The sequence below is a fragment of the Candidatus Poriferisodalis sp. genome (genome assembly GCF_965208555.1).
GTDB lineage: Bacteria > Actinomycetota > Acidimicrobiia > Acidimicrobiales > Poriferisodalaceae > Poriferisodalis.
The window spans coordinates 3259677-3375019 of record NZ_OZ242342.1 but is presented as its reverse complement, the minus strand read 5'-3'; the positions used below and the strand labels follow the sequence as shown (position 1 = coordinate 3375019).

Genomic DNA, 115343 nt, shown 5'->3' with positions numbered 1-115343 from the left:
CTGCAGGCCCTGGCCCGCCCACAGCAGCGCAGGACCGGATGCATAGAGCTCGGCCGCTTGCCGGATCTGTTCAGCCGGGACACCGGTCTGCGCCTCGCCCCAACTCGGCGAGCACGCCTCGATGGTCGGCAGCACATCGGGGGCGCCGTGCACATGTGCCGCAATGAACTCGTCGTCGAACGCCCCCAGGGCCCTGAGCTCGTGCACGATGGAGAACGCCAGCGCTGCGTCGGTACCCGGAAACGGTTGGAGGTGCAGATCGGCACGCACGGCCGTGTCGGTGCGGATCGGGTCGACGACCACCACCGCCCCGTCGAACTCGCCGAGCCAGTGCTGGTCCATGTGGGGGCCGCTGTGAGAGGGATTCGCACCCCACACGAGAATGCACGACGAGTCAGCAGCGGTCCGGGGGTCGAAGCCGGCAACCGAGATGCCGAACATCGCCGACCAAGCGATGTGCCCTGCCAGATTGCAGATCGAGTCCGGCTCGACCTCGGTGGCGCCCAGCCGGTTGAAGAACCGCATCGGGAACATGAACGCCAGCATCGACAGCGTCCCCGAGTAATGGGTGTGAACCACGGCCTGCGGCCCGCGTTTGTCGATGACCTGCTGGGTGCGTTCCGCGACCTCGCTCAGCGCTGCGTCCCAGCTGATGGCCTCGAACGCTCCCTCACCCTTCGGCCCGACGCGACGGAGCGGTATGGACAGGCGCTCGCTGGGGTCCTGCCACACACCGTTGTAGGCCGTCGCACACTTGGTGCACAGCGTGCCCCGGTTGATCGGGTGCTCCGGGTCGCCGCGCACGATGACCCGGCCGTTCTTGCCCGGACGCACGACGATCCCGCAATTGTCGTAGCAGTCACGGGGGCAATTCGTTCGCAGCTCGGTCATGCCGCACCCCGCCGCTCATTAGACCACAGCCGTTGGCGAGCGGAATCCGGAACTAGTTTCCGCGTCACCATGACGCTGCTGTCGCCGTACCGGGTGCTCGATCTGACCGACGACCGGGGGCACATGGCCGGGTTCATCCTGGCGCGGCTCGGCGCCGAGGTGATCGCTATCGAGCCGCCGGGAGGCTCCCCCGTTCGGCGGCTCGCACCGTTCGATGCGAGCGGTGCCTCGCTCACCCACGCCTCCTACGCACGCGGCAAGAGGTCGGTCGAGCTCGACATCGCCGCTGAGGACGGCGCCGATGCGCTGCGGCAGCTCGCGGCTGGCGCTGACGTGCTCATCGAGTCAGCCCCGCCGGGCCATATGGCATCGCTGGGCCTCGGGCCCGACGCCCTTGCCGAGATCAATCCTGCGCTCGTCGTCGCCTCGATCTCGCCGTTCGGCCAGACAGGCCCCAAGGCGCACTGGGCGGCAACCGACCTCACCGTGTGGGCGTCGGGCGGGCCGATGCACATGTGCGGCGACGAGGACCGAGCTCCGCTGGGTGTCGGCGTGCCGCAGGCGTTCCTGCATGCAGCAGGCCAGGCTGCGGCGGCAGTGGCACTGGCGCTGGTCGAGCGCAACCAGTCCGGGCTCGGCCAGCACATCGATGTGTCGGCGCAGGCCGTGGCGATGAACTCGACGATGTCGTCGGTGCTGTGCTCGCTGGTCAACGCCCCGCTGACGCTGCGGGGAGGCGGCGGCATCCGCAGCGGGCCCATCCGCCTGCGAGTCGTGTACCCGGCCAAGGACGGGTACGTCTCGTTCACGCACGTCTTCGGGGCGGCCATCGGGCCGGCGACGGGCCGGATGATGGCGCTGGTGCACGAGGCCGGCTTCTGCGACGAGGCCACGGCCGGCAAGGACTGGGTGCAGTACGGCATGGCGCTCGGCGACGGCAGCGAAACACTGGAGGACTTCGAGCGGATCAAGGACTGCGTGGCGAACTTCACCGCTTCACGGACCAAGGACGAGCTCTTCGCCCTCGCTCTCGAACGCCGCTTGCTGCTTGCCCCGGTAGCCACGACGGCTGACCTCACGGCATCCGAACAGCTCGCTTCCCGCGACTACTGGGACATCGTCGACGGCGAGCGCTACCCGGGCCACTGGATGAAGCCGGAACCTGGCAACGGCTCGCTCGACCGGGTGCCAGCCGTCGGCGAGCACAGCGCCGAGATGCTGACCGGCGAACGGTCGCCCGCCGTCTTCGCCCCGGCGACCCCTGTGGCCCTCGAACGCCCGCTCGAGGGACTCAAGGTGCTCGATTTCATGTGGGCGGTTGCCGGGCCGACCGTGTCCCGCCTGCTGGCCGATGCAGGCGCCACGGTGATCCGGGTGGAGTCGTCGGTCAAGCTTGACGCCGTCCGCACGTTCCTGCCGTTCATCGACAACGACCCCGGGCCCGAGAACGGCGCCACGTTCAACAACATGAACGCCGGCAAGCTCGGCATCACGCTGAATCCCGCCACCGACGCAGGCCGTGAGGTTGCCTACGACCTGGTGCGCTGGGCCGATGTGGTGTGCGAGTCGTACACGCCGCGCATCATGCGCTCGTGGGGGCTCGACTACGACAGCGTGCGCGACATCAACCCTTCGGTAGTGATGCTGTCGAGTTGTCTCTGCGGCCAAACCGGCCCGTTGGCCAATTTCGGCGGCTACGGCAACCTGTCGGGCGCCATGGTCGGCTTCTACAACATCACCGGCTGGCCGGACCGTGCCCCGGTAGGCCCCTATGGCGCCATCACCGACTACACGTCGCCCCATCCGGCGACGGCCAGCCTGCTCGCGGCCATCGACCACCGGAGGCGCACCGGCGAGGGCCGCTACCTCGACTTCTCCCAAGCAGAGGCCTCGGTCCATTTCATCGCGCCGGCCGTGCTGGAGTTCCTGCGCAATGGCAACGTCGTGGGCGGACGAGGCAACCAGAGCGAGCACCACTGCCCCCATGGGGTCTTCCCGGCCGCCGGCGACGACCGCTGGGTTGCCGTAGCGGCCCAAGACGACGATGCGTGGCGTGCGCTCGCCGGGCTCATCGGGTGCACCGACATTGCTTCCCTGCCGCTCGCCGACCGGCTGGCACGCCGCGAAGAAATCGAAGCCGAGGTCTCAGCGTGGACAGCCGCACTGGACGAAGCCGACGTCGAGGCGCAGTGCCAAGCCGCAGGCATCGCGGCCCACCGGGTGCAGAACAGCCCCGAACTGACGGTCGATCCCCAGCTCGCGCACCGTGGCCATTGGGTGGAGGTCCCCCACTCAACCCATGGCACGACGATCATCGAGGCACCCCGTTTCACGATGTCGCGCAGCCGTGTGTGGCCCGAGCGGGCCGCTCCGGCACTCGGTGAACACCTCTACGACGTGCTCACCTCCCATCTCGGCTACGACGCCGACAAGGTCGCCGAACTCGCCGCAGCAGAGGCCTTCGACTAGCAAACCAGGCGATGAGCGGAACGCACGGCGGGGCTAACGTGCGCGCATGGCAGCAATCGATCACATCGTCGTCGCAGCACCCGATCTAGCGGCCGGCACAGCCGCCGTCGCAGAGCTTGTCGGAATGCAGCCCGCGCCCGGCGGGCCTCATCCTGGCGTCGGCACCCGCAACACGCTCCTGTCGCTCGGCGACGAGGTGTATCTCGAGATCATCGCCCCCGATCCGGAGCAGCCCGAGCCGGCGAACCCGCGTCCGTTCGGCATCGACGCCCTCGGCGGGCCGAAGCTGGTGACATTCGCTATTCATGCCTCCGCGGGCGAGACCATCGAAGACGTCGTGGCTGCGATGCGCGGCTGCGGCGAAGACCCGGGCGAGATCATCTCGATGAGCCGGGTCAAGCCCGACGGCGAGGAGATCCACTGGTCGCTCACACTGTCCCCTGCCGGCCTTGCCGATGGTGCCGGCCTCGCTCCATTCGTCATCGAGTGGGGCGACACCACCCACCCCGCCGAGGTGACGCCGACCGGCTGCACGCTCGTGTCGATGTCGGGCACCCACCCCGATCCTGACCACATCCGGACGCTCTACAGCGCCATCGGCATCAATGTGTCGGTCGAAGCCGGCGACACGGTCAGCGTCGAAGCTGTGCTCGACACCCCCAACGGGCAAGTCACCCTGCGCTGAAGCGCCCCGCCGGGTCCCGGTCAGCAGTCAGTCGTCGAGGCTCCAGTCGATCGGCTGGCGGCCGGCGGCAGCCAGGGCCGCGTTGGCGCGGCTGAACGGCTTGCTGCCGAAGAAACCGTTGTGGGCGCTGAGCGGCGAGGGGTGGGCCGACTCGATGACGACGTGCCGGGTGGTGTCCACCAGCGACTTCTTGCGACGGGCGAACCCGCCCCACAAGATGAACACCACCCGATCGGGCTTGGCGCTGACCGCCCGGATCACCTCATCGGTGAAGGTCTCCCAGCCGGCCGAGCGATGTGACGCTGCCTGGCGGGCACGAACCGTCAAGAACGCGTTGAGCAGCAGCACCCCCTGACTCGCCCATCCTTCGAGGTTGCCGTGGGACGGTGGTTCGATACCGAGGTCGTCGCGCAACTCGGCGAAGATGTTCTGCAGCGACGGCGGCTGCGGGATGCCGTGAGGCACCGAGAAGCAGAGCCCGTGCGCCTGGCGCGGGCCGTGATAGGGATCCTGGCCCAAAATCAGCACCTTCACATCGGCATAGGGCGTCAGGTGCAGGGCCGCGAACACCTGGTCATGCGGCGGGTACACGGTGCCCTGCGCTCGCTCGTCGGCCACGAACTGCTGCAGGATCGGCCAGTAGGGCTTGTCGAATTCGCCTCGCAGGATCGGGTTCCAGTCGGTGCGCGGCACGCCCGCGTCAGCCCCGTCCCCCGAGCACAGCAGGAGGCGCCAGCACTAGGCGATCGCCTCGGCGGCTGCCGCCGACAACTCAATGCCACGCCCGATGCGTGCCCGGTAGAGGTCGAGGTCGACGTCGTCGGCGGGCTTCTGGCCGCGCATGTAGCGGGCATACACGCCATGGATGATGCACGCCGACTTCCAGTGGTTGAAGCTGACGTAGTACGCCAGGTCCGACAGGTCGGCACCGGTCTGCTGCTCGTAGCGCTCGATGAGATCGGCACGCCCGACGAAGCCGTCCACCAGCGTGGGCGGGTCGGATCCTTCCAGGAGCTCGTCGGCGGGCTCGGTCCAGCTGTTGAGCGCATAGGCGAAGTCGGCCAGCGGGTCGCCCAGGGTGGAGATCTCCCAGTCCAGCACCGCCTGCAGCTCACCGGCGGGATTGAACAGGCAGTTGTGCAGCCCGTAGTCGCCGTGCACCACCCGGGCCGGGCCCTGAGTGGGCTTGCGTTCCTGCAAGAGATCGTGCAGCTCGTGCACTACGGGGGTGTCGTAGTTCGCCGATTCCGCCGAGGCCGTCCACGACCGGTACCACGTGCGGATCTGGCGACCGACGTAGTCGTCCTTGCGGCCGAGCTCGCCCAGGCCGACATCGTCGGGGTCCACCGAGTGCAGCGCCGCCAGCACGTCCATGAACGACATGCCCACGTGCGCCCGGCCCTCGGCGGTCAGGTGGTCGCGGGCATCGGCCGACTCGAATAGGGGCTTGCCCTCCACGTAGCTCATCACGTAGAAGTGCGCCCCGGTCACGTCGGGGCTCTCGCAGTAGCCGTAGGCCTTCGCGACCGGCACGTCGGTGGACCCAAGACCGCTGATGATCGTGAACTCGCGCCCCATGTCGTGGGCCTTGGGCAGCAGCTCCCCCATCGGAGGGCGGCGCACCACGGCAGTGGTGCCGTCGGCAGCGGTGAGCTTGTAGGTGAGGTTGCTGTGCCCGCCCTCGAGCTGGCTCCATTGGAACGGCGGCTCAAGGCCGTCGACGTTCGCGTCGATCCACGCCTCCACCGCGGGGACGTCATAACCGAGAATGCCCGAAGCCACAGCACCGTTCGTCATCTCGCCTCCCGTTCTCGCTCAGCGGGCACACACTACGGCAACCACCGGCGGCGGCTCGGAGATGGGCCGCAAGTAGCGTCGGCGCCATGGATGAGATCGATCCAGACATCACCTCACCGCCTGCACACATGACGCCGGAGGAGTTCCGGCGCCACGGCCGGGAGATCATCGACTGGATCGCCGACTACTGGGAGCGCATCGAGTCGCTGCCGGTGGCATCGACGGTGCAGCCGGGCGATATCCGGGCGATGCTGCCCGACAACGCCCCCGAGCAGCCCGAGGCGTTCGAAGATCTGCTCGCCGATCTGGACCGGGTGGTCCTGCCGGGAGTCACGCACTGGCAGCACCCGGGCTGGTTCGCCTATTTCCCCGCGAACAACTCGCCGCCGTCGGTGCTGGCAGACACTGTGTCATCTGGGCTCGGTTTGATCGGACTGCTGTGGTCGGCGTCGCCGGCCATGACCGAGATCGAGAGCCACATGCTGGACTGGCTTGTGGATCTGACCGGCCTGCCGAGCCACTGGAAGACGACAGCCAGCGGCGGCGGCGTGCTGCAGGGCAGCGCGTCGGATGCAACGCACGTAGCTCTGGTGGCAGCTCGGCACCGTGCCGCCAAGCGCAGCGGGCAGCCGGCGACGCAGATGGTCGCCTACACCTCTGCTCAAGCGCACAGCTCGGTGGAGAAGGGCGCCAACGTCGCTGGGTTCGGTCATGTCCGGCTCATTGAGGTCGACGAACACCAGGCGATGCGGCCCGACGCGCTGGCCGCAGCGATTGACGCCGATGCGGCCGCCGGCCTAGTGCCGACGTTCGTCGGCTCGACGGTCGGCACCACCGGCACCACTGCGGTCGACCCCGTGCGGGCCATCGCTCACATCGCCGTCGAGCACAGCCTGTGGCACCACGTCGACGCTGCCTACGCGGGCACCGCAATGATCTGTCCCGAGTTCCGTCACCACAACGACGGCGTCGATCTCGTCGACAGCTACGTCTTCAACCCGCACAAGTGGATGATGGTGAACTTCGACTGTTCAGCGTTCTACGTCTCCGAAAAGGCCGCTCTCACTGACGCCCTGTCGATCGACCCGCCGTACCTGCGCAACGCCCAGAGCGATGCGGGCAATGTGATCGACTATCGCAACTGGCAGGTGCCGCTGGGCCGGCGCTTCCGGGCGCTGAAGCTGTGGTGGGTGCTGCGCAGCTACGGCGCGTCGGGCATCCGCCAGATGGTGCGCCATCACGTGGCCATGGCCCAGGAGTTCGCGCAGCGCATCGGCGAAGACTCAAGGTTCGAGATCGTGGCCCCGCACCCGTTCTCGCTGGTGTGCTTCCGCTGCCAAGCGGCGGACGACTCACCGGGGGCACAAGACGCCGCTGATCGCGCCACCGATGCGGTCGCGGCTGCGGTGAACGACAGCGGTGAGGCCTACTTGACTCCTTCGAAGCTGGACGGGCGCAGCATCATCCGCGTCGCCGTGGGCCAGTCGCGAACCGATCGCACCCAGATGGACATGCTCTGGAAACTGATCAGCGAAGCTGCAGTCTGACTGCGGTCAGCGCCGTCAGCCGGCCCGACTCAGCCCGGCCAGATCGGCGGGCGCAACTCAACCGGTGGGGTCGATGTCGCCGAGCGCAGTCAGCAGCCGGTCGTTCTGTGCGGGAGTGCCCAAGCTGATCCGTACGCCCTCGCCCTCGAACGGGCGGGTCACCAGGCCCTGCTTCTCCAAGCGGACGAAGAGCTCCATCGCTCTGTCCTCAACTGGCAGGTACAAGAAGTTGGCCTGCGACGGCACCACCGGCCAGCCCCTCGATACCAGGGCGGCGCTCAGGCGTTCGCGCTCGGCCAGGATGCCGGCGACCCGCTCGTCCAGCTCGGCGCTGGCCTGGGGTTCCAGCGAGGCGAGCGCCGCAGTCTGTGCGAGCCCGCTGACGATGAACGGGAGCGCCACCTTGTCGAGCGCCCCGATGACGTCGGGGTGCCCGACGCCGTAGCCGACGCGCAGGTTGGCCAAGCCGTACGCCTTGGAGAAGGTTCGCAGCACCAAGGCGTTCGGGTGGGACGGCAGGATTGCCTCGATCGGATCGGCGACCTCGGTGTCGGTGACGAACTCTCTGTATGCCTCGTCGATCACCACGATCACATCACTGGGCACTGCGCCCAGCAAGCGCTGCAGCTCAGCGGTGGTGCAAACCGTGCCGGTGGGGTTGTTGGGCGTGGACAGCACAACGAGCTTGGTGCGATCGGTCACGGCGGCAGCCACGGCGTCGAGGTCGAACGCATGGTCGACCAGCGGCACCGTGACGGCCTGCGCGGCCGACACCGCGCAGAACACCGGATGTACCTCGAACGAGCGCCACGGGTACACCACCTCGTCGCCCGGGTCGACGTAGGCGGCGAACAGCTGCTGCAGCACGCCCACCGAGCCTGAGCCGACTGTGACATGGTCGAGCCCGACGCTGTGCCGATCGGCCAACGCCTCCCGGACGCCCATGCAGCGATGATCCGGGTAGCGGTTCATGCCCAACGCCGCCTCGGACACCGCCTTCGCCACCGAAGGCAGCGGGTCGTTGGCGTTCTCGTTGGATGCCAGCTTGATTGCCTCGGCCAGGTTGTGTTCGGCCTCGGCCTGCGCCGCCGAGCGGCCCGGCTTGTACTGCGGCAGGCCTTCCACGGCCGCCCTGGGTCGTCCGATCATGCGCTCGACCTCCTCCGGAGACGAGGACCGCCGATGCCTCTCGGCGGTACCCGGCGGCAAGCTAGCGGGCCCACCCTCTCAAGGCTGCGGCTGGCTCGACTGCTTGCAAGGGAGGAGATGAGTCCGGCCGTTCGCTAAAGCCGGCGATTCGCGCCGTCCCCGGGCGAGGCAACTGTGCGGAAATCGTCCGCGACTTGCTCCATGGTGGCGAAGGTCACACCCGGTCGGGATGCCATGTGATCGATCAGGCGCTCGAGCATCAGCATGCGGCTGCCGCGCCCGATGCACTGCGGATGCATGGTGAGCACGAACACGCCGCTGCCGACCCGCTCGTAGAGGTAGTCGAACTCGGCCGACCACACGTCATAGACGTGATCGGGCGTGCGCAGCCCCTGCACGGTCGGCCCGTCGTAGCTGAAGTACGGCCAGTCGTCCAAGATGTACTCGAAGGGCAGCTGCACCAGGTCCACCTCGTCGCCGAAACGGTGCGGCCCGTCGGTGGTGGGCACGTCGCCGAGCCGGCACCACGTAGGGGCGTAGTCGTTGCGCGCCATGGAGGAGTCATAGGAGAAGCCGTGCTCGATGAGCAGGCTGATCCAGCGGTCGCCGCAATTGCCGCCGGGTACCCGGTGCCCGACCGGAGCGCTGCCCGACAGCCGCTCCAGACAGTCGATGGAGCGAGTCAGGATGGCCCGCTCGTCGGCCTCGTCCCGCTTCGAGGACGGAGCCTCGTGGCAGTAGCCGTGGTAGCCCACCTCGTGCCCGTCGGCCGCCACCCGGGCACACACCTCGCCGAAGGTGTCGATGGTGTGGCCGGGGATGAACCAAGTGGACGGGATGCTGCGCTCCTCGAGCAGATCGAGCAGCCGGTGCGCCCCGATCGACGCGAACTCGCCCCGCGCAGTCAGGTTGGGCGAACGCGAACCGCGGGGGCCGGTCCAGATCGAGATGGCATCGAAGTCGAAGCTCAGGCAGACCGCGACCGGGCCGTGTTCGCCGTTGGTCGCCCCGCTCGATGCGGCAGTGCCGTTGGACAAGCTCATCTGTGGACCCTAGCGAAACTGCATTCGGGGAAGCCACGGCTGGAGCATCGCGATGAGCCCCGCGACCCATGGCGTCACTGGCCTCGGGTACTACCGTGATCCGATGCCGGAATCGCCCGATGCGACCGCCGCTGAGGAGCCGCCGCTGGCCGGGATGCGAGTGCTGGAGGTGGCCACCGGCATCGCCGGTCCATTTGCCGGACGGCTGCTGGCCGGCGCCGGTGCGACCGTCGTCAAGGTCGAGCCGCCGGGCGGCGACCCCGCACGGCATCAGCCGGTCGACGATGACCCGCTGGGACACGACGAACTGAGCCCGCTCTTCGTTCATCTGAACGCGGGGAAGCTGAACTGCGCGGCCAGCGACGTCGATCCGTCCTGGCCCGAGATCGTGATCGCAAGCGACACGGTTGCGGGGCTTGCCGGAGGGCCATGGGACCCGCAGCAGTTGGCTGAGCGCAGCGCTGCGGGCGAACGAGTTCCGAAGCTCGTCACGGTGACCGCTTGGGGGGCGGACGCCGACGATCCGGGCGTGATCGCCGATGAGCTGCTGGTGCAGACCGCCACGGGTTTTCTGGGCTTCAACGGCGACGAGGGCGCCGAGCCGCTGCGGCTGCCCGGTTGGCAGGCCCAGTACACGGCGGGCGGGCTCGCCGCGTGGGCAGCACATCTGATACTGCGACGGCCGGAGACTCACATGGACGTCTCGTGGCTGGGTGCACTGCTCACCGCCGTCGAGCTGTGCTACTGCGACGCTCTGCACTGCGAGCGGCCACGGCCGCTCGTGGGGCCGCACCCGCCCACGGCGTACCCCTCTGGTGCCATCCGCTGCGCCGACGGCTACGTGTGCCCCGGATCCCTTCGCCGGGACGACTGGGAGATGCAGTGCCTGCACATCGGCGTGCCCGAGTGGATCGACGATCCGGAGCTGAGCCACCGCCACCGCCGGGCCCGGCACATCGACAAGATCCGCGAGGTCATCGAGCCGTGGTATGCAGCACGAACCAAGCGCGAGCTGTTCCAGTTCGCGCTCGAGACGCCATGGGCAGTCGGCATGGTGATGACCCCGCTCGACGTCCTGGCCGACGAGCACCTTGCTGCGAGAGGCTTCCTGGGCGAGGTCGCCACCCCTGCCGGCACCGCTGCGTCACCCATCCGGCCGTTCAACGCACCTGGCCTGCCGGTGCCCGACCAGCGGGTCAGCGACCCAGGTGCCGACCCCTTCCCGACCGTTGCAGATGCCGGCCGCAGCGTCGGCGCCGCCCCCGGCACGCCGGAACCAGCGCTGCGCCAGGCGCGCCGCCTGCGTGTGATCGAGATGACCATCGCCTGGGCCGGGCCCTACATCGGCAACCTGCTGACACCACTGGGCATCGATGTGATCAAGATCGAAGCGCAGAATCCCTTCGATGGCTTCCGTACGCAGCGTCCCTACGACCATGGCATGGCCCCCGGCCTCGCGCATCTGATCAACGACAACCGCTTCTACGAAGCTGGCGGCCACTTCAACGCCGTCAACAAGGGCAAGCGCGACTGCGTGGTCACGCTTGCGACACCCGAGGGCAAAGCCGCCTTCATGGAGCTGGTGCGCAACTGCGATGGGATCGTCGCCAACTTCTCGGCCCATGTGCTGCCGCAGTTGGGGCTCGACTTCGCCGCGCTGGCCCAGGTGAACCCCCGGATCGTGCTGGTGCGCATGCCGGCGTTCGGCGTGGACGGCCCGTACGCCGACGCGGTGGGCTACGGCTCGATCATCGAGGCGATGGGCGGGTTGGGCCACCGCCAGGGCTACGAGCACGAGGGCGCCCGCATCTCCAACATCTACTTCCCTGACCCGATCGCGGGAATCACCGCCGGCTTCGCCTTGCTGAGCGGCCTGCACCATGCCGAGCGCACCGGGCAGGGCATCGAGATGGACGTCTCGCAGCAGGAAGGCACCTGGCAGTTCAGCGGCGAGGCCATCGTGCTGGCTTCGATGGCTGGCCGCGACATCGGCCGCATGGGCAACCGCGAGCCGGGAGCGGCCTGGAGCGGCTTCATACCGGGAACCGACGGCTGGCTGGCAGTCATCGCCGAAGCGCAGGCGACGAGCGCCATCAATGAGCTGCTCAGCGAGCTCAGCCACAACGACAGCCAGCCCACCCGCACCCGGGCCGAGCTGCAGGCGACTCTGCATCGGGCGGGCGCCCGCACCGAACTCTGCTGGGACCCGTGGACGGCCCCGGCGCACGAGCCGCTGGCCAGTCACATCGAGGTGGTCGAGCACCCGGTCACCGGCGCGAGGCGGCACATAGCCAGCCCCTTCACACTCGACGGCGCCCGCCCGTCCCAAGCGGGGCCCTCCCCCCTCTTCGACCAGCACACCGACGATGTCTTCGCCGAAGTAGCCGGCCTCACGCCAGGCCAGATTGCCGACCTGCGAGCCAGCGGCCACATCGGCGGCGAGCTCCCCCCACCGGCAGAACTCGGCTTCGTCTACGACTGACCAACGCCCCTGCCCTCGCACACCCCGGAGTCGAATGCACACCGCGGACTACCGTGCTCGGATGCAGATCGAACCATTCCAGATCGACGTCTCGGACGAACAGCTTGCCGACCTGAGGGACCGCCTGGCCAGAACACGCTGGCCGGACGAAGAACCGGTCGACGACTGGTCCCAGGGCATCCCCCTGTCCTATGTCCAAGAAGTGTGCGACTACTGGGCCAACACCTACGACTGGCGGGCCCGCGAATCCGCCCTGAACCGGTTCGACCAGTACATGGCCGATGTCAACGGCATGGACGTTCACTTCATCCACGTGCGCTCTCCCGAGCCCGATGCGATTCCGATCGTCGTCACGCACGGCTGGCCCGGGTCGGTGGTGGAGTTCCACAAGGTCATTGAGCCCTTGGCCGATCCGACCGCACACGGCGGTAATGCATCCGACGCGTTCCATGTGATCTGCCCGTCGCTGCCCGGGTACGGCTTCAGCGCCAAGCCGACCGAACCCGGCTGGGGAATCGAGAGGATTGCCGACTGCTGGGCCGAGATGATGACCGGACTGGGCTACGACCGCTTCGGCGCGCAGGGCGGCGACTGGGGATCAGCGGTCACCAGTGCGCTCGGCAGCCGTCATCCCGGCCGCTGCATCGGCATTCACCTGAACATGGTGATGCGAGGCAGCCGCCCCAAGGATCGCGAGCCCAACGACGAGGAGATCGCAGCACTCACCAAAGCCAAGCACTACAACGACTGGGATTCCGGCTACTCGAAGCAGCAGTCCACCCGCCCCCAGACCCTCGGCTACGGCCTGACCGATTCGCCAGCCGGCCAGGCGGCGTGGATCCTGGAGAAGTTCTGGGCGTGGACCGACTGCGACGGGCACCCGGAGAACACGCTCGGCCGCGACGAGATGCTCGACAACGTGATGCTGTATTGGCTGAACGCCAACGCGGCGTCGTCTGGCCGCCTGTACTGGGAGAGCTTCCGGCAGCTCCCGCGCATGACGGTGGACGTCCCCACCGGCGTTGCCAAGTTCCCCGCCGAGATCATCCCGCCGGTGCGCGCATGGTCCGAGCCGATCTACTCCGACATCCGCCACTGGACCGAGATGCCCGCCGGCGGCCACTTCGCGGCCTTCGAGCAGCCCGAGCTGTTCGTCGACGACGTGCGCGCCTTCTTCCGCCTGCTGCGATGACCCGCTGTGCGATGGCCCAGGGCTCACCGGGGCCGCCCGCAAGATCGCTCGCCGCGACTGCCGACCCGCATGCCGCCTGACGTCGGGCCGATGCTGGCCGGCAACACCATGGACCGGCCGCTGCTGGTCTCCACCCTGCTGTCGTATGCAGCCCGCAGTCATGCCGCCACCGAGGTTGTGGCCGTCGACTCAGCAGGCGTCACCACCCGCAGCACGTGGCGGGACGTAGGCGAACGGGCCCGTCTCGTGTCAGCAGCGCTGATCTCCGACCGCATCGAGCCCGGTGACCGCGTCGCCACCATCGCGTGGAACGATCACCGCCACCTGGAGGCCTACTACGGCATCACCGGCATCGGCGCCGTGCTGCACACCGTCAATCCGCGGCTCCACGACGATCAGCTGACATTCATCCTCAACGACGCCGCCGACAGCGTGGTGCTGGTGGACGCTTCGTTCGTCGACATCGCCGCCCGCCTGGCCCAGCGCACGCCCGCGATCCGCCGCTGGGTCGTGCTCGGCCGCCTCGATGCGCCTGCCGGCTTGCCCGGCGAGATCGCCTATGAGGACTGGATCGCCGGTACGCCAGGCCCCGCACCATGGCCCGAGTTCAGCGAGCGCTGCGCCGCCACGCTCTGCTACACGTCGGGCACCACCGGCAATCCCAAGGGCGTCTTGCAGAGCCACCGGTCGATCGTGCTGCAGACGTGGGCCTGCTGCACCGGCGACGGCCACGACATCCACTCAGGTCAGGCCGTGCTGGGGGCGGTGCCGATGTTCCACGTGAACGGCTGGGCGCTGCCGTTCGCCACCGCCATGAGCGGCGCCAAGCTCGTGCTGCCGGGCCCCGACCTGAGCCCGGAGGCGCTGGTGAATCTCATCGAGGCCGAGGACATCACGTTCTCGGCGGGAGTCCCCACGATCTGGCTGGGTGTCGTCAGCTACCTGCAGTCCAGCGGCCGCACCGTGCCGTCGCTCCAAAAGGTGGCGGTCGGCGGCTCGGCCGCGCCCCGGGTGCTCATCGACACGCTCGAGGACGACTACGGCGTCACGGTCAGCCATGTGTGGGGCATGACCGAGATGACCCAGGGCACGTCGGGACGCTTCACGCATCGGGTCGAGCGCACCAGCCGCGATGCCCAGCGGGCTCGCCAGGCAAAGGCGGGCCGCGAGCTGTACGGCATCGAGTTGCGTGTCGTCGACGACGCGGGCGCTGAGCTTCCCCGCGACGGCCGCAGTGTCGGCGAGATCCAGGCACGGGGCCCCTGGATGTGCGGCGCGTACTACAGCGGCGCGCTGGCGGACGCCGACGCGTTTGCGGACTCGCATGTGGGCGAAGCCGGCGGCGGCTGGCTGCGCACGGGCGACGTGGGCGCACTGGACGCCGAGGGCTACCTGACCCTCACCGATCGCTCCAAGGACGTCATCAAGAGCGGCGGCGAGTGGATCAGCTCGATCGAGCTGGAGAACGCCGCCCTGGAGGCTCCCGACGTTGCGGCTGCGGCGGTCATCGGCCTGCCGCACGAACGCTGGGGCGAGCGGCCGCTGCTCATCATCGAGCTTGCCGCCGGCGCGGCGCTCGACGCGCAAGCCGTGCGGGATGCGATCAGCCCGAGGGTGGCATCGTGGTGGCTGCCCGACGACATCGTCGTCGCAGACGCGATCCCCCTGACCGGAACCGGCAAGATCGACAAGAAGCTGCTTCGCGCACGCTTCGCCGATCATGCCTGGTCGTCGACCTGAACTGCCTCGATTTGCACCGCTGATCTGCACCCGGAATCAGACAGGCCCCCAGTAGCATGGTCTCTCGGATAGGTGCGAGGTGTGAGTCATGGCTGCCGGTCGAACGACGTTCGAAAAACTGCAGAGAGACCGGGCCAAGAAGGCGAAGGCCGAGGCCAAACGAGCCAAGCGCATGGGCAAGGTTCCCCAGAGCGGCCCGCTCGTCGCCGAAACGGATGAGCCAGAAGGCACCGGTGCCGTGCTCGACGGGAACCTCGACGAGGAACTGTCGGCGGCGGATCTGATCCGCCTCGTCGAAGAGGTGCAGACCCAGTTCGACAACGACGAGATCAGCTTCGACGAGTACGAAGAGCGCAAGATCGAGCTGCTCGCCCGCCTGCCCACCGACTGAGGCAGTCCCGGCTGATCCAGTCTCAGCCGGTTCGGCGGTGAACTGAGACTGCGTAGTCGCCGCCCTCGAACGGCGCTCCCTCCCATGTCGAATAGCGGCACTCGAGTTCGAGCCCGTTGCGCTCGGCGAGCGCGTCGTAGACATGCAACTGCATGTAGCCGTCGCTGAGCTGGAAACCCGCCACGAGCACGCCGCCCGGACCCAGGTGCGCCGCGATGTTGGCCACGACGTCCGCTTCGCTGCCACGCTCGAGGAAGATCATCACGTTGCCGGCAGCGACCGCCGCATCGAACTGACGCCGGTCGCCTGCAGCGTCGGTCACCGTCGTGCTGGCCAGATCGCCCTGGATCCACGGCAACTCGGGCGCCTTCTCCCGCGCCAGATCGAGCATCGCGGGATCGAGGTCAACACCCACGACGTCATGCCCGCGGCGCGCCAGCTCGATCGCTACCCGGCCCGTCCCGCAACCCGCGTCGAGCACGCTCCCGATCGATTCGAGCAGCGAGTCGACAAGGTCGGCCTCGCCGTGAATGGACTCGCCGCGCGCAGCCTTCTGGGCCCAGCGATCGTCGTACTCGGCGCCGCGGGGTATGTCGCCTCGTTCCGCCCAGCGGCTCAGCGGTCCTCCCAGTTGGGATCGCGCCGCTCGGCAAACGCGGTCGCGCCTTCGATGGCATCGGCCGACGCGAAGACATCCTCGAGCGCCGGCTGCTGGAACGCCCAGAAATCGTCCTCGGACACGCCCAAAACGTTGCGGATCAGCGCCTTGGAGGCACGCACGCCCTTGGGCGCATTGCGGGCGATGCGCTCGCCCAGCTCGACGGCCACGTTGACCGCCTCGCCCTTCGGGCAGACCCGGTTCACCATGCCGTGCTGGTGGGCGACCTCGGCGGTGATCGGCTCGGCGGTCAATGCCATCTCCATGGCCAGGCTGTAGGGAAGCTGGCGCGGCAAGCGCAGCAGCGCGCCAGCGCCGGCGAACAGGCCGACACCGACCTCGGGAATGCCGAGCATGGTGCCTTCGGACGCCACGATGAGGTCACACGACAGCGCCACCTCCAAGCCGCCGGCCAGCGCGAAGCGCTCCACTGCCGCGATCAGCGGCTTGGCTGCGCTGCGTTCGGCGATGCCCCCGAAGCCGCGCCCGGCAGGGTTCGGCATCGCATCGATTCCGCCGCCCTCCACGAACGCTTTGAGGTCCATACCTGCGCTGAACCCCCGCCCTGCGCCGGTGATCACGCCGACGCGGACATCGGGGTTCGCGTCGAGCGCATCGAGCGCATCGCCGAGCGCCTCCGACAGCGCCATGTTGAATGCGTTCATGGCATCTGGCCGGTTCAGTGTCAGAATCTGCACGTAGCCGCGCTGCTCAACCAGGACCAGGGGTTCTTCGCTCACCGAGACTCCTCCATCTCTCTGCAGGCGCCGACAGTAGCCTCGCAGCGCGACCGGGAGCCATACGGTCCGTGGACGCTTGGGCTCGGGCGGAGGGTGGCATGCACAGCGACAGCCCTGAGGGCAGCGGCACAGGCAGCGGCAGTGCAGGGAACGACGACGTCGGTGATCTGCTGGCCCGCATCGAGATGGCTGAACCCGCCGAGGTGCCCATGCTCGTCCAGCTGCTCGCCCGCACGCCGGAGCTGCAGCAGGCCCAAGGAGCGACGGCTCTGCGAGCCGCTCGGGCATTGAGCGTCCACGGCGGCCCGCAGACGTTCTCGATCGCCGGTGAGCTGGCTGCGCGCGCCCACCGGGACGGCGTGCCGGGCGCCGGCGCCGTCTTCGCCGAGTGCGCCGACAAGATAAGCCTGCTCAGCGGCAGGCCGCAGCAATTCGGGACGGTGGTCACGACGCACCTGGGCGACTTGGTACTGGCGCCCGTGGACGGCTCGGTCGACGACGAGTCCCGCAACCGCATCGGCCTGCCGACCCTGGAGCAGCGGCGTGCAGAGATCGATCGGCGCAACCGCGAACTCAGCCGGGAACGAGCCGACACGCCCGGCCTGCCGCCGGGCCAGCGCATGTGCCGCGTGTGGCGCGACCCGTCTCGCGAGTTCCTGACGGCACAGCTCGCCGCCCACCCAGAAGGCTGCTGGGCCGATGGAGACGAGCTGACCTTCGCATGCCACAGTGACGCTGCAGGCGTGCTGCCGGGGCCGGTCATCGAACTGCCCATGTGGCGAGTCGGAGCCGGACATGATGATGGCCGCAACAGCGACGCCGACGCCGTCACCGGCGATCTGTGGGCGCTCAGCGTGCGCATCGAACGGCTGCCAGAAGCCGTCATCGGCTACGGATTCTGGCCGCTCGACGACGGCGGCGGCCTGCTGGGCGGCCAGCGCGGCCCGGTCCCGCACCGATTCCGGGGCCCGGAAGCCCCCGCAGAGCTCCCATCCCACCCCGACGACGAGCTGCGCGGCGAAACCCAGACGCACACGCTCGACAGCACCTCGCTGCGCACCAGGCGCACCGTCACCGTGTACTTGCCGCCCCAGCACTCCCCCACGGAGCAGTTGCCGGTGCTGTACGCCACCGACGGCGGCATGATCGGCCCCTACCTCCGGCGGCTCGATGCCGGCATCACCAAGGAGACAGTTCCCCGCTTCGTGTTGGTCGCAGCGCACTCCGCGCCGATGGGCGGTTATGGCAACGAACGAGCCATGGAGTATCTGCCCGGTTTCGACAACGACCGCTTCGACCGTCACCAGCGCTTCTTCGTGGAGGAGCTGTCTGCGTGGGCCGAGCAGTCATTCGGCGTCTCCGACGACCGCAGCCAGCGCGGCGTGTTCGGCGCCTCGGACGGCGGCGGTCACGCCTTGGCGGTCGGACACATGCACCGCGACAAGTACGGCCACGCCATGGCGTATTCGACGGGCATGCCGCCGAACGAGCAGATGAACTGGAATGCAGCCGAGGCGCCGTTCGTGCACCTATGCGCCGGCACGCTCGAAGGCGGCTTCCACCAGGCGACCGAGGCATGGGCGGCATGGCTGCACTTCGCCAAGTCGCCCCACGACTGGACCGAGCGCGTCTGCGGCCACGACCTGATCCAGTGGATAGAAGAACTCCCCCGCGCAATCGCACGCGCGTGGGGCTGACCAGATGACCTAGCTGCGGAGGCGCACCTGCCTAGTCGCGCAGCAGGTACCGCTTGACCTTGCCGGTAGCGGTGAGCGGCAGTTCGTCCACCACATCCACCCAGCGGGGGTACTTGTACGCCGCGAGCCGCTCGCGCACGTGGGCCTGCACCCGCTCGGTCAGCGTGTCACGCTGCGCGCCCGCGGTCGGAACCACGAACGCGTGCGGTTTGGTCAGCCCTTCGGCATCCACGCCGCCGACCACAGCCGCCAGCACCACATCGTCCATTTCGAGAATGCAGCCCTCGACCTCGATCGGCGACACCCAGATGCCTCCCACCTTCAGCATGTCGTCAGAGCGCCCCTGGTACGTGTAGGTGCCGTCGGGGTTGCGCACATAGGTGTCGCCGGTGGCGAGAAAGCGTCCCTGGAGTGCCGCGCGGGTTCGCTCCGTGCGGTTCCAGTAACCGGTCATCACCGAGCCGCCCGCGACATGCAGCGCACCCGGCTCGCCGTCGGCCACCTCATTGCCGTGCTCATCGCGCAGCGACACCTCGTAGCCGTCGAGCGGCGTTCCGGTGGTGCCGGGCACCGAGGCGTCCCGCCGGTTGGAGATGGCGATGTGGGCCAGCTCGGTGGTGCCGATGCCGTCGAGAATCTCCACGCCGAAACGCTCGGCGAAGCGCCGGTGAATCTCCGGAGGCAGCGGCTCGCCGCCAGAGATGCCTTGCCGCACCGACGAGAACGTGTCCTCCGGCAGATCTGCGGCCAGCAGCTGCGCGTAGTTCGTGGGCACGCTGAAGAACAGCGTGGGCCGGTGGACGCGGACGTGGTCGGCGACGGCCGCGGGCTCGGGCCGGTCGGGGTTCAGCACTGCTGTCGCGCCCGTGCCGGAAGCGAAATAGCCGGAATTGCCCAGCCCGTAGGCGAAGAACAGCTTGGGCACCGAGTAGATGACATCGTCGGGCCCCATGTCCAAGACGCCACGGGCGTAGCTGTCGGTGCAGACCGACATGTCGATGTGGCGGTGCATGGCGCCCTTGGGCTGCCCGGTCGTGCCCGAGGTGTAGAGCCAAAACGCAACATCGTCGTCGGTTGCCGGGAAGGGCTCAGGGGCCAGGCTGGGATCGCCCAGCGCGCCCGTGTCGGCGTCGTCGAGCGTCCAGCGCAGGAACGGCTGACCGTCGGCTGCGGGCACCACTTCGGGAGCGAACGGCGGCGAATACACCAGCCCGACAGCACGGCTGTCCCGCAGCAGGAAGTCGTAGTCGTGCTGGCGGACCATGGTGGAGACCGGCACCGGCACAGCGCCGATCCACATGGCACCCCAGAACCACCACAAGAACGCAGGCGTGTCGGCCGCGCACATCATCACCCGCTGCTCAGGCTGCACGCCGCGCTCCGCCAGCGCTGCCGCCGCTGCCCGGGCGCCCGCGACCATCTCGGCTCTGCTGGTGTGCCGCCCGCTTGCAGCGTCGATGATTGCCGTGGCGGAAGGCGCGGCCTCCGCGGGTTCGATGACAAATCGATGCACGGCGTTCGCACTCACGCTGCCCTCCCCGTCCGGTCGGCACCTGTTGGGACACGCGGGTGTCGAAGCGAACACTAACGATGCACACTCATCGTGTGAACACCGCAGAGACCCGGCCGGCAGGCGCCGGGGTGTATCTCGACTTCTTCGGCGACCTTCGGCCGTGGCGGCACTGGGCGCTGCACGTTGACGGCGCCGTCGCCACGCTGTCGATGCAGGTGCAGCCGGACGGCGGCATCTTCGACGGTGCCGAGCTGAAGCTCAACAGCTACGACATGGGTGTCGAGCTGGAGTTTGCCGACGCCGTCCGCCGCATCCGCTTCGAGCATCCTGGGGTGGGCTGCGTGGTGATCAGCAGCGGCTATGAGAACGTGTTCTGCGCGGGAGCCAATATCCGGGCGCTGGCCGCGGCGACTCACGCCCACAAGGTGAACCTGTGCAAGTTCACCAACGAGACCCGGCTGGAGCTCGAAGAGGCCTCCGCCCACAGCGGCATCCGATTTCTCGCCGCCGTGGGCGGCGCGTGCTCGGGAGGCGGGTACGAGCTGGCCCTCGCGACCGACCACATCCTGCTGGTGGATGACCGGAACACGGCAGTGTCTCTGCCCGAGGTGCCCTTGCTGGGCGTCCTGCCGGGAACCGGTGGGCTGACCAGGCTGACCGACAAGCGCCACGTCCGCCGCGACCGCGCAGACGTCTTCGCCACCCGCGCCGAGGGGCTGCGAGGCGAGGTGGCGCTGGAATGGGGCCTGGTGGACGAGTTGGCACCGCGCACGTCTTTTGCCGACGCGGTCGGCACTCGGGCGGTTGCATTGGCCGAGCACAGTCGAGCCGCGGGGCGCTTCGCCGGCGACGAGGCGGTCGTGCTGGAGCCGCTGGGACTCGCCCCCACTCCTGACGGCAGCGTCGTCGGCGAATTCGTTGCCATGGCGCCGGATCGCGACCGGGCTTGCGCCGAGGTGCTGATCAGCGCCAGCACCGATCCCCGCTGGCCGCTGCGAGCGGCGCGAGAACTCGATGCACTGCTGTGCCACCTGCGCTTCAACGAGCCCGAGCTGGGCACGATCGTGCTGCTGGCAGAGGGCAGCCACGCAGATGTCACCGTCCACGACCGGGCGCTGTGCGAGCCCGCCAGCCATGCCGAGCAGGAAACAGCGCTGCTGTGGCGCCGCACCCTGTCCCGGCTTGACCTCACGGCACGCACGCTCATCGCGGCCGTCGAGCCCGGCTCATGCTTCGCCGGCGTGCTCGCCGAGGTGGCGCTGGCCGCCGACCGCACCTACCTCCTCGACGGCGAGTTCGTGGACGACCGTCCCGACGACGCTGTGGGCATGGCCGTGCGAGCCCTGCGGGGACCCCAGGCGGCAGAGGCGGGCCCGCCGGTGCTGGCGATGACCCAGGTCAGCCTGGGCTCGATGCCCATGGCGAACGGCCTCACCCGGTTGCAGTCTCGTCTCTGGGGAGACGACAAAGCCATCGCCGCAGCCAGCGGCACGGTCGGCTCTGCCCTTGACGCTCAAGCTGCGACCGAGGCGGGGCTGGTGACCGCAGCCCCGGATGATCTCGACTGGGACGACGATCTGCGCCTCGCAGTCGAGGAACGTGCCGCCTTCTCGCCCGATGCGCTCACCGCCATGGAAGCCAACCATCGCTTCTGCGGCCCCGAGACGATGGCGACGAAGATCTTCGGCCGGTTGTCGGCCTGGCAGAACTGGATCTTCATCCGGCCGAATGCGACAGGCCCTGACGGCGCGCTGACCCGTTACGGCACGGGAACTCGCCCGAGCTACGCCACAGGCCGTGTGTAAGGTCAATCCCCGCGGTGACGAGGGGCAACGCCCGTGAGCAAGATCGACTACAGCGAGCGCATCCCCAACAACGTCGGGCTCTCCGAGGACCGCCGGCTGCAGCGGGCGCTGGAAGGCTGGCAGCCCAAGTTCGCTCGCTGGTGGGATGAGCTGGGCCCCGCCGGCTTCTCGGGAAACGACGTCTATCTGCGCACCGCCACCGACACCAGCGCCGAGGGCTGGGCTCACTTCGACTACGTCAAGATGCCCGACTACCGCTGGGGCATCTTCCTGTCGGCTCCCAAGCCCGACCGTCGCATCGGATTCGGCGAGTCAGCGGGCGAACCCGTGTGGCAGGAAGTGCCCGGTGAGTTCCGCAGCGACCTGCGCCGGCTGATCGTGGTCCAAGGCGACACCGAGCCGGCGTCGGTGGAACAGCAACGCCACCTCGGCCACACAGCGCCGTCGCTGTACGACCTGCGCAACCTCTTCCAGATCAACGTCGAGGAGGGCCGCCACCTGTGGGCCATGGTGTACCTGCTCCACGCGCATTTCGGCCGCGACGGCCGGGAGGAGGCCGAGGCACTGCTCCAGCGGCACTCGGGCGATCCCGACAATCCGCGCATCCTGAATGCCTTCAATGAGAAGACCTCCGACTGGCTCTCGTTCCTCGCCTTCACCTACTTCACCGACCGTGACGGCAAGTACCAGCTCGGGGCGCTGGCCGAGTCGGCGTTCGATCCGCTCAGCCGCACCTGCGAGTTCATGCTGCGCGAGGAGGCGCACCACATGTTCGTGGGCGCCACCGGCATGGGGCGCGTTGCCCAGCGCACCTGCGAGGTGATGGTGGAGCACGACACCGACGATGTCCGCCCCTTCGGCGTCGTCGACTTGCCAACGCTGCAGAAGTACATCAACTTCCACTACGCAGTCTCGCTCGACCTGTTCGGCGCCGAGGCTTCGACCAACGGAGCGAACTTCTACACCGCCGGCCTCAAGGGCCGTTTTGATGAGTCGGCTTACGACGACGATCATGTGCTCACCTCCACGACGTTCGCCTGCACCGAAGTTGTCGACGGCGTCCTGGCAACCGTGGAGCGGCCCTCGCTGCAGGTGGTGAACCTGCAGCTGCGCGACTCGTACTCCGACGACTGCGCGAAGGGGCTGCGGCGCTGGAACCGACTGATCGCCGAGGCCGGTGTCGATTTCGAGCTGACGCTGCCGCATCCGGGCTTCAACCGCGCCGTGGGCGTGTTCGCCCCGCACGACATCACGCCCGACGGCAGGGTCGTCAGCAGGGCCGAATGGGAGGCGTCGTCCGGCGACTGGCTGCCCACCGACGACGATCGCGACTACGTCAACTCGCTCATGTCGCCGGTGTACGAGCCAGGATGCGTGGCCGGCTGGATCGCTCCCCCGGCCCGCGGCATCAACACCAGGCCGGTCGAATACGACTACGTGCGCCTGTAGTCGCCATGGGCGCTGCATCCGGCGACATCGACCCAGGCGCCATCCTCCCGGGCGCAATGGACTCCGCCGAGACAGTCACGCTGGGCGGCCGCCTGCAGGTCGACACGGTCGGCATCGCCTACCGCCGCTTCTCTCCCCGAAACGCCAGCGGCGCCAACCTTCCCGTGATCGTGATGCTGCACGAGGGTCTCGGCAGCATCACCCAGTGGCGAGACCTGCCTGATGTGCTAGCGCGCCGTTGCCGGCTCGAGGTCATCGCCTACGACCGCGGCGGCTACGGCCGCTCCGACCCTGAGCCCGAGGTTTACGGCGACGGGTTCATGGAACGCGAGGCCACCGAGGTGCTGCCTGCGGTGCTCGACCAACTCGGCATCCGCCGCCCCATCCTCATCGGACACAGCGACGGGGCATCCATCTCCCTGATCGCAGCAGGACTTGGGTCAGTGATGCCGCTCGGCGTGGCCGTGATTGCGCCGCACTCCTTCATCGAAGACATCTGCATCGACGGCATACGCGGCATCGACGGCCAGCGCGAGCAGGTGATCTCGGGACTGGCCCGCCACCACGACCATCCGCGTCTCGCCTTCGAACGCTGGCGAGATGTCTGGCTGACCCCGCGATTTCGCCACTGGGACATACGACCGCTGCTCGAACGCATCGCCTGCCCGGTCCTGGTGCTGCAGGGTGAGGGCGACCAGTACGGCACCGAAGCGCAGGTGTCAACGATCGTCCAGTCGGCCCCTGACGCGGTCGGCCACCTGCTTGCCGACTGCGGCCATGTCGCTCACCGCGACCAGCCCGAGCGCATCGCCGACTATCTGGCCGACTTCGTCTCGGAATGTGCGACCGCCGGATCCTGACCGAGCACTGTCGCCAGTGCGTCTGACGCGATCACGTCGGGTGCCTCGAACGGTCCGAAGTGCCCCAGGCCGTGGTAGGCGATGAGTCGCGAGTTGCCCAATGCCTCATGCGCGGGCACACCGATGTCCTCAAAGGTCATCTCGAGCCCCTTGCCGATGACCACCGGCGTCTGACTGCCCTCGAGACGAGCCGTCGTGGAGACCCACTCGCCGTCATAGGTTGCTGCCTCGTCCGCGGCGCGGCAGCGCAGCCGCACAGAGCCGTCGGGCAGATCCTCGAACCCGTGGGCGACGTAGCTCGCCAGCGCATCGGCGCGCACACCGCTGAACGGCGGCCGCGACGCGAAGCGCTCGAAAGCCTCGCCACGCGAGACGAACTCCTCCCGGCGCTTCGTCGTGAGAGCGATCAGCGGGTTCTCGCCCGGACCGAATTGATCTTCGATGCGCCACACGACCGGCTCGTAGCCGTACATGCGCCGGATGGTGCCGGGCCGCTGCGCATCGGCCAGCAGCAGCGTCGCCGCGCCGATGGAATGCCCGACGCAGTCCAGCTCGCCGTGGGCGATGCCCAGATGGTCGACGATGCCCAGCAGATCATTGGCCAGCGTCGTCCAGAGGAAGTCCCGATCAGCGGGCGGCGGGCTCCAGCCGTGCGCACGGAGGTCAGGCGCCCAGACGGTGAAGTGCTCCGTCAGGCGATCTGTGAATGGTCCATAAGCACGGCCGTTGAAGCCGGTGGCATGCACGAAGAGCAGCGGCGGCCCGTCGCCGCCCAGTCGATGCAGCGCAAGCTCCACGCCCTCGGCCACTTCGACCATCTCCGGCGCCGGCGCGTCGGTGTCGGGACCACTCATGTCAGCTGGGTCCGTGTGCTAGCCATGCGCGCATGAGTACTACAGACCACGTGGCAGGTGCTGAAACAGACGCCGACCGCCCGCATGATCTTGAGTTCTTCTGGGATCCGGTGTGCCCATTCGCCTGGATCACGTCGCGCTGGGTCGAAAAGGTGGTTGCGCAGACCGGTTACTCGGTCGACTGGCGCTTCATCTCGCTGCGCATCCTGAACAAGCACCGCGACTACGACACTGAGTTTCCCGTCGGGTACGAGCAAGGCCATACCGCGGGGCTGCGGATGCTGCGCGTCGCTGCGAAGGTCCGAGCCGAGCTGGGCCGCGACGTCATGGGCCCGCTGTACGACGCCATGGGCCAGCACTACTGGGAGATGCCCAAGGGCTCGGGTCTGCGGGACCGCATCGGCACCGCAGAGCACACCGCCGAAGCGTTGGCCACTGCAGGCTTGCCCACGGAGTACGCGCTGGCAGTCGACGACGAGACGTGGGATGCCGAGATCTCCGACGAGACCGAGCTGGCCCTGAGCCGCACCGGGCGTGACGTCGGCACGCCGATCATCACCGTAGAGCCACCTGATGGCCTGTCGTTCTTCGGCCCCGTCATCTCGCGAGTCCCCACGGACGAACAGGCCGTGCCGCTGTGGAACGCGGTCATCGAGCTGGCGCGCTTTCCTGGATTCGCAGAGCTGAAGCGCTCGATGCGCGAGGCACCGCAGCTGAGTGTGCTTGGCACGATCACCGACAACCCAGAGATGGAAGATTGGGAAGCAGGCTCCCGCAAAGCCCACAAGCCCAGCTGAATCCCCGACGGTTCAGCTATCGAATTCAGGAATCGAAACGGTAGGCCTCGGCATGAGGCTTCAGCGGGCGCGCCAGCCACGTTGGCCGACGCAGCCCCCCAGGACCGGGAGCCGGTCGCGTCATCGCCAGCCACTCTTCGTAGGCCTCACGGGCCAGCGCAGTGTCGACCACGACGTCGCCGTAGCGGTCGCCGGGTTCGGCCGGCCCCACACGCACCCGCTGGTGCCAGCACTGCATGCCGGAGATCGGGTCAGGCTGCACCGAGAACGTGAGATTCTGGTGGACGCCGGTGTCGTTCCACCACACCCGGTCAGAATCGGGATCATCAGAGGCGAACGGTGCCATCGTTCCCGTGCGCCGAAGCCGCCATGTGGTGCCCTCCCGATCGATCTCTGCCGGTCCGCCGGCCCACGACTTCGGCGCGCCGCCGTCAGCGCGGCCAGCCGATCCGCCGGAATTCGCTCCGGGATCCAGCCGCCAGCGGCCCATGTGGTGCGACGCAGCCACCACGCCTGGCCGGATGCCTTCGGTGCGCCAGGCCGAGATGACGAAATGGCCGATGCGGGTGCTGATCCGCACGAGGCCGCCCATCTCGATGCCGAGCGCGTCGGCATCGGACGGGTGGATCCACAGCGGATGACGGTGGCTGATCTCCGCCAGCCACTTGGCGTTGGCCGACCTGGTGTGGATGAGCGTCGGGATGCGGAATGTCGGCACCAGGATCCGCTCGTTGCCGGCCAGGTCGAGCTGCTGCCAGTGAACGTGGCTGGGAATCCAACCCGGCGTCGCATGCTCGGGCCAGCCCCATTCGGCCAGCGTCGTGGAATACAGCTCCAGCTTGCGCGAGGGCGTCGGGAATCCCTGACGAGCCGCCCCGGCGACCTGCACCGCCACTGAGCCGTCGCCGAGCGGCGGCAGCGCCGCGGCGGCGCCGCGGATGGTGTCGCGCGACGGCCGGTAGACGGCATCGTCGCCGAGGACGGTGCCAGCCAGCTGCTCCGGTTGAACGACCCGCTCATGGTGGCCGTAGGGATCGCCGCGCACGGCGTAGGCGCCCCGGTCGCGCATGAACTCGAGCGGCGTCTGCCCCGCCGCAGCGGCGTCGTCGGCCAGGCCCGGCACTTCGCCGGCGAAGATCGCCTCGTAGTACTCGTCGATGCTGATGGGCTCGCCCGGGCGCGCCGGGCTCTCGAACCACTGGCGGATGCCGAGCGAGCCATCGGGATCGATCCGCCATGACAGGTCGATCCAGAACTCGTTCTCCTCCCAGACCTCGCCTGGGTTGAATTCGTGAGTCCGGCTCTCGGGGCCGAGCTCGGCTCCCCGCAGTTCGGCATAGCGGCGCATCACCGGCTGGCGGAAGCCCAGCCATTGGCCTGCATGCGTCTCGAACGACGCCAGGTCATGGCGTTCCGAGCCGACGCCCATCGGCAGCACGTAGTCGGCGAACCAAGCGGTCTCCGACCACGTCGGCGTCAGCGCCACATGGCAGCCCACTCGCTCGGGGTCGCTCAGCGTCTCCAGCCAGCTGAACCCGTCGGGATTCGTCCACACCGGGTTGTAGACGCGGGTGAAGTACGTGTCGAGCTTGCCCCTGCCCTCGCGCAGGAAGTGCGGCAGCAGAATCGACATCTCGTGGTGGCAGAGCGGGTACTCACGCGGCCACGACAGCTCGTTCCAATGCTCCACCGGCGGCGGTCGCAGCGGCGGTGCCGGCTTCATCTTGTGCCAGCCGGCCCCCGTGGTGCCCCCCACCGTGCCGACCGACCCGGTGAGCACGTTGAGCAGGAACAGGCACCGTGCGGTCTGCCAGCCGCCGAGGTTGCCCGCGCCGGCCGCACGCCAGTTGTGGGATGCGAATCGGCCCAACGCCCCGCCGATGGCGTGTGCGATCTCGCGCAGATCGCCGGCATCTACTCCGCACAGTTCTGCGGCCCGCTCAGGGGTGTAGTCCGCATAGGCGTCGCGCAGCGCCACCTCGACCGACTCGAACGTCGGCGGAAGATCGGGCCGGGTCTCGGCCAGGTAGGTCTGCCAGTTCGTCCAGCGGTGCATGAAGGCGCGATCCCATGTGCCGGCTTCAAGCAACAGGTGGGCCAGGCTCAGCAGCAAGACCGGTTCGGTGCCGGGCCATGCCGGCAGCCAGTGATCGGCCTTGGCGCCCGTATTCGAGAGCCTCGGGTCGACACAGATCACCGTCGCCCCCCGCTGCTGGGCCTCGATGATGCGCTGGGCGTGCGGATTGAAGTAGTGCCCAGCCTCGAGGTGACTCGAGATCAGGAAGATCACCTCGGCATTGGCGAAGTCCGACGAGGGCCGATCGTGGCCCATCCAGGTCGCGTACCCGACGCGCGCGCTGGACGAGCAGACGTTGGTGTGGCTGTTGTGCCCGTCGACGCCCCAGGCGGTGAGCACACGCTCGGTGTAGCCGTCTTCGCCAGGTCGGCCGACGTGGTACATGACCTCGTCGCGGCGGCCTTCGACGATGGCGGTCCGGATGCGTGCAGCGATCTCGGTCAGCGCTTCGTCCCAGCTGACGCGTTGCCATCCGCCCCCGCCGCGCTCGCCCGTGCGTCGCAGCGGGTACAGGATGCGCTCTGTGTCGTGAACCTGGTTGATCGTGGCGGGGCCCTTGGCGCAGTTCCGACCCCGCGAGGCGGGGTGCTCGGGATTGCCTTCGAAGCGAACGACCTCGTCGGTGTCGCGGTCGATGTACGCGACCAGGCCGCACGCCGCCTCGCAGTTGAAGCACGTGGTGGGCACCAGCGTGTAACGGCGCTGGGTGCGCTCGGGCCACGAGGCCGCGTCGAGCTCGGTCCAGTCATGCCACGCCTCGTGCGGCGGCGTCGCCGACAGACCGGCCGCGCCGGCCCGGTCAGATGTCTGCTCCGGGGCAGTCATGACAGGGGCATCGCCTGGGCAGCACGCAGGTACGCGCGGTCGTGCCGGTAGAGCCACACCAGGACACCCGCAGCGATGACCGGAGTCCAGGCAAACACCGCAGCGTCTGCCCGCAGGGCCACGAAGGCTCCCCACACCGCGCCGCCTCCCAGCGCGGCCTCACCGGCCAGACGGCCGATGAGCGCGAGCGCCGGCCGGTCAGCCCACATCACGCGGCCTCGGCACTGGCGCAGCAGCAACGCTGTGTACACCGCAGTCAGCAACGAGAACACCGCTGTGGGACCGATGAGCACCACGAACCAAGTTGAGCCTCCCCACAGGCCCGCTATGCCCCAGAGCATCACCAAGGCCGCGTCGATCATGATCACCCAGGCACCGGCGGTGATCCAGCTGCGAAGCCGTCCTTTGGCGAACAGGTACCAGAAGCGCTCGGGCCGTTTCAGATCGGCGATCAGCAGAATGCCCGTCACCGCCAGCGCCACCAGGGCGATCAGGGCCGGACCGGTGGCGACGGCGGCACGATCTTGCCAGCCCAGCAACGCAGCGGCGGCCGCCCACAGCATCACGCCGGCCGCCACGCCCTTGGTGACCATGTAACCGGCCACCTTGGCACCCCATGGCTCGTCATGGGGCACCGTGTAGGCCGTGCGTGCCGCCGGTTCGGCCTGAGAGACGTTCTGCGCTGCCTGGGAGGCAGGAGGCCAGACGGCACTGCCAGTCCAGTCCGCCCAGATCAGGCCGTCATCGGCGACCGGTCGAGTGAGCGGGTCGAGCGCTTCGGGAACGGTGCCGGCGTAGTGAACCTTCGGCAGGGTGCGTCGCTCGGGCGCACGTACGGGGAGCTGCTCGGCCTGGATGCGTTCGGCGACCGCGTCATCGGGGTCGTCATGGTCGACCACCGTGATCGCGCGAGTCGGGCAGACAGCGACGCACGAGGGTTCCAGCCCGACCTCGAGCCGGTGCTGGCAGAAGTTGCATTTGTGCGCTGTTCCGGTGGCCGGCGAAATGTAGAGCGCGTCGTAGGGGCACGCGTTCATGCAGCCCTTGCAGCCGATGCAGCGGGAATCGTCGAAATCCACCACGCCGTTCGACGCCCGGAAGAGCGCGCCGGTCGGGCAGATCGAGATGCAGGGCGCGTCGTCGCAGTGGTTGCAGCGCATCACCGTGAAGTGCCGTTGCGTCTGCGGGAACTCCCCGGTCTCCACGTAGTTGACCCACGTGCGGTTGACGCCCAGCGGCACGTCGTGCTCGCTCTTGCAGGCCACCGTGCACGCATGGCAGCCGATGCACGCGCCGCTGTCCAGCAGGAACCCAAGGCGCGTCACGGCCAACAGATTGGCACACGCTCACCCGACGCCCGTTCTTTCGCGACAGCACTCGGAACTCGAATCGGCTCTGCCCGCCAGTTCATTCTCACAGCCCATCGCCGCAGCGGGTCACCCACGCTCACGGATTACCGGTTGGGTCCCGCAGCGCGCCTAACGTGGCACGGGACACAACAGGGGGACTTATGAGCGACGACGCCAACAACCCGGGCAATGGCGCTGCTGAGGGCGACGAGATCATCCGCCTCAGCGATGTGTACAAGATCTTCGGGCCGCAGCCCAGGGGCCGCGCGTTCGAGCTCGCCCGTTCCGGCATGCCCAAGAACGACGTGCAACGGCTCTCGGGTCATGTCGTCGGACTCACCGATGTGAACTTCTCGGTCAACCGCGGCGAGATCTTCGTCGTGATGGGCCTCTCCGGCTCGGGCAAGTCGACGGCGATCCGGATGGTCAACAAGCTGCACGACGTCACTCACGGTGAGGTGCTCGTGGATGGCGTCGACGTGCAGAAGCTCGACGGCACCGACCTGCAGGAGTTCCGCCGGGAGAAGATGGGCATGGTCTTCCAGCATTTCGCGCTCTTCCCGCATCGCAGCGTCATCGACAACGTCGGTTACGGGCTCAAGGTGCAAAAGGTCGACAAGTCCGCACGCGACGAAGCCTCGATGAGCGCACTGGAACTCGTCGGCTTGGCCGCATTCGCAGAACACCGGCCGTCGCAGCTCTCAGGCGGCATGCAGCAGCGGGTGGGACTCGCTCGGGCCCTCGCGTCGGATCCCGACATCCTGCTCATGGACGAGGCCTTCAGCGCTTTGGACCCGCTGATCCGCCGCCAGATGCAGGACGAGATGATGGAGATTCAAGCCGAGGTTCACAAGACGATCCTGTTCATCACCCACGACCTCAACGAGGCGCTGCGCATCGGCGACCGGGTCTGCATCATGAAGGACGGTGCGGTGGTGCAGATCGGCACGCCCGAGGAAATTCTCACCGAGCCGGCCACCGGATACGTGGCCGAGTTCGTCCAGGACGTGGACCAGGGGCGGGTCATTCAGGCGCATGAGGTGATGACCGAGCCGCGTCCGATCCCCGCCGATATGTCGCTGAGCGACGCCCTCACGCTCTGCGGCGACATTGCGGGACGCTTCTGCTGCGATGCGTCAGGACGGCCCACTTCGCTGCTGACGGCGGCCGACGGCCTGCGCGCTCGCAGCATGGGCAGCAACGACTTGAAGAAGGCGCTGAGATCCGACTTCGAGAAGTGCGGTCCCGACGCCACGCTCAACGAGCTCTACGCGTTCGCCGGTCGCGGCCTGTCGATTGCGGTGGTCGACGACGACGGCAGGCTGATCGGCAACCTCGACCCCCGCCTCATCATGGAGGAGATGGGCAGGGTCGAACAGCTCATAGACGGCTTCGAGCGGGAGGTGTTCATGTGAGCGCCGCCGCACTGCTCGCGCAGGCCGAGGGCGCGCCCTCGCAGCCTGGGATCACTGACAACACGGTTCTCGACCAGTTCGAGATCCCGTTCGGCTCGTGGATGGATCAAGCCGTCGACTGGATCACCGTCAACCTCAAGTGGCTGCTGACGATCATCGAATGGCCGTTCCAGACGCTCATCGGTTTCCTGGTCGAGGACATCCTCGAGCCGATCTCCTGGGTGTGGGTGGTCATTGCCTTCTTTGTCATCGGCAGCTTGGTGCGCAATGTCAAGATCGGCGCGTTCGCGGCCTTCGGCTTGGGCATCTGCGGGATTCTCGGCAATGCGTACTGGCTCGAGACCGCACGCACCATCGGCTTCGTCGGCGTCGCCGTGCTGTTGTGCGTCATCGTCGGCATCCCGCTGGGCATCGTGTGCGGGCGTGTCGACGCCATCTGGCAGGTGGTGCGGCCGGTGCTCGACGCGATGCAGGTGGTGCATTCGTTCGTCTACATGCTGCCGTTCATCTATTTCTTCGGCATCGGCGAAGTGTCAGCGACGATGGTGACCATGGTGTTCGCGCTGCCGCCGCTGGTGCGACTCACAAATCTCGGCATCCGGCAGGTGCCCGAAGATGTCGTGGAAGCCAGCCGGGCCTACGGCGCTCCCGAATGGCGCGTCCTCACCGATGTCCAGATCCCGCTTGCGCGGCCCGCCATCATGACCGGCATCAACCAAACCCTGCTGCTCGCCATCTCGATGCTGGGCATCGCAGCGATTATGGGTGCCGGGGGACTCGGGCGCCTGCTCTTCGGTGCTCTCTCGCGCCAGAGCGTCGCTGAAGGCGCTGCGAGCGGTTTGGCATTCTTCCTGGTGGCCGTGGTGCTCGATCGCATCTCGCAGCGCGAGACCGATACCGAGACAAGCCTGCTCCGCCGCATACGGCGGGCCTGGGCTCACCGGCGCGACCCGGAGCTGCTGCTGGAGGAAGAGGAATCCGCTGACAAGCAAGCCGCCACGCCAGAGGACGACACCGAGGGCAGCTTTGCCCCGGCGGGCTCGACGGAGCGTCGAGGCACGCTGCTGGCCGGCTTGGGCGGACTCGTTGCCGCTGTGTCGGTGTTCCTGACGTGGCACAGCGATGCCGGCTTCCTGACGGCGTACGGCCGGCGTGCCGACGAAGACCTCGCCGGCATGGACTTGAACGGTCTGTCCGTCTCAGGCGGCTCATGGTTCGGCTACGCCGCACTCGCATTGGGCATCTTCATCATCGCTGCATCGCTCAACACGTTGTTCGCCCCAGGGCGATTTGCTCGCTGGTGGTCGCCCGATGGCGCGCTCATCTGCTCGCTGGCGCTCTTGGTGATGTCCGTCGCCTACATCGCAGCCGAGCCGTCGGAACTCGCTGCGGCGTCCGCAACAGGGGCCGGCATCTACGTCATGCTCGTGGGGGCAATCATCGCCGTCGCCGGGTCATGGTGGTGGATCAGCAACGCTCCGCATTCGCCCACGCACCCGCTGAGTGCTCGCATCGGCTGGGGACGTGTCATCGCCGCAGGGGTTGCGGTGATCATCATCCTCGCCGGCGCATTCTCCGGATGGAGCTTCGACCGGCGGGCCGACGTGATCATCACCCCTGATGTTCAAGCACAGATCGACGAACTCAGAGCGAAAGCCGAGGCGGATCCGTCGCAGTCCGGCGTCGTGGCGGCGCAGATCTCCACCTTGACATCGGAGCTCTCAGCGGAGAAGGAGATCGTCATCGACGGCATGAGCGGCGACGGCACCCGCCTCGGCCTCTGGACGTTGTTGATAGCCATCATCGGTCTGGCCGCATGCCTTCCCGCAGCGGGCGTCTTCGGCGCACGAGAACATCGTCAATGGGTGTGGAGTTCTGCCGTGGCCGGGATCGGCACTGGGATTGTCGTCGTCGCCCTGGCCTGGGTGGTGACGTTGACCCGATCTGCCGACGACAACTACCTGAGCGGCATCGGGGCATTCCTGGCGATGAGCGGCGGCAGCGTGCTCGCCGCATCTGCTGCGAGCGTGTTGCGCGAGTTCCGCCGCACGAAGGTGTACAGCGACACGACCACGGAAGCATCCGAGTCCAGCGACGCTTAAGCCGAACAGCATGCTGCATGTGTCGTTCCGAACATGCGTGCGCGGTCTAGGATTCGGAGCGCGTTGGCAGTGCGACTACGCTGCCATCCAGGGAGCCCTCGTCGAGCCGGGCGAACGGCACCGCTCTTGCGTGGACGCGACGCAACGCGCCGCGTGATGCAATCCAACGCAGATCAGGGAGGATCTCCGTAATGCAAACAAAACGATTGACCAAGCTGCTGCTCTTGCTAGCGGCCTTCGCGCTCTTCGCCGCCGCATGCGGCGGTGACGACGGTGACGACGAAGCCGTCGAAACCGAGGAGACGGCAGCGCCGGCCGCCACCACCGAAGCGATGGTCGAAGAAGAGCCGATGGAAGAAGAGATGTCGATGACACCCGGCGAGGGTGTCTCGGTCACGATGGCACGCGCCGACTGGTCGACCGGCTACTTCCAGGCCCAGGTGTACAAGCAGATGCTCGAAGAACTCGGCTACGAGGTCAGCGAGCCATCCGAGGCGGAACTCGGACCGTCCTTGGCGTATCTGGCGATGGCCGAGGGCGACGTGGACTTCTGGGCCAATAGCTGGTACCCCGGTCACAACTCGTGGTGGGAGCCGGAGCTGCCCGACGGATCGACGGTCGGCGACCATCTGGAGAAGGTCGGCGCAGTCTTCCAGGGCGGCGGACTCCAAGGATTCCTCGTGACCAAGTCGGTCGCCGACGAGCACGGCATCACCCACATCGACCAGATCAACGACGATCCCGATATCCGGGCATTGTTCGACTCTGACGGTGACGGAATCGCCGAGATCTACGGCTGCCAGGAGAGCTGGACCTGCGACAACATCATCACCGCGCAGATCGCGTTCTCTGGCTGGGACAACATCACCCAGACCATCGCTGGTTACGACGCCATGTTCGCTGAGGCCGAGGCCAAGATGAACGCTGGCGAGCCGGCGGTGATCTACACGTGGACGCCCAGCGCCTACATCACGCAGATCCGCCCGGGCGGCAACGCCTACTGGATCGCTATGGAGAACGTGCTGGATGACTCCAATCCGACCGGGTTCGACGGCGGTGAAGAATTCGACCAGCGCTTCTACGCAACCGGCGAAGAGGTGCGACTCGACATTCCGGCCGATCAGTGCCCGGCTGCAGACGTCGACGGCTTCTGCCGCCTCGGCTGGGTGCCGGCAGACATCCAGGTGACGGCCAACAAGGAATGGCTTGCGGCCAATCCGGCGGCCGCGGCGCTGTTGCGTGAGGCAAAGCTCTCCGTCATCGACGTGTCGCTTGCCAACGTCGAGCAAGCCGGCGGCAAGGACACCGAGGCCGAGATCGCGCAGCTGGCAGCCGACTGGATTGCGGCCAACAGGGGCACGGTTGACGCCTGGCTTGAGACCGCGAGGGCGGCCGCCTAACGGCAAACCCTGTCGCTGCCCAACTCTGCAGCGACACCAAGAGACAGAGTCAGAAGGGGTGTCGGGCTTCGGCCCGGCACCCCTTTCGCGTCTCTCGGCGCTCCGAAGCACGCTGGCGTGTGATAGTGCGGATTAGTCCAGATTGGAGCTTTGTATAGATATATCAGTGATGTCGTATGACGACATCACTGCTGGTCAGTGCTCTAGAGTGCCACCTCGTGTGTATCTGAGCGAGGGAGACAGCATTCATGAGTGGTCGTTCATGGAACTGGCGAGAGCACCTGCTCGGAGCGGCATTGGCCGCCGCTGTGCTGGCAGGCGTGCTGGTGCCAGTGGTGCTGAGCACAGCCGACGCCGGCGCCCACCCACAGCGCGTGCGGCGCTGCTCGTTCGACCCGATCGCGGGTCAGCAGTGCTGGTGGGAGAACGTGCCGCACACTCACGCGCCACCGACCACAGCGGCTCCCACGACGCAACCGCCGCCATGCCAGCCATGGCCCAACTGCGGCCAGAACCCGCCACCGCCACCACCCCCTCCACCGCCGCCACCTCCACCACCCCCTCCCCCATGCCAGCCATGGCCCAACTGCGGCCAGAATCCCCCACCTCCTCCCCCACCCACCACGACGACCCAGCCACCCGGTAGCGGCCACCCCGGCGGCACCGACAACGAACAACCACCACCCACCACAACCACCACCCCACCCGGCAGCGGCCACCCCGGCGGCACCGACAACGAACAACCACCACCCACCACAACCACCACCCCACCCGGCAGCGGCCACCCCGGCGGCACCGACAACGAACAACCACCACCCACCACTGCGCCCCCGACTACTGCGCCTTCTACGACCCAGCCGCCGTCATGCCCTGCTGGCCAGGTCCCCAATCCCAACGGCAACGGCGGCTGCGTCGCCGACGACGAAGAGGAAGAACAGCAGCAAGAGGAGGAGGAGGAAGAAGAAGAAGAAGAAGAAGAAGAAGAAGAGCGCGACGAGGATCCTGAAGAAGGCGAAGAGCCAGCGGCCGAAGAGGAATGCGACCCGGGCGAAGTCCCGAACCCCAACGAAAACGGCAGCTGCATCTCGGATAACGAAGAGGATGACGAAGCCAAGAGCACGGTTTCGGAGGTGAGTCTCACGAATCCGGTGCCGATTGTGCTCACCAGCGAAGGCACGCAGGATGTGGGTGACTGCACTTTCGGCGCCGCGATTGCCGACACGCTTCATGACAGCGAGACAAACGTCGTGACCGGCAGCATCACCTACAAGGCCACGTGCCCCAACGTTCGCGCGGCGACACACCGCGGCTCTTCGATGTGCCTGCACGACGTCAGATTCGCTTCAGAGACTTCAGGCCGTGAGTCTTCGAGCGACCCCGAGCGTTTCCCGTCGCGGCACTGTCGCCGTTTCTTTGACGACCTGTGCTACGACGCCGATGATCCCTCCCAGCAGTACTTCCGTCCCAAAGACCCAGACGTCACAGAAGAGATGGAGATCTACGAATCCGACTTCCGCTGCGGCACTGCTGACGAAGTCTCAAACATCAAGACGCAGTCCGCCGTTCAACCGTCGACAGCGACCGTGACAGTGAGCTTCACCGTGCCCTTCGCGATCGATCTCGACGATGAATCGGTGCTCCGCCGTGACTTGTGGATCCGCGCCTACGACGCAGACTCGCCGACGCACTTCTATGGAGACCCGAGCCAGTACCCGGAAGTCTGCATCAAGATCTCCGTCGCCGGTACCGGTCATCCGCAAGACACCAGCGATCCCTGCCGGGACACATCGACATCTACAGCGACCCAGGAGCCACCCGGCACATCAAGCACTGGCTCATCGACATCGGCGCCAGCCAAGGTGACCGGCCTCGGCGCGGGAGCCAGCGGAGGTGCGATGTGGCTCGGGTGGCGTGATCTGTCAGGCAGCACTCCCACGATCAGCTATCGGGTACTTCGGACCGGACCAGATGGAGTCGAACAGCTCATCGCCACCGTGAGCGGAAACGCCTATGTTGACCGCAGCGGTGTGTCGGGCACGCAATACACCTACCGCGTGCAGGCGGTCACTGGCACAACAGCAGGTCCGGCATCAGAACCGACAAGCGCACGCTTTCCCTAGATGCAAGTGCGCGTAGCGCCAGCAGGAATCCGACGTAAGCATCGACCTGTTGGCCAGGTGCGAGGAATGGAGCAGTCATGAGCAACTACTCACTGAATTGGTGGTCGATGTTGTCGCGGTTTGTGCTGGCTGCGAGCGTGCTGGTCGGAGCGTGGTGGCTCGTAGAGGGAGTTCTGAGCGGCTCAGCAGCACACGCGCACAATTGTGTGGAGCGTTACGGCCCGGATGCGTACAGCTACGGGGAGGCGCCCGGCGCGAACAATGGACACGGACATTTCTGTGGCATACGCCAATCGCCCACGACCTCACCACCGACTACCGCGGCCCCGACAACGGCAGCTCCAACCACGGCGCCGCCGATCGACCGCACGGGTCAGCACTCGAGTCCGCACAGCTACTGGCACGGCGACCATTCTGATCGCAGCCACTGCGCTGACGGCAACCACTACTACCACGACCAGTACACCGAGGCCCAAGCCTGTGGAACGGCACCGCCCGCAGGCCAGCATCGAAGCCCGCACAGCTATGTCCACGACGATCATCCTGATCGCAGCCACTGCCCTGACGGCAACCACTACTACCACGACCAGTACACCGAGGCCCAAGCCTGTGGAACGGCACCGCCCGCAGGCCAGCATCGAAGCCCGCACAGCTATGTCCACGACGATCATCCTGATCGCAGCCACTGCCCTGACGGCAACCACTACTACCACGACCGGTACACCTACGCTCAGAGTTGTGGCCTCGACGAATGCGGCCCGGGAGAGGTTCGGAGTCCCATCGGGAACGGCAGCTGTATACCGTCGAATCCGTGCCCAGAGGGTCAAACCGGGCACTACCACCCGGCTGAGGGTGCAGACAGCAGGTATTGCCACGCGCACCCTCCACCAAGTGAGTGCGGGGAGTCATTCAGGAAGCACTCGTCCACAGGTTCCAACGACCACGTTTCGGCAAGCACGCCGCCGTGTGAGAGCGATTCAGATCAGGTCGACATTGGCGAGGTCGATACATCGACCGGCTTGCCGACAGCCAGCTACCCAGATAACGCTTATAAAACCGGCGCTTGTGTCTTTGATTCTGAGTATTCCAATGCTACGCGGGATTCAAGCGACAGGAACCGACTGGTCGGCGACGTGACGTACACCTTCCGCTGTACGTATCTTGAGCTGCCTGACACATTCCGCGGTGTCGGCATCTGTCTTGAGGATTACACCCTGAACGACAAGAAGTGTCACCGTTACTTCGATGCGAGCTGCTACTCATCCAGTGATTCGAGCCAAGCGTATATGCGCGACTTCTATCAAGACTGGGAAGCGCAGGTCGAGAATCTCGCGGAGGCCGGCAATATCTACGGCGACGATCACACATGCGGCTCCTCCGGAGGAGTGACGTTTGGTTCGGATGGCACGTCTTTCACGCTAGAAGTGGAGGTTGATACTTTCTATATCACCGACACTGATTCCCCCAACACTGTGGAACGGATTGTCTCGGGCTGGAGTGTTGAGGCTGAAGCTAATAAGCCCAAGATCAAGAGACTGCCAGTGCCAGGTGACATCACTCATTGGCATGGTTCATGGTCTGGGAACTGGCGAGGGGCCGTCACGCTGACCGACACCTTGACCTTTAGCGAGGTTGAAGGTGGCGACTTGCCGACGTTACCTGGGCTGCGCACGACACCTTCTGCCCCTACCGCGCCTACTACTACCACCACTGCTCCGGCTGCTGTGGGGTCCGTGACCGGGCTTGGTGGATCGGCAGTGGGCAATTCGGTTTGGCTCGGGTGGCGCGTGCCCACTACCGGCCCTGCACCCACCGCCTATCGCGTCCTGCGGGCCGCATCCGGCGGCACCGAGCAGGAAGTGGCCCGAGTCGGCGGCAACGCCTATGTCGACCGCAATGTGCAGTCCGGCGTGACGTACACCTATCGAGTACAAGCGATCAGCGGGACTCTCTCGGGTCCGATATCAGCAGCGGCCAACGTCACAGTTCCTTGACGGGGTTGAGAATGCCGCTGGCCAAAGGCGCCTGGCGTCGATTCGGGCGGAGGCAGGCGCCAATTGCTGAGGGTGGCCGTGGAGTCACCGCAGTCTTGGCGATCTGCGTCGCGCTTGCTGCGGCATGCGCGAGCACCGATGCAGCGGCTCCGGAACCGAGGCCGGTCGCCACGGTGGCTCCGGTCGAGGACGACGCGCTCGGTGCTTCGCCCGCTGATCGCGCCGGAGAGGTACATGTCCATGAGGATGGCTTCGTGCACACGCACGGGGCCGGTGCTCCGGAGGAGTGGATCGTCACCTACACCGCTGAGGGACTCTTCGTTCCCGAGCGGCTTGACATTCTGGCCGGTGACACCGTCACATTCGTGAACGAGTCCGACTGGGGGGTCTGGCCTGCGTCCAACATCCATCCGACGCACGAGATCTATCCCGAGTTCGATCCGCTGCGGGAGATACCGCCTGGCGAGTCTTGGTCATTCAGGTTCGACAAGAACGGATATTGGCGGTACCACAATCACAGCTACGCGAGCGAGACCGGATTGATTGTCGTCAGCGGCGCTCCTGACGAAGACTTGCTGCCGCTCGACATGAAGGTCGAGATAGTCCAGTTTCCAGCGCCGCCCGCTGATTCGGGTGGCGAGCGGATCATGACCGACGCGAACGCCCTCTATGACTATGTCGTCCAGTTCGGTCCAGCAGCCGCAGTTGCGGACTTGAAGACCACCGAGCTTCGTACAGGTCTCAACTGTCACAACGCCGCCCACGACGTCGGGCGGATCGCATACGAAGAGTTCGGCCCGGCGGCGTTTGTCATTGCCGGGCATGACTGTCAGGCAGGCGCTCTCCATGGGGCGATCGAGGCGCTGTTCGCAGAACGCGGCACGTCACGTCTCGCGGAGGACGTCGCGGCGGTCTGCTCCGCATCGGAGGACTCGTTCGTCATGCATCAGTGCCTGCACGGCGTCGGCCACGGGATCATGGCTTGGACGACCTACGAACTGCACGAGGCCCTGGCGATCTGCGATGTCCTCTCCGGCCAGCAGCACCGCGCGTCCTGTCACTCAGGTGTGTTCATGGAGAATGTCGTCGGCGGGTTGAGCGGTCTAATGGGTCACGAGACCTCGTACCTGCGGTTCGATGATCCCCACTTCCCATGCGACGTGGTGGAGTCCCGTTATGTGCCGGGCTGCTACTTCTACCAAACGTCGCACATGGTGAACGTGTACGCCGGCGACATGGCGTCGGTCGCCAAGGCTTGCTCCGAGGCACCTGAGCATGCCCAAAGTCACTGCTTCGCGTCGTACGGACGCGACGTGGGCGCAGTGACCCGCGGAGATCCCGAGGGCGCAGTCGCAATGTGCCGCCATGCCCCGGGCCCGTTCCGCTCGGCCTGCATCAACGGTGCCGTGCAAGATCGGTTCTGGGAGCCAGCGGGCGCCAATGAGGCGATTCGGCTGTGCTCGTTGGTGGACTCGAGCGAAGCGGCTGGATGCTGGGACACCATCATCGAACGCGCCAAGTTCATGCCGTACGACTCCGCGGCCCGTGCCGAGTTCTGCAACCAAGTCACAGACGAGGCGGCCCACATCCGATGCCAGCGAACGCTGGCGTCCTCTGATGGCTCGTAACTCGTTGAGGTGAGCGGCCGGCACTGGCTGCCTCGGAGGAATCAGATGAGTGAACAGAAGGTGTCCCGGCGTGCCGCTGTCTTCCTTGCGATTGCCAGCCTCGTCGGGCTGTCGGGGTTGATCTTGGCGGCGGTACTGCTCAATCGGGATTCGCAGGAAGCCGAACCGGTCGAATTGACATTCCAATCGGACGATGAACACGGCGCAGACAATGAATACAGCGCAGACGATGAACAACGCACTGACAGCGAGCGCAGCAACTCAAACCACAGTCACGGCGCGACCAGAGAGGCTGTGGGCAATCCGTCGATTGTGCTCAAGGTGCTGGAGGACCCGGCAAGCGGCTGGAACGTGTACGTGGAGGTGGACGACTTCCGGCTGGCGCCAGAGCGGGCATCCACCGAGCACATCGACGGCGAGGGGCACATGCACCTGTACGTCGACGGCGAGAAGGTCGCCCGTCTCTATGGGCAATGGCATCATCTCGACCATCTCGACCCGGGTGATCACGAGGTGCGGGTCGAGCTCTCAGCGAACGACCACGTGACGCTTACCCGCGACGGGAAGCCGATCTCCGCAGCTGTGGAGGTGTCGGTCACGTCGGCCGCTGGACCCTCGCCGCCCCCTACTCCCCCAGCGGCCGGCCTGCGGCAGGGCGAGATTCATATTCACGAGGACGGTTTCTCCCACACCCACGGGGCTGGGGCGCCAGAGGAGTGGGTCGTCACCTACACATCTGGGGGCATCTTCGTTCCGGAACGCCTGGAGATCGTGACCGGCGACACGGTCACGTTTGTGAACGAGTCCGAATGGGGCGTCTGGCCGGCTTCCAACATCCATCCGACGCACGAGATCTATCCCGAGTTCGATCCATTGCGCGAGATACCGCCAGGGGAGTCCTGGTCATTCAAGTTCACCCGACGCGGCACATGGCGCTATCACAATCACAGCCTCGCTTCCGAGACGGGGGTCATCATCTCCTCCGGCGGTCCCGAGGAGGCGCTGGCTCCCTTGGATCTCGACGTCGATATCCCGAAGTTCGCCGACCCGCCCGCAGACATCGACCCCGTGGCACTCCTTGAGAATCTTGACCTGTTGGAGTTGTACGTTTCGATGTACGGGCCTGACGCCGCCGTGCATGCGCTGCGCGAAGCGACCGAATCGACTGGCGTCAGATGCCATGACATGGCACACCAAGCAGGCAGGGTGAGCTACCAGCTCTTCGGAGTGGCGGCGTTCACGATCACGCCGCACGAATGCGACTCGGGAGCGATCCACGGTGTTCTCGAGGCATTGTTCGCCGAGCGTGGCACCGCCCATCTTGAGGCAGACATGCGAGCCGTTTGCAGCGGCATGAACCGGTACCGGGCCGACGACTGCTACCACGGTGTCGGCCACGGGATCATGGCTTGGACTGGCTATGAGCTGCACGAGTCGCTGGGGATCTGCGACACGCTCGACGAGCCGGATAGGAACCCCTGCTACTCGGGGGTGTTCATGGAGAACGGCGTCGCCGGCACCTCTGGTCTGTCTGACCACTCGTCGGAGTACATCAGCTTGGTGGATCCTCACTATCCGTGCAACGAGGTCGCGCAGCGGTACGTGCGGGCGTGCTACGACTGGCAGCCTTCGAATCTGCTGCTGCACATGAAGCTCACCGCCGACGAGCTCATCGAGTTCTGCACCGGTGACCTGATGGGCGAGGTGCGGGGCCTGTGCGTGCGTTCCTGGAGTTCATTTCATGCGAACTCCAACTCACTGTGGTCCGACGCAAACGGACTAGCGGCGCTGTGCGACAGCGATCGCTTGACCGATGGCGATCGCCACGACTGCGTCGACGGCGTGTACATGTCTCGATTCTCCGAATCAGCCTCAGCTGCGGTGATGACCGGATTCTGCTCAGCTCTGGACCGTCGCCCCCCACAGCAGCGTGAGTTGGCAGATAGGTGCTGGGCCGGACTGCTGCGACTCGCACCGCTAGTGCTCGATGAGCCCGAGACCATCGACACGTTCTGCGGATCGATTCCTGACGCCACGCGCCGCAAGGAATGCGAAGCCGCCTTGGGCTGAACGCATCGCCGGAGCAGACAGGCTCGGACTAGTCCTGGAGCTCGGGCAGCGCCGGCGGGGCGGCTGACGCCGTGACGCGAGCCAGGCCACCGTCGACCACGAGCGTCTCGCCGGTCACGTAGCGGGATGCGTCGGACGCGAAGAACAGCACCACGTCGGCGATGTCATCGCCGAATCCCCAACGCTTGAGCGCAATCTGGCCAGCCAGGTCTTCGATCAAGCCCGGCACGTTGTTGCGGGCGTCTTCCCAGATTGCCGTGGCGATGAGGCCAGGCGCGATGGAGTTCACCCGGATGCCGTCGGGGCCCCAGTCCGCTGCGAGCGCTCGAGTCATGGCGTCAACGGCACCCTTGGTGCCCGCGTAGGCGACACGGCCAAGCGGACCGTGCACCCCGGCGACGGAACTGATGTTGATGATCGAACCGCCCCCACGGCTGATCATCGACGGCGCCAAGCCGACGCTGAGCATCACCAGCGATCGCACGTTGATCGAGAAGACCAAGTCGAAGTCAGCTTCGGTGAGCTGCTCCGGCGTGCGGCGCATGGGTATGCCGGCGTTGTTGACCAACACATCCACCCCGTCGACTTCGCTGAGGATGCGCCGTGCCAAGTCGGTGCCGGCACCGGCTGGGGCCAGGTCGGCGGTGAGCACCACAGGATCGTGCTGCAACTCAGCAGCGACGTGTTCGAGGTCTGAGGTGGTGCGCCCGGTCAGCACCACCCGAGCGCCTGCGGCGTCCAGCGCCCGCGCACTGGCCTCGCCGATGCCCCGGCTGGCCCCGGTGACCACCGCCACCTTGCCGTCCAGCCAATGTTCGGCACCCTGGGGACTGTGTGTGCTGCCTGCGGAAGTCATGCGCGCAAGCTAACGCGCCACGCCTGCCGTGGAACGGGCAGGGCTTTGCGTTCAGGGGGTGTGTGCGGCCAGGAAGGCGGCGAACTGTTCCATCGCGGCTGTTCTGCCGCTGCCGTCCATCCAGTCCTCGATCATCGTGGAGTTGGGTGCGGCCTCGTGAACAATCCGAGACGACGACTCGGGGTGGTACAGGTCGTTGCCGAGCAGCACCAAGAGCGGCGTCTGGACGGTCGCAACGAAGTCCCGGTCCACGTTGAACAGGAGATTGTCGCCGTCGTACATGTTGGAGCGGAACCGATTCCAAGCTGCATCGTCCGCCTCGGGATGGTCGTCGCGGATCGCTTGCGCCCAGTCGTCGAACATGTCGTAGAAGGCGTGACGGTTCTCGTCGAGCCCGATGGTCTGGAACAGCGTGGCGCTGGCGACCCTCTCGGGCGCTGCCTGGATCAACCCCATGATGTACGGGCCGCCGATGCACATGCCCGCCAGATGGAACTGCTCGCAGCCGAGATGGTCCATGAGCGCCAGCTGATCGGCCGTGTAGGTGGCCCAGCCGTCGTCAGCCGAGACCGGGGCGGTCGAACGGCCGGCATTGCGCTGGTCCATCGCGATCACCCGGTAGCGGTCCGACAGCTGGGTGACGGGGTTCCACAGTGTGTGCTCCCAGAAGGACGCCGCCGAGCGCATCCCTCCCGGAGCGATCAGCAACAGGGGGAAGCCCGAGCCGTAGTCGTCGTAGTGGATGTCCACGGAGCCACGTGTGAAGTTCGCCATGGCGCCAGTCTGCCGCAACGATGCTCCCGCGGCCGAGGCGACCCGCGAGTGCGGCGCAGCGCTGCACTATCGTGCGGCGGCGATGATGCGCCTGACCACCTCTGACGGCGAGCACGCCGTGCTCCACAATCTCGGCGGCCACGGAACGCCGCTGCTCATGACGCATGGCAACGGCCTCAACGCCGGCATGTGGGCCACCGTGGTGCCGCACCTGCAGGACACGTTCCGGTGCTGGGGGCTGGACTTTCGCGGCCACGGGGCTTCGCGGCCACAGCATGACGGCATGTCCGTGGAGCGGTCGCACTTCGTCGAAGAAGTGCAGAGCGCCGTGAACGCCCTCGGCGGCGAGCCGATGCTGGCTGTCGGTCATTCGCTGGGCGCCGCCAGCTTGCTGCTGGCCGAGCTGAATCACCCGGGCACCTACCGGGGCCTGTACCTCTACGAGCCCGTGCTGGTCCCCGACGGTTTCCCCATGCCCGATTCCGATCACGAGCTGGTGGTGGCATCGAGACGGAGGCGCATCCGGTTCGCAACGGTCGACGAGGCCTACGAGCGGTTCGTTTCCAAGCCGCCCTTCTCGCACTGCGAGCCCGCCGCAGTCAGGGCCTATGTCGAGATCGGCACCTATCCCTCGGGCGATGACGCAGTGCGGCTGTCATGCTCGGGTGACACCGAGGCCCGCATCTACGAGTCAGGCGAGCCTGTGGACTACAGCACCTTCGGTGCCGTGACCTGCCCGACGGTCGTCGCACGCGGCGACTCCCCCGCTATGTGGAACACGATCCCACCGCAGGTCGCGCAGCCCATTGCCGAAGCCCTCGGCAACGGTCGCCTGGAGGCGTTCGCTGAGCTGAGCCACTTTGGCCCGATGGAGAACGGCGAACGAGTCGCCAAGGCCATCCGCGCTCACCTGGAGCCCCTCGTCGCCGCGTAGGCGGCGAGCAGCAAGCACAGCGGCGCAGCTGCGAGCAGCAGGCACCGCGCTGCAGAGATCTAGGCGGCTGCGGGAAGCGAGTCCGGGTCGAGGTCGTAGAGCTCGAGCACGTTGCTCCAGACCATCTGTTCCTTCTCGTCGTCGGGAACGCCCGAGAGGATCTCGTCGAGGATCGGCCGCGAGTTCGGCCAGATCGAGTCGTGGTGCGGGTAGTCGTTGCCCCAGAGCAGATTGCCGACGCCGATCGAATGCCGCGTCGCGACGCCTTCCACGTCGTCCTCGAAGGTGACCCAGAAGTTCCGGTCGAAGTACTCCGAGGGCTTCATGGTGAGCTCGTCGGACACCTCCCAGGGTGTGCGATACGCCGCATGGTCGAGGCGCTGTTTGAAGTGGCCAACCCAGCCGGTCTCGTACTCGGCGCACACGAACCGCAGGTCAGGGAATCGCTCGACGACCCCGCCGCAGATCAGATCGATGATCGTGTTGGCGATGGTCGTATGCGCGAGCGTGTAGCCCTTCAGGTGGCCTCCCGGCGTGCCCCAGTGCTCGGGCATCCCGCCCTCGAGGCTGGACCCGGTGAAGATGTGCATAGTGAGCGGCACGCCGAATTCCTGGGCACGGGCCCAGAACGGGTCGAAGTCGGGGTGGCAGTACGGCTTGGCGGGGTCGACGTGGGCGGGGATGGCGAAGCCGCGCACGCCGAGCTGGGCCGAGCGGTCGATCTCGGCGATGGCCCGCTCCACGTCGGGCAACGGCAGGCAGCCGACGCCGATGAGCCGGTTGCGGTCCACCGAGCAGTAGTCGAGCACCCAGTCGTTGTGGTTCCGGAACGCCGCGTCGCGAACCTCGTCGTCGGGAATCGCAAAGGTGAACATCGACAGGCTCGGGTACATGACCTCGCCCACGATGCCGTCCTGAGCCTGTTCGTCGAGCCGAGCGGTCGGATCCATCACACCGGGGTTGAAGCCGTCGTAGCCCCGCTCGATGCGAGCGTGGGTGGCCGGGTCGGACAGGCTGGCGCCCGCGATGCCCAAGCGGCCTACCGGGACCGGGCGGATGCCGCCCGGAAGCACGAGCCACGTGCCCGGCTTGTCGTTGTAGTCCTTGCTGATGAACGGTGCCCGATCGCCGAACCTGTCCGTCAATCCCGCATAGATCTCGGCTGCCTCGACTACGTGCGAGTCGCACGAGTAGTACCGCATCGCTCTCCCCTATCGGCGCTGGCGCGCCTGACCGGCATGTGCGGCCCACAGTACCAGCGGCCTCACATGGCCTTCTTGTGAAACAGTGTCGCCATGCGTGCTTTGGAAGTGCAGTCCTTGACAGGCCCAGCCGGCGTCGCCGTCGTGAATGCTCCCGAACCGGTGGCCGATGCAGACGGCGCCTCGGTCATCGTCGACATCGTCTGCGGTGGCGTGTCGTTCCCCGACCTGCTCCAGAGCCAGGGTCTCTACCAGTACCGCCCCGACCCGCCCTTCCGGCCGGGGATCGAGGCCGCGGGCGTCGTGCGCTCAGCACCTGCCGACTCGGGCTATGCGGCGGGTGACCGGGTGTGCGTATGGTCGAACGGCTGCCTGGCCGAGGTGGTGGCGGCCAAGCCACGCGATCTGTTTGCGCTGCCCAGCGAGCTCTCATTCGAAGAGGGCGCCGCGCTGGTCATGAATTACCAGACCGCTGTGTTCTGCATGATCGACCGGGCAGGCCTGCGCGAGGGCGAATCGGTGCTGGTGCTGGGCGCATCGGGTGGCGTGGGCACCTCGGGTATCCAGGTGGCGAAGGGAGTCGGTGCCGGTCCCGTGATTGGCCTGGTTTCGACCGAGGCCAAGGGCGAGATCGCCCGAGCGGCCGGGGCCGATCACATCGTGCTCATCAGCGACACTTGGAAGGACGAGGTGCGCGAGCTCACCGGCGGTCGAGGCGTCGACATGACCTACGACCCAGTCGGCGGAGACCGCTTCCTCGACGGCATCCGGGCGCTGGCGCGCTTCGGACGGCTCGTCGTGGTCGGGTTCGCGGCTGGCGAGATCCCGACCGTGAAGGTCAACCGGCTGCTGTTGCGCAACGTGAGCCTTGTCGGTGCCGCTTGGGGCGAGGCCGTGGCTGCCGACCCGACGATCCCCGCCCGCATCCACGAGCGCCTGCTCGGCATGATCGCGTCGGGTGCGGTGAAGCCGCCCATCGGGCAGGTGCTGCCCTTCGAACAGAGCGCCGAGGCCTACCGGCTGCTCGACGAACGCGAAGCCGTCGGCAAGGTGCTCGTGCGGATGCGCCCCGACCCTTCGTAGCGCACGCGTCCGGTTGCTCAGCCGGCAGGAAAGTCGCGGGCGAGCAGGGCCATCGACACCGCCACATAGGCAGCGTCCTCACCGACGTTGTGGCCGCCAGCGCCCTCGCTGCGGGTCACGGCCTGTTCGCTGTTCTCCACCGTGACCAAGCCGAAGCCAACCGGCACGCCAGTCTCCAGCTGAACGGCCATCACACCCTGTGCGGCGCCCTCGCTGACCAGCTCGTAGTGGGTGGTCTCCCCGCGGATCACGGCCCCGATGACGACGATGGCATCGACCTGCCCGCTGCGAGCGAGCACCTGTGCCGCGAACGGGATCTCGAAGCACCCTGGCACCGTCACCTCGGCGGTGCGAATGGCCGCTAGCTCGTGGAGTCCCCTCTCCACCCCTGCAGCCAGCCGGTCCACGATCTCGGGATTCCACGTCGCTCGCACGATGCCGACACGGAGTCCCGCACCGGCCCCTGCCGCTGGCCTGCTGGCACGCTGATCGCCGCTCGCCACGCCTGCACGGTATCCCCCACAGCGCAGGGGGCGGCCCCAGACGGCGCGCCTACGCTGGGCGGATGGCCCCCAGGCGCGCCCGGCTCGCAGCCGACATCGGCGGCACCTTCACGGACATCGCGCTCGAAGTCGGCGCCGACGGCGGTCCCGGCGAGCTGCACACCACGAAGGTGCTGACGACCTCGGAAGCACCAGCCGATGCCGTGCTCGACGGCGTCCAGACGGTTCTTGCAGCCGCCGGCGTCGAGCCCGCCGACGTAGAAGTGTTCATCCACGGCACGACGCTCGCCACCAACGCGCTCATCGAGCGTCGCGGCGCTCGCACAGCGCTGCTCACGACTCAAGGCATTCGCGATTCGGTCGAGATGGCCCACGAGAACCGGTTCGAGCAGTACGACCTGTACATGCGACGGCCCGAGCCGCTCGTGCCGCGCAACCGGCGTATCGGCATTCCCGAGCGGCTCGCGGCCGACGGCAGCGTGCTGCTGCCCCTCGATGAGGACGCCATCCGGGACGCTGCCGAGAAGCTTGCCGCCGACGGCGTGACGTCGGTTGCGGTGGGCTACCTGCACTCATACCTCGACGACCGGCACGAGCAGCGCACTGCCGAGATCCTGGCGGATTGCTGGCCCGAGGCGACCGTCACGCTGTCGGCCGAGGTGTGCCCCGAGATCCGCGAATACGAGCGGTTCTCCACCGCCTGCGCCAATGCGTACATCGCACCGCTCATGCGGCGGTACTTGACCGACCTCGACGGGCGACTCACGAAGCTCGGCCTGGGCTGCGAGCTGTTTCTCATGATGTCGGGCGGGGGGCTCGGGACGCTCGCTGAAGCACTGCGCTTCCCGGTGAGGCTGATCGAGAGCGGTCCCGCCGGTGGGGCGCTGCTGGCCGCAGAGCTGGCTCGGGGACTTGACTGCGAACGGGCGCTCAGCTTCGACATGGGCGGCACCACCGCCAAGCTCTGCATCGTCGAATCCGGCCAGCCGCGCACCAGTCGTGAATTCGAAGTCGGGCGCGAGTACCGCTTCCTGCCGGGCAGCGGGCTGCCGCTGCGCCTGCCGGTGATCGAGATGGTGGAGATCGGCGCCGGCGGCGGATCGATCGCCAGCGTGGACGCACTGGGTCGGATCACGGTGGGTCCGGCCAGCGCGGGTTCCGAGCCTGGTCCTGCTGCGTACGGCCGCGGCGGCACTGAGCCCACGGTGACCGATGCGGACGCGGTGCTGGGCAGGCTCCTGCCGGAGCGCTTCGCCGGCGGCACGCTGACGTTCGACGCTGAGGCTGCTGCCAAGGCGGTCACTGCGGCTGTGGCAGAGCCAGCCGGCTTGCAGACCACGGTTGCTGCCATCGGCATCTCCGAGGTCGTGGACGAGAACATGTCCAACGCCGGCCGGGTTCACGCCGCCGACCAGGGCTGCGACATCAGCCGCGGCACGCTGATCGCCTTCGGCGGAGCCGCCCCGCTGCACGCCGCCGGCGTGGCCGCCAAGCTCGGCATCGACGACATCGTGGTCCCTGCGGGAGCCGGTGTCGGATCGGCGATCGGCTTCCTGCGCGCCCCGGTGTCCCACGAATCGGTCCGCACCCGCCACGCCCGCGTCAGCGAGCTGACCGCCGCGGCGCTGGCCGATCTGCTGGGTGACATGGCCGACGAAGCCTTCGGCATCGTGCGCGCCGCCGCGCCTGACGCCCCCACCAGTACCCGGGTGCGGGCGCTCATGCGGTACCGCGGCCAGGGTCACGAGATCAACGTCGACATCGATGCAGCAGGGCTGCTCGCTGATCGTGACGGCGGCGACATCCCCGCACCGAACGACGCTGAGCTTCGTGCGCAGCTGCAGACGGCGTTCACCAAGGCGTACCAGCAGCTCTACACCCGCCATATCGGCAATCTCGAGGTCGAGGTGCTGAGCTGGCTGCTCGAAGTTCGCACTCCCGGACCCGAGGCGGCACCGCTGCGCGTCAACACAGCCGCCGAGGCCGTCACGCCGTCGGCGACCACGCCGGTCGTCGACACCAGCACCGGACGGGCGGTCGACCATGCGACATTCGAACGGGACGCGCTCGGCGAGGGCAGTTGGCTGGTCGGCCCTGCGCTCATCACCGAAGACCAGACCACCACGGTCGTGCCCGCAGGATTCGTGGCCGCGGTCACGGCTGGCGGGCACCTGCGGCTCAGCACTGCGAACACGCCAGCCGGTGCCGGGCGGCTCGCCGACGCCCACGCAGAGACCCAGGCACACAGCGGTGCCGCCGGCACGGTCGATCTGGATGCTGTGCGCCTCGGCGTGCAGTGGAACCGCCTCATCTCGGTGACCGAGGAGCAGGCACGGGCACTGGTCCGCGCCGCATTCAGCACCTCGACTCGCGAGGCCGGTGACCTCTCTGCCGGCATCTTCGACCCGCAGGGGCGGATGCTTGCCCAGTCCGTCACCGGCACGCCGGGCCACGTCAACTCAATGGCCTACTCGGTGCTGCACTTCCTGGAGCGCTTCCCGGCCGCCGAGATGCGCCCCGGCGACATCTTCCTCACCAATGACCCGTGGAAGGGCACCGGGCACCTGTTCGACATCGTCGTGGTCACGCCGGCGTTCCGCCACGGCGAGCTGGTGGCGCTGTTCGCCTGCACCAGCCACGTCGTCGACATCGGCGGGGCCGGCTTCACCACCGACTCGAAGGAGGTGTACCACGAGGGCCTGTACCTGCCGATCCTGAAGTTCGCGACCGACGGCGTCTTCGATCCGAACGTGGTGGCGATCATCGAGGCCAACGTCCGCGACCCCGTGCAGGTCATCGGCGACATCCATTCCCTGGCTGCCTGCAACGAGACCGGCGCGGCCCGCCTGATCTCGATGATGGACGAGTACGGCATGGCGGACCTGGACGAGCTGGCCGACCACATCATCACGTCGTCGCACCGGGCGATGCTCGACGCCATCGGCGAGCTGCCGTCGGGCACGTGGCACTCGACGATGCGGGTCGACGGCATGGAACAGCACATCGACATCGTGTGCACGCTGCGGGTCGCCGGTGACGGCATCGAGGTGGATTTCGACGGCACCGGGCCGCAGTCCAGCTGGGGCATCAACGTGCCGATGGCCTACACCGATGCCTATACGTCCTTCGGCGTTCGCTGCATCATCGGCCCTGACATCCCGAACAACACCGGTTCGCTCGACGCCGTCAGGGTCCGGGCACCCGAGGGCTGCATCCTCAATGCTCCGCATCCGGCGGCGGTGAATGTGCGACATGTCATGGGCCAGCTGCTGCCCGACGCCGTGTTCGGCTGCCTGGCGCAGGTTGTGCCCGAGCGGGTGCCGGCCGAAGGCACCTCGTCGCTGTGGAACCTGCTCGGCACGGGAATGTGGGAGCCTGACACCGGCGTCAGCACCACGAATCGCTCCCAGACGTCGGTCGGCCAGCGCAACGGCGAGAGCACCCGCAGCAGGCTCGAGCGGTACATCCTGATGAGCTTCCACTCCGGCGGCGCCGGCGCCCGCCCTCGTGCGGACGGCTTGTCAGCGACGGCGTTCCCCAGCGGGGTGCGCAACATGCCAGTGGAGGTCAACGAGATCGGCACGCCGCTGGTGTTTTGGCGCAAGGAGTTCCGCACCGACTCGGGCGGCCCGGGAAAGCACCGTGGCGGGCTGGGGCAGATCATCGAGCTCGAGAACCGCCAGGGGCGTGATTTCTCGATCAGCGCGACCTACGAGCGGACGGTGTTCGCGGCACGGGGTCGACATGGCGGCGGGCCGGGTGCGCTAGGTCGCTTGTCGCTCGACGACGGCGCCGAGGTGCGCGCGAAAGGACGCTCGGTGATCCCGGCAGGTCGGCGCCTGATCGTGGAGTTTCCCGGAGGCGGCGGTTACGGCGACCCGTCCGATCGCAGTCCCGACGCCGTGGCACGTGACGTGCAGCTGGAATTCACTTCTGCTCGGCCAGATACAGCGCGATAATCCTGCGTTGGCGTTGGTCTTCAGCGCCTGAATCCCCGACGAGCGCTAGGAAACCCTCTCGATGAACGCATCAGCGGACGCCACCACTGTCGCCGAGACTGCGGACAGCGATCCCACCCGCCATCGCAGCGCTGCCGAGCTCGAAGCGGCTCTTGGTCACATTCGCGAGGCCCCTGCCGACAGCGGCACGATCGAACTCATCGTCCGGCGCCCCGCGGAAGACGCACGTGAAGTGCTCGACGTGGCCGAGATCAACGAGGCCGAAGGCATCGCGGGCGACACGTGGAACCAGCGCAGCTCCCCGAGATCACCCGATGGCGGTCCGCACCCGGACGCACAGCTCACCATCATGAACGCTCGTGCGGCTGCCGCCGTCATCGGTCCGGTCGAGCGCTGGCCGCTCGCAGGCGACCAGATCTACGCCGACCTCGACATCAGCCACGAGACGCTGGTAGCCGGCACCCGGCTGGGCATCGGCGACGCCATCGTGGAGGTCACGGCCAAGCCGCACAGGGGCTGCGCCAAGTACGCAGCCCGATTCGGCAGTGACGCCCTGCGTTTCGTGAACACCGGCGAGGGCCAAGCCCTGCGCATGCGCGGCGTCAACTGCCGCGTCATCCAGCCCGGCACCGTCCGGGTCGGCGACGCCATCACCCGCCTCTGACAGCTGGCTTCCGTCCCAGAAGCATCTCGCAAGCCCAAGGGCGCACCTACAGCACCGATCGGTGTGTCACCGCTGCTGCCCGACGGCTGCGGCGCTGGCCGCGCACCACGCCACAGCGCGTTCTGAGAATGATCCATAGCGCGTTTCGGGAGTTAGTCTAGTCATTGGACTAAGCTAGACAAGACCATAAACGTGAAATCCATTTGGAAGGGCTGAGATTTCATGGAACCATCGCGTGTTGTGAATGTGCACGAAGCCAAGACGCATCTCTCGAAGCTGTTGAGCCGGGTGGAGGCAGGCGAAGAAATCGTGATTGCACGAGCCGGCAAGCCCTGCGCCCGCCTCGTGCCCTACGTGCCGCCGCCATCCCGGCGGATGCCTGGCAGGTTCCGCGGGATCAAGATCCCTCCCGAGTTCTTCGACCCGTTGCCCGACGATGAACTTGCCCTTTGGGAGGGCGAATGAACGACCTCCTGCTTGACACGCACGCGTTGTTGTGGTGGTGGACTGATCATCCGTCACTCTCAGCAGTCGCCCGCGAAGCGATCTCAGACGAAGAAACCCTGGTGTTTGCGAGCGCCGTGAGCGCATGGGAGATGGCAACCAAGGCGAGGATGGACCGGCTGGGTGAATTCAGCGACCTCGTTCCACACTTCGGCGAGTCAGTCACCGCAGACGGCTTCTTGCATCTTCCAGTCATACACGAGCAAGCACTGATGGCAGGCAGCTATGAAGCTGCACACAAGGATCCGTTCGACCGGATGCTGGCAGCGCAGGCCGAGCGCGAGTCGCTGACCCTCGTGACCGCCGACCGTGCGTTCGAGGACTTCCCCATCGCCACACTGTGGTGAAGCGACGCAGCTTGTGATGGCCGTGCCGGCCGCGTTCAGGTCAGGGGGCGGTGGCGGGGAGTTGTGAGGGGCGGCTGAAGACTTCGTCGAGCAGGGGGCGGAAGTCCTCGACGGCCAAGTTGGGGTACTTCGGGTCGAAGCAGTTCTGGTCGTAGTTCTCGCAGAAATCCACGCAGGCGTCGAAGTGGGGCGACTCTAGGCACTGCTCCCGGGCATCTCGGTCGCCGCCGAGGTGGTGGAAGTAGTAGTAGCCCTGAAAGAGCCCGTGGTGGGCAATCACCCAGTGGGTGCGCTCGTCGACGTAGGGCTGCAGTACCGCAGCACCGGCAGCGCTGTGATTCTCCGGCGCGAACGCATCGCCGATGTCATGCAGCAGCGCTGCGGCCACCAAGTCAGTCGATTCGCCGTTCCTCAACGCCCTCGTTGCCGACTGGAGGCTGTGGTCGTAGCGGTCGATCTGGTAGCCCAGCGTCGGTCCCCGCAGGCACTGCAGGATGTTCAGCAGGTTGTCGACCAGCCCCGATCGGACATGTGCGTAGTGCTGGCTGTCCAAGAACGCGTAGTCGTCGGCGGTGCCGTGCTCCATGGCCGTCCAGGACACGATGCGGTCGGCGTCCTGACTGCCCATGACAACCCGATCCGTCAGCCCTTCACCGGGGTGCGCCAGCCAAATGGATCTGGCGCAGCGCCGATCTGGATATCGACCAGCGCCTGGCGCAGCCGCATGGTGTTGGCGCCGGGCTGACCGTCGCCCACCGTCAGCGTCTTGCCCTCGTACAGGATCGTTCCGACCGGTGCCAGCACTGCCGCCGTCCCCGACAGGAAGGCCTCGCCCCGCTCAGCCCACTCGACGAGCTCCTCGGGGTCGATCGACCGCTCCTCGATCTCGTAGCCCAACGATGCGGCCAGCTCGATGACCGACGACCGCGTGACGCCATGCAGGAACGACTCGTCGAGGTGACGGGTCACGACCCGCTCGTCATCGACAAGGAAGAAGTTCGACGCGCCGGTCTCGGTGATGTCACCGTCGGTGGCAAACAGCATCTGATCGATGGCCTCGTTGCCGGCCATGGCATCGAGCGTCGGGGCGAGCGCCATCGCATAGTTGCCGCCGCACTTGACCATGCCGAACTGCGGGACGGTGCGGGGGATCTCGGTCTCGACCAGCAAGGTCAGAGGCCGCACGCCGCCCTTGAAGTAGTCACCCACGGGGCAGTTGACGACGTACAGCAGCGCGCTGCGCGTCGGACGAGCCGCGGCACCGATGTCTGGCTCGGTGCCGATCAGCGTTGGGCGGATATAGAGCGAACCGGGCGGATCGGGCACTTCGCCGGCGTTGGCCTCGACGGCGTCGATGGACATCTGATGCAGCACGTCGCCGTCGATCGCCGGCAGCCGCAGCCGCTCCGCGCTCGCGACCATGCGTGCAACATGGCTGTCCAGCCGGAAGATCGCCAATGACCCGTCAACCTGGCGGTGCGCTTTCAGCCCTTCGAAGATGGCGCTGCCGTAGTGCAAAACGTGGGCCGCGGGGCTGATCGAGAAGTCGCCGAAGGGCTCTGCTACGCCGCCGTAGACGTACGGCCCGTCATCGGCACGCGCCGTTGTCATCCAGTCGCAGAAGATGGTCCCGAACGGGACCGTGAACGGGTCGGGCTTTTCAGTCACCGGCGCTCCATCTGAAGTGTCTCGGAGCCGCAGCAGCACCCGAGTCATGCGAATCGTATCGCCGGGCTCCACCCGCACCGGGGAGAATTTGGAACCGACTGTCTCGGCCCGGTCCCGCAGGGCCGTCGTTGCGTACGCTGCGGCCCATGACACAGAACGATCCGATGCAGTTGACCGAGTCGGTCCGCCTTGAGCGCCGTGACGACGTGGCGCTGCTCATCGTGAACAACCCGCCCGTCAACGCGCTGAGCTATCACGTGCGCCAAGGCCTCATCGACGGCATGGCAGCGGCCGAGGCCAGCGACGCCACAGCCATCGTGCTGATCTGCGACGGGCGGACGTTCATTGCCGGCGCCGACATCACCGAGTTCTCCCAGCCGCCGAAGCCGCCCGGCCTCGTGCCGGGCCAGGAGGCCATGGAGAACTGCAGCAAGCCGGTGGTGGCAGCAATCCACGGCACCGCACTCGGCGGCGGGCTCGAGGTCGCGCTGTGCGCGCATTTCCGGGTGGCCATCAGCACCGCACAGTTCGGCCTGCCCGAGGTGAAGCTGGGCCTGCTGCCCGGCGGCGGCGGCACGCAGCGGCTGCCGCGCATCACCGGTCCCCAGCGGGCGCTCGAGATCATGGTCAGCGGCAACCCCATCGGCGCCACCGAAGCGCTGGAGTGCGGTCTGATCAATGAGATCGTGGGCGACTCGCTCGCCGACCTGGAGGCTGGCGCGGTGGCGTTCGCGCGCCGAGCCGTGGCCGAAGGCATGCCCCGCCCACGTATCCGGGACCGCAACGACCGCCTCGAGGGCTTCGGCGCCGAGCAGTTCGCAGCGTTCCGAGCCTCGATCGCCCGGCGCACTCGCGGCTTCGAGGCCCCCGACTGCATCGTGCGCTGCGTAGAAGCAGCGGTCGAGTCCGGCGCCAGCGGCGATTTCGAGGCCGGGCTTGCCGCCGAGCAGCGCATCTTCGGCGAGCTGATGGGCAGCTCGCAGGCCAACGCGCAGCAGTACTACTTCTTCGCCGAGCGAGCGGCTCAGAAGGTGCCCGACGTGCCCCGCGACACGCCACAGGTCGACATCGGACGTGTCGGCATCCTGGGAGCGGGAACGATGGGCGGCGGCATCGCCATGAACTTCGCCAACATCGGCATCCCGGTAACACTCGTGGAGCGCGACGAAGCGAGCCTCGAGCGCGGCCTCGCTGTGGTGCGGCGCAACTACGAGCGCACTGCAGCGCGGGGCGGCATCTCCTCCGACGACGTGCAGACCCGCATGGATCTGCTGCATGGCTCCATCGACATGGGCGATTTCGCGGACTGCGACCTGATGATCGAAGCCGTCTTCGAGAACATGGATCTCAAGAAGAACGTGTTCGCGCAGCTCGACAGCATCTGCAAGCCGGGCGCGGTACTGGCCAGCAACACCTCTGCGCTGAACGTGAACGAGATCGCCTCGGCCACGTCACGTCCCGAGGACGTCATCGGCATGCACTTCTTCTCCCCCGCCAACGTCATGCGGATGCTCGAGGTCGTGCGTGGCGACGCCACCTCGCACACGGCGATCGCCACCGCCATGTCGATCGGCAAGCGCATCGGCAAGACGCCGGTGCTGTGCGGCGTCTGCTACGGCTTCATCGGCAACCGGATGCTGTTCATGCGGGGCATCGAGGCCGAGAAGATGCTGCTGGAGGGTGCCACGCCAGCGCAGATCGACAAAGTGGTGTACGACTTCGGCTTCCCGATGGGGCCGTTCGCCATGAGCGACCTTGCCGGGCTCGACGTGGGCTGGAACGAAGCCACGTCGTCGAGCTCGACGGTGCGCGAGGTGCTGTGCGAGTCGGGTCGCCGGGGCCAGAAGAACGGCCGCGGCTACTACACCTACGACCCAGACACTCGGGCGTCGACGCCCGATCCGGAGGTCGAGCAGATGATCCGCGACTTCGCCGCTGAGCGGGGGGCGGTGCTGCGGGATGTCACCGACCAGGAGATCCTCGAACGCTGCCTGTACCCGATGGTCAACGAGGGCGCCAAGATCCTCGACGAGGGCATCGCGCTGCGGGGCAGCGACGTCGACGTCACCTGGATCAACGGCTACGGCTGGCCCATCTACACCGGCGGGCCGATGTACTGGGCCGATGAGATCGGGCTCGACGAGGTGCTGGGCCGTATCCGCCACTACGACGAGACCCTGGGCGGCGACCACTGGACGCCGAGCCCGCTGCTGGAGCGGCTGGCGGCCGAGGGCGGCTCGCTGGCCCGTCACGAGATCTGACCGCGAGAGGCTGGCGGACAGAATCGCCTGCAGCCAGAATCAATGGCGGGGCCGACCGAGGGAGAATCCAGTGCTGACCTTCGAGTCCATCCATCCTGACTTCGGCGCCAAGGTCAGCGGCATCGATCTGTCGCAGCCCCTCGACAGCGCGGCAGTTGCCGAGCTGCGTGTGGCCATCGACAGCTACTCCCTGCTCCACTTCCCCGACCAGCAGATGTCCGACGAAGCGCAGCTTGCGCTTACCCGCAGCCTCGGCGAGCCCGAGCCGAACCATGTGGTGTTCGGCAAGACGGGCAAGGTCGAGTACTTCGGCACGATCGGCAACGTCATCGACGCCGACACCAAGCGGGACGAGTCACACCCGCTGACCCACAACCAGAAGGGCAACAACCTCTGGCACTCGGATTCGTCATTCCGGCTCGTGCCGTCGTATGTGTCGATCCTGTGCGCCTACGAAGTGCCCGGCGAGGGCGGCGAGACCCTCTACGCCAGCCAGCGCGCCGCCTTCGCCCGGCTCAGCCCCGAACAGCAGGCCGAAATCGACGACCTGGTAGTGCTGCACGACTACGTGTTCAGCCGGACCAAGGTCGCCCCGGTGGATCCGAACCATGCAGCGTCGCTGCCGCCAATCCCCCAGAAGCTGGTGCGCACCAACCCGAACAACGGGCTCCGGAACTACTACGTCGGCTCGCACGCCCGCTCGATCGTGGGCTGGCACGGCGTCGACAGCCGCCGGCTGATCGACGAGCTCAACGAGGCCGCGACCCGCTCACAGGACGAGTACGCGCACCGCTGGAGCCCCGGCGACGTCGTCATCTACGACAACCGCTGCCTGCTGCACCGCGGCGCCGGCTACGACGCCGACCGCTGGCGGCGCTACATGCGCCAGACCCGCGTCCAAGGCGCCGGCCCCACCCTCGACGAGTAGGGCGCCGACGTCAGGCCCGCGGCTCGGCTAACGAGCACGCGGCTACGACGCCGGGAGATATGCGTCGAGTGCGTCCCTGATGACCTGGCTTTCGGTCACGTGCTGAGCTGCGGCTCGCTCTTGGATACGGCGCTTGTAGCTCGGCGGTGCCCGGAACGTGTACACCTCGGCCCTCGCCTCGCCAAGCCTCGGGGAACGCCGACGAGTCTTGCGAATGGAGGCCAGTTCGGCGGGTGCGAGCTCCCGATGCTCAAAGTCAGCGGCGATCGCAGTGATCTCGTCGTCATTCAACGAGTCGCGCCGGTTGGTGGTGTCGTTGTCGTCGCTCATGGTTGATCCTGCGTGAGGTAGGCGCGGAATACGGGCCGCAGTGGCATGGCATGGATGACGAGGTCGGCGTCGTCGGCTTGCAGGTAGAGAATCTCGAGCAGGTTGCCTGCTAGGTCGGGACCGATGCAAAGGCTCTTGGTCGGCTCGTGTTCGACGTCGATGTCATAGAAGCCCATGGCATTGTCCCAACCGTGCAAGATCTCCTCGTCGGTCAGGCCATGACGGTAGCCCGACTCATGGATCCACAACCTTAAACGTAACACGTTTAAGCGGGCCACGGTGTGCTGACTCAGCGAGCAGCGGGCTCGTCACGACGAGCCAGTTGCCGAGCCAGATCCTCCGCCCAAGCGACGGTTTCGGGATCGGGCTCGCCCAGTTCAGCAAGCAGTTCCGCCGCATCCGCCTTCGCGAGAGCAATCAGATCCTGACGTTGAACCTCTTTGCGGACGGCCTTCTCCAGCAGTTCGGAGACCGGCAGCCTGCGCGCCTTGACCTCCGCGCACAGCGGCTTCGGGAGCGACACCCGCACCTTCGGCATGTCCATAGTCTCGCACCCCCTCGTCCGCGCCTGATCTTCGCGCCCGAGCCGACGGAACCGGAACCGATTTAGCTCGCGGCGGGTTCGGTCGAACCGTAGAGCTCCTCTGCTGCACGCCTTGCCCAAGCGATATCCGATGGACGGGGCTCGTCGATCCTGTCAAGCAGGCCCACCACATGTTCGCCGTCAGACTCGAGCAGGTCTTGGCGCAGTATCTCTCGGCGGATGGCCTTCTCCAGCAGTTCGGAGAGCGACAGTCCGTGCGCCTCGACCTTGTCGAGCAGCGGTTTCGGCAGCGACACCCGCACCTTCGGCATGTCCACAGTCTCGCAACCTCCGTCCGCACCTGATCTTCGCGCCCGAGTCGACGGAACCGGAAACGATTTTCCGTGGGGAACGTCGGCGGGTCTTACGGATGATGGCCAGTTCGGCAGGCGCGAAGTCCCGATTCTCAAACTCTGAGGCGAGCGCGCCGATCTCGTCGTCCCTCAACTACGAACAGGCACTGGGCAATGCGCTCATGCACTCGCACGCGCTCAAGCTCGGGGACGACAGCAGCCGCCTGCGCAGCGTCGCCGATCTCGAGACGAGCGACTGCTGATCCTCCTTATGTGAATTCCCTCACATAATGCTCACGTGATTGCCGCGTTCTGCATATAGGCACGCACTACGTTGCGCAGCCGATGTCGGCAGCCCGCGCTTCCGCCGGGCGCTCGCAGGAGGTCTGTTGATGCTTCAAGGAAGACGCACGGTCTTGACGCGGGCTGTTTGGGCGCTGGTGGCTGCGATACTCGCCGCGGCGAGCGTGGCCAGCCCGAGTGCCGCAACGTCGCAGCCGACTCCTCCGGTCGCGCCGACTGGATTGAAGGCGGCACCCTTGAGCAGCAGCGAGATCGCCCTGAGCTGGGACGATCCCACTGATGCAACAATCTCCGGCTACGAGTATGCGTACGGGGTTGAGACAGCAAAGCTGACCGCGACCTATGCGGCTCGCAGCGACTGGTTCGGGACATCAGTGGCGATGGACGGCGACACTATGGTCGTTGGTGCACGGTACGACGATGGCGGCCAAGGGTCGGCGCACGTCTTCGTCAGACAGTCCGGAACTTGGAGCCAAGCAGCCAAGCTGACCGCTGCTGAGCGTGACTCGTATGACGAGTTCGGGCTGTCGGTGGCGATCGATGGCGACACGATCGTTGTGGGCGCTACTCGCGACGACGACGGCGGTTGGGATTCGGGATCGGCATATGTGTTCACCAAGCCCGCTGGGGGGTGGGCCTCAGCGAGCAGCAGCGTCAAGCTGACTGCCTCCGACGCAACCGCCGGCGACTATCTCGGGCTGTCAGTGGCCATCGATGGCGACACGATCGTCGTGGGCGCGTCTCAACTCAACAACACTGGCTCGGACTCGGGATCGGCATATGTGTTCACCAAACCCACAGGGGGGTGGGCCTCAGCGAGCAGCAGCGTCAAGCTGACTGCCTCCGACGCAACCGTCCACAACAAATTCGGGCAGTCAGTGGAAATCGATGGGGACACCGTCGTGATCGGTGCCCCGCTCGACACGGACAATGACGTGTCCTCAGGGTCGGTGTACGTGTTCACCAAGCCTGCCACCGGCTGGGTGACGGCTGGCGGGACGGTCAAGCTGACCCCCTCGGACGCCGCCCATGGCGATCAATTCGGGTACTCCGCAAGGATCGATGGCGACACGATCGTCGTCGGGGCCCCTGGGGATGATGACGATGGCCCAGATTCAGGGTCGGTGTATGTGTTCACCAAACCCGCTGCCGGATGGGCCTCGGCGGGCGGAACTGTGAAGCTGACAGCCTCCGATGGCACCGAGGGTGACAGGCTCGGCTACTCGGTAGGGATCGACGGCGACACGATCGTGGCAGGCGCCATCAATGCGAGGGGCCTCTGGCAACGCTCAGGATCGATCTCGGTGTTCAACAAGCCCGCTGGGGGATGGGCCACTGCCAGCGGCCACTACGAGCTGAGTGCCGCAGATGGCGTGGCTGGAGACCGATTCGGATGGTCGGTCGCAATCGATGGCGACACAGTCGTTGTTGGTGCCCCGACAACCGGTGACTATGGCGCGAGCTCGGGTTCGGTGTACGACTACAGGCTCTCGGACTGGGTGGCTGTACCTGCCAGCGCGCCCGGCGAAGCCAACGCCGGCTCCTACACCTTCATTGGCGTGCCGGGTGCCACGTACACCTTCCGCATGCGGGCCAGGAACAGCGTCGGAGTCAGCGGCCCCAGCGCGACTGCGACTGCGGGACTCGTCGTCCCGATGCAGCCAACGGGATTGTCGACGGCGCTCGCAAACAGCGGCGAGATCGCGCTGAGCTGGAACGGCTCCCCCGACACCACGATCGCGGGCTACGAGTACGAGTTCCGGACCCAAGTCGCAAAACTGACCGCCTCCGATGCAGCGACGGGCGACCGCTTCGGGTACGCACTGGCGATCGACGGCGACACCATGGTCGTCGGCGCGCAAGACGACGACTCGACTCGAGGCGCCGCGTACGTCTTCACCCGGCAGGCCGCGATGTGGAACCAAGTGGCCAAGTTGACCGCTTCGGACGCGGCAGTCGGCGACCGCTTCGGGTCGTCAGTGGCGATCGACGGCGACACGGTGGTTGTAGCCGCAGTCCTGGACGAGCACGGGGGTGCCGCTTCAGGGTCGGTGTATGTCTTCACCAAGCCCGCGTCAGGATGGGTCACGACGAGCGGCAATGTGAAACTCACCGCGGCCGACGCAGCCACGAGCGACAGTTTCGGCTACTCAGTGGCGATCGACGGCGACACCATCATCGCTGGCGCTCCAGATAGCGACGACAACGGCTCGAACTCGGGGTCGGTGTATGTGTTCACCAAACCCGCATCAGGATGGGTCACGACGAGCGGCAATGTGAAGCTCACCGCCGCAGACGCAACGGCAGGCGACAGCTTTGGCTGGTCGGTGGGCGTCGACGGCGACACGATCGCTGTGAGCGCGAGCCATGACGACGCCGATGTCAGTGGTGTCGACTCGGGGTCGGTGTATGTGTTCACCAAACCCGCATCAGGATGGGTCACGACGAGCGGCAATGTGAAGCTCACCGCCGCAGACGCAGCCGCAGGCGACCGCCTCGGGTACTCGGTAGCGATCAGTGGCGACACGATCGCCGTAGCCGCCGACGGAGACGACGACGATATCGGTGGTGTCGACTCGGGGTCGGTGTATGTGTTCACCAAACCCGCATCAGGATGGGTCACGACGAGCGGCAATGTGAAGCTCACCGCCGCAGACGCAGCCGCAGGCGACCGCCTCGGGTACTCGGTAGCGATCAGTGGCGACACGATCTTGGCTGGCGCCATCCATGACGACGACGCAGGGTCGGATTCGGGATCGGCATATGTGTTCACCAAACCCGCCGGGGGTTGGGCAACCGCTAGTAAAGGCGTCAGACTTGCCGCCGCAGATGCAACCCGCGGCGACTTGTTCGGGCTGTCGGTGGCGCTCGACGGTGACACAGTCGTCGCCGGTGCCCCATGGGATCATGACAGTGGTCGGCGCTCTGGGTCCGTGTACATCTTCCACGCCTCGGGTTGGACCGCTGTTGCCGACAGCGCTCGCGGCGAGGCCAACGCGGGCTCGCACACCGTCACCGGCTTGCTGAACGGCGCCCGATACGACTTCCGCGTCCGCGCGAGAAACAGCGTTGGCGCCAGTGATCCGAGCGCGACAGTGACCGCGGTGCCAGGCGTTCCCGAGCGGCCGGCTGGCCTGACAACAGTGTCTGCGCGCAACGCCGGCGTCACGCTGAGTTGGGACAATCCCTCCGACGCGACGATCAGCGGTTACGAGTACGAGTTCCGGGCCGAGATCGCCGGGCTGAGCGCCACAGACGCTGCCGCGCACGACGAATTCGGGTCCTCGACGGCAATGGACGGCAACACGATGGTCGTCGGCACGCCCGGTGACGACTCACGGCGCGGCGCGGCCTATGTGTACTCCAAGGAAGCCGGGGCGTGGAGCCAGGTGGCCAAGCTGACCGCCACCGACGGCGCGGCCGGCGACCGCTTCGCAGGATCAGTGGCGATCGCTGGCGACACAATTGTGATCGGTGCCTCTAGGGATGACGACGGCGGGTTGGACTCCGGCTCGGCGTATGTGTTCACCAAACCAGCCTCGGGCTGGGCGACCACCAGCGGGACTGTGAAGCTGACCGCTGCGGATGCAGCCGCCGACGACCTATTCGGGGGTTCGGTGGCGATCGACGGCGACACGATCGTCGTAGGTGCACGATGGGACGATGACGGCGGGTCCGACTCCGGGTCGGCGTATGTGTTCACCAAGCCCGCCTCGGGCTGGGCATCCGCCAGTAGCGACGTAAAGCTGACCGCCGCTGCCGGAGCCGCCCACACCTGGTTCGGCTCCTCAGTAGCGATCGACGGCGACACGCTCGTCGCAGGCGCTCCGTATGACAGAGACGGAGGGCCCTTCTCGGGGGCGGTGTACGTGTTCACCAAGCCTGCCTCGGGCTGGGCATCCGCCAGCGGGAGCGTGAAACTGACCGCCGCGGACGCGGCAATCCGCGACAACCTCGGATCGCTGGTGGCGATCGATGGCGACACAATCGCTGCGAGCGCGCCAACCGATCATAACGATGGCGCGGTGTATGTGTTCACCAAGCCCGCCTCGGGCTGGGCAACCGCCAGCGGGCATGTGAAGCTGACCGCCGCAGACACCGGCCGCTACAACGACTTCGGGTCGTCGATAGCGATCCACGGCGACACAATCGTGGTCGGTGACCAAGGAGACGTCCGCGGAGGTTCGGTGTATGTGTTCACCGAGCCTGCTTCGGGCTGGGCAACGGACAACAGCGATGTGAAGCTGACTGCCACCAATGGTGCATCTGGCGACTGGTTCGGATCGTCGGTAGCGGTCGATGACGGCACCGTCGTCGTCGGCGCACGGTATGACGATCGCGACGCCACGAACTCGGGGTCGGCGCACATCTTCCACGCCTCAGGGTGGACCACTGTCGCTGACAGCGCTCCTGGGGGTGCGAACGCGACCTCGCACACCGTCACTGGCCTGACAAACGGCGTCGAGTACCGCTTCCGCGTTCGAGCTCGCAACAGCGCGGGCGTCAGCAAGCCCAGCGCTGCAGCAACCGCATCGCTGACTCCGACCCCGGCTCAGCCGACTGGCCTGACTGTCAGGGCCGGGCATGACCAGGCGACACTGGGCTGGGACAACCCTGCCGACACCACGATTGCCGGCCATGAGTATGAATTCGCCGCCGAGATCGCAGAGCTGACCACAAGCGACAACGGGTTCGGATGGTCGACGGCAGTCGATGGCGACACGATGGTTGTCGGCGTGCAAGGGGACGACTCACGTCGGGGTGCGGCGTATGTATACGTCAGCGACTCCGGACTGTGGGGTCAAGTAGGCAAGCTGACTGCCTCGGATGCCTCGGTCGGCGACCGGTTCGGAGAATCGCTGACGATCGATGGCAACACGATCGTCATTGGTGCTTCCGGGGACGACGACGGCGGCGCCGACTCGGGATCGGCGTACGTGTTCAGCAAACCCGCTGACGGCTGGGCAACCGCCAACAGCGACATCAAACTGACGGCTGCCGACGCGGCCACCGGCGACCGATTCGGATTGTCGCTGGCGATCCGCGACAACACAATCGTGGTGGGTGCTCCCGGGGACGACGACGGCGGCGTCGACTCCGGGTCGGCGTACGTGTTCAGCAAACCCGCCGGCGGCTGGGCAACCGCCACTGAAACCGCCAAGCTGACCGCTTCTGATAGGGCCACGGGCGCCAGGCTTGGGTATTCGTTGGCAATTGACGCGAGCACGGTGGTGGTCGGCGCCCCCGGCGCGACGGGCGGCGCTGACCCCGGTTCTGCGTATGTGTTCAGCAGACCTGCCAGCGGATGGGCAAACGCCAGCGGGAATGTGAGGTTGACTGCCTCGCATCCGGAAGTCGACCACCATTTCGGGAGGTCAGTTGCCATCGACGACGACACGGTGGTGGTCGGCGCCCCCGGCATCACGGGCGGCGCTGACTCCGGTTCTGCGTATGTGTTCAGCAAGCCTGCTGGCGGATGGGCGTCTACCCGCGACAGCGTCAAGCTGGCCGCCTCGAATCAGGCTGCCGGCGACAAGTTCGGCTGGTCGGTGAATATCGACGGCAGCACAATTGTCGTCGGCGCCCCAGACGACTCTGCACATGCAGCCTCGGGGTCGGCATACGTGTTCAGCAAACGTGCCGAGGGCTGGGTGACCGTCGCCGACAAAAAGCTGACCGCGTCGGCCGCTACTGCCGGCAAGCGGTTCGGACTCTCGGTAACCGCCGATGGAGACACAGTCGTAGTGGGCGCCCCGGCTGACAGTGAAGCGGACGTCAACTCAGGATCTGCCCACATCTTCCACGCCTCGGGGTGGACAGCTGTCGCTGACAGCGCTCCTGGGGGTGCGAACGCGACCTCGCACGTCATCAGCGGCCTCATCAACGGCGCCCGGTACGAGTTTCGCGTCCGGGCCCGCAACAGTTCGGGCATCGGCGAGCCGAGCGCAGCTGTGACTGTGTCGCTCGTGCCAGCCCAGCCGACCGGCTTCTCAGCGGGGAGCGCGAGAGAGGGCGGCGTGACGCTGCGTTGGGATGATCCTTCTGACCGCGTGATCACCGGCTACGAGTACGAGTTCCGGGCCGAGATAGCGGAGCTGACCGCCACAGACGCGGCTAGGAACGACGAATTCGGGTCCTCGACGGCAATGGACGGCAACACGATGGTCGTCGGCGCACCCGGTGACGACTCACGGCGCGGCGCGGCCTATGTGTACTCCAAGGAAGCCGGGGGATGGCGCCAGGTGGCCAAGCTGACCGCCACCGACGGCGCGGCCGGCGACCGCTTCGCAGGATCAGTGGCAATTGACGGCGACACGATTGTGGTCGGTGCCTCTAGGGATGACGACGGCGGGTTGGACTCCGGCTCGGCGTATGTGTTCACCAAACCAGCCTCGGGCTGGGCGACCACCAGCGGGAGCGTGAAGCTGACCGCCGCCGACGCTGCCGCCGGCGACCTATTCGGGGGTTCGGTGGCGATCGACGGCGACACGATCGTGGTCGCTGCCGAGGATGACGATGACGGTGGCCTTGATTCAGGATCGGTGTACGTGTTCATTAGGCCGGCCTCGGGCTGGGCACCCGCCAGCGGCAACGTGAAGCTGGCCGCCGCGGACGCGCACTCCTACAAATGGTTCGGCTCTTCGGTGGCGGTAGACGGCGACACGGTCGTCGTAGGCGCTCAGTACGACCACGACGAAGGGCCGTTCTCGGGAGCACTGTATGTGTTCACCAAGCCCGCTTCGGGCTGGGCATCTACCCGCGGGAACGTGAAGCTGACCGCCGCGGATGCAGCAGTCGGCGACAGACTCGGAACGTTGGTAGCGATCGACGGCGACACCATCGCCGCAAGCGCACCGGCCGATCATGACGATGGCGCGGTGTATGTGTTCACCAAGCCTGCCTCGGGCTGGGCATCCGCCAGCGGGCATGTGAAGCTGACCGCCGCAGACACCGGCCGCTACAACGACTTCGGGTCGTCGATAGCGATCCACGGCGACACAATCGTGGTCGGCGACCAAAGAGACATCGTCGGCGGGTCGGTGTATGTGTTCACTGAGCCCGCTTCGGGTTGGACGACGGCTAGCAGCGATATGAAGCTGATTGCCGCCGACTCCGCCAGAGACGAGCGGTTCGGGTCGTCGGTCGCGGTCGACAACGACACAGTCGTCGTCGGCGCACGATACGGCAATCGCAGCACCACGAATTCGGGGTCGGCGCACATCTTCCACGCCTCAGGCTGGACCACTGTCGCTGACAGCGCTCCTGGAGGCGCAAACGCGACGTCGCGCACCATCACCAGCCTGGCCAATGGCGTCGAGTACGGCTTCCGCGTTCGAGCCACCAACCGTGCCGGTGCCAGCCAGCCGAGCTCGGTCGCGACGGCGACAGCGACGCCAATGCCGCCGCCGGCTCAGCCGACTGGCCTGACTGCGACGGCGGGCGACAGTCAAGTGGCTCTGAGCTGGGACGATCCGCTCGACGCCACGGTCGCCGGCTATGAGTACGAGTTCCGGGCCGAGATCGCAGAGTTGACTTCACCCGATGCGGCACCGGGCACCATATTCGGTGATTCGGTGGCGGTGGACGGCGACACGATGGTGGTCGGCGCGCTCATCGACAGTTCATCCATAGGTGCGGCATACGTGTACCTCCGAGAGTCCGGAGCGTGGGGCCGAGTCGCGAAGCTGACGGCCGTTGACGGTGCCCGCGACGATGATTTTGGGTACGCGGTGGCGATCGACGGCGACACGATCGTGGTCGGTGCCCGTGCGGATGACGACGGCGGGGGGGATGCCGGGTCGGCTTATGTGTTCACCAAACCCGCCACCGGCTGGACGACGGCAGCCAGCAGCGTCAAGCTGACCGCGGCAGACGCAGCCCGCATCGACTTCTTCGGTTCGTCGGTGGCAGTCGACGGCGACACCATCGTGGTCGGCACTCCCGGGGATGATGGCAGCGCAGCGGACACCGGGTCGGCTTATGTGTTCACCAAGCCCGCCACCGGCTGGACGACGGCAGCCAGCAGCGTCAAGCTGACCGCGGCAGACGCAGCCGGCGGAGACAATTTCGGTTCGTCGGTGGCAGTCGACGGCGACACGATCGTCGCTGGTGCCCCACACGATGACGCCAGTTTCCACGACGCAGGGTCTGTGTATGTGTTCAACAGGCCGACTTCAGGCTGGGCGACTGCCAGCGGAAATGTGAAACTCACCGCCGCCGACGCAACCACCAGATGGTTTGGCAGCGCAGTGGCGATCGACGGCGACACGATCGTCGCTGGTGCCCCTGCAGACGCCCACAAGGGCCCGTGGTCCGGGTCGGCTTATGTGTTCACCAAGCCCGCATCGGGTTGGGGGATTGCCAGCGACGGCGCGAAGCTGACTGCCGCCGATGCTGCCATGCTCGACTCGTTTGGATCCACAGTCGCAGTCGAAGCAGACAGGGTCGTAGTGGGCGCGCGTCGGGATGATGACGACGGCGAGGATTCCGGGTCGGCCTATGTGTTCACCAAGCCCGCATCGGGTTGGACGACAGTCAGCAGCAATGTGCAGCTGAGAGCCTCGAATCCAGCGGCCGGCGACTTGTTCGGGTGGTCGGTGGCGATTGACGACGACACCGTCGTGGTCAGCGCACGGTCTCGAGACACCGGAGCCAAGAATTCCGGATCGGTGCACGTCTTCCATGCCTCGGGCTGGACCGCTGTTACTGAAAGCGCCCCTGGAGGGGCCAACGCGGCATCGCACACGGTCACCGACCTGACACGCGGGGTGGAGTACAGCTTCCGCATCCGCGCACACAACGGGGGCGCCAGCGAGCCAAGCGCCGCGGCGACGGCAACGCCGGTGCTGCCGCTTCCGGCTCAGCCGACTGGCCTGACGGCGACGGCGGGCGACGGCCAGGTGGCGCTGAGCTGGGCAGATCCCGCCGACAGCAGCATCACCGGTTATGAGTATGAGCTCCGGGCTGAGGTGGCGGAGTTGGCTGCGTCAGACGGTGCTTCTCGTGATCGGTTCGGGGAGTCGGCCGCCGTGGACGGCGACGTGCTGGTCGTGGGCGCGCCTGCCGACGACTCGAGGCAGGGGGCGGCGTACGTGTTCGTCCGGCGGTCGGGCGCGTGGAGCCAAGCAGCGAAGCTGACATCTGCGAACCGTCGCGCCGGCGATCAATTCGGCGTGTCCGTGGCCATCGACGGCAACACGATCGTCGTCGGCTCCTACGGGGACGACGCCGGCGGCACGGGCAGTGGGGTGGCCCATGTATTCGTCAAGCCCGCCACAGGCTGGGCGAGCGCTACCAGCAGCATCAAGCTGTCCGCCTCGGACGCCGTCGCGGCGGACTTGTTCGGCCATTCAGTGGCCATCGACGGCGACACGATCGTGGCCGGCGCGTACGGCGACGACGACGGCGGCACGGACTCCGGCGCCGCCTACGTGTTCGCCAAACCCGCCACAGGCTGGGCGACTGCCACCAGCAGCATCAAGCTCACCGCCTCGGACGCCGGTGCCGGTGACAATCTGGGGCGGTCCGTGGCGATCGACGGCGACACGATCGTGGCCGGCGCGTACGGCGACGACGACGGCGGCACCGACTCCGGCGCCGCCTATGTATTCGCCAAGCCCGCCACAGGCTGGGCAACCAGCACCCAGACCGCCAAGCTGACCGCCTCGAGCCCCGCCGCCGGCGACTTGCTCGGGTGGTCGGTGGCCATCGACGGCGGCACCGTCGTGGTCGGCGCGTACGGCGACGACGACGGCGGTGCCATCGCCGGCGCCGCCTATGTGTTCACCAAGCCCGCCACAGGCTGGGCGACTGCCACCAGCAGCGCCAAGCTGACTGCCTCGGACGCGACCGCCAATGACTGGTTCGGCTGGTCGATAGCGATCGACGGCGACACGGTCGCAGTCGGCTCGCTGTGGGATGACGACGTGGCCATCGCCTCGGGTTCGGTGTACACGTTCGCCAAGCCGGCGGCCGGCTGGGCTGCCGGTACCGAGACCGCCAAGCTGACGGTCTCGAGCCCCGCTGCCGGCGACCTGTTCGGCTACTCGGTCGCGATCGACGGCAGCACGGTCGCGGTCGGTGCCGTCTTCGACGACGGCGCCGGGCAGGACTCAGGGTCGGCCTATGTGTATGAGTTGTCGGGCTGGACCGCCGTGGCAGACAGCGCCCCCGGCGAGCCCAATGCGAGCTCGTACACCGTCACCGGCCTCATCAACGATCTCGACTACAGCGTGCGCATTCGCTCCGTCAACCGCACCGGCGCCAGCACTCCCAGCGCGGCCGTTGCGTTCACGCCCGAGTCGGCCTGCGTCACGGCACCCGAGAACGTCACGACGCCGATCTGCGCAGCAGTCAGCGGCAACGAGCTGACCCTGACATTCAACCGCGGCCTTGCCGCCATCGATGCCGCAGCCGCCAGCGCTCTGCGCTTCGCGTTCCTGATCGACGGCGCCTTCCACAACGGCGCGCCGGTCACCAACCAATCGCCGAGCCTGGTCGCCGTCGACGGCGCCACGCTGACGCTCACGCTCGGCACCGCCATCCGCGCCGGCGACGAGGTCACCGTCCGCTACTTCGCATCGGCAACCGACAACGGTCTCAAAGCCAGCGACGGCACCGCCCTGGCTGACTTCACCCTCACCGTCACCACCACAGCCCAGAGCTGACGAGGGCGCGCCTCGTGGTCCGCCAGCCCCGCTGATCCTGCCGCCGCGGCCGCAACGGCTCGCAGCGGCGGGTCTACCCTCAGAGCGCCTGAGCCATGCTGCCTCGCACGTTGGCTGGTCAGGGGACTCAACTAGCCTTTGTGCAGAAGCGACATGCTTCCCGTGAGAGGTCACCGAGAGAGCGCGAAAGGGACGCAATGGCAGTAGATGAGCAGTTGCGCCCCGTTGCGGTCGAGGCCCGCCACGATCACCGGCTTTGGGTGCGTTTTGATGACGGCGTCGAGGGCGAGATCGACTTGTCTGGCCGCGTCGGTCAAGGCGTGTTCGAGATCTGGAACGACATGAACGTGTTCGAGTCGGTCAGCATCTCGCCGCACCGCACGATCCGCTGGTCTGACGAGGTGGAGCTGTGCGCCGACGCCGTGTATCTCGAGATCACTGGCCGCACTGCTGAGGAAATCATGCCGGGCCTGCGGGCCTTGGCAGATGCCTGAGATCTGCCGCTTCTCGGGCATCATCATCCGGATGCACATCGGAGACCACGCGCCTCCGCACTTTCACGCTCAGTACGCGGGGCGGGAGTTGCAGATGTCGATCCACGACAGGCGCATCATGAACGGCAGTCTGCCGCCGCGGCCGCAACGGCTCGCAGCGGCGGGGCTACTGGTAGACGGGCTCCATGTTGGAGTAGTAGTCGTCGGGCTGCCACATCCGGATGTAGTCGATCTTCATCCGGGTGAGGATGTGAGGTTGACGCTCGGCGTTCATGTATCCCCAAGCGCCGATGTTGAGCGGCAGCGGAACGTGGGAGACGGCGATCTTCTCGAGCAGCGTGGCGGGGTCGTCGGGATCGGTGTACTCGAGATAGGGGTCTCTCGCGGCACCGCTCAGCAATTGTTGGTCGCCCGGACGACCACCCGAAATCGGCTTGGTCCAGACCAGCAGCTTGTCCTTGGGGACGACCTTGAGGTCTCCGCCGAACTCGTCGACCTTGACGAAGGTCCGGTAGCCGCCCGGGGTCCACTCCGTCCCGAGGGTCACGGTATAGGTGTCGTCCCATCCGCACCGCCCGTCGGGGCTCGGGTTCGTGACGATCGACCAATCTGGGCGGTAACCGCAGAGTCCGTAGAGCTTGCCTACAAACGTCGGGGGAATGTCGTCGACGGGAACTGTGAACCCGGGGTTGGCGTACTGATGCCCGACGAAGTATCTGCCGCCGACGTTGTACTCGACGAAGTCGATCTCGATGTCGAGGTTGGTGAGGAAGTCCTCCCAGTCCTCGATCTCCACGCCGTACCGGTCGAGGAGGCCCCGCAGAACCTCACTGCGGGCATGCAGGATGACGTTGTAGTTGTGGTACGTGTTCCGCCAGCCGTACGTGTTGACGGTGAACTTGACCTCGAAGTAGCCGTACTTGACGTGAAGGTTGCCGTGGGTGGAGACCTTGGCCCTGTGGCAGGTTCCTGCCAGGGCCATCACGAGGCGGCCGTCGACGACGTTGCTGCACGACTCGCCCCTGGAGTCCACGTTGTCGCAGGCGTCCTGGTAGCTCCACACGTCGCTGTCCAGTGTGGACAGCCCGTCACGACACCCGGCGGCGTTGGCCGGCGGCGGGGTGCCGTCGAACTCCTCGCCGAACACGAGGTTGTAGTTCGCGGCGGGCTGCACGAGGCCCGGAAGGCTGGCCCGCAGCGTCGCCTCATCGTCGTTGTCTCCGATTCCCTCGGGGAAGACCTCGCGCAGGAACAGACAGGCGTACGCGTCGGGATTGTTCTTGCCGTAGTCCTCGCATCCCGTCACTGCGGCCGGGGGCCCCACCAGCGTCTCCCGGTACACCTTTAACGACGTGTCGGCGTCGGCCGCCGACAGCTCCACCGTGCGGGTCGGGAAGTCCGCCAGGAACCCGAATGAGGGGTCGGACTGCTGCCATTGCAGATACAGCAACCCCTCGGGCGTCACCCCCACACTCAGGTCGGCGCAGATGCTCGGCGTCTGGCAGAACTGGTAGCCCGAGGGGTCGTGCTGGTGCTCGACCGCATACGACAGATCGGTGCTCTCGGATCGTGTGCCAGCGGTGACCTCGCCGAACCACGAGTAGTTGAAGGTTGCGGTCGGCGCCTGGAGATGATCGTGACTGCTGTCCGCCGGCTCCGCCTCACTGAGGATGCGCTGCCAGAAGCGGACCGGATGCTCCAGGGCGGTGAAGCTCACGGCGGGGCTGTAGCTCCCTGAAGACAGCGGCCCCGGCGACGACGAAGCCGCGGCGGCCGGGGAGGCGCCCAAGAGGGAATCGGTGTCACTGCCAGGTGCTGGCACCACGAGCACCGTCGCCGCCACCGCCAGTGCGGCGATTGCCACGACTCGGCTCCGGGACCGCGGCCGTTCGACCCCCCCCCCCCCGTGCATTGGGTCTCGACCCAGCGGGCGCTGGTGGGATCCGCGCAGCGTCACACGCGTTCCTTGTTCGTTCCGCGGGCTGCCGACGGTCACAGCGCGAACAATAGCCTGAGACATTCAGATATGGATATGCATATGAGTTACATATGGAACAAGGTCCGAACGGAAGTTATTTTGCGAATCTCGCTCATGCCATAGGGGAGGTGTGTGTGAGGTATGGCTGACTATTCTCCGGAATATATGGATCAGCACCATGTGAACGATCGCCATAGCAGCCGAGTGCATTTCGGGCGCTGGGTCGTGGCCGCCGTGCTTGCGGCCGGGATCGGCATCTTGGTCTTGGGCGGTGTCGCCTACTCCGACTCGTCGGTCACGGTGACCCACGACGACTTCGAGCTGACCTGCCCCTCTGGCACCGTCGACGAGGGCGACACGCTGACGTGCACGCTGAAGAACACCGCCGCCGAGGCGAAGCCCTGGCCGGTGGTGGCGATTTTGCATCTGTCCACCGACGGCGACCGGGCGCTCGTGCGAGGCACCTCGATCGACGTGACGCTGGGCACCCCGAGCCCCAGCGCCGCCATCGACGGCGGCGTCACCTGGATCGGCGACACCCTCGTGGGCTGGTCGCGCTTCGACTGGTCGGGCAACGCCGGCGCCGACCCCACCCAGACCACCGTCCCCCAAGGCGCGCCGGGCAACAGCCGCACGGTGACCATCGTCGCCGCTCACGACGGCATCGACGAGGAGATCGAGAAGTTCTACGTGGCGCTCGGCCCCGACGCCAGCAGGGGCGTCGGCCTGCTCTACAACAACAAGGCTGGCGTCACCCTCACCGACGACGACAGTCCCAGCACTGACACGTCGCTGAACAGCCTGACGCTCTCCGCCGGGCAGAGCCGCACGCTGTCACCGACGCAGGCCACGCAGACGCAGACCGTCGCCTACGAGGTGACCGAGGCGACGCTGACGGCGGCGGCGGCCCGCGGCACGACCATGGAGATGCGCGCCTCATGCGACGGCCGCAGCCTCGACCTCGACGGCAGGGGCGGCACCAGCATCGAGGTCATCGACAGCCAGGAGAGCCCAGCGGTGCCCCTGGCCGTCGGCACCACCACGGTGACCCTGACCGTGACCGCTGAGGACGGTGCCACCACCGCCACGCGCACGGTGAGCATCGTCCGCTCGGCGCTGGGCCGCGGCGTCGACACGGTCGCGGTGTCGGTTCCGAACTTCACTCTCACCTGTCCGGCGGAAGTCGCCAAAGCCACCACGGCGCAATGCACGCTGCGGGCCTCCGGCTCGGCCGGGTGGCCGGTGGTCGCCGTCATCCACAGCTCGGCCGACGGCGCCGCCCGGGCGCTGGTGGCCGAGGACCCGATCATCCCCGACACCGACCCCAACTACAGCAAGGACGTCTCGCTGGGCGCCCAGCAGCCGGCGCGTACTGCCTTCAACCACGGCTACGGGGAGCTGTTCTCAGGCGGATCGCGCACGCTGTACCGCACCTACGGGTACGAGAAGTTCGACTGGACCGGCACTGCCTCGAATGGGGCCACGCGCACGGTCACCGTCCAGATCCACGACAGCGGCTCGAGCCCCGGCGTCGCGGCCGAGGTCTTCTACGTGGCCCTCGCGCCGAGCGACTACACGGGCTTCTCACAGCTCGTCGACAACAAGGTGCCGATACGCATCAAGGCACGCCCGGCGGTGACGGCGCTGCGGGCGCACGACATCACGCCGGCCGCCGCGGAGGTCGAGGTCGAGGTCGTCAACCCTGAGGGCATGCTCTACCTGCGCTACCGCGCCGGAACCTCGGGACCATGGACGAAGATCGATGAACGGGCGGTGACATCGTCGCCCGCGCGGTTCTCGATCACCGACCTCACCACAGGCACCGAATACCAGGTGCAGGCATCCTTGGACGAGGACTTCTCCACAGGCGCGATGACCCATACGTTCAACACGCTGGCACCTTCAGTGACCGCAGTGTGGGCCTGGTACGTCACCACGAGCGCGGCGGAAGTCAGCGTTTGGGCCGACGATCCCGCCGGCATGCTCTACCTGCGCTACCGCACCGGAACCTCGGGCACATGGACCCGGGCACAGCAGGACGTGACGTCGTCGCCGGCGCGGTTCTCCATCGCCGGCCTCACCACAGGCACCGAATACCAGGTGCAGGCCTCCTTCGACGAGGACTTCTCCACGGGAGTGATGTCCGATTCGTTCACCACCCCGGTGCCCTCGGTGGCGAGCGTCGCTGTGCGGGACGTCACCTCGAACTCGGCGGAGGTCTTGGTGCGGGTTCATAACCCCACCGGGGCGCTCTACCTGCGCTACCGCGCCGGAACCTCGGGCACATGGACCCAGGCACAGCAGGGCATGACGTCGTTGTCGGCGCGGTTCTCGATCGCCGGCCTCGCCACCGGCACCGCATACCAAGTGCAGGCATCCTTCGACGAGGACTTCTCCACGGGAGTGATGTCCGATTCGTTCACCACCTCGGCGCCCTCGGTGATCGGCGTGGAGGTGGCTTCTTGGGCGGGCCGTGACCATTGGTATGAGTTGGGGGATGTGATCTCGATACGCGTCACTTTCAGCGAGGCGGTCGTCGTGACGGGCTCGCCCACACTGGGGATCGACATGGACCCCGCTGACTGGGGCCGCAAGGACGCGGTGTACGCGAGCGGCAGCGGCACCGCGGAGCTGACGTTCACCCATGAGGTGGTGCGGCCGAACTACTCGACGCAAGGGATAGCGGTGCTGGCCGACACGCTTGCCTTGAACGACGGCAACATTCGAGCGGCAGCCAGCGGTGCCGATTCCGATCTGGCCCACAGCGGCTTGGACCATGATCCTGAGCACAAGGTGGACTGGCGGCGTACGCGGCCCGCGGCCGTGGTGGCGATGACGATGGCGTGCGCGCCCGCCCACGGCTTCGATGCCGCGAGCCTGTCGTGGACCGTTCCGGAGCCGCCGGCGGATGCTCAGGGCAATCCCATTTTTGCGTCCCACATGATTGCAGGCAGTTGCACAGTGACCGAGCCGCCCAATGCGAGGGTGTCGTGGCAGTTGTCGGGATCGGATTCCGCGCGTTTCGAGATGAGCGATGACGGGACACTGAGCTTTGCCGGGTTGGCGCCTGAGTTCGAAGCGCCCGGCGACCGCAACGGCGACAACGTCTATGACGTCACCGTCACCGCAACCGTGGGCGATCACATGCAGTGGGTGGACATCTCAGTCGCCGTCACCGCCGCCGTCTCCGAGGTCACGGTGATCGAAATCGAGCCCGAGCCACTCGCTGAATCGGTGCCGGCCATGGCGGTGGTGAACGGCAATGAACTGACGCTGGTCTTCAGCAAGGATCTCGCCGCGATCGACGACGCTGCGGTCAGGACGCTGGCCCAGTCCTTCTTGGTCGACGGCGCCCGCGATGCCCAGGGCAACGCTGTGGTCAACCAGTCGCCAATCGGGATCGCCGTGGACGGCAACCTGCTCACGCTGACGCTCAACGTCCCGATAGCACCCGGCGACGAAGCCACCATCAGCTACTACGGCGGCCTCAAGGACATCAGCGGCACCGCAGTCAAGGCATTCAACCAGACGTTCACCACCTGGTCCCTGGACCCCAACCTCCTACGGAACTAGTTGCCGGTGCTGCTTCTCTTGGCCCGTACTCTCATCCAGCGCCCGCACCGACAGAAGGCGCGGGAAGGTATGCATCGAGCGCGTAGCTGAGTTCAGCCGGCAGCAGCGATCGTCGCTTCGGGCACGCCGGCGGCGCGGGCGCCGCCGCAGATGCTCTCCCAGGTCTCGGCGGGCAGCGTGATGCCGTTGGCCATGCGGTGCTGGCGCCGCTCGTGCTCGACGTCACCGGGCAGCTTCACCCCCTCGGCGGGGTCGATGGCATCGGCGTCGTAGAACCAGTCGAGATAGTCGGCCGCGATGCCGTTGTATCCGTCATCGGTCTCGCCGACAGCCGCGTCCACTTGTGCCGGGTCGACATAGACCGAGAGCATGCCGTTCGCGAACCGCACCCGGCGCGGCCCCGCCGTGCCGGTGCCGGTGAGCGCCCCGGCCAGCAGCTCGCACATCACCGAGATGCCTGAGCCCTTGTGCTCGCCCATCGCCCGCAGCGCGCCGGGGCCGTCCATCGAATTCGGCCGCTGGCCCTCGGCGAACGTGTACAGCACCCGCGGATCGCCGGTGATCTCACCGTCGCCGGAGACCAGCGCGTTGTCAGGCACAGCCGGGCCGCCGTGCAGTGCCACCATGGCCTTGCCCTCGGCCACGACCGAAGTCGCGAAGTCGTGAATGACGGGCCGGCGACCGGCCACGGGCGCCCCGTAGGCGCAGGGATTGGTGCCCATGCGGCGGGCTTTCGCACCGAACGGCGCCACCAACCGGCTGTTGGCGACGTTCACGAAATGTACCGAGACGAGGCCTTCGGCGGCAGCCATCTCGGCGTACTCGCCGATGCGGCCGAGGTGCCCGGCGTTGCGCAGCCCCACCACGGCGACGCCGAGTTCGGAGCAACGCTCGATGCCGAGCTTCACCGCAGCGGGACCGACGGTCTGGCCCATGCCGTACTGGCCGTCCACCAGCAGCAGCGAGCCCGAGTCGATCAGCACCTTGATCTCCTGATCGGCGAGCTGAACGCCGTTGGCCAGCAGTTCGACATACAGCGCCGAGCGGATCACGCCGTGGCTGTCGTGACCGGCCAGGTTCGCGCCCACGAGGCTCGTGCCGATGCGCTCGGACTCGGCATCTGAGCATCCGGTGTGGCGGAAGATCTCGGCGATGAAGCCCGCCAGGCGCTCATGGTCGATCACCACCGGCGCATCAGAGCCGGCCTCGGCAGATGTCTGGGTCTCGCTCATCGCCGCAGCGTAGGTCGCCAACTCGATGTGCACTGATCTGGCAGGGTGCGAGTCCGGCCACGGCTTCGCACCGTGCGCCGCTCTGGCTCGCTTCGCTCAAGCGCCGCTCGGGCCCAGCGCTCAGCCTCATAGGCTCGCCCGGCGTGAGCGAAACCGGCGCGACACCGCAAACACCGCCACGCCAGTACGACGTGGTGGTGGTCGGTGCGGGCAACGCTGCGATGTGCGCAGCGCTCGCGGCGCACGAGGGCGGCGCCAAGGTGCTGGTGCTGGAGCGGGCGCCGGAGGCCGAGGCCGGCGGCAACAGCCGCTTCACCGCCGGCGCGATCCGCTTCGCCTACGACGGCGTGGACGATCTGCGAGCGCTGATGCCCGATCTCACCGACGCCGAAGTGGAGGTAACCGACTTCGGCACCTACTCCGAAGAGCAGTTCTACGCCGACTTGGGCCGCATCTCCGACTACCGGTGCGATCCCGAACTGGCCGACGCGCTCGTCACCCGCAGCAAGGACACGCTGATGTGGATGGCGAGCCACGGGGTGCGCTTCGCACCGATCTGGGGACGCCAGGCGTTCAAGGTGGACGGGCGCTTCACGTTCTGGGGCGGCCTCACGGTGGAGTCGGTGGGCGGCGGCGAGGGACTCGTCGAGTCGCTGCGCGCAGCGCTGGCTCGCAACGAGATCGACTTGTGGCACGAGGCGGCCGGGCGGGAACTGTTGATCGATGATGCCGGCGCTGTCTGCGGCATCCGGGCACGCATGCCAGAGCGCACGCTTGAGGTGCCCTGCAGCGCGGTCGTGCTGGCGGCGGGCGGCTTTCAGGCGAATGCCGAGTGGCGCACCCGCTACCTGGGACCGGGCTGGGACCTCGCCAAGGTGCGCGGCACCCGTTTCAACACCGGCGACGGCATCAATATGGCGCTTGAAGCCGGCGCTATGCCCTACGGCAACTGGAGCGGCGCCCACGCCGTGGCGTGGGATTACAACGCCCCCGAGTTCGGCGACCTCGCCGTCGGCGACGGCTTCCAGAAGCACAGCTACCCGTTCGCGATCGTGCTGAACGCCGACGGTCGGCGCTTCGTGGACGAGGGCGCCGATTTCCGCAACTACACCTATGCCCGCTACGGCCGAGAGATCCTGGCCCAGCCGGGACATTCGGCGTGGCAGGTGTTCGATGCCAGCACCGATCACCTGCTGCGCGACGAGTACCGCATCCGCCAGGTCACCAGGGTGACCGCCGACAGCATCGAGGAGCTCTGCGCGCGCATGGAGGGCGTGCACACCGAGCAGGCGCTGGCGACCATCAGCGAGTTCAACGCGGCGGTCGACCGCAGCGTCGGGTTCGACCCGAACGTGCTTGACGGCCGCCGCACCAGGGGCCTCAGCCCCGACAAGACGAACTGGGCGATGCCGGTCGAGACGCCTCCCTTCGCCGCGTACCACGTGACCTGCGGTCTGACCTTCACGTTCGGCGGCTTGCGCATCGACGAGACCGGATGCGTGATGGACACTGACTTGCGGCCGATCAGGGGCCTGTATGCCGCAGGTGAGCTGGTGGGCGGCCTGTTCTACGGCAACTATCCCGGCGGATCGGGCCTCTCGGCGGGTGCAGTCTTCGGCCGCTTGGCGGGAACGTCCGCCGCCGCGCACGCCACCGGCTGAGCCGCCGCTGCCGAACGGGCGACGACTCTCCGGCGGGCGATAGCGTCCAATCGCTATGTCCTCTTCGCCTCAAGATGCTGACTCCATGAACACTGGCTCGAAGATCGTCTACACCCACACCGATGAGGCCCCGGCACTCGCCACCTACTCGCTGCTGCCGATCATCACGGCATTCACCGAGGCTGCCGGCGTCGACGTCGAGACCCGTGACATCTCGCTCGCGGGCCGCATCCTGGCCGTGTTCAGCGACCTGCTCGAGCCCCACCAGCGAACCGGCGATGCGCTGAGCGAACTCGGCGAGTGGACCCAACATCGCAGCGCCAACATCATCAAGCTGCCGAACATCTCCGCCTCGGTGCCCCAGCTCAAGGCCGCCGTCGCCGAGCTGCAGTCGAAGGGCTACGCGGTCCCCGACTATCCCGACGATCCCGCCGACGCATCCGAGCGCGAGATCCGCGAGCGGTATGACCGGGTCAAGGGCTCGGCAGTGAACCCCGTGCTGCGCGAGGGCAACTCAGACCGCCGAGCCCCCCGTGCGGTCAAGGAATACGCCCGGCAGTACCCGCACTCGATGGGCGCCTGGTCGCCCCAGAGCCAGAGTCACGTCGCCACGATGTCTGCCGGCGACTTCCGGTCCAACGAGCAGTCTGCGACAGTGCCCCGGGCCGGCTCGCTGAGCATCGAGCACATCGACGGCGACGGCAACGTCCGCTTGATGCGCAAGGTCGCCGTCGACGCCGGCGAGGTGGCGGACTCCACGTTCATGTCGGTCGCCGCCCTGCGCGAATTCCTCGACACCCAGATCGCCGACTCCCGCTCGTCGGGTGTGCTGTTCTCGCTGCACCTCAAGGCCACGATGATGAAGGTTGCTGACCCGATCGTCTTCGGGCACGCAGTGCGGGCCTTCTTCGCTCCCGTGTTCGAGCGGCACGGAGAGGCGCTCGCAGCAGCCGGGGCTGACCCGAACGACGGCTGGGCAAATGTGCTCGCCGCCGTCAAGTCACTGCCTGCTGCAGCGCGCGAAGCAGTCGAGGCCGACATCGCCGCGGTGCTCGACGAAGGGCCGGGGCTGGCGATGGTCGACTCGGACCGAGGCATCACCAACCTGCATGTGCCGAGCGACGTCATCGTCGATGCGTCGATGCCGGCGATGATCCGTGCGTCAGGCCAAATGTGGAACGCCGAGGGCAACCAGCAGGACACCAAGGCCGTCATCCCCGACTCCAGCTACTCGGGCGTCTTCCAGGCGGTCATCGACGACTGCCGCAGGAATGGCGCGTTCGATCCCACGACGATGGGCTCAGTGCCCAATGTGGGCCTGATGGCGCAGAAGGCCGAGGAATACGGCAGCCACGACAAGACCTACGAGGTGGACGCACCGGGGATCATGCGCGTCGTCACCGAATCCGGTGAGGTGCTGACGAGCCACCAGGTCGCCAAGGGCGACATCTGGCGCATGTGCACCACCAACGACGCAGCCATCGCCAACTGGGTGGACCTGGCGATCGAGCGGGGGCAGCTCACCGGGGCCGCCGTGGTGTTCTGGCTCGATTCGGGACGGCCTCACGACGCCCAGCTCATCTCCAAGGTCGATGCCCGGCTTGCCGAGCGCCGGTCCGCGGACCCGACGATCGGCGATCTGGACATCCGCACTCTGGCGCCAGCCGAGGCGTGCCGTTTCTCGCTGGAACGCATCCGGCACAGTGAGGACACCATCTCGGTGACCGGCAACGTGCTGCGCGACTACAACACCGACCTGTTCCCGATCCTCGAATTGGGCACCTCGGCCAAGATGCTGTCGGTCGTACCGCTCATGGCCGGCGGCGGTCTCTTCGAGACCGGAGCCGGGGGTTCGGCGCCCAAGCACGTGCAGCAGATGGTGGCCGAGAACCATCTGCGCTGGGACAGCCTCGGCGAATTCCTCGCGCTGGCCGTCTCGCTCGAGCATCTGGCCCGTGTCGCTGGCAACACCGCTGCTCAGCTGCTGGCCGACACGCTCGACGCCGCCATCGGCACGTGGCTGGCCGAGGGCCGCGCTCCGAGCCGCCGGGTCAACGAGCCCGACAACCGGGCCAGCCACTTCCACCTCGCCAAGCACTGGGCCGACGAGATGGCCCGCCAAGGATCAGATGCCGACCTAGCCGAGCGGTTCGCCCCGCTCGCAGCGGCACTGGCCGTCAACGAGCACCAGATCATCGCCGAGCTGGTGGAGTGCCAAGGCGTGCCGGTCGATCTCGGCGGCTACTACCTGCCCGATCCTGCGCTCGCCGAAGCCGCCATGCGGCCCAGCACCACCTTCAACGAGATTCTCGACAGCTTCCGCAACGGGTAGCCGACGGTCAGGTGTCGAGCTCGGCCAGTCCGCCGGGCCCCAGACGACCGGCGTCCCGGTAGGCCGCCAGCTTGTCCCGGCTGTCGGCGATGTCCAGGTTCGCCATGGTGAGCTGACCGATACGATCGCTTGGACCGAACGCAGCATCCTCCACTCGCTCCATCGACAGCCGGTCCGGCTCGTAGGTCAAGTCTGGACCAGTGGTGTCCAGGACCGAGCAGTCGTCACCACGGCGCAGCCGCAGCGTGACCTCGCCAGAGACGGACGAGCCCACCCAGCGCAGCAGCGAATCGCGCAGCATCAGCGCTTGGGGATCGAACCAGCGACCCTCATAGAGCAGTCGGCCCAAGCGACGGCCCATGGTGCGGTAGTTGTCGATGGTGGCCTCGTTGTGAATCGCCGACAGCAGTCGCTCATACGCGATGTGCAGCAGCGCCATGCCGGGCGCCTCGTAGATGCCGCGCGACTTGGCCTCGATGACGCGATTCTCGATCTGGTCGCTCATGCCGAGCCCGTGCCGTCCGCCGACGGCGTTCGCTTCGAGCACCAGTGCTACGTGGTCGCTGCCTTCGGCACCGTCTGCGTCGAACGTCCGACCGCCGATGGCCACCGGCCAGCCGCCGGCGAAGCGGATCGTCACGTCCTCGGTCTCGATATGGACTGCCGGGTCCCAATGCGCCACGCCCATGATCGGCTCGACGATCTCCATCGACGTGCCCAGATCCTCCAGTTGCTTGGCCTCGTGGGTGGCGCCCCAGATGTTGGCGTCGGTCGAGTACGCCTTCTCGGTGGGGTCTCGGTACGGCAGGCTGCGCGACACCAGGAACTCGCTCATCCCGGCCCGGCCGCCCAGCTCGTCCACGAACGCGGCGTCCAGCCAGGGCTTGTAGATGCGCAAGCCGGCGTTCACCAGCAGGCCGTAGCGGTAGAAGCGCTCGATGTCGTTGCCTTTGTAGGTCGAGCCGTCGCCCCAGATATCCACGCCGTCGTCGGCCATCGCGGCCACGAGCATCGTGCCCGTCACCGCGCGGCCGAGCGGCGTCGTGTTGAAGTAGGTGCGGCCGGCGGTCGAGATGTGGAAGGCCCCGCACTGCAGCGCCATCAGCCCCTCACGCACCAGCTCGGCACGGCAGTCCACCAGGCGCGCCGCCGCTGCCCCGTAGTCGAGGGCCCGCTGCGGCACGCCCGCCAGGTCCGGTTCGTCGTATTGGCCGAGGTCGGCCGTGTAGGCGCACACCTGTGCGCCTCGCTCGGTCATCCACGCCACCGCGGCCGACGTATCCAGCCCGCCGGAGAACGCGATGCCCACCCGCTCGCCGGCGGGAAGCTCGGCCAGCACGCGCGAACCGCCGCCAGACGCAGGATCATTCGTCGGACTGTTCGGCATGGGCAACAACGGTACGGCTTCAGACTCCCGGATCGGCCCTGCATTTCGACTGGCTCCGCGCAGTCCCTCACTGCGTGACGATCGCGCTGCGCGTACGCTCCGCCACGAAGAGGTGACTCATGAGCGACGGCGAGGCGACAGGCACGATGAACGGCACTGCCACCGGCCAATCCATTGCCGAGATGCTGAGCGAGATGGTCCGCATCCCCAGTGTGAATCCGCTGCACCACGGGCCGCGTTCGGGCACCGTCGCCGAGGCCGACATGGCCAACTGGGTGGCGGAGCGAGCAGCAGCGTTGGGAGCCGAGGTAGAACTCGACGAGGTCGAGCCCGGTCGCCCCAACGTGTACGCCCGATTCGCCGGTCAGACCGAGCGCATGCTCGCTGTTGACGTGCACCTCGACACCGTCGGCGTCGAGCACATGGAGGGCGATCCCTTCGACGGCCGCATCAGCGAAGGACGCGTCTGGGGGCGGGGCTCAGTCGACACCAAGGCGACCATGGCCGTGGTGCTCGCTGTACTGGGCGAGATGGTCGCCTCCGATCGCCAACCGATGTGCACCATCGAGCTCGTTGGCACAGTGTCGGAGGAAGGCGGCGGTCTGGCGGGCGCAGGGGCATACCGGGATCGCCTGCTCGAACGCGACGAACGCCGCGAGCAGATCGTCGTCGCCGAGCCGACGATGTGCGTCCCGGTCTACGGGCACAAGGGCGGCCTCGGCCTGGAAGTCGAGGTGGAGGGGCGTGCAGCTCATTCGTCCAAACCCCACCTCGGCATCAATGCGCTGTCCGCAGGCGCCCGGATCATCGCCGCCATCGACGCCGAGCAGGAGCGCTTGGCGAGTCAGCGCGAGGTCGGTGTGCTCGGAGCCGGCACGGTGTCGGTCAACGAGATGGGCGGCGGGCGGGCGCGCAACATCATCCCCGACCATTGCGAGCTGTACGTCGGAAGGCGCATCTCCGACGGCGAGGATTACCAATCCGAATTCGCTCGCCTCACCGAATTGGTGCGTGCTGCAGCGCTGCCGGCGCGCGTGAAGGTTCAGCTGGCGAACGACATGGGCGAGAACGCCTTCTTTCAGGCCCCCGGCAGCGACCTGGTCACGGCACTCGCGGAGATGTCAGGCAACAGCCCCGCCGTCGCCGACTTCGGCACGAATGCGCTGCGCTACGGCGAGGTGGCCGACCAGATCGTGGTGTTCGGCCCGGGTTCCATCGATCAGGCCCACCAAGCGATCGAATGGGTCGAGATCGCAGAGCTCGAACGAGCGGCGAACGTCTACCGCCAGCTGCTCGCCCGCTGAGCGTCGGTGCCGCCTGATCAGCCGGGCTGGTCAGGCTGGGCGGGCGGAAATGAAAACTGGGATCTCGCGATCTGTCTTGGCTTGGTATTCCGCGTAGGGCGGGAAGGCCTCGACACAGCGCTCCCACCACTCCTCGCGCTCGGTCCCGCCGATGAGTCGCACGGTCGTCTCGAAGGGCTCAGGGCCATCCTGAATCAGCACAGTCGGATCAGCCATGAGGTTGTGGTACCAGCCAGGATGTGCCGGTGCCCCACCCTTGGACCCGACGATCGCGTACTCGCCCTCGTGCTCGACGCGCATCAGCGGAACCTTGCGCACGAGGCCGGTGCGGTGCCCGACGGTGGTCATCACGATGATCGGCAGCCCCGTGTCGCGCAGCGTGTTGGCGTCGCTGCCGTCCGACGCCTCGTAGGCATCGGCCTGCTCCTTCACCCAGTCCCACGTACTGGGTCCGTATTCGCCATCGAACTTCTCGCTGTGTGCCATGCCGGGCAATCTACGAGGCGAAGCCCGCGCCCGAGCGGCCCGCTGAAATGCGTTCGCCTGTCAGGTGTGCGACACGCCTACGATCCACAGCGTGCAGATCATGTCCGCGCTGTTCATCGAGCACTTCGACATGCGCCAGGCAGCGGGCGGTGCTGCCCGCATCGACCTGGGCGGCGTGCACTTCTCGATGGCTGCCCCCGGGCCGTTCCCCGTGACGATCAACCCGCACATGCTGGTGCTGGTGCGCTGCCCCGCGTCGCACACCGGACTGGCAGCGCTGGAGGTGAGATTCATGCGTGGCGACGAGCAGGTCGCGCGCAACGTGCAGCCGCTCAGCGTCGAGCCCGGGAAGTTCGGCTACAACCTCGTGCAAGCCGAGCTCAGCTTCGACGAGCCGTCGACGATCGAGGCCCACTGCCGCATCGACCAGGGCGATGTCGTGGTGGTCCCCTTGACCATGAACCCTCCCGCGGAGGACTCTGAGCCCCCTGCACCTTCGTCGGAGCCGGCCACCGGCGGGTGGACCGGGACGCCTGCCGAGCAAAGCGGCTAGCCGGGTCGTCCTGCAATGCCATTCACCGTCGGGCTGTCCCAGCACTCCGATCCCGGCATGGCGACCGGTGAGATCGTCGGCCGGGTGCTCGAGTCATTGGGCGCGCAACCCGACGTGGCGCTGCTGTTCACCTCGGGAGAGCACCTGGCGAACACCGACGAGATCGCCGCCGCTGTCTCCGAACTCCTGAACCCCGGCGCGTTCATCGGCACGACAGCGTGCTCCGTTGCCGCCGGCGAGCGCGAGATCGAAGAAGAGACTGCCGCAGTGCTGTGGGCCGGGAGCCTCGGTTCGGGGAAGAGGCGGCGAGCGCGCGCCGTCCAGCTGTCGGGAGTGCCCGATCCGGCAGTCGATGACGATGCACTCACTGCCGCTCTCGACGAAGTCGATGCCGCCAACAGCCCCTCGATGATCGTGCTGGCCGACCCGTACTCCTACCCCGTCGACGCGGCGCTCGTGCACTGGGCCGAGAGATGGCCGCACATGAGCGTGCTCGGCGGCCTGTCCTCCGGGGCAGCGATGCCAGGGGGCAATCGCATCGTGGTCGACGGCGGTGTGCACCGGTCGGGCGCTGCGGCGCTCATCGTGGGCGGCAGCGTGACCGTCACCCACTTGGTATCGCAGGGCTGCCGACCAATCGGTCAGCCCTACATCATCACTGAGGCGGAGGGCAACGTCGTCCGGTCGCTCGGCGGACTGCCGCCGTTCGAGCGACTGCAGCAGACGTTCGAAAAGCTGGATTCCGCCGACCAGCATCTGGTGCAGCGGGGCCTGCACGTCGGTCGGGTCACCGATGAACGAAAGATCGACTTCGAGCGCGGCGACTTCCTGATCCGCGGCGTACTCGGCGCGGACCGCGAGAGCGGCGCTATCGCCATCGGCGACGAGGCACCGATCGGCGCCACCGTGCAATTCCATGTACGAGATGCGCGTACCGCCGACGAAGACTTGCACGCCGCGCTCAGCAACAGCGCGCCAGGCGCCCGCGCAGCCTCGGGAGCGCTGCTGTTCACCTGCAACGGCCGTGGCACCCATCTGTTTGAGACCCCGCATCACGACGCCTCGGTGCTCGCCGAGCACCTCTCTGCCGAGGTGGCCGGCATGTTCTGCGCTGGCGAGATCGGACCGGTCGGCGCACGCTCGTACGTGCACGGTTTCACCGCCTCGATGGCGCTGTTCTCCGACGGTGACGCGCCATGATGAACCGAGCGTCATGAACACCACTCTTGAAGCCCGGCAGATCAACACCATCCGGGCCCTGGCCATGGATGCCGTCATGCGTGCCCGCAGCGGCCACACCGGCACCGCAATGGCGCTGGCACCCCTCGCGCACGTGCTGTTCACGCGCGTCCTGCGCTACGACGCCGCGGCGCCGGAGTGGCCGGACCGCGACCGGTTCATCCTGTCGGCTGGACACGCCTCGATGCTCGTCTATGCCATGGCGCACCTGGTGGGCTATGGCGTCACGCTCGATGACATCCGCTATTTCCGCCAGCTCGGATCGATTACGCCCGGCCACCCCGAACACGGCCTCACCCCCGGCGTGGAGGTGACCACCGGCCCCTTGGGACAGGGATTCGCCAACGCCGTCGGCATGGCGCTCGCTGAGCGCGGCCTGCGCTCCCGCCTCGGCGCGGACCTGGTCGACCATCACACCTACGTCATCGTCAGCGACGGCGACCTCATGGAGGGCATCAGTCACGAGGCAGCATCGCTCGCCGGCCACCAGCAGCTCGGCCGCCTGATCGCGGTGTACGACGACAATCGCATCACCATCGACGGCGAAACCGATCTGGCGCTCAGCGACGACGCTGCCCGTCGCTTCGAGGCATACGGCTGGCACGTCGCCGATCTCGGCGAAGCGGCCGAGGACATCGATGCTCTCGAGCGGGCGCTGCGTGAAGCGGCCCTGGTCAGCGATCGGCCCTCAATGGTCATCGTGCGGAGCCACATCGGGTACCCGATGCCGACGGCAGCTGACACCTCGGCGGCCCACGGCGCGATCACCGACGCCGACGAGATCGCCGCCGCCAAGCGGGCGATGGGCATGGACCCAAATGCCACCTTCGTAGTCGATGACGATGTCGCACAGGCCTATGCAGGCGCCGGGACTGGCGGTGCCGCCGAGCGCCGCGACTGGGAAGCTCGGTTCGCTGCCAGCGGGCACGACCGCGCCTGGCTCGACGCGCTCTGGTCGGCTGGAGCGGTGGGCGGCCGCCTCTCGGAGCTCCCGGCGTTCGAAGCCGGCACCCAGATGGCGACCCGTGTCGCCGCCAACCGCGTCTTCGACGCGTCGCTGGACTCCGTGCCCGCTCTCATCAGCGGCGGGGCTGACCTCACCGGCAACACCGGCACGAATGTGACCGCCGAAGTGCTGACAGCCGCCAATCCGGCGGGACGCAAGCTCTATTTCGGCGTCCGCGAGCACGCCATGGGCGCCGTGGCCAACGGCATGGCGTTGCACGGCGGCGTGCTGCCCGTCGTCGGCACCTTCCTGGTCTTCAGCGACTACATGCGTCCCGCCGTCCGGCTGGCGGCCCTCAGCGGCGCGAAGACCGTCTTCGTATGGACGCACGACTCCATCGGCGTCGGCGAGGACGGGCCCACCCACCAACCGGTCGAGCACATCGCATCGCTGCGGGCCATCCCAGGCCTGTGCGTGATCAGGCCCGCCGATGCCAACGAGACCTCGCAGGCGTGGCAGATCGCAGTTGAGCGAGACGGGCCCACCGCGCTGGTGCTGACGCGTCAGAACGTCCCCGTGCTCGACGGCACCGACCGCGACGCGCAGGTCGCCCGGGGTGCGTACGTCCTCATCGACACCCCGGCCCCTGCGGTCATTCTGGCGGGCACCGGCAGCGAGGTGCAGTGCTGCACGGCGGCCGCCGCGCTGCTCGCAGCAGACGGCATCGCCAGCTCGGTGGTGTCGATGCCAAGTTGGGATCTCTTCGAGGCCCAAGAACCTGAATATCGAGCCGCTGTGTTCCCCGGCGGCGTACCGGTACTGGGCGTGGAGGCGGCCTCAGCGATGGGCTGGGACCGGTATGCCAACGCCACGGTCACCATGAGTCGATTCGGCGCGAGCGCACCCGGCGAGGACCTCATGGACCACTTCGGCTTCACGGCACCGGCCATCGCCGACGCGGCCCGCGCCCTGCTCTAGAAAGAGACTGCGAAGCTTGATCTCAGAAGGCCCGATCTCAGGAAAATGATCATGATCGACGGCGGCAGCGGCAGAACCACGAACGGCAAGCTCAGCTCGCTGTACTCCGAGTGCGGCCAGAGCCCGTGGCTCGACAACCTGCGCCGGGGCTGGATCACGGGCGGCGAGCTCGACGCCTGGGTCGAGCAGGGCATCCGCGGCCTCACATCGAACCCGTCGATCTTCCAGAAGGCCATCGAGTCGTCGCCCGATTACGACGAGCAGTTCGGCGATCTCGTGTGCGGAGGCGTATCGGTTGACGACGCGTACTGGCAGCTGGTCACCAGCGACATCCGGGGCGCCCTGCGAGCGCTCGAAGGGGTCTACGCGGCAGCGGGCGGCACGGATGGCTTCGTGTCGGTCGAGGTGGACCCATCGCTCGCGCACGACACTGCAGCCACGGTCACGGCCGCTCGGGACCTGCACCAGGCCATTGCGCGGCCGAATCTGATGGTGAAGATCCCCGGGACGCTCGAAGGCCTCCCTGCCATTCGCCAGATGATCGCTGAGGGTCGCAGCATCAACGTGACGCTGATCTTCTCGGTGGCTCGCTACGAACAGGTTGCCGAGTCGTACCTGCAGGGCCTCGAGGACCGTGTCGCGTCGGGCGTGAGCGACCTGTCGGATGTGGCAAGCGTTGCCTCGTTCTTCGTGAGCCGCACCGACACCGAGGTGGATCGGCGGCTCGACGCTGTTGGCTCCACCAGCGCGCTGGGGCTGCGCGGGCGCACGGCAGTCGCACAGGCGCAGGCCGCATACGGTCGCTTCGGCGAGATCTTCAGCGGGCCGCGCTGGGAGCGCCTCGCTGCGCTCGGCGCGCAAGTGCAACGTCCGCTGTGGGCATCGACGAGCACAAAGAACCCCGCCTATCCCGACACGCTGTATGTCGACGAGCTCATCGGCCCGCACACGGTGAACACGATGCCCGACGCGACACTCGAGGCCTTCTGCGACCACGGCAAGCTGCGCCGCAGCGTGGACGCCGACCAGTCTGCGGCGCGCTACGTCCTCGACGCGGTGACCGCACACGGCGTCGATCTGGACCATGTCGCGGACGTGCTCGAGGCACAGGGCGTCGCAGCCTTCACCAAGAGCTTCGACGAGTTGCTGGTGTCGCTGCAGACCAAGGCTGATTCGCTCGCCTGACCTTCACCGGTCGAGTCAGTTGCAAACCGAAACTGACTCCTCTAGGGTGCGCGGCCGTGAAGACCGCCACGACGGGCCAGCCCAGCTGTTCCATCCAGGCAACCCTCGACATCGTGGGCGATCGCTGGACGCTGCTCATCCTGCGTGACCTGTTCCGCGGCGTGCGCCGGTTCAGCGGCATGCAGCACGACCTCGGCATCGCCCGCAACATGCTGGCCGACCGGCTCGGCCGGCTCGTTGACGCAGGCGTCGTTGCCAAGGTGCCGTACCAGCAGCGACCGGTCCGCCACGACTACGTCCTCACTCCCAAGGGCCTCGACCTGTCGAACAGCCTGCTGGCGCTGATGGCATGGGGAGACCGCTGGTGCCACGACGGCGAAGCGCCCACGGTGTTGGTGCATGCCGACTGCGGCACGCCGCTGGAGATCGCCACACGTTGCCCGGATTGCGACGAGCCCGTCAGCCCCACGCGCATTCGCAGCCTGGCCGGCCACGGCGATACGTCGCCCGCTCAACCGCCCAGCGACGCACTCGCCGCTACGGGGACTCCCCGAGTCTTCCAACAGCAGCCCACGAACGGAGGGGCCCAGTGAGCATCATGGAACCGTCGCACCGCGCCGAAGGCGCACCAGCCGGTCCGGCCAATGACCTGGCGGCCAACGGCGCGCCCACCAATGGCAGCGCCGTGGCGCCACAGCCGACGGCGGCGTCTTTGGCGCTCGCCGCGCTGCCGCTCGCCGAGCTTGCCGAGCGGGCAGCAGATGTACGCGACCAAGCCTTCGGCACGCGGGTGACCTACAGCCCGAAGGTGTTCATCCCGCTCACCATGCTGTGCCGCGACAAATGCGGCTACTGCACGTTCGCCCAGCCGCCGGCACGGCTCGACTCGCCGTATCTCACACCCGAGGAGGTGCTGGAGATCGCGGCCAGCGGTGCACGAGCGGGCTGCCACGAGGCGCTGTTCACCCTCGGCGAGCGCCCCGAGCTGCGCTACCCGGCAGCGGCAGACTGGCTGCGCACCCACGGCTGGGACTCCACGGTCGACTACCTCGTGGAGATGTGCCGCCTCGTGCGCGACGAGACCGGGCTGCTCCCCCACGCCAATCCGGGTGCCATGACAGCAAGCGAATTGGCATCGCTGCGCGAGGTCGCGCCGAGCCAGGGGATGATGATCGAGTCGCTGAACCCGCACCTCGACTGCCACCGGGGCTCGCCCGACAAGGAGCCGGCCCGGCGCCTGGCGACCCTCGAGGCAGCTGGCGAGCTGGCCATCCCCTATACGACCGGCATCCTCGTCGGCATCGGCGAATCGCTGCCCGACCGGCTGGCAGCGCTTGAGGCCATCGCCGCGAGCCACGCCCGCTGGGGCCACATCCAGGAAGTCATCGTGCAGAACTTTCTGCCCAAGGCGGGCACGTCCATGCACAACATGCCCGCCTGCCCGCCCGACGAGTACGCACAGGCCCTCGCGTTGGCGCGCCTCATCCTTCCCCCGGACATTCACCTGCAGGCGCCGCCGAACCTCTCTGACGACTTCGGCGGCCTGCTGGACTGCGGCATCGACGACTGGGGCGGCGTCTCGCCGATCACCGCCGACCACGTGAATCCTGAGCGCCCGTGGCCGGCACTGGACCGGCTGCGCGAGGTCACCGAAGGCCGCGGCTTCACGCTGGCACCCCGGCTCACCATCTATCCCGAGTTCGTGTACCCAGGCGGTGCGCATCCCACATTCGCCGTCGAACAGCACCCATGGCTCGCCGACGGCAACCGCTTCGGCGTTCTCGACCGGGCCGACGCCGAGGGGCTCGGCCGTGACGACCCCGGCAGCCAGATGCCAGAGCGGACGATGGAGAATCTCGACGCCGGCTCGGGTGCGGACGTGCTGGTGGCCGACGAGAACTCCACCCAGTGGTACTCAGGCGGCGCCGGTCATCGGCCCATGAACATCATGGACGGCCGCTCCTTCGCCCGCGGGGCCGTGCGAGAGGTGCTCGACGGCGTGATGGCCGGTCAGCAGGTGGGCCACGACGAGATCGTCACGCTGTTCGGGGCGCGCGGGCCCGAGGTAGTCGCCATCGGCGAAGTCGCCGACGAGCTGCGCCGCGAAGCCGTGGGCGACATCGTGACTTGGGTGCACAACCGCAACATCAACTACACGAACGTCTGCACGTTCAAGTGCAAGTTCTGCGGCTTCTCCAAGGGGCCCCTGTCGCTGAACCTGCGGGGCACGCCCTACATGCTCACGCTGGCCGACATCCAGGAGCGAGTGATCGAGGCTGCCGAGCTCGGCGCCACCGAGGTGACGCTCCAAGGCGGCATCCACCCCAGCTTCGACGGCGACTACTACATCGATGTTTGCCGGGCCATTCACGATGTCGTGCCCGACATGCACCTGCACGGCTTCACAGCCCTCGAGGTCATCGAGGGCGCCAAGCGGCTCGGCGAATCGCTTGTGGACTACCTCATGCGCCTGAAGGAGGCGGGCTTGAAGTCGCTGCCCGGCACTGCGGCGGAGATCCTCGACGACTCGGTGCGGGCGGTGCTGTGCCCCGACAAGATCAACACCTCCGAGTGGCTCGAATGCCATGAGGCGGCGCACGCCGTGGGCCTGCATTCGAACGTCACCATCATGTTCGGGTCGATCGAGCAGCCCGAGAGCTGGGCGAACCACATCATCGCAACACGGGAGCTGCAGAAGCGAACGGGCGGGTTCACCGAGTGGGTGCCGCTGCCGTTCGTGCACATGGCCAGCCCCATCTACCTGCGCAAGGGAGCCCGTCGGGGTCCGACATTCCGCGAGACGCTGCTCATGCACGCGGTGCCGCGGATCGCCTACCGGGGACTCATCGACAATGTGCAGGTGTCGTGGGTGAAGATCGGTCCCCCGGGCGCGCAGCAGATCCTGCGGGCGGGCGCCAACGACTTGGGCGGGACGCTGATGGACGAGAACATCTCGCGCGCTGCGGGCGCACAGCACGGCCAGGGCCTCACCGAGCAAGACTTCCGCGACCTGGCCGAGCCACTCGGACGTCGCACACGCCAGCGGCTCACCGGCTACCAGAATGCCGACGGCGCTCCCGAAGTGCGCAGCCGTGTGCTGCGACCCACCGACAACGCCACCGACCGCAAGCTCATCCCGCTCGAATCGCTCGGCAGTCGCGTCTAGCGACAAATGGGTGGGGCGTACGCTGCGCCTGAGATGAAGTCTCCTCTCTCGCGCTCTGTCGCCGCCGGTGTCTTGCTCGTGGGCGTTGCGCTGATCGTCTGGACGGCAGTCGGCGATCCTGACGACGAACCAGGCGTCACCGAAACCGCAAGCACGCCGACTGTGGTTCCGCGAGCCGATCCGAGCGATGCGCCCACCACCACTGCGACGGTCGAGGCTGCGGCTCTCGACACTGCAACCTCGGTGACGGCTGCTCCGACATCGACCACCACGACAACCGAGGCGCTCGAACCCATTCCTGTACTGGGGACCGCGTTCACCCTCAGCAAGCTCGACGGGTGGTTGAACACCGAGGCCACCTCTCTGGAGGAGATCCGAGCGCAGAACACCCTCACGGTGGTCCAGTTCTGGACCTTCGGCTGCCGGAACTGCAAGAAGACGCTCGACGCTCTGGGCCAGCTCCACGCCGATTTCTCGGACCGCGGCGTCGAAATCGTGGGCGTCCACGCCCCCGAGTTCGCCTATGAGGCCGACGTGGACAACATCATCGAGGCCGCTGCCGAGCTCGGCGTGGTGTGGCCCATCGCCCTCGACACGACCAAGTACAACTTCCATGTCTGGCAGGAAGGCCCAACCGGCTACTGGCCCCGCGTCTACATCATCGACGGCGACAACCAGATCCGCTTCGACCGCAGGGGCGACGGTGCGCACACCTACCGGGAGCTCTACGCAACCGTCGAGCGGCTCCTCGCGGAGACCTGACCGCCCCGCCGGAACGACAGGGGGTTCGCTGTGAGCACACTCATCGACACCCTCACCGAGGGCATCGGGGTGATCACCTGGGCTTGCACGCTCACGGCGCTGGTGCCAGGGCTGGCGCTCGTGCTGGTGGCCCGCAAGGCGCGGCTCACCGTGGCGCTGTACTACACCGCGGGCGCAGCGCTGCTGGCATGGGCGCAAGCAGCGGGCTATTGGTGGGTCGCGGCACGGGGCATGGCCGTGGTGATCGCTGGCTTCGTCGCGGCCGGCACCTACGTCGCGGCTTGGCGGGCGCCCGGACATTCATCGCCGCTCGCCACCGGCGCGGGCGTTGTGGGCGGAGCATTGGCGGGCTGGCTGTGGCGACCCTGTGTGGGCGAGCGGCTGGGCGACATCCTCAACGACGCCTCCGCCGCCGGCCCGCGGACACTCGGACTCATGGCGGTGTACATGGTCGGCGTTCTGCTGCCGCTGATCTTCCTCGCCGTGGCTCCGTACGCGCTGCCCGCCATCGGCAGAGCGCTGAACCGGCTGCCGTTCGCCCTCGCCGGCGCTGCGGTCGGCGCGGCCTACGCCGTGGCCCTGGCCATCGGCCAATACGACGACCTCATCGGCGAGCTGTACCGGATCTCAGCTGGCTACTGAGCAGCCCGCTCCTGTCCAGGTCAGTCGTCAACGGCGCTCGCGCCGGTGGATTCGCGCAGGATCGAGGCTGCCTTGTGCGCCGCGCGGCGAGCCCGGGTGACGCTGCGCTCGAGCCGTGCGCGCTCGTCGCTGGTGTCTGCGTCGGCAAGGGCGCCCTGCAGCAGCTCGATGCTCAGTTCTGCCAATCGCTCGGCAGTGTCGTCGAGCCGGTCGGCCAACTCGGTGATCTCGTCGTGCATGGTCTCAGTCCCCGGCGCCGTTCAGGTGATCGGCCACGATCTCGAGCGGGTGACGAACGTCGAGGCCCACGGCTCGCAGGTGCAGCGTGCAGCCGGGGTTTGCGCTGGCGACAACGCTCGCACCAGTGCGCTCGATCGCAGCCACCTTGCGCTCCCGGACGGCTCCAGCGATGTCGGGATGCTGCTGTGAGTAAGCGCCGCCCGCTCCGCAGCAGAGCCCGTCGTCATCCAGCTCGACGAGGTCGAAGTACCGGCCGAGCACCGTACGAACCGGCAAGTGCGCCTGCTGGACATGACGGAGATGGCATGGATCCTGCACGGCAATGCGCTCCCCGGGCGGCGGGACGTCGCCGCTGGGGGCGGTGCCGTTGTGGGCTGCATCGCGAGGCAGCGTGTCGATCCGTTCGGCCAGCCACTCGTGCACGTCCTGGACGCGTGCAGCGAAGCGGCGGGCCTCGTCAGTTCCGAGCAGGTGGCCGTATTCCTTCATGGCTGCCCCGCAGCCGGCCGAGTCGACCAGGATCGGGGCGTCGCCCGGCAGTGCCGCCATGGTCCGAGCCGCCAAGCGACGGGACTCGTCGCCCAGACCCGCGTGGGTGTGCAACGAGCCGCAGCAGGATGCCTGCGCCGGAGGCAGCGCGACGCCGGCGCCGGTGGCCTCGATCACCGACTGAACGGCCCGGTGCGTGTCGCGCATCCAAGCGTCCATGACGCAACCGGTGAACAGCCACACATCGTTCCCGCTCGGCCGCAGCGGCCGTTGGCGCAGCGGCAGGCGCGGCAGGCCTGCAGCTCCGCCGGCCAGGCGCCGAAGCGCCGGGATCCGAGCGAGCCACGCTGCCGCGCGCATCAGACCGGCCCGCTGTGCGAGCGCCAGCAGCCGGGAACCGGCTGCCAGCACGCGAGGCATGCCCAGCATCCGGTACGCGACCCGGCGCAGCCGCGGCTGGTAGTTGGACTGGGCAGCCAACGCCTCGCGGGTCACTTCCATCATGTGCCCGTAGTGCACGCCCGCCGGACAGGCCGTCTCGCAGCCACGGCACTGGATGCAGGCGTCCATGAACTCCACGAACGCCGGGTCGGCCTCGCCCCGCTCGGCGACATCGCGCATCAGTGCGATACGGCCGCGCGGCGATGCCGACTCCTCGCCGGTCACCCGGTAGGTCGGGCAGTGCGGCAGGCACATGCCGCACGCCACACACGACGCGAGCGTGTCGCTGTCGATGTCGAGCTGCAGCGGAAACGTGTCGGAAGAACTCACTGCGCCCGATTGTTCGCCCACGGGGCTCACTGTGCCCGATTGTTCGCCCACGCGGCTCACTGTGCCCGATTGTTCGCCCACGGGGCTCACCATGCCCTCCGGCCGGGGTTGAGCCGGTGGTCAGGATCCAGCCGTTGCTTGAGCCGGGACATCAGCGCGGCATTCGCCGACGGGACGTGGGCAGCCTGCACTGGTTCGGCACGATGCACCAAGCCGACACCGACTTCCGCAATCCACCCTCCGGGCGTGCCGGCGAGCGCTCGCAGTTCCGAGGGCTGCATCGACTCGCGCCCCGCGCTGGGGATCGGCGGCGGACCGTCGCACGCAGCGAACTCCACTGACTCCAGCTTGTTCGACTCTGCCGCGACATCAGCCGGGTCGCCCTCCAGCAGGATCCAGGCGTGCGAACCGTTCCACAGAATGCTGCTCGGCCGGTAGAGGAGGTCGAGCGCCGCGAACGGGTCGCCGTCGCCTTCCAGCCACTGCGCAGCGGACGGTATCGGCAGGGTCCGCAGGATCACCTCGGCCAGGAAACCCAAGGTTCCCAGCGAGCCCACCAGCAGGCGGGGCAGGTCGTAACCCGAGACGTTCTTGACCGTGGGGCCACCCGCAGTGACGACCTTGCCTGCGGCGTCGACGTGGCGCGTCTGCAGCACGAGATCGCGCACATGCCCGTAGCGAAGTCGCCGGTGCCCGCTGAAGCCGCACGCCAGCACCCCGCCCACCGTCGCCGCATCGTCGGCAGGGTCGAGCGGCACCATCTGGCCGGAACGAGCGAGATGTGCCGTCAGCTCGGCCACCGTCGTGCCGGCACCGCAGCGAACCGTCATCTCCGAAGGCTCGTGTTCCCACACGCCTGCAGGTGCACGGACCTCGCGCATCCCCGCAAGCGCAGCGCCGCCAACGCCCCAATGCGTTCGGGCGCCCACCACGGTGACCGGATCGTCGCCGCCGACCTCTCGAGCAAACGCGGTCACCTCCGCAGCAATGTTCGCCGCCAGGCTGGGCCCCGCTTCGGCCGCTCCGGCGCTCGCCCCTGCTGCCGGCGTGACGCCGGCGCTGCTCGGCTGTGAGCTCACACCCAAGCGCCTTCGGGCACATGCTGGTGGAACGAATCGCTGCAACGCGAGCCCGTCGGGATCACCTTGAGCGGGTTGGCGAACCCATCGGGATCGAACGTCTCCCGCACCACGTCCTGGGTGTACATGTCGTGGGCGCTGAACAGCATCCCCATGTAATCGCGCTTCTCCAGGCCGATCCCGTGCTCGCCGCTGAGCACCCCACCAGCCTCGATGGAGGCCGCAACAATGTCCCGGCCAGCGGCCTTCACCCGCTCGTCCACGCCGGGCTGGCGCCGGTCGAACGCCAGGATCGGGTGCAGGTTCCCGTCACCGGCGTGGAACACGTTCACGGCGATCAGGTCGTAGGCGTCGGCGATCCGGTACACCTTCTCGAGCACCTCGGTGAGCCGGGACCTCGGCACCACGGTGTCGTGCAGGTAGTAGTCGGGCTTGATCCGCGCCACCGCCCCGAATGCGTTCTTGCGGCCCTTCCACAGCAGCGCCCGCTCCTCGTCGTCAGCGGCGACTCGCACGTGGCCGACGTGGTGCTTCAGCGCCACCTCACGCACGATCTCCACGCCCGCCTCCACCCCGCCCGGCAGACCGTCCAACTCCACCAGCAGCACCGCAGCGGCCCCGGTCGGGTAGCCGGCGTGGGCGAACGCCTCCACGATCTCGATGGCGCGCTGGTCCATCATCTCCAGCGCGGAGGGCACCAGCCCGGCGGCGATAATCGCGCTGACTGCCGCCGAGCCTTCGCTGACATCGTCGAAGTCGAGCAGCAGCGTGCGCACCGAAGGAGCATTCGGGGTGAGGCGCACCGCGGCCTTGGTGGCGATGCCCATCGTGCCCTCAGAGCCCACAAACAGCCCTCGCAGGTCGAGCCCGGCCGGTTCGGCGTCCACGCCGCCGAGCACCGTGGTGTCTCCGGACGGCAGCACGACCTCAAGGGCTGCGATGTGCGCCGTCGTGACGCCGTACGCCAAGCAGTGGGGACCGCCGGAGTTGTTGGCGATGTTGCCGCCGATCGAGCACACCTGCTGGCTCGAAGGATCCGGGGCGAAGTGGAACCCCAGCGGCGTCAGTGCTCGCGACAGGTCCAGGTTCAGCACGCCAGGCTCGACCCAAGCCACCCGGTTGTCGGTGTCAACCTCGACGATGCGGTCCATCTTCGCCGTGGCAATCACCACCGGCCTGCCGACGGGCACGGCGCCCCCGGCCAAGCCGGTTCCCGAGCCACGGGCCAGGAACGGCCGGCTGTGGCGCCGGCAGATACGCACGATCTCGGCGACTTCGACGGCGGTTTCGGGCAAGCACACGATCGCCGGCGGGCTGCCTTCGATCGAGCCGTCCCGGCTGTACAGGCCGCGCTCGAAGTCGTTGTCGCGCGCCCGGTCGCCAATCAGGCCTCGCAGATCGGCAAGCAGGGCCGCATCGGCCGCCGAATCGACCTCAGGAGTCACGGCGCGACCGTACCGTAGGCTCAGCGCGGATGGCTTCTGATATCGATGCGGTGGGCTTCGATGGCGCGGGTCTCCGCGACGAGACCCGGGAGTGGCTGTCCCTGGAAGACCCGCACGAGCATCGCACCTGGCTGTTCGATGTGACGTTCCTCACGAGCGCCTGGACGTGCATCTACGGCGCCGGCTGCCCGGGGATTGACGACCTGCCGGCTCCCGAGCTGGCACTGGGCTGCTGCAGCCACGGTGCCTATCTCAACGGCGACGACGACCTGGCACACGTCCGGCAGATGATCGCCGAGTTGGACACCGAAATCTGGCAGCACCACTGCGATCCCGCAGAGGCACTCGCCCAGGACGGCGAGGGCTGGTGGCGCACCCGCGTCGTGGCCGGAGCGTGCGTGTTCGCGAACCGCCCCGATCACCCCGCGGGCGCCGGTTGCGCGTTCCACCTGCTGGCCGAGCGCACCGGCCGGCGGCCGATGGACACCAAGCCGGAGATCTGCTGGCAGGCACCGTTGCGCCGAGAGGACCACGAGACCGTCACCGGCCACGTCTACACAATGGTGCGGGAGTGGGAACTCCGTGACTGGGGCGGCCCCGATACCGATGTGGCCTGGTGGTGCACGTCCGCGCAGAGCGCCCACATCGGCGGCCAGCCCGTGTTCAGGGCGCTACGCGATGAGCTGACGGCGATCTGCGGTCCGGTGATGTATGCCGAGCTGCAGATCCAGCTCGACCAGCGCGTCGCTTCCGCCCAGCTGCTCCCCCACCCAGCAGTCCGGAGACCTCGCTGCTAGTCAGGCGCTCTCGCGCTGCGCAGCTCCTGTGTTGGCGTCAGACTCAGCGTCGGCGTCGGAATCGAAGTCGGCGTACTTCGCCTCGAGATCCGAATAGTCGTCGTACTTGTCGGCAAGATGGCCGTACTGGTCGTCGGGTGCCGACTCCTCGTCGATGAGGTCACGATCTCCGGGATCCACCCCGAAACGATCCGAATTGTCGAAGTCGTAGTCCTCGATGGTGAAACGCTCCGCCGTGGCCCGCTGGAACTTGCGAGCCTCCTCATAGCGGCGATGTCGACCCTTCTTCACCGTCTGGCTCCTCGTGCTCGACTGCGAGGCTTCGCTTGCCTGCATCCAGATACGCCCATACCCGCGCCGGGTATGGACCCTGTGTTCTACGAAGTGCCCTGCCACCCTACCGTTTGGGGCCCAATGCTGCGTGTAATTGGGCTGCCTGTCATTGGCGCTGCTCAGGCGCCCCGCCGGGACGCGATTCAAGCTGCAAGCCATCCGACGGATCAAACGCGAGAGCGGCCTCCCCGGCCAGCAGCGACCTGATCCCGTCGCCCACCACTTCAGCCCTCCAGCCGGAGCTCAGCCGCGACGTCCCGTCACCCGCGAGCAGCGCAGCTATGTCGGAGCGGGTCGCCAGCAAGCTGCGATCAATGCCCTCGGTGCGCGCCACCTCGTCCACCCAGGCACCGACCAGGGGAACCGCCGGCTGCAGCGCCGCCTCCACGTTGGGCCCGACAGACAAGGCACCGGCAGGGATGTCGCCCGGTTTCATGTCGAGGCCGCGCTTCACCTCGGCGATGATCCGGTCGCCGGCCGCCCCACGGAACTGGCTGCCGTCCACGCCTCGCAAGCCCCCGAGCTCGCTGATGCCGCGTGGCCGGCGCTGTGCAATCGACAGCAGCGCCATGTCTGACAGCACGAAGCGCACGGGAATGTCCCTGTCGCTGGCGGTTCGCTCCCGCCAGGCCGCCAGCCGGTACGCGACCGCCCGCTGAGATCCGCGCAACTGGCGTGCTCCCTTGATGCGGGTCCACGCTTGGGCAGGATCCGGCGGCGGACCGGGTGGGCGACGCCACTGCTCGCATTCGTCGAGCGCCCATTGCCAACGACTCCGGGCGGTCAGGCGGGAGCGCAGCTCATCGAGCAACGGGATCAAGTGGACCACGTCATCGGCCGCATATCGCTGCTGGGCCGTCCGCAGCGGCCGCTCGAACCAGTCAGTCAGGCGGTTGCCCTTGGCCAGCCGCACCCCGAGCAGTCGGTCCACCAGCGTCGCCAGCGACGGCGTGCTCATGCCCAGGAAACCAGCAGCCACCTGTGTGTCGAAGAGCCTCGACGGGATGGAGCCGCACTCCTGGGACAGCACCTCGATGTCCTGCGCACAGGCGTGCATGACCACCAGGACATCCGCCGCCAGCACAGCGCCCAGAACCGCTATCTCGGTCGTGGTGGGATCGACGAGGACGACCCTTTCGTCGAAGGCAACCTGGACCAGCGCAAGCTGCGGCCGGTAGCTGCGTTCCCGATGGAACTCGGTATCCACGGCCACGCGATCTGTCGCCAGCAGATCAGCAACCAGGGCCTCCAGGTCCGCTTGGGCGTCGACCCATTCGTACTGGGCAGACTCCCGGCGGGACGAGTCGCGGCGGCGCCGCTCGTCGCGGGGAGACATGCGCTTCACCTCGCTCCGGGCTGCCCAGCATCACGAGCCGCCAAGATCGCCTCGGCTGCAGCGAGATCGGCGGGCGTGTTCACGTTCAGGACATCAGACGCGGCCGCCGCCACAGTCGGGACGCTCTCGATGTCGATGGCAGCCTTGGGTCCTCGCGCACCGGCCTGCAGGCCGGTCCGCAGCATCGTGAGCGATTCGCGGGCGTAATGGCCGATGAGCGGTTCTGGGCGGTCGCTGCGAGCCAGCACCACCGGCGCGCCCGTGCTGTGGGCGCGTTCAATCAGAGCCGCGAGCAGTTCCGCAGGCACTGTCGGCACATCTGTCGGGCACACGAGCACATTGCCGTGGCGCTCCAGCGCATCGACAAGGCCCGCGAGCGGTCCTGCGCTCGGCGAGCTGTCGGGTTCGGCCACGAGGGGCGGCGGCGGATCGCCGCCTTGTGCCACGACCGGGTCCGCTCCCGCGGCCCTCAGGGCGTCGGCCACCCACAGCGCCAGTGGCCGCCCTGCCAGCACGAGGCCGGCCTTGTCGCTGCCCATGCGCGTGGATGCACCGCCGCACAGCACGACGCCGGCGGACCTCACGCCTGCGGCCACTCACCCGTCGATGGCTCGCCGCCCGGGTCGAGCTGCGTCAGGAAGCCGGCACACCTGTCGGCCTCGTCCTGCTCGCCGATCGCCTCAGCACAGCGCCCCAGGCCCAGCAGCGACCACAGGAAGCCGCTGTTGGTGTGCTCCGCCCAGCGGACGTAGCCGCTGCCGCGCCAGCCGGCGGCGCGCAGCGCGTCGAGTCCTCGGTGGTACCCGACCCGGCAATAGGCGTAGGCCTCGATGTGCCGGCCCTCGCTCGCCGCCCAGCGCCCGAGTTCCGACCAAGCCTCCAGCAGTCTCGGCCAGCGGGCTGCGACCTCCGAAAGCGCCGTGCCCCGTTCGGCCGCCGGCTGAGCCATCGCCGCTTCCCATGCCGCGACGGCAGCGGGAGGAGCCGGATCCAGCACTGTCTCGGGCAGGCCGCCCGGACGCAGGTCTATGGGTGTGGCCGCCATGCGTGGATCCTCGGGAAGCGTCGTACGAGCCACCTCGACTCTACTGAGCGCCTTGTCACTGGCCCGGGAGCGATCCCCGGGAGCCGCCGGGACGCTGCGTACTCTCTGATGGAGTGCTGCCCGAATGGCTCGATGCCGACCGTCTCAGCATCGCTCTGGTCGGCGGGATCGCCTCACTGGTGGTCGCAGCCATCGTCGTGCTCCGGTGGATGCGCAGGCTGGCGTTGGCCGTGCTGATCTCGGTGGTGCTGATCGGCGTCGCAGCGGTGCTGGCTGTGCAATGGTCGGGGTTGCGGGACTGCCAGGAGACCTGCTCGTGCGATGTCTTCGGCCGCACGGTGCAGGTGCCTTCCAACCCGCTGTGCGGGCCCGACCGCATCGACCCCGGCCGTATAGATGTCGATATCGACATCGACACCGGCTGACCCGCCCGGTGCTTCCCTCTCAGGGCACGCGCATGGCGCGCAGGTTGTCGGTGGCGTGTGTCTCAGGGCTCGAGCCCGACACCACCACGACCATGTCGCCGCTGCGGACGAGGCCGGTACGCGACGCTGCGTGCACCGCTTCGAGGGCTGATTCGGCAGGGGTCAATCGTTCACCGAAGACCAGCGGGCGCGTCCCCCAGGACAGCGAGAGCTGCATCGCAGTGCGAGGCTCGGGCGTGAGACCCAGCAGCGGCATCGACGGACGGAACCTGGCCATGCTGCGGGCGGTGAACCCCGACCGGCTCAGGCAGATGATGGCTTGAGCGCCCAGCTCGGTCGCCAGCCGTGACGCCGACTGGGTGATGCCGTCGGTCACGCGAAGGTAGTCAGCAGCGCGTTCGTCCAGCCGGCGCACCGACAGCAGCCGGTTCCACCACGCCTCGTAATCGAAACGCTCGTCGGCGCGCTCGGTGATGCGCGCCATCGTCCGCACGGCGTTCACCGGATCGTGGCCGATCGCCGTCTCGCCGCTCAGCATGACTGCCGAGGTGCCGTCGAACACCGCATTGGCGATGTCGGAGGCCTCGGCGCGCGTCGGTACGGGCGAATGCAGCAGCGACTCCAGCATCTGAGTCGCAGTGATGGCCGGCCGGCCGTGAGCGACGCAGGCCTCGATGATGCGCTTCTGCAAGTGAGGCAATTCCTCGATGTCGCACTCCGCACCCAGGTCGCCGCGCGCCACCATGACTGCCGAAGAGGACTCGATGATCCCGTCGAGGTTCTCCACAGCAGCATTGGTCTCGATCTTGGCCACCAGCAGCGGGCCGCGCGGATGGGGCTCGACGCCCAGGCGCCGCATGTCATGTGCCGAACGGACGAACGACAGCGCGACCATGTCGGTGCCCAGGTCGATGAATGTGTCCGCCAGCTTCAGGTCCTGGGGGGTCGGCGTGCTCATGCGCAGTTTGGACGAGTCGACATGCAGACCGGGTCGGCCTTCGAGGTGCCCGCCGTGCAGCACGCGGGTCTTGAGGGCGTTGGAGGCGCGGTCCTCGACCACCAGCACGACGTTGCCGTCGCCGAACGACAGCCGGTCACCCGGGCCCACGTCGGTCAGCAATCCCTCGTAGTCGACGACGAGCCGATCGGCGGTGCTGGCGTCGCCGTCAATGGCGAGCGTGAGCAACGCGTCTTGAGCGACGTCGCAGCCGCCCTCGGGGAACGGCTTGCAGCGCACCTTGGGACCCGGCAGGTCCACGAGGATCCCGATATGCCGTCCGGACTCTTCCGATACAGCGCGCAGCCGCCGGAACGTCTCGACCTGCTCGTCGAGCGAACCGTGCGCCAATCCGAGACGCCAGACATCGACGCCTGCTTCGATCATGGCTGTCATGGTCGCCTCGTCGTTGCAGGCTGGTCCGACGCTGGCGATGATCTTGGTCCGTCTTGCCATGTGTCACCACGGTACCGCTCCCGTCAAGGCACCCCATCATCGATTTCGCCAGCGCCAGCGCCAGATGCTGCGCCAGTCCGCACAGCCTCTAGGGTCACCCGCCGTGGAACTCGTCTTCGTCCGCCACGGCCAGCCCGAGCGAGTCGTGCGGCACGACGGTCAGCCTGCAGATCCACCCTTGTCGGAAACCGGTCAGCAGCAGGCCGCAGCGGTCGCCGGATGGCTCGCCGAGATAGGCATCGATGCGTTGTACAGCAGCCCGATGCGCCGGGCAGTGCAGACGGCCCAGGCGATCACCGAAGCGACTGGCCTCGAACCGGCAGTGCGCGACGGGCTGAGCGAGTTCGACCGTGACTCGCCGGCGTACGTGCCCATGGAAGTGCTCAAGGAGACCGACCGGGAGCGCTGGGACGAGTTGGCGACCGGCTCGTTCGGGGACGTCCAGCGCACCGCGCAGTTCATTGCCACGGTCAACCACGCCGTCGACCAGATCGTCGCCGACCACCGCAGCCAGCGGGTGGCGCTGGCGTGCCATGGCGGCGTGGTGAACGCCTATCTGGCGCGGTGCCTGGGTTTCGATCCGGACACGTTCTTGAGATTCGACGTGGATTACACCTCGGTCACGCGCGTGTTCGCGTCAAGTCACGGCCACCGCAGCGTGCTGTCGGTCAACGAACGCACCCACCTGCGGGGCCGTCCCGACCTAGCCATCGGCTTGTAGCCCGCGCTGCCGGTGCCGGCCCCCGGGCTGTGGCGGCCTAGTTCAGCTGTGCCCACAGGCGCGTCGCAGCGTGCCGCAGGTGCTCACCGTCACGGCCGTCGAACCGGTCTGCGGCGTCTTCCAGCGCTCGTGCACCCTCGTCGGGCCGTCCCAGCGTCGCGAGCGCTTGGCTGAGCCGCACGAACTCGTCGGGCGGGCAGCCCGGCAGCTTGGTCAACAACTCCAGAACGGCGAGCAGCGATGGCGCATCGGGCTGGCGCAGGTGCAGCGTGCGCAGGTTGTTCAGCATGCGCAGCAGGATCGCCTCGGGCGGTGTCGGCTGCAGGAACGAATCGTCGAATGCCTGACGTGATTCGAAGCGAGCGAAGATCGCAGCGGCGCCAGCCCGGTCGATGATGCAGCCGTCGAACGCATCGATGAACGCCTCCGGCTCGGGTGTGCCGACCAGGAAATGGCCTGGCATGCCGACCCCGTGCAGCATGACACCCGCCCGGCGAGCCACCTCGATGGTGACCACGGCAAGCGTGATGGGGATGCCGAGCCGTCGTGAGACGACCAGGTCCAGGTAGCTGTTCGCCGGATCTGCGAAGCGATCCCGGTTCGGACCGAAGCCCTCCTGGTCGAAGAGCAGCTCGACGACAGCGTCCGGGGTGGGCTCGCGCACCGAGGCACCCAGACGGTCCAGTTCGGCCAGCGCCGCAGCCTCATCCACCGGGTCCGACCGGCAGTGGGCGGCGATGGCCAAGGCCGCCCGGTCGAGCGGCACCGGCTCGCTGGCCGCCCACTCGGCGAACGCGTCCGCCGACGACAGGTGACTGCCGGACTGGCCTTCTGCCTCTTCGCCGTCTGACATCGACGTGACGGTACCGGTGACGGCGCCGCGCTCCATCTCCGAGGCTGAGCCCCGGGGCTCTGGGCCCATGCAGCGGGGAGGCGAGCGGCGATACTTGCGCTGTGACCTCGGCGCATCCCTTCCTGGACGAAGCCGGGCCGGTGCCGATCGCCCATCGAGGCGGCAGTGCTGCGTGGCCGCAGAATACGATGGCCGCGTTCGAGGGTGCCGTCGGACTCGGCTACCGCTTCCTGGAAACCGACGTGCAGGCCACCGCCGACGGCGTGCTCGCCGTCTTTCACGACGACGAGCTCGCACCGGTCTCCGATGGCACGGGGCGGATCTCGGAGATGACGTGGAGCGAGGTGTCGGTGGCTCGCGTGGGCGGCGAGCCGATCCCCCGGCTCGAAGAGCTGCTCGGTGCATTCGACGATGTGCGGATCAGCATCGACCCCAAGGCCGATGCGGCGGTCGAACCGCTCATCGAGGCGCTGAGGGGGCCGGGCGTGCTGGACCGCGTCTGTGTCGGCTCCTTCTCTGACGAACGCCTGGAGCGCCTCGACAAGGCCTTCGGCGACGCGGTCTGCCTCAGCTTCAGCCCACGCGAGATCGCCCGGCTGAGGCTGCTGAGTGCTGCCGGGCTTCGGGCCCGGGCCCGGTCCAACCGGCGACCACGTTCAGGCACGACCCGCCCGCAGCGGCGCGATCGCCCGTTCCGGGGACGCATCGCTTCGATCCCGCTCCGGCAAGGACCGATCCCGCTTGCAACCCGCCGCTTCGTCCAGCACGCTCACCGCGCGGGAGTGGCGGTGTACATCTGGACCATCGACGATCCCGTCGAGATGGGCCGTCTCCTCGACATCGGGGTCGACGGCATCATGACCGACGAGCCGAGAGTGCTGCTCGAGGTCATGGCCGAACGCGGGGTCTGGCCCGCCGGCGGCGAGGCCGGCACATGAGCGCCGTCGCGATCGCTCCCGCCGTCATGGACGAGCTGGCGGACATCGTGGGACCGGCTCACGTGCTCAGCGATCCGGAGATCACCGCTGGCTACGCGATCGACTGGACCCGCCGCTTCGCCGGTTCGACACCGCTGGTCGTCCGGCCAGGCGACACCGCCGAGACCGCCGCCGTGATGGGCGTGCTGGCGGCGGCTCACGTTGCCGTGGTGCCCCAGGGGGGCAACACGGGCCTCGTGGGCGGCAGCGTGCCGCTCGCCGGAGAAGCCGTGCTGTCGATGCGGCGGCTCGCCGCCTGCGAGCCGGTGGACGAGCTCGCGTCGCAGGTGACGCTGGGTGCGGGCGTGACGCTGACCGATGCCCAAGCGCACGTCGCCGCGTCTGGGCTCAGCGTCGGCGTGGACTTGGCAGCGCGTGAGTCGGCCACGGTCGGCGGGATGGTGGCCACCAACGCGGGCGGCATCAACGTCCTGCGCTATGGCGCCATGCGCGCTCAAGTTGTCGGCATCGAAGCGGTGCTTGCCAACGGCACTGTCGTGAGCCATCTCGCCGGCCTGGAAAAGGACAACACCGGCTACGACCTCGGGAGCCTGCTGGCTGGCAGCGAGGGCACGCTCGGCATCATCACGCGGGTGCGGCTGCGGCTGCACCCCACCCAGCCTGAGCGTGCGACGGCCCTGCTGGCCTTCAGGACGGCAGCCGATGCAGTCAGCGCAGCAGCGGCGCTGCGTCGCAGCGTCGCCTCCCTGCATGCACTGGAAGCTGTGTTCGACGGGGCCATGGCACTCGTCTCGGAGCACTTGGGCGTCACCCCTCCTGTCGGCACCCTCGGCGACGGCGCAGCATGGCTCGTCGCGGAGGCTGCCGCGCGCACCGATCCCAGCGACGAGCTGGGCGCTGCCGTCGCCGAATTGGACGACCTCCTCGTCGATGCGGCGGTGGCGCTCGATCCGGGGTCACGCCAGCGGCTGTGGGCATTCCGCGAGAACGTCACCGAGGCCATCTCCGCTGCGGGCATTCCCCACAAGCTGGATGTGACGCTGCCCGCCGCTCGCCTCGCCGAGTTCACCGACGGTGTCGCCGACGTCATCAGAGCGGTCGACCGCGACGCCCGGCCGCTGCTGTTCGGCCATCTCGGCGACGGCAACGTGCACGTCAACGTGCTGGGCCCCGGTGGGTCTGAGCCTGCCCAGGAAGTCGACGGCGCGGTGCTGCACTATGTCGCCGAGCTCGGCGGCAGCATCTCAGCCGAGCACGGCATCGGCACCGCCAAGCTCTCCCAACTGCATCTCAACCGCAGCGAGGCCGAGCTGGCTGCGTTCGGGGCCATCAAGCGGGCGCTCGACCCCGCCGGCCTGCTCAATCCCAACGTCCTGCTGCCCTGAGCCAACGCGCGCCCGCTGTGGAGGGGGCAGGCGCCCTCCACAGCTCGTTCCTTGGTTCCCAGCCGCGTCTACGGTTCGAGCTATGAGTCAGTCCCGGCCGCAGGTGCCGTTTGCTACCCGGTACGCGCGCAGCGGCATGGTGTGCAGCGTCGACCACCTCGCGAGCGAGGCCGGCGTGTCGCTGCTGCGGGCCGGCGGCTCGGCAGCAGACGCAGCGGTGGCGGCCTCTGCCGTGCTTGCCGTGACCACCCAGCACATGTGCGGCATGGGCGGCGACCTGTGGGCGCTCGTCCATCACACCGATGGCGCGGCCCCCGCAGCGCTGAACGCAAGCGGCCGGGCCGGGAGCGGCGCCGATCCCGAGGCTCTGCGCGGCGAGGGCCGCACCCGCATGCGCTTCCGCTCCGACATCCGCAGCGTGCCAGTGCCCGGCTGCGTCGACGGGTGGATGAGCCTGCACGAGCGGTTCGGGCAGGCACCCCTGGCGGAGGTGCTTGCCCCGGCTATCGACCTCGCGAGCAGCGGCTTCCCGCTCTCGTTCCATGGCGCCGCCGCTGCTGCCTTGCTCGACGGCGTCGCGAACACTGACGACTACTCACCCCAGGGCCAGCCGGGCGAGCTCGTCACCCGGCCCGGCGTCGCCGCTGCCCTGCGGGAGATCGTCGAGGGCGGCCGGGAGGCCTACTACGGGGGCGACTTCGGCCGCGACCTCATCGAGCTGGGCGGCGGCGAGTACAGCGCGGCGGACCTCGCTCGATCACAGGCCGAATGGGTGACGCCGCTGCGTGCCGACGCTTGGGGACACCGTCTGTGGACCGTGCCGCCGAACTCGCAGGGTTACCTCACGCTCGCCGGCGCATGGATCGCATGCGAGCTGGACCTGCCCGCAGACCCCGATGATCCGCTGTTCGCCCACCTGCTGGCCGAAGCTGCCAAGCAGGCCGGTTGGGATCGACCCGCCGTGCTCTGGGACGATGCTGACGGTGCTGCGCTGATTGCGCCGGAGCGCCTCGCACCTCGCCGCGCCGCGATCCTGCCTGACGCGGCGGCGGCGCTCGGCGCCGGGAGCGGCACCGGCGACACGATGTACCTCGCGGCCGTGGACGCGGACCGAATGGGCGTCTCGCTGATCCAGTCCAATGCGGGAGGCTGGGGCATCGGGCTGTGGACCCCGACGCACCGGATCAGCCTGCACAACCGCGGCATCGGCTTCAATCTGGTCGAAGGCCATCCGGCCGAGTACGGACCTGGCCGGCGCCCTCCTCACACGCTCGCGCCGGCACTGGTCCAGCGCGCCGACGGATCGCTCCGCTCGGTCGTGGGGACCATGGGAGGCGACGCCCAGCCGCAGGTGTTGCTGCAAGTGCTGGCACGAGCGCTGTGCCTCGGCGAAGAGCCCGCTACGGCCATCGGCTCGGGTCGCTGGCGTTGGGGCGCCGCCGAGGGAACCGGCTTCGACACCTGGGCCGATCCCGGCAATCTCCAGCTGTACATCGAAGGCAACGCGGCCTGGGCAGGCAGCGACAGCATCGCCGACCTCGCCCAGCGCGGTCACCGGGTGGGCGTCGACGGCCCGCATGACAACTCATACGGACACGCGCATCTCATCGAGATACACGACGGCATGCTTGCCGGCGCATCGGATCCCCGGGCGCTCACCGGAGCCACTGTCGGCTACTGATTGTCGGCTGCTGAACCTCAGCGCGGCAGCGGCTCGGCCACCTCGAGCCGGGAAGGTCCGAGCGACCGGGCGACGAAGAGGGCCGCGTAGGCCCGGTCGCGCAGATCCCCTGCCTCCAAGGCGTGGGTGGGATAGCTGGCCACGCCCATCGAGAGCGTGACGCCGGTGTGGTACGAGCGGGCGGCCACCTCGCGGCGCACCCGATCGGCGGCCCAGACTGCCCCGCTGTGGGGCGTGTCGTCGAGGATGGCAGCCAGGATCCCGTCGGCGCAGTGACAGACGGTGTCGGACTCGCGCAGCGTGCCGCGTACCAGGCGCGCCGCGAGCCGTTGGGCCACGCGGGCCTGCGTGGCGCTGAGCCCCTCGAAGCCGTCGACTTCGAAGAACACCACCGAGAGCGGCTGGAGTGCCCGCCGGGCCAGTGCCAGCTTGCGGTCGAGCAGCACCGCCAAGACGCGCACATCCGGGAGCCCCGTGACGGGGTCCAGCACAGAGTCGACTACGCCGGGGGATGAGCCCCCGGCGCCATGGCGAGCCATGGAGCGCCAGAGTGCCACTCTTGGGGCTCCGGCACAATGCCCGCAACAGCAGCCCCGGTGCAGCGTCGCCACTGGGTCTCATGAGCGGCTCCGCTGTAGCGTCGCCGCATGCGCATCGCACGACACCTCCTCGACGGCCAGCCTGCCTTGGCCACCGTCACCGATGACGGGTTGGTCACACTGCAGACCGAGCACACCGATCTGCCGTCGCTGCTCGGCTCGAGCGACGGGGATCTGGTGGCCCATGTCCAGGCACTGGCAACAGGCAGCGTGACGCCGCTCGCCGAGGCTGAGCTGCTGTCCCCGGTCGGCCGTCCGCCCGCAATCCTCGCCGTCGGGCTCAACTACCGGGCCCATGCGGCTGAAGGCGGCCGCGAGCCGCCGAAGGTGCCCATCATCTTCAACAAGCATCACAACTGCATCGTGGGGCCGGGCCACCCCATTCACCTGCCTGCAGCGGCGCCTGACATGGTGGACTACGAAGGCGAACTGGCAGTCGTGATCGGACGCACCGCCCGTGCGGTGTCGGCGGCGGAGGCTCCGGACTGCATCGCCGGCTACACGATCATGAACGACGTCAGCGTGCGTGACTGGCAGCGCCGCAGCCCCACCATGACCATGGGCAAGTCATGGGACACTCACGGCCCGTGCGGCCCGTGGGTGGTGACCAGCGACTCGCTCGACCCCCATTCGTGCCGCCTGGTCACCGAAGTGAGCGGTGAGGTGCGCCAGGACGCCAACACCGACGACCTCATCTTCGACTGCTACGCGATCGTGGAGCACCTGTCCACGGCGTTCACGCTCGATCCGGGCACGATCATCGCCACAGGGACGCCGGCAGGCGTGGGAGCGTTCTCGGATCCGCCCGGCCTGCTCAAAGATGGCGATGAGGTGGCGATCACAATCGAAGGCATCGGCACCCTGACAAACCCCGTGATCAGCGAGCCGACCGCCGGAGGCTGAGCCGGCAGGCGAAGCCGGGGCCCGAGCGGCCCGTGAGCGAAGCGAACAAGAGCGGAAGGCAACGGGTTCCACGACGAGACGGCTCGCCAGACAACGCACCCGCTAAACAGGACGGGTGATGCGGTCTGGCACCGACGCCGTTGCCACGCCGGGCATCGCCGCGCCCGACATACGCCAACGCTTCGAGTTCGGCTTCTCCCTCGACCCGGGCCGAGCGCTGGGCCGTGCCGGCGGCAAGGGCGTTCTGGGACCGGTCCTCTACGACGGGCCGGCCATCTGGCGCACAACGGACACCAGCGCCGGCGCGGCGACGCTGCGCATCAACCGGCTGGCGAATACGGCCGACGTCGCGGCATGGGGACCCGGCGCGGCGGACGCCGTCGCCGGCGTGCCCGCTCTGCTCGGCGCTCATGACGACCCTGCAGCGCTGATTCCCGCCGATCGCGTCGTCGCCGGCTGGGTCCGGCGTTGGCCTGCGCGCCGGCTCACGGCCACCGGGACCGTCTGGGAGCACATCGTGCCGACGGTGTGCGGGCAGAAGGTTCCCGGTCTCAACGCCAAGAACTCATGGCAGGGCATCCTGCGACGCTGGGGACGCAAGCCTCCCGGTCCCGCACCTGAGGCGCTGCGCCTGCCGCCGGCCGCCGATGTCCTGGCATCGCTCGCGTACCACGAGTTCCATCGATTCGACATCGAGCGTCGGCGCGCCGAGGCGATCATCGCTGCCGCCCGGCGGGCCGGCACGCTCGAGGGCGTGGCCCGGCTTGCGCCCGCCGAAGCCCGCGAGCGCTTGCAGGGCGTCCGGGGCATCGGCCCGTGGACCGCCTCGATCGTCGTGCTGCTGTGTCATGGCGATCCCGACTCGGTGATCGTCGGCGACTACCAGATTCCCAGCTACGTCACTTGGCACCTGGCCGGGGAACGGCGCGGCGACGACGAGCGCATGCTGGAGCTGCTCGAGCCCTACCGCGGCCAGCGGGCCCGTGTGCAGGCGCTGGCCAAGTCCGCCGGGGCTCCGCCGCGCCACGGCCCCCGCATGGCGCTGCAGGATCTGCAGGACCGCTGAGCTCTCGACCGCTGAGGGCTAGGGCAACAGCGCGACGGGGATCTCGACCACCTTGGCGCGCAGGTACTCCCCCAGCGCCTTGGCCTGGGGATCCTGCCGGGTCGACGCAGCCACGCCTTCTTCCAGCAGCCCGTGGAAGATGAAGTTGAGGCTCCAGATGTTGGGCAGGTCGTACCGATCCACCCGGTGCTCGGCGGCCTCGGGCATCAGCTCCGCGAGCCGCTCCACGGTGAGGAAGTCCGACAGCCACCAGTACGCCTCGGCCGAGCGGGCAAAGACGCCCAGGTTCGCATTCGGCCCCTTGTCGCCCGAGCGAGTTCCGTACAGCGTTCCGAGCGGTACCGCCTGCGTCGGTGCCCCGGGAGGCTCGATCCGCTCGGGCGTCGCCGCCTCGACGCTCTCAGCGGACAGGTCGGGCGGTGTGCTGTCGACCACCGTGCGGCGACCGTCCACCACGACGTTCATCGGGACCTGCTCGGCGTCGACGAGCGCCGGCCAGTACACGCCGAAGGGCTGGCCGGGGCCCGGGCCTCCGCCGGTGCCGAACATCCCGGGAATGGAGCACAGCCCGATTTCTGTGCCGGCATTGGAGAATGCCCGGCCGACCTTGCGCTCGTCAGGGTCCTTCACGATGATCTTGTAGACGGCGACGGCTTCCTCGTTGGTGCCGGGGTCGGCCTTGTGCGTCGGCAGGAACTTGCGCACGACGGTCTCATAATCGTCGGGACTGTAGGGGCACGCATGCCAGAACTGGCGCTCGATCAGCTCGGCCTTCTCGGCGATGTCCAGTCCTGTCAGACCGATCGAGATCTGGTTGCGGTAGCCGCCCTGGTAGTTCATGGCCACCTTGAGGGTGGGCGGGGCCGGCTCGCCGCGGACCCCGCCGATGCGCACCCGATCTCGCCCGATCTGGGTCAGCTCGATGGTGTCGAACCGGCTCACGACATCGGGGTTGAGATAACGCTCGCTCTGGATCTCATAGAGCAGCTGCGAGGTGACCGTGCCGACCGAGACCTCCCCGCCGGTGCTCGCGTGCTTGCCGATGACGCTGGAGCCGTCGGCTGCGACCTCCGCCCACGGGAACCCTGGGTAGGTCATATCGGCGATCTCGGTGAAGAAGCTGTAGTTGCCGCCGGTGGCCTGCCCCCCGCACTCGATCACATGGCCGGCAACAATGGCGCCGGCGAGCGCGTCCCAGTCGTCACGGGTCCAGCCGTGATGCCACGCAGCAGGGCCCGCCACGACGGCGGCGTCAGTGGCGCGACCGGTGATGACGATGTCCGCGCCCTGGTTCAGCGCCTCGACGATCCCCCAGCAGCCGATGTACGCGTTGGCGGTCACGATGCGATCAGCCAGATCGCCCAAGGGCTGACCGGTGTCGAGATGGGCGAAATCGTTGCCGGCAGCGATCAAGTCCCCCAGACGGTCAGTGAGATCGTCGCCGTCGACATAGGCAATAGACGGGTTGAGGCCCAACCGGTCCGCCACCTCGGCGACCGCGTCGGCGCATCCCGACGGGTTCAGACCCCCGGCGTTGGACACCACCTTGATGCCCCTGTCCAGGCACGTGCCCATGACCTCCTCCATCTGCGTGACGAAGGTGCGGGCGTAGCCGGCTCCGGGCCGCTTGGCTGCGATGCGCGACAGGATCAGCATGGTCAGCTCAGCGAGCCAGTCCCCCGTCAGCGCATCAATCGGGCCGCCCGTGACCATCTCACGGGCGGCAGCGAGGCGATCCCCGAAGAAACCGCTGCAGTTGGCGATCCGGATAGGCGGTGCAGTCGTCGTGCTCATGTCGGCGGAACCTCTCGTCGCTGATGCAGGGTATGTCACCGCTCTGCCAGACTTCCCGGCATGGCGAACCCCGTGCTCCTGCTTCACGGTTTCACCGGCTCGGTGGCGAGCACCTGGCAGCCGACTGGCATCATCGATCTGCTGACCGACGGCGGGCGCGAGGTGATCGCGTGGGATCTGCCCGGGCACGGCTCAGCGCCCAAGCACCATGACCCGGCGGGGTATGCCGACATGGAGGCCAAGCTCGTCGAGCGACTCGCTGCGGAGGTCGGCGAACAAGAAGTCGACGGCGTCGGGTTCTCCATGGGGTCGCGCACACTGCTGGTCATGGCGGCCATGGCGCCTGAGCGCTTCGGCCGCCTGGTGGTCTCAGGTGTCGGCCGCAACCTGTTCGAACGCGACGACGAGCAGGCCGAACGCATCGCGCGCGGCGTGTCCGGCGAAGCCGAGGCCGATGATGTGCATGCGCAGACCTTCGCCCGCTATGCCGCCGAGCCTGATCAGGACGGCCAGGCGTTGGCTGCGTTCATGCGCCGCAAGCACGCTCCGCTCGGAGATCCCGAATTCGCGCGCATCACCCATCCGGTGCGGGTGGTGCTGGGCACTGAGGACTTCGCGGGACCGGCAGACCCGCTGCTCGACGCATTGGCAGATGCCTCATTTACCGAGCTGCGAGGCTGCGATCACTTCGCCACGCCGAAGAACTTCGGCTTCATCGACGCGGTGATGGAACACCTCGAGGTCTTCTGAGCCCCGCCGCCCGCAGCCGCGACACCAGTTCGCGGCTGTTCACCGCCACTGCACCCGCTCGCAGCGCCAGCTCTCGCTCGGTCTCATCGACGTCGTAGTGGTCGCCCTGGAAGGCGGCGCGACGCTTGCCGATGCGCGCTGCGAACTCGTGCAGTTCGTCGTAGCTCTGGTCGGAGACGAGATGCGCCCAGCGGCGGCCACGCCAGGGCCAGCGAGCGTCGTCGACGAGGATCGTCACGTCTGCCAACTGCCGATTTCGGCATTTGGCTGAACTGGATGACTGAAATGAATTAAAATTCTTCCTTTTCCGGGGCGCCTGAAGGGGGGAGGCGCGGCGTGAGCGCGTTCTGGCAGGGTGTTTGCCGGTGGGCCGGACGGCCGCGGCGCGCCCTGACCGCCGTCACACTCGCCGTCGGCCTCACTGTTTCCGTCATCCCCGATGCTCAGGCCACCGATCTCCCCATCGAATTGCCCAGCCCCAACCTCCACCTCAACGCCTGCTTCCCCGAGCCGGCGCTGCCTGTGCCGCCGTACCTGGGCCCCGCAGTCGAGGGCGCACTCATCTACGACGACTGGATCGCCACCGTCATCACAACAGCGCAGGGCTGCGAGCCGCTGCGCGTCCCGCTCTTCGGCGAACTTCGCATGCCGCTCACCGACCCGGTGGTGACCTCGGCGTTCGGGAACCGCTTTCACCCGCTGCGCAGACGCTGGCTGCCGCACA

Annotated in this window: 90 protein-coding genes and 1 pseudogene (2 of these 91 cut by a window edge); 53 read left to right on the top strand and 38 right to left on the bottom strand. The window is 67.6% G+C overall.

Going from position 1 to position 115343, the window contains the following annotated elements; all coding sequences use genetic code 11:
• Positions 1-891, bottom strand: partial view of a molybdopterin-containing oxidoreductase family protein gene (locus tag ACOGXE_RS15390; protein WP_419931771.1) — the 5' end (the start) only. The gene continues 1128 nt to the left of window position 1, outside the view; only the first 891 of its 2019 coding nucleotides appear in the window; the start codon lies at positions 889-891; its stop codon lies off the left edge, out of view.
• A 69-nt stretch (positions 892-960) separates the two neighbouring features.
• Between ACOGXE_RS15390 and ACOGXE_RS15385 the strand changes: the two genes are divergently transcribed.
• Both ACOGXE_RS15385 and ACOGXE_RS15380 read left to right on the top strand, forming a co-directional pair.
• Positions 961-3360, top strand: a complete 2400-nt coding sequence (locus ACOGXE_RS15385; RefSeq protein ID WP_419931770.1) for a CoA transferase — start codon at positions 961-963, stop codon at positions 3358-3360.
• A 46-nt stretch (positions 3361-3406) separates the two neighbouring features.
• Complete coding sequence (locus tag ACOGXE_RS15380) at positions 3407-4045, top strand: VOC family protein (protein WP_419931769.1); 639 nt, start codon at positions 3407-3409, stop codon at positions 4043-4045.
• 27 nt (positions 4046-4072) lie between these two features.
• Here ACOGXE_RS15380 and ung read toward each other — a convergent pair whose 3' ends face one another.
• The gene (ung, locus tag ACOGXE_RS15375) at positions 4073-4738 is read right to left on the bottom strand and encodes a uracil-DNA glycosylase (protein WP_419931768.1); all 666 of its coding nucleotides are present in this window, start codon (positions 4736-4738) and stop codon (positions 4073-4075) included.
• A 45-nt stretch (positions 4739-4783) separates the two neighbouring features.
• Entirely contained in the window at positions 4784-5842 is a 1059-nt protein-coding gene (locus tag ACOGXE_RS15370) for a phosphotransferase family protein (protein ID WP_419931767.1), read from the bottom strand.
• 86 nt (positions 5843-5928) lie between these two features.
• Here ACOGXE_RS15370 and ACOGXE_RS15365 point away from each other — a divergent pair, with 86 nt between their 5' ends.
• Positions 5929-7389, top strand: coding sequence for a pyridoxal-dependent decarboxylase (locus ACOGXE_RS15365; protein ID WP_419931766.1), 1461 nt, complete (start codon positions 5929-5931; stop codon positions 7387-7389).
• A 57-nt stretch (positions 7390-7446) separates the two neighbouring features.
• Here ACOGXE_RS15365 and hisC read toward each other — a convergent pair whose 3' ends face one another.
• Positions 7447-8538 carry a histidinol-phosphate transaminase gene (hisC, locus tag ACOGXE_RS15360; RefSeq protein WP_419931765.1) on the bottom strand — a complete coding sequence of 364 codons (1092 nt, stop codon included), beginning with the start codon at positions 8536-8538 and terminating at the stop codon, positions 7447-7449.
• 134 nt (positions 8539-8672) lie between these two features.
• Positions 8673-9581, bottom strand: a complete 909-nt coding sequence (locus tag ACOGXE_RS15355) for a polysaccharide deacetylase family protein (RefSeq protein WP_419931764.1) — start codon at positions 9579-9581, stop codon at positions 8673-8675.
• A 103-nt stretch (positions 9582-9684) separates the two neighbouring features.
• Here ACOGXE_RS15355 and ACOGXE_RS15350 point away from each other — a divergent pair, with 103 nt between their 5' ends.
• The 4 genes from ACOGXE_RS15350 (at position 9685) to ACOGXE_RS15335 (ending at position 15386) form a co-directional block, all read left to right on the top strand.
• Positions 9685-12063: a CoA transferase gene (locus tag ACOGXE_RS15350; protein WP_419931763.1), complete on the top strand. Its 2379-nt coding sequence runs from the start codon at positions 9685-9687 to the stop codon at positions 12061-12063.
• A 61-nt stretch (positions 12064-12124) separates the two neighbouring features.
• The gene (locus tag ACOGXE_RS15345) at positions 12125-13255 is read left to right on the top strand and encodes an epoxide hydrolase family protein (RefSeq protein ID WP_419931762.1); all 1131 of its coding nucleotides are present in this window, start codon (positions 12125-12127) and stop codon (positions 13253-13255) included.
• A 69-nt stretch (positions 13256-13324) separates the two neighbouring features.
• Positions 13325-14995 carry a long-chain fatty acid--CoA ligase gene (locus tag ACOGXE_RS15340; RefSeq protein ID WP_419931761.1) on the top strand — a complete coding sequence of 557 codons (1671 nt, stop codon included), beginning with the start codon at positions 13325-13327 and terminating at the stop codon, positions 14993-14995.
• An 88-nt stretch (positions 14996-15083) separates the two neighbouring features.
• Positions 15084-15386: a hypothetical protein gene (locus ACOGXE_RS15335; protein ID WP_419931760.1), complete on the top strand. Its 303-nt coding sequence runs from the start codon at positions 15084-15086 to the stop codon at positions 15384-15386.
• A 22-nt stretch (positions 15387-15408) separates the two neighbouring features.
• Here ACOGXE_RS15335 and ACOGXE_RS15330 read toward each other — a convergent pair whose 3' ends face one another.
• On the bottom strand, positions 15409-15978 hold the full coding sequence (locus ACOGXE_RS15330) for a class I SAM-dependent methyltransferase (protein ID WP_419933538.1): 570 nt from the start codon (positions 15976-15978) through the stop codon (positions 15409-15411).
• Between the two features lie 23 nt (positions 15979-16001).
• On the bottom strand, positions 16002-16784 hold the full coding sequence (locus tag ACOGXE_RS15325; protein WP_419931759.1) for a crotonase/enoyl-CoA hydratase family protein: 783 nt from the start codon (positions 16782-16784) through the stop codon (positions 16002-16004).
• Positions 16785-16882: 98 nt separating this feature from the next.
• Here ACOGXE_RS15325 and ACOGXE_RS15320 point away from each other — a divergent pair, with 98 nt between their 5' ends.
• The gene (locus ACOGXE_RS15320; RefSeq protein WP_419931758.1) at positions 16883-18481 is read left to right on the top strand and encodes an alpha/beta hydrolase; all 1599 of its coding nucleotides are present in this window, start codon (positions 16883-16885) and stop codon (positions 18479-18481) included.
• Positions 18482-18512: 31 nt separating this feature from the next.
• On the opposite strand, the gene ACOGXE_RS15315 is transcribed toward ACOGXE_RS15320, so the two are convergent.
• On the bottom strand, positions 18513-20009 hold the full coding sequence (locus ACOGXE_RS15315; protein WP_419931757.1) for a benzoate-CoA ligase family protein: 1497 nt from the start codon (positions 20007-20009) through the stop codon (positions 18513-18515).
• 77 nt (positions 20010-20086) lie between these two features.
• On the opposite strand from ACOGXE_RS15315, the gene ACOGXE_RS15310 reads away from it, so the two are divergent.
• From ACOGXE_RS15310 to ACOGXE_RS15300, 3 genes are read left to right on the top strand one after another with little or no spacing between them, the layout of a single operon-like run.
• Positions 20087-21799, top strand: a complete 1713-nt coding sequence (locus tag ACOGXE_RS15310) for an enoyl-CoA hydratase-related protein (RefSeq protein ID WP_419931756.1) — start codon at positions 20087-20089, stop codon at positions 21797-21799.
• Between the two features lie 33 nt (positions 21800-21832).
• Complete coding sequence (boxB, locus tag ACOGXE_RS15305; protein ID WP_419931755.1) at positions 21833-23248, top strand: benzoyl-CoA 2,3-epoxidase subunit BoxB; 1416 nt, start codon at positions 21833-21835, stop codon at positions 23246-23248.
• Between the two features lie 5 nt (positions 23249-23253).
• Entirely contained in the window at positions 23254-24108 is an 855-nt protein-coding gene (locus ACOGXE_RS15300) for an alpha/beta fold hydrolase (protein ID WP_419864588.1), read from the top strand.
• On the opposite strand, the gene ACOGXE_RS15295 is transcribed toward ACOGXE_RS15300, so the two are convergent.
• On the bottom strand, positions 24063-24962 hold the full coding sequence (locus ACOGXE_RS15295) for an alpha/beta fold hydrolase (RefSeq protein WP_419864587.1): 900 nt from the start codon (positions 24960-24962) through the stop codon (positions 24063-24065). The genes ACOGXE_RS15300 and ACOGXE_RS15295 overlap by 46 nt on opposite strands.
• A 32-nt stretch (positions 24963-24994) precedes the next feature.
• On the opposite strand from ACOGXE_RS15295, the gene ACOGXE_RS15290 reads away from it, so the two are divergent.
• Positions 24995-25759, top strand: coding sequence for a hypothetical protein (locus ACOGXE_RS15290; protein WP_419931754.1), 765 nt, complete (start codon positions 24995-24997; stop codon positions 25757-25759).
• Positions 25760-25784: 25 nt separating this feature from the next.
• On the opposite strand, the gene ACOGXE_RS15285 is transcribed toward ACOGXE_RS15290, so the two are convergent.
• Both ACOGXE_RS15285 and ACOGXE_RS15280 read right to left on the bottom strand, forming a co-directional pair.
• The gene (locus ACOGXE_RS15285; protein ID WP_419931753.1) at positions 25785-28661 is read right to left on the bottom strand and encodes a molybdopterin-dependent oxidoreductase; all 2877 of its coding nucleotides are present in this window, start codon (positions 28659-28661) and stop codon (positions 25785-25787) included.
• Positions 28658-29986 carry a 4Fe-4S dicluster domain-containing protein gene (locus ACOGXE_RS15280; RefSeq protein ID WP_419931752.1) on the bottom strand — a complete coding sequence of 443 codons (1329 nt, stop codon included), beginning with the start codon at positions 29984-29986 and terminating at the stop codon, positions 28658-28660. The genes ACOGXE_RS15285 and ACOGXE_RS15280 overlap by 4 nt, the downstream gene beginning before the upstream one ends.
• Positions 29987-30144: 158 nt before the next feature.
• Between ACOGXE_RS15280 and ACOGXE_RS15275 the strand changes: the two genes are divergently transcribed.
• From ACOGXE_RS15275 to ACOGXE_RS15245, 7 genes are all read left to right on the top strand, one after another.
• Positions 30145-31425 (top strand): quaternary amine ABC transporter ATP-binding protein, encoded by a 1281-nt coding sequence (locus ACOGXE_RS15275; protein ID WP_419931751.1) that lies wholly within the window; start codon positions 30145-30147, stop codon positions 31423-31425.
• Positions 31422-33527: an ABC transporter permease gene (locus ACOGXE_RS15270; protein WP_419931750.1), complete on the top strand. Its 2106-nt coding sequence runs from the start codon at positions 31422-31424 to the stop codon at positions 33525-33527. Before ACOGXE_RS15275 ends, ACOGXE_RS15270 begins: the two co-directional genes overlap by 4 nt.
• A 191-nt stretch (positions 33528-33718) precedes the next feature.
• Complete coding sequence (gene proX / locus ACOGXE_RS15265; protein ID WP_419931749.1) at positions 33719-34927, top strand: glycine betaine/L-proline ABC transporter substrate-binding protein ProX; 1209 nt, start codon at positions 33719-33721, stop codon at positions 34925-34927.
• Positions 34928-35175: 248 nt separating this feature from the next.
• Positions 35176-37047, top strand: coding sequence for a hypothetical protein (locus tag ACOGXE_RS15260; RefSeq protein WP_419931748.1), 1872 nt, complete (start codon positions 35176-35178; stop codon positions 37045-37047).
• A 1019-nt stretch (positions 37048-38066) separates the two neighbouring features.
• Positions 38067-39041 (top strand): hypothetical protein, encoded by a 975-nt coding sequence (locus tag ACOGXE_RS15255; protein ID WP_419931747.1) that lies wholly within the window; start codon positions 38067-38069, stop codon positions 39039-39041.
• Between the two features lie 254 nt (positions 39042-39295).
• Positions 39296-40669: a cupredoxin domain-containing protein gene (locus ACOGXE_RS15250; protein ID WP_419931746.1), complete on the top strand. Its 1374-nt coding sequence runs from the start codon at positions 39296-39298 to the stop codon at positions 40667-40669.
• 45 nt (positions 40670-40714) lie between these two features.
• Positions 40715-42739 (top strand): cupredoxin domain-containing protein, encoded by a 2025-nt coding sequence (locus ACOGXE_RS15245; RefSeq protein ID WP_419931745.1) that lies wholly within the window; start codon positions 40715-40717, stop codon positions 42737-42739.
• Between the two features lie 28 nt (positions 42740-42767).
• Here the strand turns inward: ACOGXE_RS15245 and ACOGXE_RS15240 are convergent, their stop codons facing one another.
• Positions 42768-43595 (bottom strand): SDR family NAD(P)-dependent oxidoreductase, encoded by an 828-nt coding sequence (locus tag ACOGXE_RS15240; protein ID WP_419931744.1) that lies wholly within the window; start codon positions 43593-43595, stop codon positions 42768-42770.
• A 51-nt stretch (positions 43596-43646) separates the two neighbouring features.
• Entirely contained in the window at positions 43647-44369 is a 723-nt protein-coding gene (locus ACOGXE_RS15235) for an alpha/beta fold hydrolase (RefSeq protein WP_419931743.1), read from the bottom strand.
• On the opposite strand from ACOGXE_RS15235, the gene ACOGXE_RS15230 reads away from it, so the two are divergent.
• Complete coding sequence (locus ACOGXE_RS15230) at positions 44356-45303, top strand: alpha/beta fold hydrolase (RefSeq protein ID WP_419931742.1); 948 nt, start codon at positions 44356-44358, stop codon at positions 45301-45303. The genes ACOGXE_RS15235 and ACOGXE_RS15230 overlap by 14 nt on opposite strands.
• Before the next feature lie 59 nt (positions 45304-45362).
• Here ACOGXE_RS15230 and ACOGXE_RS15225 read toward each other — a convergent pair whose 3' ends face one another.
• The gene (locus ACOGXE_RS15225) at positions 45363-46505 is read right to left on the bottom strand and encodes an amidohydrolase family protein (RefSeq protein ID WP_419931741.1); all 1143 of its coding nucleotides are present in this window, start codon (positions 46503-46505) and stop codon (positions 45363-45365) included.
• A gap of 93 nt (positions 46506-46598) precedes the next feature.
• On the opposite strand from ACOGXE_RS15225, the gene ACOGXE_RS15220 reads away from it, so the two are divergent.
• Positions 46599-47588, top strand: a complete 990-nt coding sequence (locus ACOGXE_RS15220; RefSeq protein WP_419931740.1) for an NADPH:quinone oxidoreductase family protein — start codon at positions 46599-46601, stop codon at positions 47586-47588.
• A 17-nt stretch (positions 47589-47605) separates the two neighbouring features.
• Here ACOGXE_RS15220 and ribH read toward each other — a convergent pair whose 3' ends face one another.
• Positions 47606-48091 carry a 6,7-dimethyl-8-ribityllumazine synthase gene (gene ribH / locus ACOGXE_RS15215; protein WP_419864572.1) on the bottom strand — a complete coding sequence of 162 codons (486 nt, stop codon included), beginning with the start codon at positions 48089-48091 and terminating at the stop codon, positions 47606-47608.
• Between the two features lie 62 nt (positions 48092-48153).
• Between ribH and ACOGXE_RS15210 the strand changes: the two genes are divergently transcribed.
• The 4 genes from ACOGXE_RS15210 to ACOGXE_RS15195 all read left to right on the top strand — a co-directional run bounded on the left by ACOGXE_RS15210 (position 48154) and on the right by ACOGXE_RS15195 (position 53565).
• Positions 48154-52050, top strand: a complete 3897-nt coding sequence (locus ACOGXE_RS15210; protein WP_419931739.1) for a hydantoinase B/oxoprolinase family protein — start codon at positions 48154-48156, stop codon at positions 52048-52050.
• Positions 52051-52111: 61 nt separating this feature from the next.
• The gene (locus tag ACOGXE_RS15205; protein WP_419931738.1) at positions 52112-52714 is read left to right on the top strand and encodes an MOSC domain-containing protein; all 603 of its coding nucleotides are present in this window, start codon (positions 52112-52114) and stop codon (positions 52712-52714) included.
• A 222-nt stretch (positions 52715-52936) separates the two neighbouring features.
• On the top strand, positions 52937-53179 hold the full coding sequence (locus tag ACOGXE_RS15200) for a type II toxin-antitoxin system Phd/YefM family antitoxin (protein ID WP_419931737.1): 243 nt from the start codon (positions 52937-52939) through the stop codon (positions 53177-53179).
• Positions 53176-53565: a type II toxin-antitoxin system VapC family toxin gene (locus tag ACOGXE_RS15195; RefSeq protein ID WP_419864568.1), complete on the top strand. Its 390-nt coding sequence runs from the start codon at positions 53176-53178 to the stop codon at positions 53563-53565. The genes ACOGXE_RS15200 and ACOGXE_RS15195 overlap by 4 nt, the downstream gene beginning before the upstream one ends.
• A gap of 40 nt (positions 53566-53605) precedes the next feature.
• Here the strand turns inward: ACOGXE_RS15195 and ACOGXE_RS15190 are convergent, their stop codons facing one another.
• Together ACOGXE_RS15190 and ACOGXE_RS15185 are read right to left on the bottom strand one after the other, a co-directional pair.
• Positions 53606-54193 carry an HD domain-containing protein gene (locus ACOGXE_RS15190; protein ID WP_419931736.1) on the bottom strand — a complete coding sequence of 196 codons (588 nt, stop codon included), beginning with the start codon at positions 54191-54193 and terminating at the stop codon, positions 53606-53608.
• Between the two features lie 14 nt (positions 54194-54207).
• Positions 54208-55233, bottom strand: coding sequence for a branched-chain amino acid aminotransferase (locus ACOGXE_RS15185; RefSeq protein ID WP_419931735.1), 1026 nt, complete (start codon positions 55231-55233; stop codon positions 54208-54210).
• Between the two features lie 146 nt (positions 55234-55379).
• Between ACOGXE_RS15185 and ACOGXE_RS15180 the strand changes: the two genes are divergently transcribed.
• On the top strand, positions 55380-57494 hold the full coding sequence (locus ACOGXE_RS15180) for a 3-hydroxyacyl-CoA dehydrogenase NAD-binding domain-containing protein (RefSeq protein WP_419931734.1): 2115 nt from the start codon (positions 55380-55382) through the stop codon (positions 57492-57494).
• Between the two features lie 70 nt (positions 57495-57564).
• Complete coding sequence (locus ACOGXE_RS15175; RefSeq protein ID WP_419931733.1) at positions 57565-58422, top strand: TauD/TfdA dioxygenase family protein; 858 nt, start codon at positions 57565-57567, stop codon at positions 58420-58422.
• Between the two features lie 42 nt (positions 58423-58464).
• Here the strand turns inward: ACOGXE_RS15175 and ACOGXE_RS15170 are convergent, their stop codons facing one another.
• The 4 genes from ACOGXE_RS15170 to ACOGXE_RS15155 form a co-directional block, all read right to left on the bottom strand.
• On the bottom strand, positions 58465-58752 hold the full coding sequence (locus tag ACOGXE_RS15170) for a ribbon-helix-helix protein, CopG family (RefSeq protein WP_419931732.1): 288 nt from the start codon (positions 58750-58752) through the stop codon (positions 58465-58467).
• Positions 58749-59000, bottom strand: a complete 252-nt coding sequence (locus ACOGXE_RS15165) for a hypothetical protein (RefSeq protein ID WP_419931731.1) — start codon at positions 58998-59000, stop codon at positions 58749-58751. The genes ACOGXE_RS15170 and ACOGXE_RS15165 overlap by 4 nt, the downstream gene beginning before the upstream one ends.
• A gap of 41 nt (positions 59001-59041) precedes the next feature.
• Positions 59042-59296 (bottom strand): hypothetical protein, encoded by a 255-nt coding sequence (locus ACOGXE_RS15160; RefSeq protein ID WP_419931730.1) that lies wholly within the window; start codon positions 59294-59296, stop codon positions 59042-59044.
• Positions 59297-59358: 62 nt separating this feature from the next.
• Positions 59359-59607 carry a hypothetical protein gene (locus ACOGXE_RS15155; RefSeq protein ID WP_419931729.1) on the bottom strand — a complete coding sequence of 83 codons (249 nt, stop codon included), beginning with the start codon at positions 59605-59607 and terminating at the stop codon, positions 59359-59361.
• 98 nt (positions 59608-59705) lie between these two features.
• Here ACOGXE_RS15155 and ACOGXE_RS15150 point away from each other — a divergent pair, with 98 nt between their 5' ends.
• From ACOGXE_RS15150 to ACOGXE_RS15135, 4 genes and pseudogenes are all read left to right on the top strand, one after another.
• Positions 59706-59891 (top strand): hypothetical protein, encoded by a 186-nt coding sequence (locus ACOGXE_RS15150; RefSeq protein WP_419931728.1) that lies wholly within the window; start codon positions 59706-59708, stop codon positions 59889-59891.
• Positions 59892-60167: 276 nt separating this feature from the next.
• Positions 60168-70598 carry a fibronectin type III domain-containing protein gene (locus tag ACOGXE_RS15145; protein ID WP_419931727.1) on the top strand — a complete coding sequence of 3477 codons (10431 nt, stop codon included), beginning with the start codon at positions 60168-60170 and terminating at the stop codon, positions 70596-70598.
• A 197-nt stretch (positions 70599-70795) separates the two neighbouring features.
• The gene (locus ACOGXE_RS15140) at positions 70796-71092 is read left to right on the top strand and encodes a DUF2442 domain-containing protein (protein ID WP_419931726.1); all 297 of its coding nucleotides are present in this window, start codon (positions 70796-70798) and stop codon (positions 71090-71092) included.
• A pseudogene (locus ACOGXE_RS15135) lies at positions 71085-71237 on the top strand (DUF4160 domain-containing protein); the annotation flags it as partial. The gene ACOGXE_RS15140 and the pseudogene ACOGXE_RS15135, both read left to right, overlap by 8 nt.
• Positions 71238-71258: 21 nt before the next feature.
• On the opposite strand, the gene ACOGXE_RS15130 reads toward ACOGXE_RS15135, so the two are convergent.
• Positions 71259-72956, bottom strand: a complete 1698-nt coding sequence (locus ACOGXE_RS15130) for a hypothetical protein (protein WP_419931725.1) — start codon at positions 72954-72956, stop codon at positions 71259-71261.
• 279 nt (positions 72957-73235) lie between these two features.
• Between ACOGXE_RS15130 and ACOGXE_RS15125 the strand changes: the two genes are divergently transcribed.
• On the top strand, positions 73236-76643 hold the full coding sequence (locus ACOGXE_RS15125) for a cadherin-like beta sandwich domain-containing protein (RefSeq protein ID WP_419931724.1): 3408 nt from the start codon (positions 73236-73238) through the stop codon (positions 76641-76643).
• Between the two features lie 92 nt (positions 76644-76735).
• Here the strand turns inward: ACOGXE_RS15125 and ACOGXE_RS15120 are convergent, their stop codons facing one another.
• The gene (locus ACOGXE_RS15120; protein WP_419931723.1) at positions 76736-77875 is read right to left on the bottom strand and encodes an Ldh family oxidoreductase; all 1140 of its coding nucleotides are present in this window, start codon (positions 77873-77875) and stop codon (positions 76736-76738) included.
• 143 nt (positions 77876-78018) lie between these two features.
• Here ACOGXE_RS15120 and tcuA point away from each other — a divergent pair, with 143 nt between their 5' ends.
• Both tcuA and ACOGXE_RS15110 read left to right on the top strand, forming a co-directional pair.
• On the top strand, positions 78019-79536 hold the full coding sequence (gene tcuA / locus ACOGXE_RS15115; RefSeq protein WP_419931722.1) for an FAD-dependent tricarballylate dehydrogenase TcuA: 1518 nt from the start codon (positions 78019-78021) through the stop codon (positions 79534-79536).
• A gap of 85 nt (positions 79537-79621) precedes the next feature.
• Complete coding sequence (locus ACOGXE_RS15110) at positions 79622-81868, top strand: NADP-dependent isocitrate dehydrogenase (protein WP_419931721.1); 2247 nt, start codon at positions 79622-79624, stop codon at positions 81866-81868.
• Positions 81869-81875: 7 nt separating this feature from the next.
• On the opposite strand, the gene argG is transcribed toward ACOGXE_RS15110, so the two are convergent.
• On the bottom strand, positions 81876-83255 hold the full coding sequence (gene argG, locus ACOGXE_RS15105) for an argininosuccinate synthase (RefSeq protein WP_419931720.1): 1380 nt from the start codon (positions 83253-83255) through the stop codon (positions 81876-81878).
• Positions 83256-83374: 119 nt separating this feature from the next.
• Between argG and ACOGXE_RS15100 the strand changes: the two genes are divergently transcribed.
• On the top strand, positions 83375-84559 hold the full coding sequence (locus ACOGXE_RS15100; RefSeq protein ID WP_419931719.1) for a M20 family metallopeptidase: 1185 nt from the start codon (positions 83375-83377) through the stop codon (positions 84557-84559).
• A gap of 30 nt (positions 84560-84589) precedes the next feature.
• Here ACOGXE_RS15100 and ACOGXE_RS15095 read toward each other — a convergent pair whose 3' ends face one another.
• Positions 84590-85045, bottom strand: a complete 456-nt coding sequence (locus ACOGXE_RS15095; protein WP_419931718.1) for a nitroreductase family deazaflavin-dependent oxidoreductase — start codon at positions 85043-85045, stop codon at positions 84590-84592.
• 91 nt (positions 85046-85136) lie between these two features.
• Here ACOGXE_RS15095 and ACOGXE_RS15090 point away from each other — a divergent pair, with 91 nt between their 5' ends.
• Genes ACOGXE_RS15090 through ACOGXE_RS15055 form a run of 8 tightly spaced genes read left to right on the top strand, consistent with a single transcriptional unit; the run spans position 85137 to position 94516 of the window.
• Positions 85137-85598: a hypothetical protein gene (locus ACOGXE_RS15090; RefSeq protein ID WP_419931717.1), complete on the top strand. Its 462-nt coding sequence runs from the start codon at positions 85137-85139 to the stop codon at positions 85596-85598.
• A gap of 15 nt (positions 85599-85613) precedes the next feature.
• A complete protein-coding gene (locus ACOGXE_RS15085) occupies positions 85614-86798 on the top strand; it encodes an FIST signal transduction protein (protein ID WP_419931716.1) in 1185 nt (394 codons plus the stop codon).
• A 13-nt stretch (positions 86799-86811) separates the two neighbouring features.
• Entirely contained in the window at positions 86812-88761 is a 1950-nt protein-coding gene (tkt, locus tag ACOGXE_RS15080) for a transketolase (RefSeq protein ID WP_419931715.1), read from the top strand.
• Positions 88762-88812: 51 nt separating this feature from the next.
• Positions 88813-89946, top strand: coding sequence for a transaldolase (gene tal / locus ACOGXE_RS15075; RefSeq protein WP_419931714.1), 1134 nt, complete (start codon positions 88813-88815; stop codon positions 89944-89946).
• A 56-nt stretch (positions 89947-90002) separates the two neighbouring features.
• Complete coding sequence (locus ACOGXE_RS15070) at positions 90003-90539, top strand: winged helix-turn-helix transcriptional regulator (RefSeq protein WP_419931713.1); 537 nt, start codon at positions 90003-90005, stop codon at positions 90537-90539.
• 5 nt (positions 90540-90544) lie between these two features.
• Positions 90545-93112 (top strand): 5-amino-6-(D-ribitylamino)uracil--L-tyrosine 4-hydroxyphenyl transferase CofH, encoded by a 2568-nt coding sequence (gene cofH / locus ACOGXE_RS15065; protein WP_419933537.1) that lies wholly within the window; start codon positions 90545-90547, stop codon positions 93110-93112.
• A gap of 33 nt (positions 93113-93145) precedes the next feature.
• Entirely contained in the window at positions 93146-93874 is a 729-nt protein-coding gene (locus ACOGXE_RS15060; RefSeq protein ID WP_419931712.1) for a redoxin domain-containing protein, read from the top strand.
• A gap of 30 nt (positions 93875-93904) precedes the next feature.
• Positions 93905-94516, top strand: a complete 612-nt coding sequence (locus ACOGXE_RS15055) for a hypothetical protein (RefSeq protein ID WP_419931711.1) — start codon at positions 93905-93907, stop codon at positions 94514-94516.
• Between the two features lie 20 nt (positions 94517-94536).
• Here the strand turns inward: ACOGXE_RS15055 and ACOGXE_RS15050 are convergent, their stop codons facing one another.
• From ACOGXE_RS15050 to ACOGXE_RS15035, 4 genes are all read right to left on the bottom strand, one after another.
• Complete coding sequence (locus ACOGXE_RS15050) at positions 94537-94755, bottom strand: hypothetical protein (RefSeq protein ID WP_419931710.1); 219 nt, start codon at positions 94753-94755, stop codon at positions 94537-94539.
• A 4-nt stretch (positions 94756-94759) separates the two neighbouring features.
• Positions 94760-96016, bottom strand: coding sequence for a (Fe-S)-binding protein (locus tag ACOGXE_RS15045; protein ID WP_419931709.1), 1257 nt, complete (start codon positions 96014-96016; stop codon positions 94760-94762).
• 86 nt (positions 96017-96102) lie between these two features.
• Positions 96103-97095, bottom strand: a complete 993-nt coding sequence (locus ACOGXE_RS15040) for an FAD-binding protein (protein WP_419931708.1) — start codon at positions 97093-97095, stop codon at positions 96103-96105.
• Positions 97092-98540: an FAD-linked oxidase C-terminal domain-containing protein gene (locus tag ACOGXE_RS15035; protein ID WP_419931707.1), complete on the bottom strand. Its 1449-nt coding sequence runs from the start codon at positions 98538-98540 to the stop codon at positions 97092-97094. Before ACOGXE_RS15035 ends, ACOGXE_RS15040 begins: the two co-directional genes overlap by 4 nt.
• 29 nt (positions 98541-98569) lie before the next feature.
• Between ACOGXE_RS15035 and ACOGXE_RS15030 the strand changes: the two genes are divergently transcribed.
• Positions 98570-99337 (top strand): hypothetical protein, encoded by a 768-nt coding sequence (locus ACOGXE_RS15030; protein ID WP_419931706.1) that lies wholly within the window; start codon positions 98570-98572, stop codon positions 99335-99337.
• On the opposite strand, the gene ACOGXE_RS15025 is transcribed toward ACOGXE_RS15030, so the two are convergent.
• The 4 genes from ACOGXE_RS15025 to ACOGXE_RS15010 all read right to left on the bottom strand — a co-directional run bounded on the left by ACOGXE_RS15025 (position 99338) and on the right by ACOGXE_RS15010 (position 102051).
• Complete coding sequence (locus tag ACOGXE_RS15025) at positions 99338-99628, bottom strand: hypothetical protein (protein ID WP_419931705.1); 291 nt, start codon at positions 99626-99628, stop codon at positions 99338-99340.
• Positions 99629-99776: 148 nt separating this feature from the next.
• Positions 99777-101006, bottom strand: a complete 1230-nt coding sequence (locus ACOGXE_RS15020; protein WP_419931704.1) for a ribonuclease D — start codon at positions 101004-101006, stop codon at positions 99777-99779.
• A 5-nt stretch (positions 101007-101011) separates the two neighbouring features.
• The gene (mobA, locus tag ACOGXE_RS15015; RefSeq protein ID WP_419931703.1) at positions 101012-101590 is read right to left on the bottom strand and encodes a molybdenum cofactor guanylyltransferase; all 579 of its coding nucleotides are present in this window, start codon (positions 101588-101590) and stop codon (positions 101012-101014) included.
• Entirely contained in the window at positions 101587-102051 is a 465-nt protein-coding gene (locus ACOGXE_RS15010) for a DUF3151 family protein (RefSeq protein WP_419931702.1), read from the bottom strand. Before ACOGXE_RS15010 ends, mobA begins: the two co-directional genes overlap by 4 nt.
• A 113-nt stretch (positions 102052-102164) precedes the next feature.
• On the opposite strand from ACOGXE_RS15010, the gene ACOGXE_RS15005 reads away from it, so the two are divergent.
• The gene (locus tag ACOGXE_RS15005; protein ID WP_419931701.1) at positions 102165-102476 is read left to right on the top strand and encodes a hypothetical protein; all 312 of its coding nucleotides are present in this window, start codon (positions 102165-102167) and stop codon (positions 102474-102476) included.
• Positions 102477-102495: 19 nt separating this feature from the next.
• Here the strand turns inward: ACOGXE_RS15005 and pyk are convergent, their stop codons facing one another.
• Complete coding sequence (gene pyk / locus ACOGXE_RS15000) at positions 102496-103929, bottom strand: pyruvate kinase (protein ID WP_419931700.1); 1434 nt, start codon at positions 103927-103929, stop codon at positions 102496-102498.
• 103 nt (positions 103930-104032) lie between these two features.
• On the opposite strand from pyk, the gene ACOGXE_RS14995 reads away from it, so the two are divergent.
• Positions 104033-104650, top strand: coding sequence for a histidine phosphatase family protein (locus ACOGXE_RS14995; protein WP_419931699.1), 618 nt, complete (start codon positions 104033-104035; stop codon positions 104648-104650).
• Positions 104651-104687: 37 nt separating this feature from the next.
• Here the strand turns inward: ACOGXE_RS14995 and ACOGXE_RS14990 are convergent, their stop codons facing one another.
• Positions 104688-105572 (bottom strand): SirB1 family protein, encoded by an 885-nt coding sequence (locus ACOGXE_RS14990; protein ID WP_419931698.1) that lies wholly within the window; start codon positions 105570-105572, stop codon positions 104688-104690.
• A gap of 32 nt (positions 105573-105604) precedes the next feature.
• On the opposite strand from ACOGXE_RS14990, the gene ACOGXE_RS14985 reads away from it, so the two are divergent.
• From ACOGXE_RS14985 to ACOGXE_RS14975, 3 genes are all read left to right on the top strand, one after another.
• Positions 105605-106441, top strand: a complete 837-nt coding sequence (locus tag ACOGXE_RS14985; RefSeq protein WP_419931697.1) for a glycerophosphodiester phosphodiesterase — start codon at positions 105605-105607, stop codon at positions 106439-106441.
• The gene (locus ACOGXE_RS14980) at positions 106438-107826 is read left to right on the top strand and encodes an FAD-binding oxidoreductase (RefSeq protein ID WP_419931696.1); all 1389 of its coding nucleotides are present in this window, start codon (positions 106438-106440) and stop codon (positions 107824-107826) included. The genes ACOGXE_RS14985 and ACOGXE_RS14980 overlap by 4 nt, the downstream gene beginning before the upstream one ends.
• A gap of 82 nt (positions 107827-107908) precedes the next feature.
• Positions 107909-109507 (top strand): gamma-glutamyltransferase, encoded by a 1599-nt coding sequence (locus tag ACOGXE_RS14975; protein ID WP_419931695.1) that lies wholly within the window; start codon positions 107909-107911, stop codon positions 109505-109507.
• Between the two features lie 17 nt (positions 109508-109524).
• Here ACOGXE_RS14975 and ACOGXE_RS14970 read toward each other — a convergent pair whose 3' ends face one another.
• A complete protein-coding gene (locus tag ACOGXE_RS14970; RefSeq protein WP_419931694.1) occupies positions 109525-110046 on the bottom strand; it encodes a GGDEF domain-containing protein in 522 nt (173 codons plus the stop codon).
• A 108-nt stretch (positions 110047-110154) separates the two neighbouring features.
• On the opposite strand from ACOGXE_RS14970, the gene ACOGXE_RS14965 reads away from it, so the two are divergent.
• Both ACOGXE_RS14965 and ACOGXE_RS14960 read left to right on the top strand, forming a co-directional pair.
• Positions 110155-111009, top strand: coding sequence for a fumarylacetoacetate hydrolase family protein (locus ACOGXE_RS14965; RefSeq protein WP_419931693.1), 855 nt, complete (start codon positions 110155-110157; stop codon positions 111007-111009).
• 118 nt (positions 111010-111127) lie between these two features.
• Positions 111128-112075, top strand: a complete 948-nt coding sequence (locus ACOGXE_RS14960) for a DNA-3-methyladenine glycosylase family protein (protein ID WP_419931692.1) — start codon at positions 111128-111130, stop codon at positions 112073-112075.
• 18 nt (positions 112076-112093) lie between these two features.
• Here ACOGXE_RS14960 and ACOGXE_RS14955 read toward each other — a convergent pair whose 3' ends face one another.
• Positions 112094-113869 carry an acyclic terpene utilization AtuA family protein gene (locus tag ACOGXE_RS14955; protein ID WP_419931691.1) on the bottom strand — a complete coding sequence of 592 codons (1776 nt, stop codon included), beginning with the start codon at positions 113867-113869 and terminating at the stop codon, positions 112094-112096.
• Between the two features lie 60 nt (positions 113870-113929).
• Here ACOGXE_RS14955 and ACOGXE_RS14950 point away from each other — a divergent pair, with 60 nt between their 5' ends.
• Positions 113930-114619 carry an alpha/beta fold hydrolase gene (locus tag ACOGXE_RS14950; protein WP_419931690.1) on the top strand — a complete coding sequence of 230 codons (690 nt, stop codon included), beginning with the start codon at positions 113930-113932 and terminating at the stop codon, positions 114617-114619.
• Here the strand turns inward: ACOGXE_RS14950 and ACOGXE_RS14945 are convergent.
• On the bottom strand, positions 114582-114857 hold the full coding sequence (locus ACOGXE_RS14945) for a DUF4031 domain-containing protein (protein WP_419931689.1): 276 nt from the start codon (positions 114855-114857) through the stop codon (positions 114582-114584). The two genes, ACOGXE_RS14950 and ACOGXE_RS14945, sit on opposite strands and share 38 nt — an antisense overlap.
• 98 nt (positions 114858-114955) lie before the next feature.
• Here ACOGXE_RS14945 and ACOGXE_RS14940 point away from each other — a divergent pair, with 98 nt between their 5' ends.
• Positions 114956-115343, top strand: the 5' portion of a protein-coding gene (locus ACOGXE_RS14940) for a M23 family metallopeptidase (RefSeq protein WP_419931688.1). The gene runs 335 nt beyond the window's last position; 388 of the gene's 723 nt are visible here — the first part of the coding sequence; its start codon is at positions 114956-114958; its stop codon lies beyond the right edge, outside the window.

Bases quoted from the DNA above. Each gene is read 5' to 3' on its own strand.
- ACOGXE_RS15220 (WP_419931740.1), top strand. From the start codon at position 46,599: ATGCGTGCTTTGGAAGTGCAGTCCTTGACAGGCCCAGCCGGCGTCGCC.
- ACOGXE_RS15190 (WP_419931736.1), bottom strand. From the start codon at position 54,193: ATGGGCAGTCAGGACGCCGACCGCATCGTGTCCTGGACGGCCATGGAG.
- tal (WP_419931714.1), top strand. From the start codon at position 88,813: ATGATCGACGGCGGCAGCGGCAGAACCACGAACGGCAAGCTCAGCTCG.
- ACOGXE_RS15285 (WP_419931753.1), bottom strand. From the start codon at position 28,661: ATGACTGCCCCGGAGCAGACATCTGACCGGGCCGGCGCGGCCGGTCTG.
- ACOGXE_RS14965 (WP_419931693.1), top strand. From the start codon at position 110,155: ATGCGCATCGCACGACACCTCCTCGACGGCCAGCCTGCCTTGGCCACC.
- ACOGXE_RS15245 (WP_419931745.1), top strand. From the start codon at position 40,715: ATGAGTGAACAGAAGGTGTCCCGGCGTGCCGCTGTCTTCCTTGCGATT.
- ACOGXE_RS15030 (WP_419931706.1), top strand. From the start codon at position 98,570: ATGGCTTCTGATATCGATGCGGTGGGCTTCGATGGCGCGGGTCTCCGC.
- ACOGXE_RS15340 (WP_419931761.1), top strand. From the start codon at position 13,325: ATGCCGCCTGACGTCGGGCCGATGCTGGCCGGCAACACCATGGACCGG.
- ACOGXE_RS15320 (WP_419931758.1), top strand. From the start codon at position 16,883: ATGCACAGCGACAGCCCTGAGGGCAGCGGCACAGGCAGCGGCAGTGCA.
- ACOGXE_RS15110 (WP_419931721.1), top strand. From the start codon at position 79,622: ATGAACACTGGCTCGAAGATCGTCTACACCCACACCGATGAGGCCCCG.
- ACOGXE_RS15335 (WP_419931760.1), top strand. From the start codon at position 15,084: ATGGCTGCCGGTCGAACGACGTTCGAAAAACTGCAGAGAGACCGGGCC.
- ACOGXE_RS15385 (WP_419931770.1), top strand. From the start codon at position 961: ATGACGCTGCTGTCGCCGTACCGGGTGCTCGATCTGACCGACGACCGG.
- argG (WP_419931720.1), bottom strand. From the start codon at position 83,255: ATGCCGAACAGTCCGACGAATGATCCTGCGTCTGGCGGCGGTTCGCGC.
- ACOGXE_RS15140 (WP_419931726.1), top strand. From the start codon at position 70,796: ATGGCAGTAGATGAGCAGTTGCGCCCCGTTGCGGTCGAGGCCCGCCAC.
- ACOGXE_RS15170 (WP_419931732.1), bottom strand. From the start codon at position 58,752: ATGAGCGACGACAACGACACCACCAACCGGCGCGACTCGTTGAATGAC.
- ACOGXE_RS14950 (WP_419931690.1), top strand. From the start codon at position 113,930: ATGGCGAACCCCGTGCTCCTGCTTCACGGTTTCACCGGCTCGGTGGCG.
- ACOGXE_RS15095 (WP_419931718.1), bottom strand. From the start codon at position 85,045: ATGGCACACAGCGAGAAGTTCGATGGCGAATACGGACCCAGTACGTGG.
- ACOGXE_RS15125 (WP_419931724.1), top strand. From the start codon at position 73,236: ATGGATCAGCACCATGTGAACGATCGCCATAGCAGCCGAGTGCATTTC.
- ACOGXE_RS14990 (WP_419931698.1), bottom strand. From the start codon at position 105,572: ATGGGCCCAGAGCCCCGGGGCTCAGCCTCGGAGATGGAGCGCGGCGCC.
- hisC (WP_419931765.1), bottom strand. From the start codon at position 8,538: ATGATCGGACGACCCAGGGCGGCCGTGGAAGGCCTGCCGCAGTACAAG.
- ACOGXE_RS15180 (WP_419931734.1), top strand. From the start codon at position 55,380: ATGACACAGAACGATCCGATGCAGTTGACCGAGTCGGTCCGCCTTGAG.
- ACOGXE_RS15350 (WP_419931763.1), top strand. From the start codon at position 9,685: ATGCCGGAATCGCCCGATGCGACCGCCGCTGAGGAGCCGCCGCTGGCC.
- ACOGXE_RS14955 (WP_419931691.1), bottom strand. From the start codon at position 113,869: ATGAGCACGACGACTGCACCGCCTATCCGGATCGCCAACTGCAGCGGT.
- ACOGXE_RS14960 (WP_419931692.1), top strand. From the start codon at position 111,128: ATGCGGTCTGGCACCGACGCCGTTGCCACGCCGGGCATCGCCGCGCCC.
- ACOGXE_RS15345 (WP_419931762.1), top strand. From the start codon at position 12,125: ATGCAGATCGAACCATTCCAGATCGACGTCTCGGACGAACAGCTTGCC.
- ACOGXE_RS15225 (WP_419931741.1), bottom strand. From the start codon at position 46,505: ATGCGGTACTACTCGTGCGACTCGCACGTAGTCGAGGCAGCCGAGATC.
- ACOGXE_RS15160 (WP_419931730.1), bottom strand. From the start codon at position 59,296: ATGGACATGCCGAAGGTGCGGGTGTCGCTCCCGAAGCCGCTGTGCGCG.
- ACOGXE_RS15300 (WP_419864588.1), top strand. From the start codon at position 23,254: ATGGGCGCTGCATCCGGCGACATCGACCCAGGCGCCATCCTCCCGGGC.
- ACOGXE_RS15010 (WP_419931702.1), bottom strand. From the start codon at position 102,051: ATGGCGGCCACACCCATAGACCTGCGTCCGGGCGGCCTGCCCGAGACA.
- ACOGXE_RS15355 (WP_419931764.1), bottom strand. From the start codon at position 9,581: ATGAGCTTGTCCAACGGCACTGCCGCATCGAGCGGGGCGACCAACGGC.
- ACOGXE_RS15120 (WP_419931723.1), bottom strand. From the start codon at position 77,875: ATGAGCGAGACCCAGACATCTGCCGAGGCCGGCTCTGATGCGCCGGTG.
- ACOGXE_RS15235 (WP_419931743.1), bottom strand. From the start codon at position 44,369: ATGGCGAACTTCACACGTGGCTCCGTGGACATCCACTACGACGACTAC.
- ACOGXE_RS15210 (WP_419931739.1), top strand. From the start codon at position 48,154: ATGGCCCCCAGGCGCGCCCGGCTCGCAGCCGACATCGGCGGCACCTTC.
- ACOGXE_RS15205 (WP_419931738.1), top strand. From the start codon at position 52,112: ATGAACGCATCAGCGGACGCCACCACTGTCGCCGAGACTGCGGACAGC.
- ACOGXE_RS15050 (WP_419931710.1), bottom strand. From the start codon at position 94,755: ATGCACGACGAGATCACCGAGTTGGCCGACCGGCTCGACGACACTGCC.
- ACOGXE_RS15295 (WP_419864587.1), bottom strand. From the start codon at position 24,962: ATGAGTGGTCCCGACACCGACGCGCCGGCGCCGGAGATGGTCGAAGTG.
- ACOGXE_RS15060 (WP_419931712.1), top strand. From the start codon at position 93,146: ATGAAGTCTCCTCTCTCGCGCTCTGTCGCCGCCGGTGTCTTGCTCGTG.
- tkt (WP_419931715.1), top strand. From the start codon at position 86,812: ATGAACACCACTCTTGAAGCCCGGCAGATCAACACCATCCGGGCCCTG.
- ACOGXE_RS15365 (WP_419931766.1), top strand. From the start codon at position 5,929: ATGGATGAGATCGATCCAGACATCACCTCACCGCCTGCACACATGACG.
- ACOGXE_RS15290 (WP_419931754.1), top strand. From the start codon at position 24,995: ATGAGTACTACAGACCACGTGGCAGGTGCTGAAACAGACGCCGACCGC.
- ACOGXE_RS15020 (WP_419931704.1), bottom strand. From the start codon at position 101,006: ATGTCTCCCCGCGACGAGCGGCGCCGCCGCGACTCGTCCCGCCGGGAG.
- proX (WP_419931749.1), top strand. From the start codon at position 33,719: ATGCAAACAAAACGATTGACCAAGCTGCTGCTCTTGCTAGCGGCCTTC.
- ACOGXE_RS15195 (WP_419864568.1), top strand. From the start codon at position 53,176: ATGAACGACCTCCTGCTTGACACGCACGCGTTGTTGTGGTGGTGGACT.
- ACOGXE_RS15155 (WP_419931729.1), bottom strand. From the start codon at position 59,607: ATGCCGAAGGTGCGGGTGTCGCTGCCGAAACCGCTGCTCGACAAGGTC.
- ACOGXE_RS15100 (WP_419931719.1), top strand. From the start codon at position 83,375: ATGAGCGACGGCGAGGCGACAGGCACGATGAACGGCACTGCCACCGGC.
- ACOGXE_RS15150 (WP_419931728.1), top strand. From the start codon at position 59,706: ATGATGGCCAGTTCGGCAGGCGCGAAGTCCCGATTCTCAAACTCTGAG.
- ACOGXE_RS15380 (WP_419931769.1), top strand. From the start codon at position 3,407: ATGGCAGCAATCGATCACATCGTCGTCGCAGCACCCGATCTAGCGGCC.
- ACOGXE_RS14970 (WP_419931694.1), bottom strand. From the start codon at position 110,046: ATGGCTCGCCATGGCGCCGGGGGCTCATCCCCCGGCGTAGTCGACTCT.
- ACOGXE_RS15200 (WP_419931737.1), top strand. From the start codon at position 52,937: ATGGAACCATCGCGTGTTGTGAATGTGCACGAAGCCAAGACGCATCTC.
- cofH (WP_419933537.1), top strand. From the start codon at position 90,545: ATGGAACCGTCGCACCGCGCCGAAGGCGCACCAGCCGGTCCGGCCAAT.
- ACOGXE_RS14975 (WP_419931695.1), top strand. From the start codon at position 107,909: ATGAGTCAGTCCCGGCCGCAGGTGCCGTTTGCTACCCGGTACGCGCGC.
- pyk (WP_419931700.1), bottom strand. From the start codon at position 103,929: ATGGCAAGACGGACCAAGATCATCGCCAGCGTCGGACCAGCCTGCAAC.
- ACOGXE_RS15085 (WP_419931716.1), top strand. From the start codon at position 85,614: ATGCCATTCACCGTCGGGCTGTCCCAGCACTCCGATCCCGGCATGGCG.
- ACOGXE_RS15370 (WP_419931767.1), bottom strand. From the start codon at position 5,842: ATGACGAACGGTGCTGTGGCTTCGGGCATTCTCGGTTATGACGTCCCC.
- ACOGXE_RS15240 (WP_419931744.1), bottom strand. From the start codon at position 43,595: ATGACTTCCGCAGGCAGCACACACAGTCCCCAGGGTGCCGAACATTGG.
- ACOGXE_RS15260 (WP_419931748.1), top strand. From the start codon at position 35,176: ATGAGTGGTCGTTCATGGAACTGGCGAGAGCACCTGCTCGGAGCGGCA.
- ACOGXE_RS14980 (WP_419931696.1), top strand. From the start codon at position 106,438: ATGAGCGCCGTCGCGATCGCTCCCGCCGTCATGGACGAGCTGGCGGAC.